Below are 110,676 nucleotides of genomic sequence, written 5' to 3'. Positions count from 1 at the left end.
GCGATCTTGAGGATCGGCGGCGCTATCTCAACGCCGCGGCGACGCTCGATAGGTTGCTCGAGGCCGGGGTGATCCCGGTAATCAACGAGAACGATTCGGTCGCCACCGAGGAAATCCGCTTCGGCGACAATGATCGCCTCGCCGCGCGGGTGGCGCAGGCGGCCGCGGCCGATCTGGTGCTGCTCTTGTCAGACGTTGACGGGCTGTATGACCGCGATCCGCGCGCCGAGGGCGCGCGGCTCATCCCGCTGGTCGAGGCGGTAACGCCTGAGGTGATGGCGATGGCGAGCGGGGCTTCCTCCTCGGGGCTTGGCTCGGGCGGCATGGTCTCCAAGCTCCAGGCCGCGCAGATCGCCACCCGCGCCGGGATTGCGCTGGCGATCCTCAATGGCACCCACGAGGCGCCGATCAGCCAAGCGCTGGCGAGCGGCACCGGCACGCTGTTTTTGCCGGTGAGCGCCGCCTCGGCGCGCAAGGCCTGGCTGGGCGGGCGGCTCGCCCCGGCGGGCGAGCTGCGCGTCGATGCCGGCTGCGCGGCGGCGCTCAAGGGCGGGGCGAGCCTGCTGGCTGCCGGGATCGTCGGGGTGGCGGGCAATTTCCGCCGCGGGGATCTTGTCAGCATCCTCAGCCTCAAGGGCGAGAAGCTGGCGCAGGGCCTCGCTGAATATGATGCCGCCGAGATCAAGCTGATCGCCGGCAAGCGCGCCGAGGAGCAGGCCGAAAGGCTCGGCTATGCCCCGCGCTCCTGCGTGGTGCACCGCGATCACCTGGTGCTGCTGTGAGCCTTGCGCCCCAGCCTGTTGTGGCGATCACCGGCGCCACCGGCTTTGTCGGCAGCCACACGCTCGAGGCCGCGCTGGCTGCGGGGCACGCGGTGCGCGCGCTCACCCGGCGCGATCAGCCGCCGCAGGCGGGCGTCACCTGGGTGCGCGGCGATCTCGCCGATCGGGCGGCGCTTGGCGCGCTGGTGCAGGGCGCCGATGTGGTGATCCACATTGCCGGGCTGACCAACACCCCCGATCCGGCGCAGTTCGAGGCCGCCAATGTCACCGGCACCGCCCATGTGATCGCCGCCATGGCCGCGGCGGGGGTGGGGCGGCTGGTGTTCGTCTCCTCGCTCGCGGCGCGCCGGCCCGAGCTGTCGTCCTATGGCGCCTCCAAGGCGCGGGCCGAGGCGCTGGTCGAGGCCTCTGCGCTTGACTGGACCACAGTGCGCCCCCCGGCGGTTTATGGCCCGCGCGACACGGACATGCTCGAGCTGTTCCGTGCGGCACGCTGGGGGCTGGTGCCGCTGCCGCCGGGCGGGGCGACCTCGATCATCCATGCGGCTGATCTGGCCGCGCTGCTGGTTGCCCTTGCCGCCTCCTCAAGCAGCGGAGCGGCAGGAGAGGCAAGCAGGAAAGTCTATGAGCCCGATGATGGGCGCGAGGGCGGGTGGAGCCACAAGGAGCTGGCCCAGGCGATCGGCCGGGCGGTGGGGCGCCGGCGCGTGCTCGCCCCGCATCTGCCGCGCGCGGTGCTCGCGGCTGCGGCTGCCGCTGACCGGCTGGCGCGCGGTGACAGGGCCAAGCTCACCCCCGACCGGGTCGGCTACATGTGCCATCCCAATTGGGTGGTGCGCTCCGACCGCCGCCCGCCGCCCGCCTTGTGGGGCCCGCGCATTGCCGGCGAGGAGGGGCTGATGGCCACCGCCGAGTGGTATCGGCGCGAAAGGTGGCTTTAGAGGAAAGGTTCCTCGCCCGGCTTGTGGATGCCGCACTCGGTCTTGTCCCAGCCCTTCCAGCGGCCCGAGCGCGGGTCTTCCCCCGGCGCCACCTGGCTGGTGCAGGGCGAACAGCCGATCGAGGGATAGCCCTGGGCCACCAGCGGGTGGCGTGGCAGATCGTGGGCCTCGAAATAGGCGGCAATATCCGCGGCAGACCAGTCGATCAGCGGGTTGATCTTGAGCCGCCCCTGGGCATCGGACGTGTCGATCTCGAAGCGCGGCAGATGGGCGCGGGTCGCCGCCTGGAAGGCCTTGCGCCCGGTGAAGCTCGCATCATAGGCCGAAAGCGCCTTCTCCAGCGGGCGCACCTTCCTGATCTCGCAGCAGCCATCCGGATCGTAGGACCACCTGAGGCCAGTGGCATCGCGGCTGGCAAGGTCCTGCGGATCGGGGGTGAGCACCACGAGGTTGAGACCGAGCCGCTCCACCAACAGATCGCGATAGGCCAGGGTCTCGGCAAAATGCTTGCCCGTGTCGAGGAACAGCACCGGCAGGCGCGGATCAACGCTGGCGACAAGGTGCAGCAGCACCGCGCTTTCCGCCCCGAAGCTCGAGACCACCGCGAGCTCGCCAGCAAGGCCATCGCGGATCACCGCTTCGAGCATTTCCTGCGTGCTGCTGCCGCGGAACATGCGGTTCAGCCGCAAGGCATCATGCGCGGTGAAGCGCGGGGCAAGATCGAGCCGGTCGCGGGCGCGATCGCCGCTGGCGGCGGCGGAAGTGGCAGAAGCGGGGGAGGGGGTTTCAGCCGTCATGGCGCAGCTCGGCAATGGTGCGCCGGCCGGACATGATCCGGTCGGCAGCAGGTTGATAGACATGGGCCCAGGTGGCGAGCGCCCGGCACGCATCGGCCTCGTCGAGCCGGCGGTCGGGGGCGAAGCTGTCAAAGCCGCAGCGCACCAGGTGCGAAAGCTGATCGACCCCGAAATCGCCCACCGCGCGCAGCTCGCCCTTATATCCGGCCTCGCGCAGGATGCGCGCGGCGGAATAGCCGCGCCCATCGGTGAAGGCGGGAAAGTTGATCTCGATCAGCGCGAGGCGCTCCAGCACCGGCAGCAGCAGCCGCGCATCATCGCCCGGCTCGATCCGCACCGCGGTGGCATTGCTCTGCTCGATCGCGGCGTCCACCGTCACCGCGGCGTGATCGACCGGCTCGTCGCTGCGAAAGCGCAGCTGCACCACATCGGGCGAGGCGCCAAGATCATCCGCCATAGATCGCCTCCTTGAACGGTTCCATGCCGATGCGGCGATAGGTATCGAGGAAGCGCTCGCCCTCCTTGCGCTCGGCAAGATAGACCTCGGTCGCCTTCTCGACCGCGGCGATCACCCCGTCCTCGTCAAAGCCGGGGCCGGTGATCCGGGCAAGGCTCACATCCTCGGCCTCGCTGCCGCCGAGCGAGAGCTGGTAGTTCTCGCGCCCCTTCTTGTCGACGCCGAGGATGCCGATGTGCCCGGCATGGTGGTGCCCGCAGGCATTGATGCAGCCCGAGATCTTGAGCTTGAGCTCGCCCAGCACCGCGCTGCGCCCGGTTGCGGCAAAGCGTTCGGAAAGGCGCTGGGCGAGCGGGATCGAGCGGGCATTGGCCAGGCTGCAATAGTCAAGCCCGGGGCAGGCGATGATATCCTCGATCGTGTCGATATTGGCGCTGGCCAGCCCTGCCCGCGCGAGCGCCTGCCACAGCGCCGGCAGATCGGCCTTGGCGACATGGGGAAGCAGCAGGTTCTGGGTGTGCATCACCCTGACCTCGTCAAAGCTGTATTGGCGCGCGAGCTCGGCCACCAGGCGCATCTGCGCCGCGCTGGCATCGCCGGGAATGCCGCCCGCGGGCTTGAGGCTAATGATCGCCGAGACATAGGCCGGGTGCCTGTGCGCATGGGTGTTGCGTTCAACCCAGCGGGCAAAGGCGGGATCGCCCGCGTCGATCGTGGTTGGCCCTTCGGCAAAGGGCGGATCGGCAAAATGGGCCTTGATCCGTTCCAGCTCGGCGCGCGGCGGCTCCACCCCCACCTCGATGAGGTGGGCAAACTCGGCCTCGACCTCGCGGCGGAAGGCCTCGGCCCCAAGCTCATGGACGAGGATCTTGATGCGCGCCTTGTACTTGTTGTCGCGCCGGCCATAGCGGTTATAGACCCGCAGCACCGCCTCGGCATAGGTGATGAACTGATCGATCGGCACGAAATCGCGGATCAAGGGCGCGATCATCGGGGTGCGGCCCATGCCCCCGCCAACATAGAACTGGGCGCCGAGCGCGCCGCCGCGCGTGACGAGGCGGATGCCGATATCATGCAGGCGCATCGCCGCGCGGTCCCTTTCGGAGGCGATCACGGCGATCTTGAACTTGCGCGGCAGGTAGCTGAACTCGGGGTGGAAGCTCGACCACTGGCGCAGCAGTTCGGCATAGGGGCGCGGATCGGCGATCTCGTCCGCCGCCGCCCCGGCGAAGTGATCGCAGGAGATGTTGCGGATGCAATTGCCGCTGGTCTGGATCGCGTGCATCTCCACCGTGGCGAGGTCAGCCAGAGCATCGGGCGCATCTTCAAGCCGGATCCAGTTGAACTGGATGTTCTGCCGGGTGGTGAAATGGCCATAGCCGCGATCATACTTGTCGGCGATGGTGGCGAGCATCTCGAGCTGGCGGCTTGAAAGCGTGCCATAGGGGATGGCGACGCGCAGCATGTAGGCGTGGAGCTGGAGGTAAAGCCCGTTCATCAGCCGCAGCGGCTTGAACTGCTCCTCGGTGAGCTTGCCCTCGAGCCGGCGGCGGGTCTGGTCGCGGAACTCGGCGACCCGGGCCTCGACCATGGCCTGGTCATAATGGTCATAGCGATACATGTCAGATCACCCAGTCCCATCCGGTCCTGGCCGCGGTGGGCACGGCAAGGTCGCGCCGCACCGTCGGCCCCAGCGCGCGCACCCGGTCCTTGATATGCGCGGGGCGCACATGGCCCTGTGCATCGCGGCTCGCCTCGCAGACATAGGGCACGTTGACCCGGCGCGCGGCTTCCTCGCGCGCCATGATCTCCTCGGCTGCATCGCCCGCATCGATGGCATCATCGACAAAGCGCGACCAGCCGCTGCCCGTCCACCACACCACCGCCCCGGTGCGCAGATCGTTGCCGGTGATGATCCTCATGCCGCCGCCTCCCGCGCGAGCGCGCTGAGCGCGGCTTCATCGCGCGCGGCGACTTCGCCGATGATGATGAGCGCGGGGCTTTTGACCGCTTCGCGGGCGACGAGATCGGGAAGGCCGGCGAGCAGCCCGCGCAGCACCCGCATTTCGGGCCGGGCGGCGTTCTCGACAATGGCGATCGGCATGTCGGGGGCGAGCCCGTCGGCGATCAGCTTCTCGGCGATCTGCGGCGCGGTGGCGATCCCCATGTAGATGACGAGCGTGCGCCCCTTGCCAGCCAGGCCCGACCAGTCCTGCTCGGAAAGGCCCTTGCACTGCCCGGCGACGAAGCTGACGATGCTTGCCGCCTCGCGGTGGGTGAGCGCGATCCCGGCGGCGGCCGCCGCGCCATTGGCGGCGCTGATGCCGGGCACGATCTCGACCGCAAGCCCGGCGGCGCGGGCGGCCTCGGCCTCCTCGCCCCCGCGCCCGAAGATCAGCGGATCGCCGCCCTTGAGGCGCACCACCATGCGCCCGGCGAGCGCCTCGCGCACCAGCAGGGCGTTGATCTCCTCCTGCGGCAGGGTGTGGCGGGCGCGGCGCTTGGCCACCGAGATCAGCCGCGCCTCGGGGCGGGCAAGGCCGAGGATGTCGGGGCCGATGAGGCCATCATGGACGATCACCTCGGCCGCGGCGATGAGGCGCGCGGCGCGCAGGGTGAGCAGGTCCACCGGGCCCGGCCCGGCGCCGACGAGATAAAGGGTGCGCGGCTGCAGCATGGCCCATGAGATGGGCGAGGACGCGCGCGCGTGCCAGCGAGAAAGGATTGGCCCGGATGAAGCCCAGCTATTGCCCGGCCGGCGGGGTGCGGCGCTGAAGCGCTTCTATCAGCGCTTCGAGCGGCGCGCCGGGCTTGAGGTGCACATCGCGCTGGGGATAGGGCAGGCCGATCCCGTGCTCGTGGAACAGCGCCCACAGCCGCCGCAGCACGTCGCTGCGGACATTGCCCACCCCCTGTTCGGGATCGTTGATCCAGCAATGAATGGTGAACTCCACCGCATTGTCGCCAAAGCCCGTCCACCACACCGCCGGCGGCGGATCGGCCAGCACCCGCGGCGCGGCGGCGGCGGCCTCGAGCATCAGCCGCTCGGCCAGCGCCATGTCGGCCTCATAGCTCACCCCCACCGGCACCTGCACCCGCACGTTGCGCGAGGAATAGGACCAGTTTTCCACCTGATTGATCATCAGGTTCTCGTTGGGGATGAGGTATTCGCGCTCATCCCTGGTGGTGACCGAGACCGCGCGGATGCCGATCTTGCGGATCTGGCCAAAGGTGTGCTGCCCGCTCTGATCGGCCACGGCAATCACGTCGCCGGGCTTGATCGACTTGTCGAGCAAGAGGATGATCCCGGCGATGAGGTTGCCGAAGGTCTTTTGCAGGCCAAAGCCGATGGCAAGCCCGAAGGCGCCCGAAAAGACGGTGAGCGCGGTGAGATCGATCCCGATGAGATCGACCCCGACGAGAAAGGCGATCACCCAGATGAGGATGGTGGCGATCTTCTCGGCCAGCGCCTGCTGGGTGCGATCGAGCGCGGGCAGGCGCCGCAGCAGCGTGCGGGTGAGCCGGGTTGCCCCCCAGGCGAGCGCGAGCAGCACCCCGATCGCGGCAAGGCCATAGAGCACATCGAAGGCCGAGAGGCGAAAATGGCCGAGTGCGATCGCCACGGCATCGAGCCGCGCCACAATATCGCCAATCGCCCCGCCGCGCGCGGCCAGTTCCTCGCCGATGGGGGTGGCAAGCGGCAGGGGCGATGGGGCGGGGGTGGGGGCGGGGCTGGCGGGGATCATGCCTGCTCCAGCGCCTGGGCAAGATCGGCGATGAGATCTTCCGGATCCTCCAGCCCGATGGCGAGGCGGATCGCCGGGCCGCCTGGCCCCGGCATCACGCTGCGGTGTTCCTCGGGCCGGATGGCAAGGGCGAGGCTCTCATAGCCGCCCCAGGAATAGCCGATGCCAAACAGCGCAAGCGCATCGACCACCCGCGCGGCCGATGCGGGATCGTCGCGCGCCAGCACGAAGGCAAACAGGCCGCAGCCCCCGGCAAAGTCGCGCCGCCACAGCGCGTGGCCGGGATCGGAAGCGAGCATCGGGCACAGCACCCGCGCCACCGCCGGGTGTTGTTCGAGAAAGGTGGCAATCCTTATCGCCGAGCGGGTCTGCGCCTCGAGCCTGAGGCCCATGGTTCTGAGGCCCCGGGCGGCGAGCGCGGCATCATCGGGCGAGACCACCTGCCCCAGCTCCTGCGAGGTGCGGCGCAGCGCGCCATACCAGCGCGCGGCCGCGCTCGCTGATCCCATCATCACATCGGAATGGCCGCCGACATGCTTCGACAGGCTCATCATGGCAATGTCGCAGCCATGGGCGAGCGCGGGAAAGCCGAGCGGGCTTGCCCAGGTGTTGTCGATGAGGCTCACCGCCCCGTGGCTGCGGGCGATGGCGGCAAGCGCGGGCACATCGCAAACCTCGAAGGTGAGGCTGCCGGGGCTTTCGAGCCACACCGCGCGCACCGGCTCGGCAAACAGCGCCTCGTAGGCGGCAAGATCGCGCGGGTCGAAGAAGCAGGTCGTCACCCCCATGCGCGCAAGCAGCCCGCTCGCCATGGAGCGCGCAGGATCATAGGCATTGTCGGCCATCAGCAGGCGATCGCCGGGCCGCAGCACCGCCAAGAGGCACCCGGCAATCGCGGCCACCCCGCTGGGATAGAGCACCGTTCCGGCCGCCCCCGGCTCGATCTGGGTGAGCGCCTCGGCCAGCGCCCATTGGGTCGGCCCGCCGCGCCGACCATAGAAGAACTGCCCATCGGCATTGGTCTTGCCCGCCGCGGCGCGGGCGGCCTCGCTCTCGTAGAGGTGGGTCGAGCCGCGGCACACCGGCACGTTGACGAGCGGCCCGGTCCATTCCTGGCGCCGCCCGCCGCGCACCAGCCGGGTGGCGGGCCGCAGCGCCTTGTCCTCGCCCGCGCCGCTCATGCCTCGGGTCCTTGCGCCTTGGGGGTGGCCGGATCTGCGCCCCATTCGCTCCAGCTGCCATCATAGAGCGCCGCATCGCTGATGCCGGCAAGATGAAGCGCGAACAGGAGCACGCTGGCCGTCACCCCGCTGCCGCAGGTGGCGATGATCGGGCGGGCAAGATCAACCCCGGCGCGGGCAAAGGCGGCGCGGATCGCCTCGGGGGCAAGATAAGTGCCATCGGGGTTGAACAGGGCAGAGTGGGGGAGGTTGCGGCTTTCGGGGATGCGGCCCATCGGCACGCCGTGCACCGGATCGGTGCCGGTGCCATAGACCCGATCGGCCCCGCGCGCATCGACCACTTGCGCCGCGCGGCTCGAAAGATTGGCAAGCATCTCACCCTTGCTGCGCACCCGCGCGGGCGGGTGCAGGCGGGCCGGGGCGGCGGGCGCGAGCTGCGGCGTGCCGGCCTCGAGCGGGCGGCCCTCGGCCCGCCACTTGCTGAGGCCCCCATCGAGGATTGCGACCTGCTCCCACCCGCTTGCCGTGAGCATGAACCAGGCGCGCGCCGCGCTTTTGAGCGCGCTGTCATCATAAAGCACGATCCGCGCCCCTGCGGGCACGCCAAGCGCGGCAAGGTGCGCGGCGAGTTGCTCCGGGGTCGGCAAGGCATAGGGCACGGGCGAGGCGGGATCGTAAAGCGTGCCGAGCGCAAGGAAGCGCGCGCCCGGCAGGTGGCCCGCGGCAAATTCGCCCGCGCCGTCGCGCCCGGCAGCGGGCAGGTGGTGCGAGGCATCGAGCACCACCAGATCGGGCTCGGCAAGGTGCGCGGCGAGCCAATCGGTGCTCACAAGCGGAGGCAGATCGTCGGTCATGCCCCACCCCTAGCGCGCCCGGGCCACGCGCGAAAGCGCTGGTGTGCGCGCGTCAGGCCGCCGCGGCGGGCGGGATCGCCAGCGCCTTTGCGGCAAGGCCGGGGATCGACCCGGGAGGCTGGTCGAGCGCGATCGGGTGGAGCCGCCCGCTGCCGCTGGCGCTGGGGGTGCCGATCACGAAGCTGCGGCTGGTGGCGGGAAGGCCGATCCCTTCGAGCGTGAGGTGGACGAGCGGGATGAACAGCGGGTGGCGGCCCTGGGTGATCGGCGCGATCGCCGCGAGCGGAAGCTGGAGCGAGCCGGTGAGGCTGCGCGCCTGATGCGGGCCGAGCCGCGCGATCCGCGCCAGCTGCTGCGCCGCGCCGGGCGAGGCGCCGCTCGGCGCACCGGCGCGGGCGCAGGCGAGCTGGAGCGCGAGGGCAAGCTCGCGCGCCGCCACCGGGCTGCGGTTGGCAAGGGTGAGGCGATAATCGAGCGTGAACATCATCAGCGAGCGCGTGGCGCCGGTGACTTCGAGCCGGGTCTCGATCCGCGGCGCTTCGGCCGCGGCGCGCGCGGCGGCGGGGCGAGGCGCGGCGGGGGCGGGCAGGCGCAGCACGCGCGCGCGGCGGCGCCGCCACAGCCACCCGGCCAGCCCGCTGAGGCCAAGCGCCCCGGCCCCACCCGCGGCCCACGGCGCCCATGCGGGCAGCGACGGCGGGGCCAGCGCCGGGCCGGGCGCCGGGGCAGGGTCGGGCGCCGGCTCGCGGGCGGGCGGGATGGTGGCGGCGTCGGCGGGATTGGAAGCGGTGGGCCTCTCGCCGGGCACAGCCTCGCTGGCGGGCGCGGCGGGGCGGGTGGCAGTGGCAGCGGGTATTGCCGCGCGCGTCGGGGCAGGCGCAGCGGCAGGGGCAGTCGGCGAAGGGGCGGTGCGGGCCGCGGGAGCGGGGGCCGGCGCAGGTGTGGGCAAAGCCGTGGGCGCCGGGCTGGGCGCGGCGATCACCCGCGGCGGGATGGCGATGCCGGCCCGCTCGTCCGCCGGCCCGGCAGGTGCAGGGCTGGGGTTTTGGCTGGGGCTGGGGCTGGGCAAGGGCAGGCGGAAGCCCGTGGGCGGGGCCGCAGCGCTCAACGCGCCCGCTGCCAGTATCACCCCCAGCGTCCGTCTTGCGCGCCCGGAGCGGGGCATTGGCGCGGCGCAGGATCGGGGCGCGGCGCAGGATCGGGGCGCGGCGCAGGATCGGGGCGCGGCGCAGGATCGGGGCGGGGCGGGCAGGCGGCTGGTCATGGCGGCGGGCTCGGGCGGCACGGCTTTGATGGGTTGGGGGAGGATGGCGGTTCGCTCTGAACCGGGCCTGACCCATAGGCGCCTACGCCTTTCCAAGTCCAGCACGGCGCTTGCGCTTCGCCGGTGTTCGCGGCAACAGCGCGGCATGGATACCACACCCCCCGCCCCGCGCTTTCTTGGCCAGGCAACGCCGCTTCCCGCATCGCCCGCCGAGGCGGTGCTCGACTATGTCCCCAACCCGCGCCCCGGCCTTGTTTACCTGGTGCGCTTCGTCTCGCCCGAGTTTACCTCGCTCTGCCCGGTCACCGGCCAGCCCGATTTTGCCCATCTGGTGATCGACTATGTGCCGGGCGAGACCATCGTCGAGAGCAAGAGCCTCAAGCTCTTTCTCGGCTCCTTCCGCAACCACAGCGGCTTTCACGAGGATGTCACCGTGGGGATCGGGGTGCGCCTGTTCGAGGAGATGCGCCCACAATGGCTGCGCATCGGCGGATACTGGTATCCGCGCGGAGGCATTCCGATCGACGTGTTCTGGCAATCGGGCCCGCCGCCCCAAGGCCTGTGGCTCCCCGATCAGGGGGTGCCGGGCTATCGCGGCCGCGGCTAGGCCGGGGCCGCGCCCGGCTCTTTCTTGGCCGGTGCTCTGGCGCTGCTTTCGCGCTGCTTTGCGCGCGCTTTCGCGTTCGGCAAATGTTCCACGTGAAACATTGCTGCCACCGCAAGCGCCTCAGGCGCCCGGCGCGCTCAGATCAAGCTGGATGAAGCGCGGCGGCGACTTGTGCGCCTCGCGCCACTTGGCCAGCGGAAAGGCGCCGTGCCCCAGCGCCGCCAGCGGGATCCCGGCCTCGGCCAGGGCATAGGGCGAAATGCGGTGCCGGGTCATGAACCCGCCGCTGCCATCGCTGATGAGCGGGGTCTCGAACTTCAGCCCCTGGCTTGCCTCGGTGGCGTTGACCACCTTGCTCACCACCAGCTGGCCATGACCCAGATCGAGCACCACATCGGTGCCCACCGGCACCCCGGCAAGGCCGGTGATGCGCGCCCCGGTCTTGGACAGGTTGCGCAGGATCACCTCGTAATAGTGATCCTCGTGGATCAGCCCGATCTTCCTGAAGATCGAGATGCGTTCCGAACGGTGGCGCGGCGGGCCGCTGGGGCGGAACAGGCCGGCGCCCTCGGCAAAGCAGGCCAGCACCTCGTCCTGGGTCATGGGCCTGGAATAGATATAGCCTTGCACCAGATCGGCCCCGCGCTGGCGCACCAGCTCGAGCTCGTCCATCGCCTCGACCCCCTCGGCCACGGTCTCCATCCCCAGCGCCTTGGCCAGCGCCACGATCGCGGTGATGATCGCCGGGTTGGTATCGCCGTTCTCGGTGCAGCCGCGCACGAAGCTCTGGTCGATCTTGATCTTGTGGAAATGGCCGTGCTTGAGATAGCCCAATGAGGAATAGCCGGTGCCGAAATCATCGAGCGCGAGGCGCACGCCGAGCTTCTTGAGATCGCGGAAGATGGCATCGACCGTCTCTTGATCGCCGACGAACACGCTCTCGGTGATCTCGAGCTCGAGCCGCCCCGGCGGCAGGCCCGAGGCGGCGAGCGCCGCGGCCACCGCCTTGCGATAGCCCGGGCGCACGAACTGCTTGGCCGAGACATTGACCGCCACCTGGATATGCTCGGGCCAGGCCAGCGCATCGGTGCAAGCCTGCCGCAGCGCCGCCTCGCCGATCCGCAAGATGAGATCGTCGTTCTCGGCCACGGGGATGAACTGGGCCGGGCTGATGTCGCCCTCTTGCGCATCGTGCCAGCGCAGCAGCGCCTCGAAGCCCTTGACGAGGTTGGTTTCAGGATCGACCAGCGGCTGATAGACGAGCTTCAGCTCGCCATTGTCCACCGCGTCGCGCAGCCGCTCGCCGATCATCGCCGAGCGGGTGGCGGCATCGCGCAGCTCGCTGGTGAAGAAGCAGAAGGTGCCGCCGCGGGTTTCCTTGGCGCTGTAGAGCGCCATGTCGGCGGCGCGGGTCAGCTCGTCGGCCTCGAGCCCGTCATAGGGCGCGATCGCGATCCCCACCGAGGTGCCGATGATCGCCCGGCGGCCGTTGATCTGATAGGGCTGCGAGAGCGATTGCACGATGCGGTTGGCAAGCTCGCCCAAGCTGCCGCGATCATCCATGTCGGGCAGCAGCACCTGGAATTCATCACCGCCAAGGCGCCCGACCTCGCCCTGATCGCCGACGATCGCGGTGAGGCGCTGGGCCACCTGCTTGAGCAGCTCGTCGCCGGCAAGGTGCCCCATGGTGTCGTTGACCTGCTTGAAGCGATCGAGATCGAGCATCATCAACGCGCAGGAGCGCTGGCTCACCCGGAAGGCGGCGAGCATGGCGGAGAGCCGCTGACCCAGCTTGCGGCGGTTGGCAAGGCCGGTGAGCTCGTCCACCTGCGAGGCGCGCGCCACCTGCATCTCGTAGGCGAACTGCGCGGTGATATCGAGCGCGGTGCCGCGATAGCCGCAAAAGGCGCCGTCCTCGCCAAACAGCGGGCGGCCGCTGAGGCGCCACCAGCGCGTCGCGCCGCGGCCATCGGGCACGGCCACCACCTGATCCTCGAGCTTCGACTTTGCCTTGAGCTTGAAGCCGAGGCTGCGCTGCGCCGGGGTGCCGCCCTCGCTCTCGGCATCGAAGAACACCTGGGTGAGCGGGCGGCCGATCAGGCTGGCAGCGTCCTCGCCCAATTCCTCGAGCGCGCGGCGCGAGAGGAAGGAAAGATTGCCCTCGGCATCGGTTGCCCAGAACAGGCCGACGCCCAGCTCCTCGACCTCGCCGAGCACGGCCACCCGTTCCGGGCGCGCCGCCCCGGCGTCAGAACCGGCATCCCCCCGTGCCGATCGGCCCGCCTCGCGCCCGTTTTTGAGAAAGCCCAATGCCATGCCTCGTCCCTTGTCTGCGCTTTCGCGCGGACTGCGGACAGCGCCCGTGGCGCACACACGAACGCACCGCAGAACATCGCCGATAAGCCACGGCCGATTGAGAAAGGGTTACGCAGGAGCGGGCCGGCACAGGGGCGAGGGCGGGGCGGAACCGTTTACGGTTGCAGGCGTTGCAACCTGGCGCCGATCTTGCGGCATTTTCTTACCGCGCGATTGGCCCAAGTGAAATTATGCTGCAAGATTGCCCGGCGTCAGGGATCGCGCGCCGCCGCCATGTTGCGATTTTTTGGGGGAGCGAGCCATTCCTGATCCTGCTCTTCTTGCCGAGCCGCGGGCCATGCCCGGCCCGCCGATCCCCACCCGCGCCGCGTGGGAGGAGATGCGCGCTGCCGCACGTGCCGATCCCGGCGCCTTCCACGGCGCGATCGCGGCGCGCAACCTGCACTGGTTCGTTCCCCAATGCGGGGGCGCGGGCGCCTGGCTGGCGCGGGGCGCGGACGGGCGCTGGCACGGCTGGGATGCGGCAAGCGCCGCGCCCGTCAGCCCTGATCTGCCTGATGATTTCACCCCATGGCACACCGCCTTTGATGCCAGCGATCCGCCGCATTGGCGCTGGTTTGTGGGTGGGCGCACCAATGCCGCCTTCAGCGAGCTTGATCGCCACGTGCTTGCCGGGCACGGGGATGAGACCGCGCTGATCTTCGAGGGTGATCGCTGGGACATGTCCGCCGGCGGCGGCAAGGGCGCGCCGATCGATTGCTTTTCGATCAGCCGCAAGCGCTTGCTTCTCGAGGTGGCCAAATGCGCGGTCGCGCTGCAAGCGCTGGGGTTGAAGCCGGGCGATCGCATCGCGCTCAACATGCCCAGCATCGTGCCGCAGATCTACTGGACCGAGGCGGCCAAGCGCCTGGGCGTGGTCTATACCGCGGTGTTCGGCGGCTTTTCCGACAAGACGCTCTCGGATCGCATTGCCGATACCGGCGCGCGGGTGATCGTCACCTCGGATGGCAGCTATCGCAACGCCCAGCTGGCCCATTTCAAGAACGCCTATACCGATCCTGCGCTCGACAATTTCGTGCCGGTGGCGACCGCGCTCGAGATCATCGCCGGGCTGGATCTGGGGATCGCTGCGGCCGACCGGGCGCTCATCCTCGAGACGGTGGCAAGCGCGCTGGCGGGCGAGATCACGGTTGAACGCTCGGACGTGATGCGCGGGGTCGGCCGGGCGCTCATCCGGCTCGGCAACGAGGGGCGCATCACCAGCGCCGATGCCGCGCGGGTGCGGATCGCGATTGCCTCGAGCCTCGTCACCCTGCCGCCGCGGGTCGAGGCGGTGATCGTGGTGCGCCACACCAACCAGGCCGACATGATCTGGCGCGAGGAGCGCGACCGCTGGAGCCATGAACTCACCGAGGCGGCGCTCGCCACGGTGCTGCAAAAGGCGCGCACCGCGGGCTTTGCGGTGGAATCGGAAGCCGCGCTGATGGCGCTTGATGATGCCGATTTCGTGCGCGCGATCTGGGCCTCCTCGCGGCCGCTTCCGGTTGAGGCCGATTACCCGATGTTCTTCATCTACACCTCGGGTTCGACCGGCAAGCCCAAGGGCATCGTCCATGGCCATGCCTATGCCGCGGGGGTGGCCGAGACCATGCGGGCAAGCTTCGATGCCCGCCCCGGCGACACGCTGTTCGTGGTGGCCGATCCGGGCTGGATCACCGGGCAGAGCTATCTGATCTCGGCCCCGCTGATGACCCGGGTGACGAGCCTCGTTTCCGAAGGCTCGCCAGTGTTCCCCCACGCAGGCCGCTTTGCCTCGATGATCGAGCGGCACCGGGTGACGATCTTCAAGGCCGGGGTCACGTTCCTGAAATCGGTGATGGCCGATCCGGCCAATCTTGCCGAGCTTGCCCGCTATGACACCAGCTCCTTGCGGGTTGCGACCTTCTGCGCCGAGCCGGTCAGCCCCAGCGTTCAGGCCTTCGGGATGGCGCATGTCTGCCCGCGCTACATCAATTCCTACTGGGCCACCGAGCACGGCGGGATCGCCTGGACGCACATGTTCGGCAATGCCGATTTTCCGCTGCGCGCCGATGCCCATGCCTACCCGCTGCCCTGGATCATGGGTGAGGTGTGGGTGGAGGACGAGGCCGGCACCGGCGGGGCGGTGCCCTTTGCCCGCGAAGGCGCGGACGGGGCGGCCTGGCGCCGGGCCGAGCTGGGCGAGAAGGGCGAGGTCGTTATCACCGCGCCCTATCCCTATCTTGCCCGCACCATCTGGGGCGATATTGCCGGTTTCAAGGTCAAGGACGGCGCCCTCGATCCTGCCTGGCGCGGCGATGCGCGGCGCTGGGAGGAGGGCTATTGGCGGCGCTGGAAGGGCGCCTGGGCCTATACCCAGGGCGATTTTGCCATTGCCCATGCCGATGGCTCCTTCTCCTTCCACGGGCGCAGCGATGATGTGATCAATGTCTCGGGCCACCGCATGGGCACCGAGGAGATCGAGGGCGCGGTGCTGCGCGACAAGGCGCTCCATCCCGACAGCCCGGTGGGCAATGTGCTGGTGGTGGGCGCCCCCCACCGCGAGAAGGGGCTGACCCCGCTCGCCTTCGTGGTGCCGGCAGCCGGGCGGCGCCTGACGCGCGAGGACAAGCGCCGCCTTGCCGAACTGGTGCGCAGCGAGAAGGGTGCGGTGGCGGTGCCGGCCGATTTTCTCGAGGTTTCGGCCTTCCCCGAAACCCGCAGCGGCAAATACATGCGCCGGATGGTGCGCGCGCTGGTGGTGGGCGAGGACGTGGGCGATGTCACCACCCTTAAAAACCCCGAGGCGCTCGCGCAACTGCGCCGGGTGATCGGCGAATGGCAGCGCCGCCAGCGCCTGAGCGACGAGCAGGCGCTGTTTGATCGCCACCGCTATTTCCTGGTGCAATACAACCGCGTGGCACCGGGCAAGCGGGTGGCGACGGTGACGGTGACCAACCCGCCGGTCAACGCCCTGAACGAACGCGCGATCGACGAGCTGGTGCTGGTCACCGCCAATCTCGCGCGTGATGACAGCGTGGTGGCGGTGGTGTTCACCGGCGAGGGCACCAGCTCCTTCGTCGCCGGGGCCGATATCCGCCAGATGCTCGAGGAGATCCACACGCTCGAGGAAGCCATGGTGCTGCCCAACAACGCGCACCTTGCTTTCCGCACCATCGAGCAGATGGGCAAGCCCTGCATCGCTGCGGTGCAGGGGGTGGCGCTGGGGGGCGGCATGGAGTTTGCGCTGGCCTGCCACTATCGCGTCGCCGAGCCGACGGCGCGTTTCGGCCAGCCCGAAATCCGCCTGCGCCTGCTCCCCGGCTATGGCGGCACCCAGCGCCTGCCGCGCCTGCTCGCCGACCGGCGCGGGGATGAAGGCTTGCGCGATGCGCTCGATCTCATCCTCGGCGGGCGCAGCATCACCGCCGAGAAGGCCGCCGCGATCGGCCTGGTCGATGAACTGGTCGAAGGCGCGCGCGATGCCCTGTCGCAGGCGCACGCGGCGGTGCGCGCCTTTCTTGCCGAGGGCGCGCACAGCCCCTTGGGCCGCGCCTTTGCCGCGCGCCGCGAAGCGCTCGCCCGTTGGGAGGGCGCCGCCGCAGTCAGCCTCGATGCGGTGCTGGGGGACGCCTTTCTCCAGCGCATCATGCGGCAACTCGAATGGGCCGGCCGGGCACAGGCCGGGGGGCGCGCGCTCGAGGCGGTGCGGGTGGGGCTCGAGCAGGGCCTTTCTGTGGGCCTTGCGCGCGAGGCGGCGCTGTTTGCCGAGGCGATCGTCGATCCTGAAGGCGGCAAGACCGGCATCCGCCAATTTCTCGACAAGGTCGCCCCGCCGCTCCCCGTGCGGCGCGACGGGGTGTGGGACTATGCCGCGCACGCCGCACGCGCCCGCGCGCTCGAGGCTGCGGGCCAGCTGCTGCCGGTGGGCGCGCCCTTCTATCCCGGCGTCACGCCGATCCCGCCGTGGCAATATGCCTTCGGCATCGCCCGCGATCCCGATACCGGCCAGCCGCGCTTTGGCCCCCCGGCAAGCCACGAGCAGGAGTTGATCGTCCCCGTGCCCGAGCCGGGGCCGAACGAGGCGCTGCTCTACATGCTGACGAGCGAGGTCAACTTCAACGACATCTGGGCGCTCACCGGCATCCCGGTCTCGCCCTTCGATGCGCATGAGGAGGACGTGCAGATCACCGGATCGGGCGGGATCGCGCTGGTCGCCGCGCTCGGCAGCGAGGCCCGGGCCGAGGGGCGGATCAAGGTGGGCGATCTCGTCACCGTCTATTCGGGCACCAATGATCTGCTCTCCCCGATGGTCGGCAATGATCCGATGTATGCCGATTTTGCCATCCAGGGCTATGAGACCGAGACCGGCAGCCACGCCCAGTTCCTCACCGTGCAGGCGCCGCAAATGCACAAGGTGCCGCCCGATCTCACGCTCGAGGCGGCGGGAAGCTATGTGCTCAACCTCGGCACCATCGCGCGCTGCCTGTTCACCACCCTGCAGATTGCCCCTGGCCGCACCCTGTTTGTCGAAGGTGCGGCGACGGGGACGGGGCTTGATGCGCTGCGCTCGGCGGTACGCACCGGGCTGCAGGTGACCGGGCTGGTCTCCTCGCCCGAGCGTGCCCGCTTCATCACCGCCGAGCAGGGGGCCGTGGGCGCGATCAACCGCAAGGATCCGCGCCTTGCCGCACTGTTCACCCCCGTGCCCGAGGAGCCGGAGGATGCGCGCGCCTGGGAGGCGGCGGGCGCGGTGCTGGTGGAGGAATACCGGCGCCTCAACGGCGGGCGGCTGGCCGATTACGTCGTCAGCCATGCCGGGGAGACGGCCTTTCCCCGCTCGTTCCAGCTGCTCGCCGAGGGCGGCACGCTCGCCTTCTATGGCGCCTCCTCGGGCTATCATTTCAGCTTCATGGGCAAGCCCGGCACGGCAAGCCCTGAAGAAATGCTCCGCCGCGCGGCCTTGCGCGGGGGTGAGGCGGTGCTGATCTTCTACGGGCCGGGCTCATCAGAGCTGCTCGACGAGACGGGCCTCGAAATGATCGAGGCGGCCCGGCGCTTCAACGCCAGGAGCGTGATCGCCACCACCACCGATGGCCAGCGCGAGTTCCTGCAATCGCTGGGGCTGGACGAGGCGATCGCCGGGATCGTCAGCCTCGAGACGATCAAGCGGCGCGAGGGCGAGAATTTCCACTGGCCCCGCACCATGCCGCGCCTGCCCGATGCCAAGGCCGATATCGAGGTGTTCAAGGCGGCGGTGCGCGACTATCAGGATCGGGTGATGAAGCCCTTCGGCAATGCCGTGGGGCGCATCCTGCGTTCGCCCGACAATCCGCGCGGCAGCCCCGATCTCATCATCGAGCGCGCCGGCCAGGATACGCTCGGCATCTCCACCGCGCTGGTCAAGCCCTTCACCGGGCGGGTGGTCTATGCCGAGGATCTCTCGGGCTGCCGCTTCACCTTCTACGCCCCCCAGGTGTGGACCCGCCAGCGGCGCATCTACATGCCCAGCGCCAACATCTTCGGCACCCACCTGTGCAACGCCTATGAGGTGGCGCGGATGAACGACATGATCGCCGCCGGGCTGCTCGAGGTGAGCCCGCCCGAGGTGGTGCCGTGGGCGGGCCTGCCCGAGGCGCACCAGGCGATGTGGGAGAACCGCCACGCTGGCGCCACCTACGTGGTCAACCACGCCCTGCCCGAACTCGGGCTGATGAGCCGCGAGGCCCTGCTCGAGGCCTGGGCAGCGCGTGAGGCCGCAGCCGAGGCGGCGGCTGAGGCGCACGGAGAGACGGGCGCCAATGCCGGGGATGGCCCGGCCTTGTCTGCAAGTCTCGGGGAACCGGAAGGCTGAGCCATGCGTTGGCCAATTTGAAACGTTTGTGCCTCTCCTCCCCAGGGTCGTGAACGAAAGCTGCAGCGAAGCCGGGCTTCGCGGCAATAATCAGTGAGGAGAGAGCTGATGGCCAAATCCAAAGCCGCCGCCGCGCCTGCCCTCAAGAGCGCGCTTTCCGGGCGCCTTGCCGGCAAGATCGCGCTGGTCACCGGGGCGGCGGGCAATATCGGTGGGCATATCTGCGCGCACTACCTTGCCGAAGGCGCCAGCGTGGTGATGACGGGCCGCACGCCCAAGCGCACCGCGGCCGCGGCCGAGGCCCTGCGCGCCCGCACCGGCGCCGATCCCGCGCGCATCGCCACGGTCACGCTCGACGGGGGTGACATTGCCTCGGTGCGCGCCGCGATCGCCGAGGTGGTGGGGCAGTTCGGGCGGATCGACATCCTCGTCAACAATGCCGGGAGCGCCGGGCCGAAGCAGCCGATCGAGAACCTGCCGCTTTCTCCCGAGGAGCTGGCCGCGCTCCAGAACCTCGGGAGCAACGACAGCGAGACGGTGGGCCAGGCGCTGCGCAACATCTTTGCCGTGGCCTGGAACCTCGCCCGCGCCGCCGCCCCGCACATGCCCGAGGGCGGCTCGATCATCAATGTCTCGACCATCTTCAGCCGCACGCCCTATTATGCGCGCGCGGCCTATGTCGTGCCCAAGGCGGCGCTGAATGCCTGGAGCCGCGAACTCAGCCTCGAGCTTGGCCCCAGGGGCATCCGCGTCAACCTCGTCTATCCCGGCCCGATCGAGAGCGAGCGCATCCGCAGCGTCTTTGCCGCGATGGACAAGGCCCGCGGCGATGCGCCGGGCACCACCGCGGACCAGTTCTTCGAGATGATGAGCCTCGCGCGCGCCACTCTCGGCAATCCCAGGGCCAAGTGCTTCCCCCTGCCCGAGGACGTCGCCGCCACCTGCGTCTTTCTCGGTTCCGACGAGAGCGCGGCCTATAATGGCCATGATTTCGAGGTCACCCACGGGATGAGCGTGAGGAAGGAGCAGCGCTCCACTTACCTCTCGCGCCCGACCATGCGTTCGATGGACGGCACCGGGCTGGCGGTGCTGATCGCCGCGGGGGAGGACTGGGAAGAAGCGCTCGAGATCGCGCAGGTGCAGCTTGGCTGCGGGGCCGAGGTGGTGCTCGGTCTGCCGCGCGCCGCCGATGTCGCGATCGCGGAAAAGCGGGTCAAGGCGCTCGGCCTGTCTGACAAGCTCTCGATCATCCGCTTCAACCGCAAGGAGCCGGCGGCGATGGAAGCCGCGCTCGAGGATTACACCAGGGCCGGCACCCCGATCAGCGGGGCGCTGTTCCTCCCCGCGCTCGGGGCGGGCGAAGTTTCAGGCGCGCTCACCGCGGCCGATGATGCCATGGTCGAGGCGCTGATGGATGCCGAACTCGCCGGCAACCTTGCCCTCGCACGCACCATGAGCCGCTACTGGAAGCGCCACGACAACCTGCTGCAGCCGCCGCGCTTCGTCTTCGTCAGCCACAAGGATGATGGCAAGGGCAATGTCTATGGCCACATCCTGCGCGCCGCGACCGAGCAGTTGATCCGCATCTGGCGCGATGAAAGCGCGATCGACACCGCCCATGGCCGCCGCCGCCAGGCCGAATGGGGCAACCAGATCGTGCGCTTCACCAATGCCGAGGCCGAGAACATCCGCTTCACCGCGGGCCATGCCGCGCGCATCCTGTTGAAGGAAAGCAAGCTGGGCGAGATCACGCTCTATGTCCCGGCCAATATCGGCGAGGCGACCGGCGCCCGGAAGGCCATGCCCGGCTTTTCCGAGAACATCACCGGGCTGCACCTTGGCAAGGTGGCGCTGATCACCGGCGGTTCGGCCGGGATCGGCGGGCAGGTGGCGCGGCTGCTGGCGCTCGCCGGGGCCAAGGTCATGATGGTCGCCCGGCGCGAGAGCGAGCTCGCCGTGGCGCGCGCGCGGATCGTCTCGGAGCTTGAGGATATCGGCTTTGCCGGGGTCGAGCGCCGGGTGCAGACGCTCGCCAATGTCGATGTCAGCAATTTCGAGAGCCTCAAGGGCGCCTTCGATGCCACGCTCAAGGCCTTCGGGCGGATCGACTATCTCATCAACAATGCCGGGGTGGCCGGGGCCGAGGACATGGTGGTGGACATGAGCCTTGAGGCCTGGAACCACACGCTCGATGCCAATCTCGTCTCCAACTATGTCCTCATGCACCACGCGGTGCCGCTGATGAAGGCGCAAGGTGCAGGCTATGTGCTCAATGTCTCGTCCTATTTCGGGGGCGAGAAATATCTCGCGGTCGCCTATCCCAACCGCGCGGACTATGCTGTGTCCAAGGCCGGGCAGCGCGCGATGGTGGAATCGATGGCCCGCTATCTCGGCCCCGAGGTGCAGTTCAACGCCATCGCCCCCGGCCCGGTCGATGGCGACCGGCTATCGGGCACCGGGGGCAAGCCCGGCCTGTTCGCGCGGCGCGGCAAGCTCATCCTTGAAAACAAGCGTTTGAATGCGGTTCATGCCGCCGCGATCAAGGCGATCCGTCGCGGGGTCAGGGTCGAGGCGGTACTGGCGCGGCTGGCGCGCAACGACACCGTGAAGATGAGCCACGATACCAACAATCCGCACGAGCTGCGCGAACTGGCGCTCGCCTGCGCGCGCGAGGGCGATGGCACCTGCACCTGGGACAAGTATCTGCTCACCCCCGCGATCGCCGCGGCGCTGGTGCGAAGGCTGCGCCAGGGCGGCTATTTCCTCGATGCGCCCGAATGGGCCGCGCGCCCCGTGTCGCAAGACGGCAACTGGCTGCTGCGCCTGCCGCCCGATGATGCGCCCTTTCTGCCGGCCGATCGCATCGCTGCCGAGGCCAAGAAGGTGGGCACGGGCGTGCTCTCCAAGCTCTATCTCGGCAAGATGCCGACCGAGCACGATGTCGCCCAGGCCACAGTGTTCTTCCTGGCCGACCGGGCGGTGAGCGGCGAGACCTTCATGCCCTCGGGCGGGCTTTCGGTCGAGCGCTCGACCACCGAGCGCGAGCTGTTCGGCAGCCCCAAGCAGGAGCGGCTCGACCAGATGCGCGGGCGCACGGTGTGGCTCATCGGCGAGCATCTGGCTGATTACCTCGCCGAGACCGCGCGCGCCCTGATCGAGGATTGCCACGTCGCCCGGGTGGTGCTGATCACCCGCAGCGCCGAAGGCTTCGCGGCGATCCGCGATCAGCTCGAGGAGAAGGTGGCCGAGGCGCTCACCTCGCTGGTGGCAGCGCAGGATATCGAGGCGGCGATGGACGAGGCGCTGATGAGGTGGGGCCGGCCGACCACGATCCTTTCCACCCCCTTCACGCCGCTGCCCGGCAAGCTGTTCGAAAGCAATGATCCGCTCAGCCCCGAGGCGTTCCGCGCGGTGGTGGCCGACAATCTCACCCACCATTTCCGCATCAGCCGGCGCGCCTCGCTCTATGATGATTGTCAGCTGGTGCTCACCAGCCCCGATGTGCCGATGGGTGATCGCTCCCCGGCCTTTGCGCTGGCCAATTTCATCAAGACCACGCTCCACGCCTTTACCGCCACCCTCGCGGTGGAGAACGAGCGGCTGGTGCATGATGTGCCGGTCAACCAGATCAACCTCACCCGCCGGGTGCAATCGGAAGAACCGCGCGACCTTGACGAGCATCTCGAGGAGGTGCGCCGCTTTGCCCGCGCGGTGCTGCTACTCGGCGCGCCGCTGCCCGATGCGGAGGATTCGCGCTATCGGGCGCGGATCTATCGCGGCATGTCGATGACGGTGTGAGCCGCCGGGCGGGGGCATGGCCGACTATCTGCCCTTTGAAAAGCCGATCGCGGCGCTCGAGCAGCGCGCGCGCGAACTGGCCGCCCAGCCCGGCGCCGGGGCCGAGGAGGCAGCGATGCTGGCCGCGCGGGCCGAGGCCCTGCGCGCCGATACCTATGCCCGGCTTTCGCCCTGGCAGCGCACGCTGGTTGCCCGCCACCCGCAGCGCCCGCGCTTTGAACACCTGGTGGCCGGGCTGTTCAGCGATTTCCTGCCGATCGCAGGCGACCGGCTGTTCGGCGAGGATCAGGCGATCAGCGGCGGCCTTGCCCGGTTCGAGGGGCGCCGGGTGATGGTGATCGGCCATGTCAAGGGCGAGGACACGCCCGGGCGCCTGAAGCACAATTTCGGCATGGCCCGGCCCGAGGGCTATCGCAAGGCGATCCGGCTGATGGACCTTGCCGACCGCTTCGGCCTGCCGGTGATCACGCTGGTCGATACGCCCGGGGCCTTTCCCGGCGTCGATGCCGAGGCGCGCGGCCAGGCCGAGGCCATCGCCCGCGTGACCGAGGCCTGCCTTGCGCTTCGCGTGCCGCTGGTGGCGGTGATCGTGGGCGAGGGCGGATCGGGCGGGGCGGTGGCGCTCGCCGCGGCCAACCGGGTGCTGATGTGCGAGCACGCAGTCTATTCGGTGATCAGCCCGGAAGGCTGCGCCTCAATCCTGTGGCGCAGCGCCGCGCGCGCGCCCGAGGCGGCCGAGGCGATGCGCCTGACCGCGGCCGATCTCCTGCGGCTGGGGGTGATCCACCGCATCGTCTATGAGCCGACCGGCGGGGCGCACCGCGATCCCGAAGCGATGGTGCGGCGGCTTGCCCTGGCGCTTGGCGCCGAACTCGATGCGCTCGGCGCGATGTCGCCCGAGGCGCTGCGGGCCGAGCGCGAGGCCTTTTTCCTGCGGCTGGGTTGAAGGGGGGGGAAGGGGCGTCATGCCCTGCGCTTGCGCTCGGGCGTTTTCACGGAAAACCATCCCCCGGATGGTTTTCTGTGGTCTCCCTTCGCTTGCGCTCGGGAGTTTTGACCGAAAACCATCCCCCGGATGGTTTTCTGTGGTCAAAACTGGTGCCGGCTGCAGGAATCGAACCCGCGACCTGATGATTACAAATCAACTGCTCTACCAACTGAGCTAAGCCGGCACTCGGCCATTCCTGGCGCGCCTTAGGCTCACAGCGCCCCGAAAGTCCACCCCTCGGTGCGCGCCACGCGCGCGGTGAGGCCCGGCGGGTGCCACAGCTCGCGCTGGCTGTGCGCCTGCCTCAGCCAGGCCGCGCTCAGCAGCGCATCGGCGCTGTGATCATCGATGCTTCCCGCCCCGGCCACCGGCGGGCTGCCGAGCCGCTCGAGCGCGTCATTGAGCGCGGCAAGGCTGCGCAGCTTGGTCGCCGGGCCGCTGACCCCCGCGGCGCGCGCGGCCAGCGCGGTGTAGATCTCGCTCACCACCGAGCCCTGCGCGGGCAGGGGGTCGATCGGCCAGATCGCGAGCCGGCCAGAAAGGCGGTGGAGCATCCGCATTCCGGTGAGGCTCGATTTGCCCACCTGCGCCGCGCCGACGAGGTTGAAATTGCTCACCGGCCGAACTCCATGGGCGCGCTGGGCCAGTTCGGCCACGCGCATCCGCCCCTCGCGGCTCTTGGCACCAGGCAGCAGGAAGCGGTCGCCGGTGGCGCCCTTGCCATGGCGGAAATAGCGCGATGCCTCGCCATGGGTAAGAAAGCCGGTCGCCTCGAGATGGGGATCGGCGCCGCACATCTGGTCGATCAGCGCCCACAGCGCGCGGGCATCGCGCGGCGAGGCCTCCCAGCCGGGGAAGAAGGCGCCGGCATCGATGAAGGGCAGGCTGATGCCGAGATCGAGCCCCACCAGCGTCGGCGCCTCAAGGCGCAGCAGCAGCGCCAGCACCTCGGTGCGCGCCCAGCCCCTGGGGTGGGGCGGGGGGATAAGCTGCGGCGGCCCGCCGTCGGCCCGCGCCCGCGCCACGGCAATGCCGCGCTGGCGCGGCCCCCTCGCGCCCGACCAGTCCACTGCGAGGAACTGGGCAAAGCGCCTCATCCCTCGCCGCGCTCGGCGCGCAGCCGCTCCCAATAGGCCAGGCGCCGGGCGATCTCGCGCTCGAACCCGCGCTCAACCGGGGTGTAGAACACCTGCCGCACCATGCCCTCGGGCCAGTAATCGGCGCCCGAAAAGCCTTCCGGCGTATCGTGGTCATAGGCATAGCCCTTCCCGTAGCCGAGGCTTTGCATCAGGCCCGTGGGGGCGTTGAGGATGTGGGGCGGCGGCATCAGGCTCCCAGTCTCCTTCGCCGCCTTCCAGGCGGCCTTCTGCGCCATGTAGGCCGCGTTCGATTTGGGGGCGGTGGCAAGGTAGAGGCAGGCCTGCACCAGCGCCAGCTCGCCCTCGGGGCTGCCGAGGAAGCGATAGGCCTCCATCGCCGCCATTGCCTGGGGCAGGGCCTGGGGATCGGCAAGGCCGATATCCTCCACCGCCATGCGCACCAGCCGCCGGGCGATGAACAGCGGCTCCTCCCCCGCCACCAGCATCCGCGCGAGCCAATAGAGCGCGGCCTGCGGATCGCTGCCGCGCACCGCCTTGTGCAGCGCGCTGATGAGGTTGTAGTGCCCGTCGCGGTCCTTGTCATAGGCGGCCACGCGGCGGTGCAGGAACTGGCCGAGGCTGGCCGGGTCGAGCGGCTCAGTGAGCCTTGCGGCAAGCAGCGTCTCGGCCTGGCCGAGCAGGAAGCGCCCATCGCCATCGGCTCCGGCGATGAGCGCGGCGCGGGCCTCGCGCGTGAGCGGCAGCGGGCCTTCCAGCGCCTCGGCCCGGGCGAGCAGGGTTTCGAGCGCGGCCTCATCGAGGCGCCGCAAGACCAGCACCTGCGCGCGGCTCAGGAGCGCGGCATTGAGCGCAAAGCTGGGGTTCTCGGTGGTTGCCCCCACCAGCGTCACCACTCCGCGCTCGACATAGGGCAGGAAGCCATCCTGCTGGGCGCGGTTGAAGCGGTGGATCTCGTCCACGAACAGCAGCGTCTTGCGCCCGGCAGCGGCCATGCGCTCGGCCTCGGTGAAGGCCTGCTTCAATTCCGCCACGCCCGAGAACACCGCGCTGATTGCGGCAAAGCGCATCGCAACCGCATCGGCGAGCAGGCGGGCGATCGAGGTCTTGCCGGTGCCGGGCGGGCCCCACAGGATCATGCTCGACAGCCGCCCGGCCGCCACCATCCGCCCGATCGCGCCCTCGGGGCCGGTGAGGTGCTCCTGCCCCACCACCTCGGCCAGCGCGCGCGGGCGCAGCCGATCGGCGAGCGGCGCATCGGGCGCGGGGGCATCGGCGCGCGGCGGCTCTGGGGGCGCTTGTCCGAACAGGTCAGCCATTCGTCGGCACTGATAGGCGATATGTCGGAAAAGGGAACCTTCCCCAAGCCAGCCCCTTGCGGCGATAGGTCTAAGATATATCTTGATGCTATCGAAACTGCTATGGGAAGGATCATGCCATGACCTGGAACCGCTATGGCCGCTCCAGCGGCTGGGACAAGCTCGGCGAAGCGATCGCGATGCTGGCAACCTCGGGCAGCGCCGGGTTCGGCGGGCCGGGCGTCAACATGCGCTGGCGCTGGGACAGCGGGCGCGATGAGGAGGCGCGCGGCGAGGGCGAGGAGGAGGCCCGCGGGGCGGGCCGGCGCGGGCGCCGCGGGCGGATGTTCGCCCAGGGCGAGCTGCGCCTCGCGCTGCTGGCGCTGATCGCCGAGAACCCCAGCCACGGCTATGAACTGATCAAGGCGATCGAGGACATGACCGGCGGCGCCTATGCCCCCAGCCCCGGCGCGGTCTATCCCACGCTCCAGCTGCTCGAGGATGAGGGCGCGATCGAACAGGCCGAAGCCGAAGGCGCCAAGAAGCCCTTTGCCGTGACCGCGCAAGGTCGGGCCGAACTCGAGGCGCGCAAGGACGAGGTCGAGGCGCTGATGCGCCGGCTCGGGCGCCACGGCGAACGCACCACCACGGTGCGCTCGCACGATCTGTTCCGCGCCATGGGCAATCTCGGCTCGGTGCTCAAGAACCGCGCCCGGGCGGGCAAGCTCGACGAGGCGACGATCAACGAGATCGTTGACATGATCGACGAAATGGCCAAGCGCATCGAGCGGCTGTAAGCAGCAGCCATTGCGGCGCGCGCCGTACCGGCCTATGCCCGCTCCATCCGTCTCGCAGCGGATAGGGGAGGGAAAACCATGAACACACCTGGCACGGCGCATGCCGCGACCCCGTGGCACCTGTGGCTGGTGGGGGTGGCCACGCTGCTGTTCAACGCCATGGGCATCATCAGCTACACCGCCACAAGGCTTGGGATGCTGGCCGAACTGGGCCTGTCCCCCGATCAGATCGCCTTCATGGATAGCTATCCGGCGTGGATCAGCGGGTTCTGGGCGCTGGGGGTGTGGGGCGCCTTTGCCGGATCGGTGCTGCTCCTGCTGCGCTCGCGATGGACGGTGGTGGCGATGGCAACGGCGCTCTTCGGTCTGATCGGCACCACCATTGGCAATTATCTGGTGCTCGACGTGCCGCCGGCGATGCAGGCGCCGCTGCTCGATGCGGCGATCTGGGCGGTGACGCTGTTCACCCTGGCCTATGCCCGGCGCATGGCCGCAACCGGCGTGCTGCGCTAGGCCTTGCCGGCGCGGCGCCGGGCGACGAGGCGCAGATAGGTGTCGGCCACCACCTGGTTGATCGCGTCCCAACTGTAATCGCAGGCGCGGGTCTCACCTGCCGCCCCGTGCGCGCGGCGCAGCGCCGGAGCGGCGCAATAGGGCGCAAGCGCGGCGGCAAAGGCGGCGGCGTCCGCAGCGCGGTTGCCGCTCGGCGCCACCAGCCGCCCGGTGATGCCATCGGCAACCAGACTGGCGCTTCCCGTCGCCCCGGCGGCCACCACCGGCAGCCCGCTTGCCATCGCCTCGAGCGTGACATTGCCAAAGGTCTCGGTGACGCTGGGGTTGAAGAACACATCGCCGCTCGCCAGCGCCTGCCCCAGCGCCTCGCCGGTCTTGAAGCCGACGAACAGCCCTCCGGGCAGGTGGGCCTCGAACCAGCCGCGCGCCGGTCCGTCACCGATCACCAGGACGCGGTGCGCGACGCCCTTGTCGCGCAGGCGGGCGATGGTCTCGGCAAAGACCTCCAGCCCCTTTTCCATCACCAACCGCCCGAGGAACACGATCGCCACATCCTCATCGCCAAGCCCGATGCTGCGCCGCCAATCGGGATCGCGCCGGGCCGAGGAAAAGATCGTGCGATCAACCCCGCGGCTCCACAGCCCGATATCATGGTGCATCCCCATCGCCAGCAGCTCGTCGATCATCGATTGCGACGGGGCGACGAGGGCATCGCAGCGGGTGTAGAAGCGCCGCAGCAGCCGCACCACCAGCGGTTCGAGAAAGGCCGCGCCATAGTAGCGCGGATAGGTCTCGAACCGGGTGTGGACGCTGGCGAGCACCGGCAGCCCCCGCGCCCTTGCCCAGCGCAGCGCCGCGTGCCCGGCCGGATCGGGCGAGGACAGGTGGATGATATCGGGGGCGAAGGCTTCCAGATCGCGCCTGACCTTCGCCCCGAGGCCGAGCGGCAGGCGGTATTCGCCCCGGCCCTTCACCGGCATCGGCACATTGGGCAGGCCAACCAGATCGCCGGTGGGCGGAAAATCGGGATTGGCGACCTTGGGCGAATAGACGCGCACCGCCGCGCCCTTGGCCAGCAGCGAGCCGACCAGCCGGTTGAGCGCCTGGTTGGCGCCATCGCGCGTGTAATTGTAATTGCCGCTGAACAGGGCAATGCGCAGGTCGCTGATCTTCATGGGGCGGGCCTGTTAATCGCATTTTGCGCCGCTGGCGAGGGGGCGATGGCGCCCGTCGGCGCGGCAAGGGGCCTTGGCGCTTTCGTCATTGACTTGTCGCCAGCGGCCACTAAGGCGGCCAGCGGGCCACGCGGTCCCAACGCCGCGCGTGCTCTCTGGAAGGAGAGATGACATGACCGAGTATGTTCGCGGGCTCGCGCACGAGCCTGTCCTCAAGCCTGAGCGCCCGTTTTTTTCCTCGGGCCCCACGGCAAAGTTTCCCGGCTGGTCGCTCGACAAGCTCAAGACCGAATCGCTCGGCCGCTCGCACCGCTCGAGCCTTGGCAAGGCGCGGCTCAAATATGCCATCGACCTCAGCCGCGAACTGCTCGGCATCCCCGATGACTACCTGATCGGCATCATGCCCGCCTCGGACACCGGGGCGATCGAGGCGGCGATGTGGACCATGCTCGATCCGGCGCGCCCGGCCACCGTGGCGGCGTGGGAGAGCTTCGGCAATGTCTGGATTCAGGATGCGGTCAAGCAATTGAAGCTGCCCAACCTCCAGGTCCTCACCGCCGATTATGGCGAGATTCCCGATCTCACCACCATTCCGCAGCGCAACGACGTGGTCTTTACCTGGAACGGCACCACCTCGGGCGCGCGCATTCCCGATACCGACTGGCTCGAACCCGGCCGCGAGGGGGTGACGATCAACGATGCCACCAGCGCCATCTTCGCGATGGAGATGGATTGGCCCAAGCTCGATGCCACCACCTATTCGTGGCAGAAGGTGATGGGCAGCGAGGCCCAGCACGGGATGCTGATTTTGAGCCCCAAGGCGGTTGCGCGGATCGAGAGCTACGATCCGCCCTGGCCGCTGCCCAAGCTGTTCCGCATGAAGAAGAACGGCAAGATCAACCGCGGCATCTTTGAAGGCGAGACGATCAACACCCCCTCGATGCTGGCGACCGAGGACTATATCGCCGCGCTTGAATGGGCAAAGAGCATCGGCGGGCGTAAGGCGCTGATCGAACGCGCCGATGCCAATGCCAAGATCGTCAAGGACTGGATCGAGGCCACCCCGTGGCTCCGCAACATGGTGGCCGATCCGGCCAAGCAGACCAACACCGGGGTGTGCATGGCCTTCCAGGGCGATTGGTATGAGAGCCTTTCGGCCGAAGAACAGGCCGCGGTGCCCAAGAAGATCGTCAAGCTGCTCGAGGAGCGCAATGTCGCCTTCGATTTCAACGGTTATCGCGATGCCCCGCCCTCTTTGCGCATCTGGTGCGGTGCGACCGTGGAGCAGGAGGACCTGAAGCGCCTCTTGCCCTGGATCGAATGGGCCTACGACAAGGTCAAGAACGGCTGATTTTCTGCCGGCATCCAGTCTCAGCGTCTCCCCGGCCATCGCGCCGGGGCCTCGTTTCCTTTTCCAAGCCCGCAAGTGAAGCGGGATCCCGGATCAAATCCGGGGCGACAAGTGGAAGGTATTCCAAATGACCCGTCCCAAGGTTCTCATTTCCGACAAGATGGACCCCAATGCCGCGCGCATCTTTGAGGAGCGCGGCTGCGATGTCGATGTCATCACCGGGGAAACCCCCGAACAGTTGATCGCCCGGATCGGCGAATATGATGGCCTTGCCATTCGCTCCTCGACCAAGGTTACCCGCGCGGTGCTCGATGCCGCCACCAAGCTCAAGGTGATCGGCCGGGCCGGCATCGGGGTCGATAATGTCGATATTCCCTATGCCAGCGCCAAGGGCGTGGTGGTGATGAACACCCCCTTCGGCAATTCGATCACCACCGCCGAACATGCGATCGCGCTGATGTTCGCGCTCGCCCGCCAGATTCCCGAGGCCAATGCCCAGACCCAGGCGGGCAAGTGGCCCAAGAGCGGCTTCATGGGGGTGGAGCTCACCAACAAGACCCTGGGCCTCATCGGCGCGGGCAATATCGGCTCGATCGTCGCGACCCGCGCGCTCGGCCTGAAGATGAAGGTGATCGCCTATGATCCCTTCCTCACCGAGGAGCGCGCGGTGGAACTCGGGGTGGAAAAGGTCGATCTCGATAGCTTGCTCGCGCGCGCCGATTTCGTCACCTTGCACACCCCGCTCACCGACGAGACCCGCAACATCCTGAGCCGCGAGCGGCTCGAGAGCGCCAGGAAGGGCATCCGTATCATCAACTGCGCCCGCGGCGGGCTGATCGATGAGGCCGCGCTCAAGGACCTGCTCGACAGCGGCCACATTGCCGGGGCGGCGCTCGACGTGTTCGAGACCGAGCCGCCCGCGCCCGATCACCCGCTGTTCGGCACCAGGAACTTCATCTGCACCCCGCACCTTGGTGCCTCGACCACCGAGGCGCAGGTCAACGTGGCGCTGCAGGTGGCCGAGCAGATGGCCGACTATCTCGTCAATGGCGGGGTGACCAACGCGCTCAACATGCCCTCGCTCTCGGCCGAGGAAGCGCCCAAGCTCAAGCCCTACATGGCGCTGGCCGAAAAGCTCGGCAGCCTCGTTGGCCAGCTTGCCCATGGCAATCTCACCCGCATCAGCATCGAGCGCGAGGGCGCGGCGGCCGAACTTAATGGCAAGCCGATCACCGCGGCGGTGCTGGCCGGGCTGATGCGCTGCTATTCGGACACCGTGAACATGGTCAACGCCCCCTTCCTCGCCAAGGAGCGCGGGCTTGACGTGAGCGAGATCCGCCATGATCGCGAGGGCGCCTTCAACACCCTGGTGCGGGTGACGGTGGAAACCGCGGCGGGCCCGCGTTCGGTGGCGGGCACGCTGTTCGGCACCGAGGCGCCGCGCCTCGTCGAAATCTTCGGCATCGGCATCGAGGCCGAGCTTGCCGGCCACATGCTCTACATCGTCAATGACGACAAGCCGGGCTTCATCGGCCGCATCGGCACGCTGCTGGGCAGCCACGGCATCAATATCGGCACCTTCAACCTCGGCCGGCGCGCGCCCGGGGGCGAGGCGGTGCTGCTCTTGAGCCTCGACGATCCGCTCAGCCCCGCGGTGGTGGCCGAGGCCGAGCGGCTCGAGGGGGTCAAGCTGGTCAAGGCGCTGAGCTTCTGAGCGCGGGGCTTGCAATTGACCTTGGCCCCGGCGAAGGCCGGGTGTGCGTGCGGGCCGGGGATGCCCCGGCCCGCCCCAGGATGATGAGCACGCGCCAATGACCAAGCCCAACGATCTCTTGCCCGAAGGCCTCGAGGATCGCCTGCCGCAGGAGGCGGCGCGCATCAGCGCGATGATGCGCGCCTGTCTCGATGTGCTCGATGCCCATGGCTATGACCGGGTGCGCCCGCCGCTGCTCGAGTTCGAGGCCTCGCTCGCCGGGCGCATGGCCGGCGTCGAGGTGGGCGAGAAGAGCAGCATGTTCCGCTTCGTCGATCCGGCGTCGCTGCGCACCCTCGCGCTGCGCAGCGACATCACCCCGCAGATCGGGCGGATCGCCGCCACGCGCCTCGCCGCCGCGCCGCGCCCGCTGCGCCTTGCCTATTGCGGCGACACGGTGCTCATCAAGGCAAGCCAGCTCGATCCGGCGCGCGAGCGCCTGCAGCTCGGCGCCGAGCTGATCGGCAGCGACAGCGTGGCCGCTGCCAGCGAGGTGGTGATGCTCGCCGTTGAGGCCCTGAAGGCGGCGGGCCTCGATGGCATTGCGGTGGATTTCACCCTCCCCGATCTCGTCGATACCCTTGCGGAAAAGACCTTTCCGCTCGCCCCCGAGGCGCGCGAGGCGGTGCGGCGCGAGCTTGATGCCAAGGATGCCGGGGGCCTCAAGGCGGTGGGCGGGGCGGCCTATCTGCCGCTGCTCTATGCCACCGGGCCGTTCGACCAGGCGCTCGCCAGCTTGCGCGCGGTCGATGCCGGCGGGGCGCTCAAGTCCCGGCTCGACGGGCTCGAGGCGATCGCCGCCGCCGTGGGCGATGCGGCGCGGATCACCCTCGATCCCACCGAGCGGCACGGGTTTGAATACCAGTCGTGGTTTGGTTTCACGCTCTATGCGGACGGGCTGCGCCGCGCCGCGGGGCGGGGCGGCACCTACCGCATTGCCGGAAGCGAGGAGCCGGCGACCGGCTTTACCCTCTATCTCGATCGGCTGGCCGAGATCGCCCCGCAGCCCGAGGGGTTACGCTGCTGCTATCTCCCGCTCGGCCATGACCGCGCGGCGGCGGCGCGGCTGAGGGCCGAGGGCTGGCGCACCCGCGCCCAGCTTGCCGCGGGCGAGGATCCGCGGGCGCTGGGGTGCAGCCACGTGCTCGAAGGCGAGGCGCCGCACCCGCTCTAGCAGCGCTGCGCCCGCGGCGGCGCCTGTCCTAGCCGAACAGGCCCCTGAGCCAGGCATCGACCTTGGCGGTGGCGGGATAGTCCGCCTCACCAAGGCGCCGGTTGATCTCTATGTGGCCTTTCAGCCCCTCGCCGGGAAAGCCCGCCACCTCGGCCCTGGTGCCGGCCCGTTGCAGCGCCTCGGCCAGGGCCTTGGCCTGCGCCGCGCCATCGGGGCGCTGGACGTGGAGCAGCAGGAAGGCCGGGGCGTTGGGAGCGGCGGCATGGTGGGTGGGCGAAAGCGCCTTCTGACGCGCGGGATCGCTGCCGAAGGCAGCGAGATAGGTCTCGCGCATCCGCGGCCCGGCAGCGCTGATCTGGCGCGCCACGTCATAGGCCGCCCCGTCATTGGGCATCACCCCGTCGAGATCGGCAAAGGAAAGGCCGGCAGCCTTGAGATAGCGCTCATCCGTTCCCACCAGCGCGACGAGGTGCGCGCCGGCGCTGTGGCCGGTGATGACGACGCGGCTGCGATCGATCCCGAGGCTCTCGGCCCGCGCCAAGAGGAAGGCGAGCGCGGCGGCCACATCGGCGGCCTGATCTTCCACGCTGGCCTTGGGCAGGAGGCGATAGTCGATCGAGGCGAAGGCATAGCCCTGTTCGAGCATGTGCCCGGGCAGCGCGCGGCCCAGCGCATTGCTCTTGGAGCCGCGCTTCCACCCGCCGCCATGGACGAACAGCACCAGCGGCGCCTTCTTCACCCCTTGCGGCACCCACAGATCCAGCGCCTGGAGCGGATCGCTGCCATAGGCGAGGGTCTGCTGCGGCGCCGGGGCGCTGGCGCCGCTGCGCCGCAGCGCTTGCGCCCCGCGGCGCTGTTCGATCCTCTGGCGCAGTTCGGCCCGGCAGCCTTCGGAGAGCTCGGAAGCCTTCTCGCGCAGGCAGGTGCGCATGGCGCCGGGCTGGCCACGCACGCTGGCGCACAGCCTTTCGATCTCGGCCCGGCATTCGGGCGCCAGCCGTGCGCCGGGGCCGGCCTGCTGGCGGGCAAGGATCGGGCTGGCAAGCAGCGCCAGGCTGGCGGCGGCAAGCAGGGCCTTGGCAGTCTTGGTCATGAGGACTCCTTTGGGCTTTGCAAGGGACTTGTGGGGCTTCAACGCACCAATCATTCCCACCCTTCGCTGCTTTGCCCGCGCCGGCATACCACCCCAGAGCTTGCCACCTCGGCTCCCACCGCCTAGGGCCGCCCGCGGTTTTTCAGCCGCACAAGGAACACCATGGCCAACGTCACCGTGATCGGCGCCCAGTGGGGCGATGAGGGCAAGGGCAAGATCGTCGACTGGCTGGCGAGCCGCGCGGATGTGGTGGTGCGCTTCCAGGGCGGGCACAATGCCGGCCACACCCTGGTGGTGGATGGCAAGACCTACAAGCTCTCGCTGCTGCCTTCGGGGATTGTCTCGGGCACGCTCTCGGTGATCGGCAACGGGGTGGTGCTCGATCCCTGGGCGCTGCGCGAGGAAGTCGCCCGGATCGAGGCGCAAGGGGTGCGCATCACCGATGACAACCTTGCCATTGCCGACAATTGCCCGCTGATCCTGCCGCTCCACCGCGATCTGGATGCCCTGCGCGAGACCGCGGCGGGCAAGGGCAAGATCGGCACCACCGGGCGCGGGATCGGCCCGGCCTATGAGGACAAGGTCGGCAGGCGGGCGATCCGCGTGTGCGACCTTGCCCATCTCGATGCGCTCGAGGCCCAGCTCGATCGGCTCTGCGCCCATCACGATGCGCTGCGCGCCGGGTTTGGCCAGCCCCCGGTGGACCGCGCCGCCCTGCTGGCGGCACTGAGCGAGGTGGCCCCCTTCGTGCTGCGCTTTGCCCAGCCGGTGTGGAAGCGCCTCAAGAAGGTGCGCCGCGCCGGGGCGCGCATCCTGTTCGAAGGCGCGCAAGGGGTGCTGCTTGATGTCGATCACGGCACCTATCCCTTCGTCACCTCCTCGAACACGGTGAGCGGCACCGCGGCGGCCGGATCGGGCCTTGGCCCATCGGCCACCGGCTTCGTGCTGGGGATCGTCAAGGCCTATACCACCCGCGTTGGCTCCGGCCCCTTCCCGACGGAACTGGATGACGAGATCGGCCAGCGCCTCGGCGAGCGCGGCCATGAATTCGGCACGGTGACGGGGCGCAAGCGCCGGGTGGGCTGGTTCGATGCGGTGCTGGTGCGCCAGTCCTGCGCGATTTCCGGCGTCACCGGCATCGCGCTCACCAAGATCGACGTGCTCGATGGGCTGGAGAAGGTGAAGATCTGCACCGGCTACCGTCTGCGCGGCAAGGTGTATGACTATCTGCCCAGCCATGCGGCCGACCAGGCCCTGTGCGAGCCGATCTACGAGGAAATGGACGGCTGGAGCCAGAGCACCGCGGGCGCGCGCTCCTATGCCGATCTGCCCGCCAATGCGATCAAGTATATCCAGCGCATCCAGGAGCTGATCGAATGCCCGGTGGCGCTGGTTTCGACCAGCCCCGAGCGCGACGACACCATCCTGATGCGCGATCCCTTCGTGGATTGATTGCAGCCCCGCCTCGGGGGTAACCTGCGGCGCGATGCGGGGCTTCATTCTCCTTGCGCTCTTGGCGCTGGCCGCCTGCGGCCGGGCTCTGCCCGAACCGGCCGCCGCGCCATCGGCTGAGCCGCCGCTCGCGCGCGAGGCAGCGCGGATCTTGCCGCAGCGCGGCCTTGCCCGCGTCGATTACCTCATCGTCGACAAGTCCGAGCGGCTGATGGTCGCCTATGCCGCGGGCCAGCCGGTCAGGGCCTGGCGGGGCCTGCAGTTCGGCGCCCAGCCGCAAGGCCACAAGCGCTTTGAAGGGGATGAGCGCACGCCCGAGGGGCGCTATGTGATCGATGGGCGCAATCCCAACAGCGCCTATCACCTCAGCCTCAGGATCTCCTATCCCAGCCCGGCCGATCGCGCCTATGCCCGCGCCCATGGCCGTTCACCGGGGGGGGACATCTTCATTCACGGCCAGCCCAATGCCCTTGCCTTCGGTCGGGTGCCGGGGGACTGGACCGATGGCTGCATTGCCCTTGCCAATTCCGAGATCGAGGAGCTCTGGCGCATGGTGCCCGATGGCACGGTGATCGAAATCCGCCCCTGATGGCGCGATGTGCTTGACCCGATCTGTTTTTGTTCTATTCTCGTTCCAACTCTGTTGGAGTCGAGTCGATGTTTGCTCCTGCATCGGAAACGGGCGATCTTACTTATGATCTGGCCTGCGATGGGGCCGGGCTTGCCGCAAGGGTGGCGATCTTCGCGGGCGCGCAGGCGCTGCGCGCGCAGATTGCCGCCGATCTTGCCGGGGCGGGTTTTCGCACCATTGATGGCGGCGGGCTCGAGGCGCTGATCGAAGGGCCGGTGGCGCTGCTTGGCGATGTGGTGGTGGTCGATTGCCCATCGTGCGCGGCGGGCGGGCTTGATGCCGTGGCGCTTGCCGGGCTTGCCCGGCTCGACATGCGGGTGGCTCGCTCCGGCGCGCGGCTGATCGTCTCGACCGATCTTGACGGGCTCGACGATGTCTTTGCCGTGCTCGATCAATCCGCCCCGCAGATCCTCGTGGCCCCAAGCCGCGCCGAAAGGGTGATCGCGGTTGGCCGGGCGATGGGCGAGGTGGGGGCGGCGCGCCTGCGCGAAATGGCCGAGGAGGATCGGATTGCGCTCCTGCGCCTGTCGCAGCAGGTCGAGGCGCTGGCCCGTTCGCTCGATCGGCTCGGCGCGGGGGGCCTGATGGCGGGCACGTCCACCGGCACGTCAACCACCGGGGGCGCTGGCAGCGCTGCGGGGCTGATGCTTGCTGAAGGCGCGCGCGCGCACCACGGGGCGCCGGGCGAGGCGCTGGCCGGCAAATTCGGCAGTTCCGGCCCGGTGGCAGCGCTACCCGATCCGCGGATGGTGCGCCGGATCATCGCCAACCGCCAGGCGCGCGCGCGCTTTCTCGATCCTGAACTCTTTGGCGAGCCGGCCTGGGACATGCTGCTCGATCTCACCGCGGCAGAGGGCGAGGGCAAGCGCGTCTCGGTCACCTCGCTGTGCATCGCCGCGGGCGTTCCGGCCACCACCGCGCTGCGCTGGATCGCGCAGATGGTGGATTGCGGCCTGTTCGTGCGGATGCCCGATCCGGGTGATCGGCGCCGCGCCTTCATCGGCCTCAGCGACAAGGCAAGGGCGGCGATGACGGCCTATTTCGCCAGCCTGCACGCTCCGGTGCGCGAAGCGGCCTGACAGCCGCCCGCGCCCCCTTGGCTTGGGAGCGAGGGGCGTGCTGCGCCGCGGCCCCATGCGGTCTTTGAAAGGGGCCGGTGCCGTTTGGCGAGGAGGGCGGGGAGGGACGATCTGCCGCCGCGCCTCGGCGTGTCGGGGGGCGGTGTAGGGTGAGCGATGGAGCGGCGCGGCAGGCCGGCTTGGCCTTGGCTGTGGGGCTGCGGCCTTCAGGCCGCTCCCTCGTCTCCGGTCGCGCCGGGCGCCGGACGCCAGCGCAGCACCAGCGTCAATCCCTGCCCCGCGGCCTCTGTGGGCGGGTCTTCGTCGGGCCCGAGCGCAAGGTGCCGGGCATCGGCACGCGCCCGGGCGAGCAGCGCCGCGGGCACGGCCCCGTCGATGAGCAGGCAATCGGCCATGCCCAGCAGCCGCGCCTGGCGCAGCGTCAAGTCTTCCGGGTCGGCGCTGGTGAGGGTGAGCGTGACCGTTTCCCCCGGGGGCGGCGCAAGGCCCGGCGCGCTATCCTCTCCCCCCAAGGCGCCTTCGGCCCAGGCGAGAGCGCGCTCATGCGCGCGCGGATCGAGCGGATCGAGCGCGCCGCCCTCGCCAAGCGCCAGATCGAGCGCGCGCCGCCTTGCAGCTGGATCGGGCAGGCGCGCGGCAAGCACCGGGCGCGCTGCCGCGAGCGCGCGGGCCAGCGCCCCGAGGTTGGCGGGCAGCACCCGCTCGAGCCGCAGACGCAGCTGCTTGGCAAGGCCGGCCGAAGCCCCGCCGGTGCCGATCGCCACCAGCACCGGATCGCGATCGAGGATCGAAGGCGTGGTGAAGTCGCACAATTCGGGCCGATCAACCACATTGACCAGCATCCCCGCGCAGCGCGCGTTGATCGCTGCCACCTCACAGGCCCGCCGGTCCTCATAGGCGATGAAGGCGAGCCGCACGCCTTCATCAATGGCGCGGGGCAGATCGTCCGCCACCACGCCCCCGGCGCGCATCACCAGCCGCCGCTTGGCCTCGGCCGCCGGGCCATCGCCCAGCACCAGCACCTGCTGGCCGGCGATGCGGTGGAACAGCGGCAGGCTGTGGCTCGTGCTCATGCCCGGCTCACCGCCTGCCTATCCGAGCCATTCGGGCACCCGCTCGGCGGCCATGATCGCCCCGGCCTCGATGCGGTCGGCCACCACCGCAAAGCGATCCCCATCCACCAGCACCTCGGCAACAAAGCCGCGCGAATTATAGGACGAGGCCATGGTCGCGCCATAGGCCCCGGCGGTGCGGAACACGGCCAAGTCACCCGCGTCCAGCGCATCGCATTCGCGCCCCATGGCAAAGGTATCGCCGGTCTCGCAGATCGGCCCGACGATATTGGCCACCATCTTGCCGCCGCGCGGCGCCACCGCCTCGAAATGGTGATAGGCGCCGTAGAGCGCGGGCCGGGCCAGATCGTTCATCGCCGCATCGACGATCACGAAGGGATCCCTGATCCCGCGCTTCACCCGGATCACCCGGGTCAGCAGCACCCCGGCATTGCCCGCGATCACCCGGCCCGGCTCGAAGATCAGCCGCGCGCCCCAATCCTTCGTCACCCGCGCCACCATCGCGCCATATTCGGCCGGCTGCGGCAATTGCTCACCGCGGCGATAGGGAACGCCAAGACCCCCGCCCAGATCGACATGGGTGATGGCATGGCCCGCGCCCCTGAGCGCCGTGACGAGGGCGCCAAGCTTGCCGAAGGCGGTCTCGAGCGGGGCAAGATCATTGAGCTGGCTGCCGATATGCACCGCCACCCCGCGCAGGTGAATGCCCGGCAGGCGCGCCAGCGTGGCGAAGATCTGCCCGGCCGCGCTGATCGGCACGCCGAACTTGTTGTCGGCCTTGCCGGTCGAAATCTTGTCGTGGGTGCCGGCATCCACATCGGGATTGACCCTAAGCGCGCATTGCGCGGTCAGGCCCATGCCGGCCGCGATCGCCGCGAGCTCCGCGCCCTCCTCCTCGCTTTCGATATTGAACTGGCCGATCCCGGCCTCGAGCGCGGCGCGCATCTCGGCGGCGGTCTTGCCCACCCCGGAAAACACGATCTTCTCGGGCGCAATGCCCGCCGCGAGCGCGCGGCGCATCTCGCCCACCGAGACCACATCGGCGCCCAGCCCCTGGCCCTGGAGCACCTTGAGCACCGCAAGGTTGGGATTGGCCTTGACCGCAAAGGCAATCAGCTTGTCCGGCACATTGCCGAGCGCCTCGCGGAACACCCGGGCGTGGCGTTCGAGCGTGGCGCGCGAATAGACATAGACGGGCGTTCCCACCGCCTCGGCAATCAGCGGCAGGGGCACGTCCTCGGCGTGGAGCACGCCGTCCTTGAGCGTGAAGTGATCCATGCGTCTGGTCTGCTTGGCGTCCTGGTCGCGGGCCTATTCGGGAGGCAGGTCGAAGGGATCGTCGGCGCGTTCCTCCGAGCGGCGGCGCAGCTCGACGCTGCGTTCGGGCGCGGCCAGGGCATCGCGGCGCAGCAGCGCATCGGCCCCGGGCCGCTCCTGCGCCCCAGAGGGCGCGGGCGGCAGGCTTGCGCCTTCGGGCGGGGTGAGGGCGGTGCGCGAGCCGCAGGCGGCCAGCACGGCCGCACCGCCAAGCGCAAGGCCGAGGCGCACAGCGCGGCGCAGGGCAGGGCTCTTTTGCATCACTCCTCCATTCCCAGCGCCCGGCGCGCCGCGGCCACCTGGCGGCGCACCTCGTCGGGCGCGGTGCCGCCATAGGAGGCGCGCGCCGCCACCGAGGCATCGACCGAAAGGGCCTGATAGACCCTTGCATCGATCCGCGCATCGATCTTCTGCAGTTCGGCAAGCGAAAGCTGGTCGAGCGCCACCCCGCGCGCTTCGGCGAGCTTGACCGCCTCCCCGGTGATATGGTGCGCCTCGCGGAAGGGCACGCCCGCCTCGCGCACCAGCCAGTCGGCCAGATCGGTGGCGGTGGCATAGCCCAGTTCGGCCGCGGCGCGCATCCTCTCGGTGTTGAAGCTGCTTTCGGCGATCATCCCGGTCATCGCCGCGATCGACAGGCCCATCAGCGCAGCCGCCTCGAACACCGGCGGCTTGTCGTCCTGCATGTCCTTGGAATAGGCGAGCGGCAGGCCCTTCATGGTGATCATCAGGCTGGTGAGCGCCCCGATCACGCGGCCCGTATGGCCGCGCACCAGCTCGGCCGCGTCGGGGTTCTTCTTCTGCGGCATGATCGAGGAGCCGGTCGAAAGGCTGTCGGGCAGGCGGATGAAGCCGAAGGGCTGGCTGGCCCACAGGATCACCTCCTCGGCGAGGCGCGAGAGGTGCAGCGCGCTGGTCGCACAGCAATAGAGAAAATCGAGCGCGAAATCGCGGTCCGAGACCGCATCGAGCGAATTGGCGGTGGGCCGGGCAAAGCCAAGCGCGGCGGCAGTTGCCGCGCGGTCGATGGGAAAGCCGGTGCCGGCGAGCGCCGCCGAGCCGAGCGGACATTCGTTGAGCCGCCCGGCCGCCTCTGCAATGCGCGCGCGATCGCGGCGGAACATCTCGTAATAGGCCATGAGGTGATGGCCGAGCGTGACCGGCTGGGCGGTTTGCAGGTGGGTGAAGCCGGGCATGATCGCATCGGCATGTTCGCCCGCGCGGGTGACGAGCGCGCGCTGGAGTTCGGCCAGGCCAGCATCCATCTCGGCCAAGGCCTCGCGCACCCAGAGGCGAAAATCGGTGGCCACCTGGTCGTTGCGACTGCGCGCGGTGTGGAGCCGCCCGGCGACCGGGCCGATGAGTTCAGCCAGCCGCGCTTCGGTGGTCATGTGGATATCCTCGCGGTCCCAGTCTTCGGGCACGCCATCGCGCTCATATTCCGCCGCCACCGCATCAAGCCCGGCGCTGATCGTGGCGGCGTCCTCGGCGGCGATGATCCCCTGTGCGCCCAGCATCGCCACATGAGCCTTGCTCGCGGCGATGTCCTGGCGCCAGAGCGCCTTGTCGAAGGGGATCGAGGCGTTGATTTCGCGCATGATCGCGCTAGGGCCATCGGCGAAGCGCCCGCCCCACATGGCGTTGGTGGCTGCGCCTCTGTTTGGCCCGGAGCCTGTGATGTCCCGCTCTTTGCTCATTGCTGCCCTGGTGCTGGTGCTGCTGGCGGGCTGCGATAGGCCCGGCAAGGCCCCGGCGCAACCGGCTGCGAACGATGCCGCCGCAGCGCCGGCGGGGGGCGTGCCCGATCGCCGCATGGCCGGAACCGCGCTGCCCGCGCTGGTGTTCAGCGATCCGGCCGGGCGCAGCCTTGATCTTGGCGCCATCGATGGGCCGGTGCTCCTCAACCTCTGGGCCACCTGGTGTGCGCCTTGCGTCAAGGAAATGCCCCAGCTCGATCGGCTTGCCGCCATGCTGGCCGGCGAGGTGAGGGTGATCACGGTGAGCCAGGATGTGCGCGGGGCCGAGGTGGTGGTGCCCTTCTTTGCCAAGGGCGGCTACAGCGCGCTTGAGCCCTGGCTCGATCCCGAGGCCCGGCTTTCGGGCGCGCTCAGCCCCGAGGGCCAATTGCCGCTCACCATCCTGTTCGATGCCCGCGGGCAGGAAGTCTGGCGCCTTGCCGGTGGGCATGATTGGGACAGCCCCGCGGCAATCGCGCTGGTGCGCGATGCGCTGTCAGCAAGGGGGGCAGGGAAGGAGTGACATGGCCATCGATCCCGAACCATTCCGCCACATGCTGCTTGAACGGCTGGCGGCGCTCGACGAGCAGGATCGCATCAGCGCCGAGGGACGCCAGCCGGTCAAGCTCGAGCAAGACAGCGTCGGGCGCCTTTCACGCATCGACGCGATGCAGATGCAGGCCATGGCGCTGGCGCAAGAGCGGCGCCGCAAGGTCGAGCGGGCGGCGATCGGCGCGGCGCTGGCGCGCATCGAGTCGGGCGAGTTCGGCTATTGCCTGGTGTGCGGCGAGGAAATCGCCGAGGCGCGGCTGCGCACCGATCCGACGCTCGCCAAGTGCCGCGATTGCGCTGCCGGAGCCGCGTGAGGCTCAGGCGCCGGGCTTGATCGCGGCAAGGATGGCATCGGCCGCGCCGACCGGCCGATCGGCCTCGATCCGCTCGGAATAGCGATCGACGAGCTTCTCGGCGTGGGGGCGCAGCAGCACGGTGAAGCGCACCAGTTCCTCCATCACATCGACGATCCGCTCGTAATAGGGCGAGGGGCGCATTCGCCCGGCCTCGTCGAATTCCTGATAGGCCTTGGCCACGGATGACTGGTTGGGGATGGTGAACATCCGCATCCAGCGCCCGAGAATGCGCAGGGTGTTGACCGCGTTGAAGCTCTGCGATCCGCCGCTCACCTGCATCACCGCGAGGGTGCGGCCCTGCGTGGGGCGCAGGCCCTTGTAGGCGAGCGGCAGGTGATCGATCTGCGCCTTCATGATCCCGGTGATGGTGCCGTGGCGCTCGGGGCTGCACCACACCTGCGCCTCGGACCACAGGGCATGTTCGCGCAGCTCGTGCACCGCCGGGTGATCATCGCCCGGAACCTGATCGGGCAGCGGCAGATCGGATGGATCAAAGATGCGCGTCGCGCAGCCGAAGAATTGCAGCAGCCGCGCCGCCTCCTCGACCGCGAGGCGCGAGAAGGAGCGCTCCCGCAGCGAGCCATAGAGCAGCAGCACCCGCGGCGGTGGTTCGAGCGGCCCGAGGCCCGCGGCGGGGCGTTGGTGGACGTATTCTGGCTTCAGCGCCGGCAGATGCGCCGGATCGGGCAGGGCGCGCAGGCGGTGCCAGTGCTGCATCAGCGCACCTGCGCCGGAACCGTGCCCGGAAACCACCGCCGTCCAAACCAGAAGGCGACATTGACCAGCAGGATCAGCACCGGAACCTCGACCAGCGGGCCGATCACGGCGGCAAAGGCCACCGGCGAGGCAAGGCCGAAAGTCGCGATGGCGACCGCGATCGCCAGCTCGAAATTGTTGCCCGCGGCGGTGAAGGCCACCGCGGTGGTGCGCGGATAGTCGCTCTCGATCAGCTTGCCCATGAAGAAGCTGATGGTGAACTGGATGACGAAATAGAGCGTGAGCGGAATGGCGATGCGGATGGTGTCGCCCGGGAGGGTGAGGATCTCGCTGCCCTTGAGGCTGAACATGGCGATGATGGTAAACAGCAGCGCGACGAGCGTGACCGGCCCGATGGCGGGCAGGAAGCGCGTCTCATACCAGTCGTTGCCTTTGGCCCGTATCAGCCACCTGCGGGTCAGAAAGCCGGCGAGGAAGGGGATGCCGAGGTAGATCAGAACCGCCTCGGCAATTGCCCGAAAGCCCACCTTGATGATGCTGCCCTCCAGCCCGAAGAGCGGGGGCAGCACGGCGAGGAAGAACCAGGCATAGACGCTGAAGAACAGGATCTGAAACAGCGAGTTGAACGCCACCAGCGCCGCGACATATTGGTTGTCGCCCTTGGCCAGCTGGTTCCAGACGATCACCATGGCGATGCAGCGCGCCAGCCCGATCAGGATCAGCCCAGTCATGTATTCCGGCTTGTCGGAGAGGAAGATCACGGCAAGCGCGAACATCAGCACAGGGCCGACAATCCAGTTCTGGATCAGCGAGATCGCCAGCACCCGCTGGTCTTCGAACACGCGCGGCAGTTCTTCATAGCGCACCCGGGCGAGCGGCGGATACATCATCAGGATGAGGCCGATGGCGATGGGGATATTCGTCGTGCCCCAGGACAGGCTCTCGATCGCTGCGGGAAGCCCGGGAAAGGCAGAGCCAAGCCCCACCCCAAGCGCCATGGCGAGGAAGATCCACAAGGTCAGATAGCGATCAAGGAACGACAGGCGTTCACGCTGCGGCTGCACAGTCATTCAGGCGGCTCCTTCCATGGCGCCGATCGTGGCGAGTGCGCGCTGGATTTCGGACTGATCCATGCTGGCAAGGTCAAGCTCCAGAAATGCCTTCACCCGCATTTCCAGCAGGCGCCAGGTTTCCTCGAAGGCGGCATCGATGTCGGCCTCGCTGCCGGTGACCTCGGCGGGATCGGGCAGGCCCCAATGGGCCTTGATCGGGCTGCCGAGGAACACCGGACAGGCCTCGCCCGCGGCATTGCCGCACACCGTGATGGCAAGGTCGATCGCGGGCGCGCCCGCGCGGCTGAACTCGTCCCAGCTTTTCGAGCGGAACGGGGATGGATCGATCCCGCGCCGTGCCAGCAGCCGCAGAGCGCCGGGGTGGGGCGCGCCCTTGGGCCGGCTCCCGGCGCTGAAGGCGCGCACGCGGCCTTCACCCAGATGGTTGAACAGCGCTTCGCCAAGGATCGAGCGGGCCGAATTGCCGGTGCACAGTACCAGCACGGTGAAGGGGGTGTCATTCATGGCAGGCAAGCCCTTCCAGAAGATCGCCGCACATCTCGGGCGCGCCGGCGCAGCAATCGGCAATCAGGAAGGCGAGCAGGCGGCGCATGGCGGAATAATCGGCGCGGTAGCGGATCAGGCGGCTCTCGCGCGCCGATTGCACCAGCCCGGCGCGCTCGAGTGTGGCGAGGTGGTGCGACATGGTCGAGGGCGGCACACCGCAGCGCGCGGCAATCGCGCCGGCCACAAGGCCATCAGGCCCGGCCTGCACCAGCAGGCGGAACACCGCGAGGCGCGTTTCATGCGCGAGCGCGGCCAGGGCCTCGACGGCCCGGTTCCGGGCTTGGGGATCGTCCATCACCGGCTCCTTTCGAGAAAGATCGAAATATCCTTTGGGACAACCGGGTCAATCGGTAATTCGAAAATCATCGAAAAATTTTCGCGCTTGATTTGCGTCAAAGCGCATATGCGCTTATAAGCATATAAGGAGGCAATTATGGATCGAGTTGATGACCTGTTGAGCGCCCTGTCCGAACCCACCCGCCTGCGCGCCGTGCAGATCATCTGGGACGGGGAAGAGCATTGCGTGTGCGAGCTGATGGATCGTCTCGGAGCAAGTCAATCGCGCATGTCGCGGCACATGGCGCGGCTCAAGGCCGCAGGCCTGCTCACCGACCGGCGCGATGCGCAGTGGGTGCGCTATCGCCGCAATCCTGCCCTGCCGCCCGAATGGGTGGCCATCATCGATGCCGTGCTGGCCGCGCTGCCGCCGCTGGCCCCGGCGCAATGCCAGAAGAAGGCTGCCTGAATTGAATACCCTTGCCGCATCCCTGGGCGCTGCCCGCAAGTCGCAGACCGCATGGTTTGTCGGGATCGCCGTGTTCGTCGCGGCCTGGTTCATCCTCTACAACCAGCTTCTGCCCTTTGCGCAGTGGCTGGTGGCGCAGCTGCCGATCGCGCCGGACAGCCATCTTGCCGCCTCGGTCGAGTTCTTCTTCTATGACACGCCCAAGGTGCTGATGCTGCTGACCCTGGTGGTGTTTGCCATGGGCGTGGTGCGCACCTTTTTCTCGCCCGAACGCACCCGCGCGCTGCTGGCGGGCAAGCGCGAGGGACTGGGCAATATTGCCGCGGCGCATCTGGGCATCGTCACGCCGTTCTGCTCGTGTTCGGCGGTGCCGCTGTTTGTCGGCTTCGTTTCGGCAGGCGTGCCCCTGGGGGTCACCTTCTCCTTCCTGATCGCCGCGCCGATGGTCAACGAGATCGCGCTTGGCCTGCTGTTTGCACTCTTGGGTTGGCAGGTGGCGCTGACCTATCTCGCCTTTGGCCTTGCCATTGCCATTGGCGCGGGCTGGGTGATCGGCCGGCTGCATCTGGAACCCTGGCTCGAGCCGTGGGTGCGCGAGGTGCGGAGCGCGCCCGTCTCCTTTGCGGACGAGCAGCTTTCCTGGATCGACCGGTTCGAGGCGGGCTGGGATGCCGTCAAGGAGATTGTCGGCAAGGTGTGGTATTGGATCATCGCCGGGATCGCGGTGGGCGCCTTCATCCACGGCTATGTTCCGGCTGCGCTGCTTTCGCGGATCATGGGGGCGGACAGCTGGTGGTCGGTTCCCGCCGCCGTTCTGCTCGGCATCCCGATGTATTCCAATGCCGCGGGGATCATCCCGGTGATCGAAGCCTTGCTTGGCAAGGGCGCGGCGCTCGGCACGGTGCTGGCCTTCATGATGTCGGTGATTGCGCTCTCGCTCCCTGAAATGATCATCCTGCGCAAGGTGCTCACGATCAGGCTGATTGCTGTCTTCGTGACCGTGGTGGGCAGCGGCATCCTGGGCGTCGGCTTCCTGTTCAACGTCCTGTTTTCCTGAAAGGACGATTTCGATGAAAGACATCAAGGTGCTCGGCCCCGGCTGCAAGCGGTGCCAGACGACCGAAGACATGGTGAAGGCCGCCGCACAGGCGCTGGGCGTTGCGGTCACGGTCGAGAAGGTGACCGACTATGCTGCGATCGCGGGATACGGCATCGCCGCGACCCCCGGCATCGTGATCGATGGCAAGGTGGTTCACGCCGGGGGCCTGCCGAAGAAAGAGGATCTCGAGCGCTGGCTCCTGGCCTGAGGGGCTTGCCTTCGGCCCTTGGCGCTTCGGCGTGGCCCAGGCGGTTCGGCCCCGCGCAGGCAGCCTTGCGGCGTGGTGGGCGGTGACGGGCTCGAACCGCCGACCCTCTCGGTGTAAACGAGATGCTCTACCAGCTGAGCTAACCGCCCGGTGCCGCGCGGCGCGGCTTTAGCGGGGATCGCTGCAGGGTCAAGCCGCGCTTGCCAGGCGCAGCGCGCGCCACCATGGGCGCGGGCGCCCTGCTTCGCCCGCCGTGCTTCCACTCCGCCCGATGTGCCCGCCTCATGCGCCTGCCTGCGTTCACCCTGCCTGTGCGGCCGAGGCGCGCGCGGGCGGATCGATGTCGATCTGCTCGCCGGGCACAGGATCGATGGCAGCCGGGCGGATTTCCTCACGCTTGGGGTGACGATCCGCCGCTGAGCGATGGCTGGCGCGCGTGCGGGCCTCAGGCTAGAGGCCTCGCCATGACCACTCCCCGGCTTCTCGTTCTTGGCACCGGCGGCACCATTGCCGGCGCGGGCAGCAAGGCCACCGGCGCGGCCTATCGCCCGGGCGATCTTGCCCTTGCCGAACTCATCGCTGCGGCCGCGGCGCTCGATCTCGGCGCCGAGCTGATCGGGCAGGACATCGCCCGGATCGGCTCGCAGGATATCGGCTTTGCCGAGTGGCGCGCGCTTCATGCCGCTTGCACCGCGGCGCTGGCCGATCCGGCGATCAGCGGTGTCATCATCACCCATGGCACCGATACCGCAGAGGAAACCGGCTTCCTGCTCGATTTGACCCTGCCCACCACCAAGCCGGTCGTGCTGGTGGGGGCGATGCGCCCGGCCGATGCGGTGGGCGCGGACGGGATGCGCAATTTTGCCAATACGGTGAAGGTGGCCAGCGATCCGGCGGCGGCGGGCAGGGGCGTGATGCTGGTGATGGGCGATGCGGTGCTCGCTGCGAGCGACGCGCGCAAGGCGGCGACCAGCAGCATCGATGCCTTCCGCAGCTTTCCGCGCGCAGCGCTGGCGCGCGTCACCCCGGCGCGGCTCGACTGGTTCGGCCCTGCGCACCGCATGGGCGAGGGCGCACGCTATCCCTTCCCCTCGGCCCTGCCGCGCGTCGCCATCCTCACCGCCGGGGCGGGGATGGACGCAAGGCCGGTCGAGGCCCTGCTCGGCATCGGTGCCAAGGGCATCGTGCTTGCCGGCATGGGGCAGGGCAATGCGCCCAAGGTGGTGATCGCCGCGCTCGCCAAGGCGGCCGCCGCCGGGGTGCCGGTGGTGCGATCGAGCCGGGTGGACGAGGGCCTCGTCGATCGCAATGTCGAGGTGGACGATGATGCCCTCGGCTTCATCGCTGCCCGCGCGCTCGGCCCGGCCAAGGCGCGCATCCTCTTGATGGTGCTGATCGCCTGCGGAATCACTGCCCCGGACGCGGTGCAGGCGGCGTTCGACCGCGCCTGACGGCTCAGGCAGCAGGCGGCGGGGCAAGCCCGATGGCCTGCATCAGCGCGGCCTCGCCCACCATCGCCACCAGCCAATAGAGCATCATCAGCCCGGCGCGGCGCGCCGGCAGGCCATAGGCAGCAAAGCTGATCCACAGCACCGGGACGACAAAGCCGATCCAGATCACCACCGCGCTGCCGATCGCCATGACCCAGGCGCCCGCCTCGCGCGGGGCGAGGATCAGCGCCCCGGCCAGGATGGCGGCAAGCCAGAACTGCGCGAGCGCCATGCCGGCAATGGTTGCCGGCCCCGGCAGCGCGAGGCGGGCCGCGGTCAGCACCGCAAGGCCGATGCCGAGGCCAAGAAGGGTTGCCGCAAGGATCGGCCAGAGGTTCATGAGGATATAGATCATCGCCGCGCTCTTCCTCGCTCTCGCCGCACCGCCCTGCGCCCCGCCTCACCCCCAGGGCGTGACGAGATATTTCTCGCCGGTCTTCATCTGGCGATAGTCGAGGATCGCGTCCTTCTCCAGCATCCCTTCCAGCGTCACCTTTGCCTTGTAATGGCTGGCAAAGGTGGTGGTGAGGCCCGCCTGCACCCGCGCGCGCATCCGCATCACGGTTTCCATTCCGGCGCGCTGGAGGAAGGGGGTGAGCAGCCAGCCGGCCACGCACCATTGCAGGCCATAGGAGGGGGTGAGGATCGTGGGCGAAAGATCGAGCCGGCCATAGATATACATCTTCTTCATCTGGTTCGAGCCATAGCGCGAATATTCGCCCATGCGCGCGGCGGCGACCTGTTCCATGGCCTTGAGCACGCTGTCGCTCGCCTGCCCGCCGCCGATCGGATCAAAGCCGAGGAAGGCCCCCGTCGCCTCGATCGCGGCGCGCAGATCGGCCATGTAGCTGGGGGCTGCGGAATTGACGACATATTGCGCGCCCTGCGCCTTGAGCAGCGCCACGTGCTCCTCCTTGCGCACGATGTTGACGAGTTTGATCCCGTCCTCGATGCAGATGCGGTTGAGCATCTGCCCGAGGTTCGAGGCGGCGGCGAGGTGGACGATCGCCGCGTGGCCCTCCATCCGCGCGGTCTCGACAAAGCCCAGCGCGGTCATCGGGTTGACGAAGCTCGAGGCGCCCTCCTCGGCGCTGTGATCGCCCAGCGGCAGGCACATGGTGGCATCGGCCAGCGCATATTGGCTGAAGGCATGGCCGGGCACGCAGGCCACCCGCTGGCCCATCAGCGCCCGTGCCATCTCGCTGTCGCCCGTGGCGATCACCGTGCCTGCGCCCTCGTTGCCCGCAGGCAGGCGCTGGCCATGGCGGCCCTTCTGGCCCGAAAGGAAGGGTTCGGGCATCTGCGCCACCACCTTGCCGGGGCTGTACTGCGCATTTTCGAAATCCGCCGCGCTGGTGAGGATCGCCAGATCGGAAGGGTTAATCGGCGCGGCTTCCATCTTCACCAGCACCTGGTTGCCGGTGGGCTGAGGGAAGGTGCTCTCCGCCACCTCCAACGTCAGCTTGCCGTCTGCCGTAAGGGTGGTGAACAGCTGCTTTCCGGTGATGCTCATTGTGGTTCCTTTCTCTCTCCGGGATAGATCGCTTCCACGAAATAGAGTCCGTGCGGCGGGGCGTTGAGGCCGAGCGCGGCGCGATCGCGCGCCGCCAGCGCCTCGGCCATGCGGGCCTCCGGCCAGGTGCCCGCGCCCACCAGCTTGAGGCAGCCGACCATGCTGCGCACCTGGTGGTGCAGGAAGCTGCGCGCTGCGGCATGGATGCGGATCTCCTCGCCCACCCGCTCGACATCGAGCCGGTCGAGCGTCTTGACCGGATCGGCGGCCTGGCACTGGGCCGAACGGAAGGTGGTGAAATCGTGCCGCCCGACCAGCGCTTGCGCGGCGCGGTGCATGGCCTCGGTGTCCAGGGGCTGGGGAACGTGCCAGGCGCGACGGGCCTCGAGCGTCAAGGGCGCGCGGCGGTTGATGATGCGATAAAGATAGCGCCGCCCGATGCAGGAAAAGCGCGCGTGCCAATCATCTGCCACCACGGCGCAGGCGGTCACCGCGATCGGCGCGGGGCGCAGCTGGGCATTGAGCGCCGCCATCAGGCGGAAGGGCGTGAAGGGTCGGGCAATATCGACATGGGCGCGCATGGCGAGCGCATGGACCCCGGTGTCGGTGCGCCCGGCGGCGTGGAGCGTGGCGCCCTCGCCGGTGATGCGTGCGATCGCCTCTTCCACCGCCTGCTGCACGCTTGGCCCGTGGCTCTGGCGTTGCAGGCCGAAGAAGGGGGTGCCGTCGAATTCGAGGGTGAGGGCAAAGCGGGTCACGCGAGCACGCTTCCCCTGGCAACCGGGCGGCCGCGCAGGAACTCCGCGCGCGCCAGCACCGGGCGTCCGGCGCGCTGGAGCCGCAAGGGGCGGATCGCGCCTTCGCCGCAGGCGATGGTGAAATCCTCATCAAGCACCGTGCCAGGCGCGCCCGCACCTTGCGCCACTTCGGCGAGCAGCAGCTTCACCCGTTCCGGCCCATGCGCGCCCTCTATCTCGAACCAGGCGCCGGGAAAGGGGGCAAGGCCGCGCACCTTGCGCTCGATCACCGCGGCGCTTTCGGCCCAGTCGATCCGCGCCTCGGCCTTGTCGATCTTGGGGGCGTAACAGGCCAGCGCCTCATCCTGCGGCTCCGGCGGATAGGCGGCAGGATCGGCCAGCACCTCCACCATCGCCGCGGCGCCGAGACGCGCGAGTTCCTCGGTCAGCTCGCCCGTGGTCTTGTGCCCCACCGGCACGCGCACCCTGTGCAGCATCGGGCCGGTGTCCAGCCCCGCCTCCATCTGCATGATGGTGATTCCGGTCTCCTCATCGCCCGCCATCACCGCGCGGTGGATCGGCGCCGCGCCGCGCCAGCGCGGCAGCAGGCTCGCGTGGATGTTGAGGCAGCCATGCCGCGGGGCAGAAAGCACTGCGCGCGGCAGGATCAGCCCATAGGCCGCCACCACCGCGACATCGGCGGCATGCGCGGCAAAGGCGGCCTGTGCGGCCTCATCCTTCAGCGACAGCGGGCAGCGCACCGGCACCCCCAATTCCTCGGCCGCGCGCTGGACGGGGGAGGGCTGGGGCTGCTTGCCCCGCCCCGCCGGGCGCGGCGGCTGGGTATAGGCGCACACCACCTCGTGCCCCGCGGCATGAAGCGCCATGAGCGCGGGCACCGCGAAATCGGGCGTTCCCATGAAGATGATGCGCATAAGCGGTGCGGCATGCCTTTGCGGATTGCGGCTCATGCCCCTATCTGCCCGGCCATGGCATCGCAAGAGATCGAAGCCTTGAGCGCCGCGCTCGCCCGCCTGCCCGGCCTTGGGCCGCGCTCGGCGCGGCGCGCGGTGCTGTGGCTGGTCAAGCACCGCGACAGCGCCCTGCCGGCGCTGCTCGAGGCCCTGGCGGGCGTTGCCGAAACGCTCGTCGAATGTCCGCAATGCGGCAATGTCGATACCCGCGCGCCCTGCGGCATCTGCGCCGATCCGCGCCGCGATGCGCGCGCGCTGTGCGTGGTCGAGGAGGTCTCGGATGTCTGGGCGCTCGATCGCGCGCGGCTGTTTCCGGGGCGTTACCACGTCCTCGGCGGGCGGCTCTCGGCGCTCGACGGGGTGGGGCCGGAAGATCTCAACATCGCCGGCCTCATCGCCCGGATCGAGGCCGGGGGGATTGACGAGGTGGTGCTGGCGATGAACGCCACATTGGAAGGCCAGACCACCGCGCATTACCTTGCCGAACGGCTCGAGAATTATCCGCTGCGCGTCACCCAGCTTGCCCATGGCCTTCCGGTCGGCGGCGAGCTTGACTATCTCGACGAGGGCACGCTCGCCCAGGCGCTGCGGGCAAGACGCCCAGTGGGCTGAGCCGATCTGCGGTGAGCCGATCCGATCAGTGTGATCGCAGCATCCGGCTTGCCGCGAGGCGCAGCCGCGCCTATCTTTGGCTCCATGGCCATCCGCGAAATCCTCGAAGTGCCGGACCCCCGGCTCAAGACCGTCTCCAGTCCGGTTGAACCGCACGAGTTCAACGAGGAGCTGCGCACCCTCGTCGCCGACATGTTCGAGACCATGTATGATGCCCCCGGCATCGGCCTTGCCGCGATCCAGGTGGGGGTGCCCAAGCGCGTGCTGGTGATCGATCTCCAGCCCGAAGACCCGGACGCGCCGCCGGTGGAATGCCACCACAGCGGCCACAAGCACACCCACCCGGCGACGAAGAAGGAGCCGCGGGTGTTCATCAACCCGGTCATCCTCGATCCGGCAGAGGAAATGTCGACCTATCAGGAAGGCTGCCTCTCGGTGCCCGAGATCTATGCCGAGGTCGAGCGCCCGGCCCATTGCACCGTGCGCTATCAGGACCTTGACGGCAATGTCCACGAGGAGCGGCTCGAAGGGCTGATGGCGACTTGCCTGCAGCACGAGATGGACCATCTCGAGGGCATCCTGTTCATCGACCACCTCTCGCGCCTCAAGCGGGCGATGGCGCTCAAGAAGCTCGAGAAGATCCGCCGCGCGGCGTAACTTTTTGCGTGCCCGCCTCCGCGGGGCACGTCCTCGCTGCGTTTCGTGCTGCGCACGAGCAGCTGCCTGCGGCCGGTCGGCCTTGCGGCGCTGCGCGCCGAAACTGGCGCTAAACATCCCCTCCTCGTCTCCCCGGACTTGATCCGGGGCTAGGCTTTCTTGGCAAATCGCGGAACCACTCTAGCGTTCTCTATACGTTCTATGTAGGATTGCGTGATGGACCCTGCGATTCTCTCGATCATTGCCCTTGTTGCCGGCCTTGCCCTCGGCTGGTTCATCGCCTCGCGCCCGCTTGCCGATCTGCGCGCGCGTCTGGCGGCGGCAGAGGATGAGGCGAAGGCCCTGGGCGAGAAGTTCCGCACCGCCGTGACCGAGCTTGCCACCATGTCCGAGCGCGCCGGACAGGCAGAAGGGTTGCAGGCCCGGCTCGAGAGCGTTGCGGCCGAACGCACCGCTCTGGCTGAGCGTCTTGCCGCGCTCGAAAGCGCTTCTGCCGAGCGCGAGAAGGCCTTTGCCGAGCAGAAGGCGGCGCTGCTTGCCGCGCAGGAGAGCCTCAAGAAGGAGTTCGAGGCCGCCGGCAGCAAGGTGCTCGAAGCGGCGCAGAAGGCCTTTCTCGAGCGGGCCGAGGCGCGCTTTCGCCAGTCCGAGGAAGCCGGCGAGGCCCGGATCAGGGCGCTGCTCGCCCCGGTGGGGGAGCGGCTGAAAAGCTACGAGGAGCAGGTGCAGAGCCTCGAGAAGCAGCGCGTCGATGCCTTCGGCCAGCTTGCCGGGGTGATCGAGGAGATGCGCAAGGGCCAGGAGGAGGTGCGGCGTGAAGCCCAGCGGCTCGGCAATGCGCTCACCAATGCCCCCAAGGCGCGCGGGCGCTGGGGCGAGAAGGCGTTGCAGAACCTGCTCGAACAATGCGGCCTGGCGCCGCACACCGATTTTCTGATGGAACATTCGGTCGATACCGATGAGGGGCGGCTGCGCCCCGATGCGATCGTGCGCATCCCCGGCGGCAAGATGCTGGTGATCGATTCCAAGGTCTCGCTCAACGCCTATCAAGCCGCCTTCGAGGCCGATGATGAGGCTGCACGCGCGCGGTTTCTGGCCGAGCACGTCAAATCGATGCGCAGCCATATCCAGACGCTCGGGGCCAAGAGCTACCAGTCGCAGTTCGCCGAAGCGCCCGATTATGTGGTGATGTTTGTGCCGGGCGAGCACTTCGTTGCCGCCGCGCTCGAACAGGACCCCGATCTGTGGAACTTCGCCTTCGATCGGCGGGTGCTGCTCGCCACCCCCACCAATCTCGTCGCCATCGCCCGCACCGTGGCACAGGTGTGGCGCCAGGACGCGCTCGCCAAGGAGGCGCAGGAGATCGGGCGGATGGGCGCCGAGCTTTACGAGCGTCTCGCGGTCGCCGCCGAACACTTGAAGCGCGTCGGCAGCGGGCTCGACAGCGCGGTCAACAATTACAACAAGTTCGTCGGCTCGTTTGAACGCAACGTGCTTTCCGCCGGGCGGCGGCTGGCAGACAAGGGCGTCGAGATCGGCAAGCGCGAGATCGAGGAAGTGCTCCCCGTGGCGAGCAGCCCGCGCTACAATGCCGAGGATGCGGCCGGCATCACCGTTGAATATCCGCCACTGCCGGACGGCCGCGCCGCGGCCGAATAGTCAGGGGGCAAGCGCGGCCAGCACCTCGTAGGCGAGCACCGCGCCCGCCACCGCGGCGTTGAGCGAATCGGCCCGGCCGCGCATCGGGATCGTTACCTTGAGGTCGCAGGCCGCCTCGTAAGCGGTGGGCAGGCCCTGCGATTCGTTGCCCACCAGCACGAAGCACGGCGCTTGGTAGGGCGCGCCGCGATAGGGCACCGCCTCGCGCAGGCTCGCGGCCACCAGCTGGCCGTTGCCGCTGCGCAGCCAGGCGAGGAAATCCTCCCAGCGCGCCTGGGCAAGGCCGACGGTGAAGAGCGCGCCCATGCTGGCGCGCACCGCCTCGGTGCTGAAGGGATCAGCGCAATCATCGATGAGGATGAGGCCGCCCGCGCCCACCGCATCGCAGGTGCGCAGCATGGTGCCGAGATTTCCCGGATCGCGCAGCGCCTGGGCCACCAGCCAGATCGGCGCCGCGGTGCGATCGAGCCGTTCAAGGCGCGTGTCCCAGGCATCGAACACCGCGGCGATGGCCTGTGGATTGTCCTTGCCGGTAATCTTTGAAAGGATCTCGGGGGTGGTGGTGATCACCTCGCCCCCGGCAGCGGCGACCTCGGCCTCGAGCCGTTCGATCAGGCTGTGGCTGCGCCCCTCGGCCATCACCAGGGTGCGCGGCAGGCGGCCCGAGGCGCGCGCGTCCTCGACGAGGCGCAGTCCCTCGACCAGGAATTGGTTGAAGCGCTTGCGGTGTTTCTTGTCGCGCAGCGCGCGCAGATGCTTGACCGTGGGGTTGGAAAAGCCGGTGATGTGCCTGTGCATGGGCGACAAGGCGTGGCGCGCCCGGCGGGCCGCGTCAATCCTCGCCGAAACCGTCGGCCACCAGCGCGATGAGATCAGCCAGCACCGCCTCGGCCCCTTCGCCCTCGACCGCTACCTCGATGGTGTCGCCGCGCGCTGCGCCGAGCATCATCAGCCCGAGGATCGAGCCGCCCGAGGCGCTGTGCGGCGGCTTGCTCACGGTGACCTTGACGCCCTCGGGCAGGGCCGCGACCGCGCCCACGAACCTGGCGCTCGCCCGGGCGTGGAGACCGCGGCGGTTGACGATGGTGACGCTTTGCCGAGCCTCGTCCACGTGCGCACCCTAAACCATGCCCGATCGCACCCGCGCCCGCTCAGGCCTTGGCGCGGGCCGGGGCGGGGGCGTGATCCTGCCCCAGCAATTCGCTGGCGATGGTGATGTAGTTGCGCCCGGCCGCCTGGGCCGCGTGCACCGCGGCGGTCACATCCATCGCCTTGCGCGCGCCGGCGAGGCGAATCAGCATCGGCAGGTTGATCCCGGCGATCACCTCGACATGCCCGGCCTCGAGCAGCGAGATCGCCAGGTTCGAGGGCGTGCCGCCGAACAGGTCGGTGAGGATGATCACCCCTTCGCCCGAATCGACCGCATCGATCGCCGCGGCGATCTCGGCCCGGCGCTGCTCCATATCGTCATTCGGCCCGATGCAGACCGTGGCAATGCCTTCCTGCGGGCCGACAACATGCTCCATCGCCTCGACAAACTGCACTGCGAGGCGGCCATGGGTAACCAGGATCAAGCCGATCATGCGCGAAGATAGGTCCGTTATCTGCCAGCCCGGAGCGCGAGCCTTACGCGTTTCCACCGGGAGCGACAATCCATCCCTGCACCGCAGCGCCAAGTTTTTTGCGCTGCAGCTAGGGCTGGTCGCCCTCGATCGCATCGCTCGGCCGCGCGGCGAGGTTGCGGTGGCGCAGAGTTGGGGCAAAGCCCGCCTCGCGCAGAGCTGCGGCCATGCGCTCGGCGGTGAAGACCGAGCGGTGCCGCCCGCCGGTGCAGCCGAAGGCGATATGGACATGGGGCTTTCCCTGGGCCTGGTAGCGCGGCAGCAGCACGAGGAGCAGATCGCGGATGCGCGCAAAGGCATCGGCAAAGGCGGGATCGGCCTCGATATGCGCGCCCACCTCAGGATCGCGGCCGGTAAGGTCGCGCAAGCCCGGCACCCAGTGCGGATTGTCGAGAAAGCGCATGTCGAAAACCAGATCGGCAAGCGGCGGCATCCCGCGGGCAAAGCCGAAGCTCGAGATCGTCACCGTCATCGCCGCGATCTCGGCCTTGGGAGCAAACAGCCGGCGCACCTTTCCCTGCAGGTCGTTGCTGGTGAGCGCGGTGGTGTCGATCATCACCTCGGCCCAGCGGCGCAGCGGCTCGAGCAGTTCGCGCTCGGCAGCAATGCCCTCCTGCACCGGGCGATCGGCGGCCATCGGATGACGGCGCCGAGTCTCGTTGTAGCGGCGTTCAAGCTCGTGCCCGGCACAGTCGAGGAACACGAAGGTGAGCGCGATGTCATCGCGCGCGCTCAATTCCTTGACGAGGGCGATGATCTCGCTCGGAACGAAGCCGCGGGTGCGCGTGTCGAAGCCGATCGCCAGCGGCCCGCGTGGCTCATCAGGCATCGCCACCAGCCGCTTGAGCAGGCGCACCGGGAAATTGTCGATCGTCTCCCAGCCCAGATCCTCGAGCGCGGCAAGCGCGGTTGATTTGCCCGCGCCCAAAAGCCCGGTGACCAGCAGCAGGGGCTGGCGCGCCGGGCTTGCCGGGGTGGGGGCGGAGGAGGGGGCGGTCATGGCGCCCTATCTGGCGCTTCGGGGGGCGAATGAAAAGCCGGGGCGATTGCGAGGCCATGGAGCCGCAGCGCCCACTCCGCCCGCGCCGCCGGGGCGATGGCGCCGGGATCGAAGGCGAGCACCGGCACGCTGACGCCGGCGATCACCCGCCGCGGCAGCGGCACCTCGGGCAGGCGGGGAGGCGGCGGGCCGCCGAGCGAAAGGATCATTGCGGCCGGGGTGGGCGGGGCAAGCGGCAGGCGGGCAAGGCCGATCCCGCGCAGCTCGATCAGCCCGGCGATGTTGGGCGGTGGATGGGCGATCAGCGCTTCGCCCGCGCGCAGGAGGGTGACCGCATCGTCCCCGATCAGGCCCGCCCCGCGATCGATCAGCGCCAGCGCCAGGCTCGATTTGCCGCTGCCCGGTGGCCCCTCGATCAGCAGCGCGCGCCCGGCGATCGCCACCGCGCTCATCGGCAGCACCAGCGGCTGCGCGGGGGGCTCATGCGCGCTCATGCGGCAGCCGCGGGCAGGCGCAGCCTGAGGCAGGCCCCATTGCGGCCATCGGGGCGCGCATCGGCGGTGAGCGTGCCGTCATGCGCCTCGGCGATGGCGCGGGCGATCGCCAGCCCGAGGCCCGAATGGTTGCCGAAGCTCTCGCCCTCGGGCCGGTCGGAATGGAAGCGCCGGAACACGTCCTCGCGCCGCTCGGGGGGAATGCCGGGGCCTTCATCACAGATCTCGACGATGATCTGGCGCTGCGCCCTTGCGATCCGCACCGTCACGAGGCCCTCGGGCGGAGAGAAGGACACGGCATTGTCGATGAGGTTCTCCGCGACGCGCTCGAGCTGGGTCGGCACCCCCATCACCAGGTGGCCGCCGCGCTCGCCTTCGAGCACCAGCCGCCGCCCGCCATTGAGGCCGCGCTCCTCGCGGCTGCGGATGAGGTTGGCGAACAGCTCATCGAGATCGACCCGCTCGAAGGTCGCCCGGCTGATCTCGGCATCGACCCGGCTGGCGGCGGCGATTTCGGTCACCAGCCGGTCGATCCGGCGCACGTCGTGTGCGGCAATCCGGATGAGCTCGGCGCGCAGGGCCGGATCCTCGACCCGCGGGAGGGTGTCGATCGCGCTGCGCAGCGAGGCGAGCGGATTCTTGATCTCGTGCGCGACATCGGCGGCAAAGCTGTCCACCGCGTCGATCCGCTGGCGCAGCGCCGCGGTCATGTCCGAGACCGCGCGGGCGAGCAGCCCGATCTCGTCGCGGCGCTGCGGCAGGCGCGGCACCTCGACCTCGCGCTCGCGCCCCTGGCGCACCCGCATCGCTGCGCGGGCAAGCTGGCTCAGTGGGGTGACAATGGTGCGCGCGAGGAACAGCGAGAGCGCGGCCGAGGCGGTCATCACCAGCAGCATCGCTGCGAACAGCATGGTGCGCGCGGCGCGCACGCTTTCGGTGATGTCCACCGCGTTGCGCACCGTCAGCAAGGTGGCGCCGCGCAGGCCCACCGGGGCCGCGGCGGTGATCACCGGGGTGCCGTCGCGCCAGTCATAGAGGCGCACCTGGCTGATACCCAGTTCGCGCGCACGGGCAAGTTCGGGCCAGGCATCGGCCTGTTGCGCCTCAGGCTCGACGTAATCGGGCACGGGCTCGGCGCTGACGATGGTGTCAACCGTGCGGTCGAGCCAGCGGGCAAAGCGCTGGTTCCAGTCATCATCGCTGATATCGTTGAAGCGGAACGAGGGTTCGGCCAGGGCAAAGCTGTCGGCGGTGAGCCGCCCGCTCGCATCGAACATCCTCAGGCGCATGCGCTGTTCCTTGCCGATCTGCACCAGCAGCGCCTCCTGCCGTTCGCGCGTCGCCCCGGCGAGCGCCTCGGCGGTGATCTGGGCCTCGATCCGCGCCAGCTTGAAGCGCTCGTTGATGAGCTGGGTGCGATAGGAATCAAGGTAGAACAGCCCGCCCCCGAGGATCAGCAGCGGCAGGATGTTGACCGCGAGGATCCGCCCGGTGAGCGCAAAGCGCCCGGTGGCGCTCAGCTGCTCACCATTGCCGACGGGCTGGCGCCGGTCTGCCGCCTTGGGGGCCTCAGCCATCGTTGAAGCTGTAGCCCGCGCCATACAGCGTCTCGATCGCCTCGAAAGAAGGATCGACTTGCTTGAACTTGCGGCGCATCCGCTTGATGTGGCTGTCAACCGTGCGGTCATCGACGAAGACGTCATCGGGATAGGCCGCGTCCATCAGCTGATTGCGGCTCTTGATCACCCCGGGGCGCAGCGCCAGCGCCTCGAGGATCAGGAACTCGGTGACGGTGAGGCTCACCGGCTGGCCGGCCCAGGTCACGAGGTGGCGCGCGGGGTCCATGAACAGCCGCCCGCGGCTGAGGCTGGCGGGCAGCGGCTCCTCGGGCGTGGCCGCGGCCCGGGCAGGGCTGCCGGGCGGCTCGGCGCGGCGCAGGATGGCGCGGATGCGGGCGATCAACAGGCGCAGCGAGAAGGGCTTGGCGATATAGTCATCCGCGCCCTGTTCGAGGCCTGCCTCCTCGTCGCTCTCGTCATCCTTGCTGGTGAGGAAAATCACCGGCAGGCGCGAATGGGCGCGCAGACGGCGCAGCAGCTCCATCCCGTCCATCTTGGGCATCTTGATGTCGAAGACGGCCAGATCGGGCGGGTTGTCGAGCAGCGCCTTGAGCGCGGTTTCGCCATCGGTGTAGAGCCGGGTGACGAAGCCTTCGGCCTGCAAGGCGATCGCCACGGTGGTGAGGATGTTGCGATCATCATCGACGAGCGCGATCTGCAGCTTGCGTGGCGCGGCGCCGGGGCCGTCGGCGGCGGGCGTGGCAGGATCGGGGATGGTCTCGGACATGGCTTTCACCTTTCTTGCCGCCGCCAGCGCCTCGCCAGCAAGCGCCTAGCGCCAATGCGCGGGCGAGACAATTGCCGGGCACAAGGGCTTGCGGCTGTGCCCAATGTGGGACGGTGCGGCGCGCACGCAAGCAGGCGGTTTGACGCCGCGGCAAAGCCCAATTATGGATGCGCCGCAGGGGTCGGGCAGCTGGACGGGCAAAGCGGTTCGCCGGCAGTTGCATACGTATGCGCTGATGCTACGGAGCAGCTTGGATCGGCCAGAGGATTCGCCCAGTCATGCTGGTCCTTGCGCCCTTGCCCACGGCCTTCGCGCCACGCTCAGGAGACCTGACTTGACCTCGCTTGCTACTCCGCTGGCCGCCCAGAACCTTGTCACCCGCGCGCGCCTCCACGCCAATCTCGGCACTCCGGCGCTGGTGGAAGAAGCGATCAAGCGCGGCGAGGGCAAGCTGACGCGCCACGGGGCGCTGCTGGTGGAAACCGGCAAGTTCACCGGGCGCAGCGTCAAGGACAAGTTCATCGTGCGCGATGCCGAGACCGAGCACACGATCAACTGGGGGGCGATCAACCAGCCGATGAGCGAGGCCCATTTCGCTGCGCTCAAGGCCGATTTCCTCAAGCACCTTGCCGAGCAGGACGAGCTGTTCGTCGCCGATCTGTTCGGCGGCTCGCAACCCGAATACCGCCTCAATGTCCGGGTGATCACGCAGCTGGCTTGGCACAGCCTGTTTGCTCGCACCCTGCTGGTGCGCCCCACGGCCGAGGAACTGGCCAGCTTCGTGCCCGAATACACCATCATCAACCTGCCGAGCTTCAAGGCCGATCCCGAACGCCATGGCTGCCGCAGCGACACGGTGATCGCGGTGAGCTTCACCGAAAAGCTGATCCTCATCGGCAACACCGAATATTCGGGCGAGATGAAGAAGGGCGTGTTCGGTCTGCTGAATTACTTCCTGCCCGCGCAGGGGGTGATGCCGATGCATTGCTCGGCCAATATCGGCAAGGATGGGAAGAGCGCGATCTTCTTCGGCCTGTCGGGCACCGGCAAGACCACGCTTTCGGCCGATTCCAGCCGCACCCTCATCGGCGATGACGAGCACGGCTGGTCGGACACTGCGGTCTTCAACTTCGAGGGCGGCTGCTATGCCAAGATGATCAACCTCTCGCCCGAGGGTGAGCCCGAGATCTACGCCACCACCAAGATGTTCGGCACCATCCTTGAAAACGTGGCGATGGACGAGGAGACCCGCGAGCTCGATTTCACCGACGCCAGCAAGACCGAGAACACCCGCGGTGCCTATCCGATCGAGTTCATCCCGAACCATTCGGAAAAGAACCTCGGGCCCGCCCCGTCGAACGTGGTGATGCTCACCGCCGATGCCTTCGGGGTGCTGCCGCCGATTGCGCGGCTGACGCCCGATCAGGCGATGTATTACTTCCTGTCGGGCTACACCGCCAAGGTCGCCGGCACCGAGATCGGCGTGACCGAGCCGGAGGCGACCTTCAGCACGTGCTTTGGCGCTGCCTTCATGCCGCGCCATCCCAGCGTCTATGGCAACCTGCTCAAGGAGCGCATCGCCAAGGGCGGGGCGCAGTGCTGGCTGGTCAATACCGGCTGGACCGGGGGCAAGTATGGCACCGGGCACCGCATGCCGATCAAGGCCACGCGGGCGCTGCTCAACGCCGTGCTCGATGGCAAGATGGACGATGTCGAGTTCCGCAAGGATCCCCATTTCGGCTTTGACGTACCGGTGTTCGTGCCGGCGCTGGCCGAGGCGGGGATCGACCAGACCATCCTCGATCCGCGCAGCACCTGGGCCGACAAGGCCGAATATGACGCCACGGCGAGGAAGCTGGTGCAGCTGTTCATCGACAATTTCGCCCAGTTCGAAGCCCATGTCGATGAAGCCGTGCGCCAGGCTGCGCCCGCCCCGGCGAGCGTTGCGGCCTGAAGCGGCCTTTCACTGGTTGGAGAGGGGAGCCCCGCCCGGCGCCGCGCCGGAGCGGGGCTTTTTCCTTGTTTTGTCGCACGCTTGCGCCAGACTGGGGGGTGTCCACGAATCAAGGGGGGGAAGCCATGAGCATTCTCGACGGAATCCTGAAGAACATCGGCGGCGCGCCGGATGACGTTGCCAATTTGGCCAGGCAGGTCGGGCTTGATCCCAAGACGGTGGAAATGGCGATCGCCGCGCTCGGCAAGACCCACGTGATGGAGGGCGACACCGTGACCCTCGCGGCGGAGAAAACCGGGATCAGCCCTGATATCCTCACCCAGATCGTCAGCGCCATCGGCGGCGAAGGCTCGCTCGCCCGTTTCGCCTCGATGCTCGATGCTGACAAGGACGGCAATCCGCTCGATGACATCCTCGGCATGGCCAAGGGCCTGTTCGGCAAGAGCTGAGCGGGGCCTGCCGGTCAGCCGCCGCCGTGCCTTGCCGCGCCGGGCTAGGCGGGCAGCACCCCGGCGGCGACCAGCGCCTCATCGACCGCGCGCTTGGCCTCGTCCGAACATTCGACCAGCGGCAGGCGCACCTCGGGGGTGATCCAGTCATGCACCCGGCTCAGCGCATATTTTACCGGGGCGGGCGAGGCATCGGAGAACATCGCATAGTGCAGCGGGAACAGCCGGTCGTTGAGCTGGCGCGCCTTCTTGAGCTCGTTGGCAGCGATCGCTGCGTGGAACTCGGCGCACAGCCGGGGCGCGACATTGGCAGTGACCGAGATGCACCCGCGCCCCCCGGCGGCGGCGTGGGGCAGCCACAGCTCGTCATTGCCCGAAAGCTGGCAGAAATCGCGCCCGATCCCCATGCGGTGATCGGCCACGCGTGAGAGATCGCCCGAGGCATCCTTGATGGCGATGATCTTGTCCGGATACTTGCGCACCAGCTCGACCACGGTGTCATCGAGAATGTCGGTCACGGTGCGCGAGGGCACGTTGTAGAGCACGATCGGCAGGTCGCAGTTTTCCGCCAGATAGCTGAAATGGGCGATCAGCCCGCGCTGGCTCGGGCGGTTGTAATAAGGCGCCACGCACAGCCCCGCCGCGGCCCCGGCCTTCTTGGCAAAGTTCATGTGCAAAGCGGCGTTGCGGGTGTCGTTCGAACCGCAGCCGGCGATCACCGGCACACGGCCCGCGGCCTGCTCGATGCACACCTCGATCACGCGGTGGTGCTCGGCGTTGGAGAGGGTCGAGGCCTCGCCCGTGGTGCCGCAGGGCACCAGCGCGGCGCTGCCATTCTCGATCTGCCAATCGACCAGCCGCCGGAAGGCCACCTCGTCAAACGCGCCGCCGCGAAAAGGGGTCACCAGAGCGGGGATGGAACCGCTGAACATTGCCATTTTCCTGCCAAAAGCCCTAGATAGGGTGCAGGAAGCGGCATCCCCCGCCGCCTGCACCCCTCTCGTGTTCAGCGCCTGATAAGGAGCCGATCGGCACTATGTCCAGCATGGTCCGCAAGTTGATGAAATACAGGCGGATTGTTGCGGTGCTCGGGCTGCTGGCGGGGCTGGGTGTGGCGGCGCCGGCACAAGCGCAGGCGCTTGGCGCGCCTTCGCCCGACAATCTCGTGGCCCGCGCCCCGGCAGCGATCGATGCGGCGATCGCCCGCTGGGAGGTGCTCCAGGCTAGCCGCGAACATGGCTTTGCCGATTATGCCGGATTCTTGCTGGCATGGCCCAGCTTCCCGCGCAGCGAGATCCTGCGCCAGCGGGCAGAGGCCGCGCTCGATCGCGACGCGCCCACGCAGGCCGAGCTGGTGCGCTTCTTCGATGCCCACCCGCCGCTCACCAATCCGGCGCGGGCGCGCTATGCCCTGGCGCTCGCCGCGCTGGGGCGGGGCGAGGCCATGGAGGAGGCGCGGCGCGCCTGGCGCGGCGGGCGCATGAGCGATGCGGTCGAGGTCTATCTTGCCGGGCTTTATGGCAGCGCCTTCACCGCCGAGGATCACGCCGCGCGGATCGATGCGCTGCTCTGGCAGGGTGAGGCTGATGCCGCCTCGCGCCAGGTGATGAACCTTGCCGAGGCCGATCGGCCGATCTTCCTTGCCCGCCTCGCGCTCCTGCGCGGGGCCCGGCCCGAAGCCACCGGGCTTACTCTCCCCGCCGGGGCCGAGGCCGATCCGGGCTATGTCTTCAATCTCGTGCGCTTCCTGCGCATGAGCGGACAGAGCGCCGAGGCGGCGCGGGTCTTTGCCGAGCGGCCCGATTTTGCCCGCCCGGCGCGCGATGCGGAGGCCTTTGTCGGCGAGCTTCTCGCCATCGCCAAGGCGGTGCCGGCGCGCGCGGCGGTGCACCTTGCCGCGCGCAGCGATGACATCTTCGCCCCCGGCACCGATCTTTCGGCGATGGGCTTCACCCTGCGCGATCGCTACACCGATCTGATGTGGCTCGCCGGCACCCGGGCGCTGTGGGATCTGGGCGATGGCGCGGCCGCGGCGCCGCTGTTCCAGCGCTATGGCGATGCCGCCCGCACCCCGCTGACCAAGGCCAAGGGCTATTACTGGGCCGGGCGGGCCGCGCGCCAGGCGGGCAACGAGGCGGCGGCGCGGGCCTATTTCGACATGGCCGCGCGCTGGCCCGACTATTACTATGGCCAGCTTGCCCTTTCTGCGCTCGGCCGGCCCATGCCCACCTTTGCCCCCCTGCCGCAGGTGACGATCGATGCCGCCACCCGCGCCGCCTTCGAGGCCCGCCCGCTGGTGCGCGCGATCCGCGCGCTTGCCGCCAATCGCCGCGACTGGCGCACCGAGCGGCGCTTCTTCGAGGCGCTCGGCGATGAGGCTGCCACCCCCACCGAGATGCTTATGGCAGCGATGCTGGCGCGCGAGACCGGGCTTGACGAGATGGCCGTGGTGCTGGGGATGAAGGCGGGCGAGAACGGGCTTGCCGGGCTGGAGCGGATCGGCTTTCCCACCGTGCCCACCCCGCCGGGGGTGAACGACTGGGTGATGGTGCACGCCATCGCCCGGCAGGAAAGCGAGTTTGATCGCACCCGGGTGAGCCACGCGGGCGCGCGCGGGATGATGCAGCTCATGCCCGGCACCGCGCGCGAACAGGCCGGCAAGCTCGGGATCAACTATCTCGCCGCCGATCTCACCGCCGCGCCGCAATACAATATCCAGCTCGGCGATGCCTTCTTCGCCCGGATGATGAGCTATTACGGCGGCGCCTATCCGCTGGCGGTGGGGGCCTACAACGCCGGGCCGGGGCGGGTGAACGAATGGCTGCGCATGAACGGCGATCCGCGCCGGGGCGAGATCGACTGGGTGACCTGGATCGAGAAGATCCCGGCCAATTTCGAGACCCGCTATTACATCATGCGGGTGATCGGCAATGCCGTAACCTATTCGCACATGTATCCGGCCGAAGCCGGGCTGCCGCGCCCGATCGAGGCCTTCCTCAGCTGACGCCATGAAGCCGCAAGGATCGCCGATCACCCCTGCGGGCTTTGCCGCGCTCAAGGCGCGCTATGATCACCTCTTTGCCGTCGAACGCCCGGCTGTGGTCGAGATCGTCAGCTGGGCGGCGGGCAATGGCGATCGCAGCGAGAATGGCGACTATATCTATGGCCGCAAGAAGCTGCGTGAGATCGACCGCGAGCTTGCCCACCTTGCCCGGCGGATGAAGGCGGTGCGGGTGATCGATCCGGCAACGCCGGTCGATCGCAGCCGGGTGTTCTTCGGCGCCCGGGTCGAGCTTGCCGATGAGGATGACAACCGCCTGGTGGTGCAGCTGGTGGGCGATGACGAGGCCGATGCCGCCGCGGGCCGGATCGGCTGGAACGCGCCGCTCGCCCGGGCGCTGCGCGGGGCACGGGTGGGCGATCTGCGGGCCGTCACCCTGCCTGCGGGGACGCGCGAATGGGAGGTGATCGCGATTGCCTATGATTAGGCCTTTCCCGCTGCTGCTGCTGGCGCTCGCCGCGCCGCTGGCCGCGCGCGAGAGCCTTGGCGTCTATGACGGCTGGGCCGCCTTCCGCGACGAAAAGCCCCTGCGCTGCTATGCCATCGCCAAGGCCGAAGGCGCGCCGCGCAAGGCCGATGGGGCCGCTCTGCTCGCCTATGCCACCATTTCCACCTGGCCCGAGCGCAAGGTGCGCGGCAGCGTGCATCTGGTGCTTTCGCGTGCCGTGGCGGACAAGGCGGCGCTGCGCCTTGATATCGGCGACAAGCGCTTTGCGCTTATCGCCAAGGGCCGCAACGCCTGGGCACCGGGGCCGCGCGAGGATGCCGCGATCATCGCCGCGCTGCGCGCGGGCAGCCGGATGCGCGTTTCGGGCGGCGGCTTTACCGATCGCTATGCCCTTGCCGGGGCGGCGAGCGCGATCGATGCGGCCACGCTCGGCTGCGCCCGGCGGGGCTGACTGGTCAAACCCGCCAATCGCGCCTATATGGCCGCCCACCCATGGCCGATACCGCTCTCATGACCATCCCGGGCCTCGTTGACCCGGTGCCCGCCGCGCGCGACATCACCCCGCGCGCCGATGGGCGCATCGATCTGGTCGGCCTGCCGCGCCCGCGCATCGCCACCCTGTTCGAGGAGGCCGGGCTCGATCCGCGCCAGGCCCGGCTGCGGGCCAAGCAGGTGTTCCACTGGATCTATCACCGTGGGCAAACCGATTTTGCCGGCATGACCGACATCGCCAAGCCGATGCGGCCCTGGCTGGCAGAGCGCTTCGTGATCGGCCGCCCGCAGGTGATCGAGGCCCAGCATTCGATCGACGGCACCCGCAAGTGGCTGCTGCGCACCGATGACGGGCACGATTTCGAGATGGTCTTCATCCCCGATGAGACCCGCGGCACGCTGTGCGTCTCAAGCCAGGTGGGCTGCACGCTCAATTGCAGCTTCTGCCACACCGGCACCATGCGGCTGGTGCGCAACCTCACGCCGGGCGAGATCGTCGGCCAGGTGATGCTGGCGCGCGATGCGCTGGGCGAATGGCCGCGCGGCACCATGGCGAGCGCTGCCGATGATGCGGATGAGGACGACGAGGCGGGCCATTACACCGCCGATGGGCGCCTGCTCACCAATATCGTGATGATGGGCATGGGCGAGCCGCTCTACAATTTCGAGCATGTGCGCGATGCCCTGCGGCTGGTGATGGATGGCGATGGCCTGGCCCTGTCCAAGCGCCGCATCACCCTTTCGACCAGCGGGGTGATCCCGATGATGGAGCGCTGCGGCAAGGAGATCGGGGTCAATCTTGCGGTCTCGCTCCATGGGGTGCGCAAGGAGGTGCGCGACGAGCTGGTGCCGCTCAACCGCAAATACGGGATTGAGGAATTGCTTGCCGCCTGCGCCGCCTATCCGGGGGCGAGCAACGCCCGGCGCATCACCTTTGAATATGTGATGATCAAGGACAAGAACGATTCGGACGCGGATGCGCGCGAGCTGGTGCGCCTGCTCAAGGCCTATGATCTGCCGGCCAAGGTCAACCTCATCCCCTTCAACCCCTGGCCCGGCTCGGGCTATGAATGTTCAAGCCCCGAGCGCATCCGCCGCTTTTCCGAAATCGTGTTTGAAGGCGGCTTTTCCGCGCCGGTGCGCACCCCGCGCGGGCGCGACATCGATGCGGCCTGCGGGCAATTGAAAACCGCCGCCGAGAAGAAGAGCCGTGCGGCGCGCGACCGTGAGGCTGCGCCGGCCGGTGTCGGCGGCGATTGACCGCGGGCGTGCCGAGGCGTAGCTTGGCGCCGAGGGGGAAGATGGCCTTGGCCGGTTTCGTTTCGCGGCTTGCTCTCACGCTCGGCTGTGCGGCCCTGGCGCTTGGCGCCATGCCGGCGAGCGCGCAGCTGAGCGGCATCCTCGGCAATGCCAAGCGCGGGGCTGACAAGGCCGATGCTTGCGGCAAGGGCAAGAAGGGCGACAAGGGCCGCGGCGTGATCGGCGGGCTGCTCGGCGGGGTGGTGAATGAGACGCTGCGCGGCGCGCGCCTGCCTTCCTTCGTGCCGGTGCCCGCCTTTTCCGACCAGCTGACCGAAAGCATCGCATGCCGGCTTGACCCCGAGGAGCAGAAACAGGCCGCCGAGGCGACGCTCACCGCCACCCGCAGCGGCGCCGACGGGGAGCGCCCTGCGGTGGGATCGAGCGCCTCGTGGACATCCAACAGCCGCGAGGACGTGCGCGGCAGTTCCACCGTCACCGCGCGCGAGGCATCGACCAGCGAGCTTGACTGCATCACCGTGACCGACGTGGTGATCATCTCGGGCGAGGAGACCCGCGCCGAGAAGCGCATGTGCCGGACGCCGGGATCGGCGCGCTATGCGATCGTGGCCTGATGCGCGCGCGGCGGATCGTCCTTGGCCTTGCTGCGCTGGGGCTGCTGACCGGCGCCGGCAAGATGGACCCGGAAAATCCCACTTGCCCTGCCAATCCCGATTTCGGCCCGGCAAGCGCAATGACGCTGACCCCGGCGGTGCGCGGCGGCAAGAAGGTGCTGCTGGCCGAGGGCACCATCGATGCCAGCCTTCCCGCAAGGCTCAAGGCGGCGATCGAGGCCGATGATCAGATCGAGGAGATCTGGCTGCGCTCGCGCGGGGGCAATGCCGGGGCCGGCAACGAGGCGGGCAAGATCATCCGTTCCTATCGCGGGATGCTCACCCGCATCCCTTCCGGCTGGGCGTGCTTTTCGGCCTGCAACTTCGTGTTCATGGGCGGGGATCGCCGGGTGGTGGACGAGGGCGGCATCTTCATGGTGCACATGTTCACCCACACCACCGACCGCGCGGCGATCGACGAAGTGGTGATCGAGGGCAGCAAGGCGACCACCGAATATATCGCCAGCATCGAGCAATCCTCGGCGCTCTTGGCCAGCGAGGACAATGATTTCCTCATCCGCATGGGGATCAGCCGCAAGCTCCTCACCGACATCATGTATCGCCAGCAGGCGGTGAGGAGCGCCGAGAACCCTTCCACCCGCTATTGCCTCTCGCAGGACGAGGTGCGCGCATACAACGTCATGCCGATCGAGAAGCGCGTGCCGTGAACGAGCCCCAAGCGCGGGCCAGCGATCCGGCCACCATCGCCTTCTACGAGGCGCGCGCGCCGCACTATGTGCTCCATTTCGGCGAACGCCACAGCCACCGGCTCGATGCCTTTCTCGATCGCCTGCCCGAAGGCGCTGCGGTGCTTGAGCTGGGCTGTGGCGGCGGGCGCGATGCGGCGCGGATCAAGGCGCGCGGCTTTGCCCTCGATACCACCGATGCGGCCCCGGCGATGGTGGCCAAGGCCAACGCGCGCTGGGGGGTGGGGGCAAGGGTGATGGCCTTCCACGAGCTTGCTGCCGAAGCGGCCTATGCGGGGGTGTGGGCCCATGCCAGCCTGCTCCACGTCCCGCGCGCGGGCCTCGCGGCGATCCTTGGGCGGATCGCGCGGGCGCTGGCTCCGGGCGGCTGGTTCTTTGCCAGTTACAAGCTAGGAGACGGCGAGGGGCGCGATGCGCTCGGGCGGCTCTACAACTTCCCCGACGAAGCCTGGCTGCGCGCGCAATATGGTGCGGTGCCGGGCTGGACGATCCACGAGGCCGAGCGCTTCGAGGCCGGCGGGTTCGACGGGGTGGCGCGCGACTGGATTGCCCTTACCGTGAGGAAGGCATGAGCCGCTGGGTGATCGAAGCGGTGTGCACCGGCACCCCCCGCCCGTTCCACGGCGCGCAGCTGAGCGCCTTTGCCAAGCGCCCGCGCGCGGGCGCGGTGCAGATCCTTGCCGATGGCCTTGCCCCTGATGCGCAGGCCGACCGGCGCGTGCATGGCGGGCCGGAGATGGCGCTCCATCTCTACCCGCTCGATCACCACGCCTGGTGGCGCAAGGAGATTGGCGATCATCCGCTGCTGGCCGAGCCGGGCGGCTTTGCCTCGAACCTCGCGGTTGCCGGCCTCACCGAGGAGATGGTTCATATCGGCGATCGCTTCCGCTGCGGCACCGCGCTCATCGAGGTCAGCCGCCCGCGCGCGCCGTGCTGGAAGATCGAGCACCGTTTCGCCCGCTCCGGCATGGTCGCCAAGATCATCGCAACCGGGCGCTGCGGTTGGTATTTCCGGGTGATCGAAACCGGCGCAGTCGCAGCGGGCGACCGGCTCGAGCGGGTCGCGCTCGGGCCCGGCGAATGGAGCGTGGCGCGGGTGTTCCGCGCGCTGGTGGCGGGCGAGGGGAGCGCTGCGGACTATGCCGCCCTCGCCGTGCTCGAAGCGCTCAGCCCCGCCCTGCGCGCCAAGGCGGCAGCCAAACGCGCCTGAGCCACGGTTCATCGCGAAGCGGCCCAATCTGAACGAATCCTGCTGTTTCCTGACCGTGCTGTTCAGCCAGCGTTCGCGTAAGCTGAACGATAAGCGGCGTGCTCCAACGGGGAGCCGCTGGATAAGGAACAGACCATGAAGCACCTTGCCCTTCTTGCCGCCGCCGGGTCGCTGGCGCTGGCTGGTGCGCCGGCCGCGGCCGCCGCGCTTGCTCCGGCCGCTCCGCCGGTCACCACCGCCGCCCTTGCCGGCCATGCCCCGGGCCAGGCGATCCTCGACCCTGCCGCCGCCTATGGCCCGCGCTGGGATGATCGGCGCTGGGATGATCGGCGCTGGGACGATCGCCGCTGGGGCGACCGGCGTTGGGATGACCGCCGCTGGGACCGTGGCCGCCGCCTCGGCTATCGTGACCGAGTGTGGCGCGGTGACGACGGGCGCTGGCGCTGCCGCCGCGACGATGGCACCGTGGGCCTGGTGATCGGCGCGGGTGTGGGCGCGCTCATCGGGCGCGAGGTTGACCGCCGCGGCGATCGCACGCTCGGCACCATTCTCGGCGCGGTCGGCGGCGGGCTGCTCGGCCGCGAGATCGACCGGGGCGAGGTGCGCTGCCGCTGAGCGGCGCGCTGCCCTCCAGGCGACCAGGCGCCGTCAGCCACCCGGCTGGCGGCGTCAGGGCGTGATGGCACCGCTGCGGCTCCCCGATTGCCCCGCCGGCGCGCCGCTGGTAGCCATGGTGGCCATGCCCGCCTGTGCCTGCCCTGAGACATGACCCGCCCAGCCGTGCTCGTCACCGGCGGGGCCACCCGCATCGGCGCGGCGATCGTGCGCCGCTTTGCCGCGGCGGGCTGGCACGTGGTCATCCATTACCGCTCCTCCGCCAGCGCCGCCGCCGCGCTCGCCGCCAGCCTGCCCTCGGCCGAGACCATCGGCTTCGACCTTGCCGAGGATGAGGCCGCCTGCGCCGCGATCCGCGCGCTCGCCGAGCGCCTGCCCGATTGGCGCTGCCTCATCAATTCGGCCTCGGTGTTCCGCTATGACGTTGGGGGAGCGCTCGATCCCACGATCTGGCGCGAAGCGATGCAGGTCAATGCGCTGGCCCCGGCAAGGATCGCCGAGGCCTTCCTCACCCACGCGGCCAGCCGGGGGCCGCGGGTGGTAATCCAGATCACCGACATGAAGATCGAGAACACCAACCCCGATTTCTTCAGTTACACCATGTCCAAGCACGCGCTTGCCGCCACCATCGGGATGATGGCCAAGAGCGCGGCCTTCAGCGGGAGCCGCATCTTTGGCCTCGCGCCCGGCGCGGTGCTGGCGAGCCACGACCAGCGCGAGGAGGAGACCGAGATTTCGCACCGCATGAACCTGCTCGCCCGCAAGACCGGGGCTGACGAGATCGCCGCGGCGGCGCTGTTCCTTGCCGGCGGTGCGCTGGCGAGCGGGCAGAGCCTGTTTATCGACAGCGGCCAGCACCTGCTCGATCAGCCGCGCGACGTGATCTGGCTGGCGCGGTCGGGCGCGGCGTGAAGAAGCACGCGCTCTCCACCCGGCTGTGGCACTGGATCAACGCCGGTGCCATCATCGTGCTGTTCATGAGCGGGCTCAACATCTCCAACGCCCACCCCTATCTCTACTGGGGCGATTACGGCTTTGCCCCCGGCGATGCCTGGCTCAAGGTGGTGAAGTTTCCGGGCTGGGCCACCATCCCCGGCCACTACAACCTTGCCGCGGCGCGCGACTGGCACATCCTTGCCGCCTGGCCCTTCGGGCTTGGGCTTGCCTTCATCTGGGCAGCGATGCTGGCAAACCGCCATTTCCGCCGCGATCTCGCCACCCGCCCGAGCGACTGGACCCCGGCGGCGCTGCGCGCCTCGCTTCAGGCCCACCGTGCGGGCGGGCACGCGGCGGGCGCGGGCTACAACCCGGTGCAGAAGATCCTCTATGGCCTTGTCCTTGGCGTGCTGCTGCCGCTGATGCTGCTGACGGGCCTGGCGATCAGCCCGGGGTTCGAGCCGGTCGCCCCCTGGCTCGTCGATCTGCTCGGCGGACGGCAGAGCGCGCGTTCGCTGCATTTCCTCACTGCCTGGGCGATCTTCGGCTTTTTTGTCATCCACATCCTGCTGGCGCTCGCCAATGGGCGGCTGATCCTCGAGATGGTCACCGGCGGCCGCCGCGCCGCCGCTTGAAGGAGCGCCCCATGGTTGATCTGCCGCGCCGCACCCTCATCGCCGGGATCGCCGCGCTCGGCGCCGGGGCCTGTGCGCGCATCGCCGAGAGCGAGACGGGGCGCAGCCTGATGCGCGTGGCCGAGGAGGGGCACCGCGCGCTCCACCGCGCGCTTGCTGCCCGCCAGGCGCTGGTCCGCGAATATGCCCCTTCCGAGCGCTCGCCCACGTTCCGCGGCAATGGCTCGGTGACGGTGGCCGACCCCTTCTATCAGGACCAGCTCGCCCGCGGCTTTCCCGATTGGCGGCTGGAAGTGCGCGGGCTGGTGGAAACCCCGCTGGCATTGAGCCTTGCCGCGCTCAAGGCCCTGCCCCAGCGCCGCCAGATCACCCGCCACGATTGCGTCGAGGGCTGGAGCGCGATCGGCGAATGGACCGGGCCGCAGCTTTCCCGCCTGCTCGATGCCGCCCGGCTCAAGCCCGAGGCGCGTTTCATCGTGCTGCGCTGCGCCGACACGCTCTATGGCCGCCCCTATTATGAGAGCATCGACCTCGTCGATGCCTATCATCCGCAGACCATCATCGCCCACAGCCTCAACGGCGCGCCCCTGCCCGAGCAGAACGGGGCGCCGCTGCGGCTGCGCGTCGAGCGGCAATTGGGCTACAAGCACGCCAAGTATCTCACCGCGATCGAGGCGGTCGCCAGCCTCGATGCGATCGGCGAGGGCAGGGGCGGGTTCTGGGAGGATGTCGCCGGCTACCAGTGGTATGCCGGGATCTGACGGCGGCCGGGCGCAAAGCATTGGCCAGGCCGCCCGCTTGCGCTAGGCCTTGAAGGCCAGAGCCTTCCCTCCAGAGGTGGCAGCAAACAAACCATGAGCAAGGCCCTTCTCGATCGCTTTCTCGCCCGCGCGGTGCGGCACGGGCGGCTCGGCGTCGTCTATGCCGATGGCAGCGCCACCACCCACGGCGTCGAAACACCCGGCTTTCCCGATATCATCATCCGCTTCACCGATGACCGGGTGCCGCGCGACATCCTCACCGATCCGCGCCTTGGTGCGGCCGAAGCCTTCATCGACGGGCGGCTGGTGATCGAGGAGGGCGACGTGATGGGCCTCGTCAGCCTGCTGCGCGCCAACAACCCCTGGGACAAGGGCGGGGAGATCGGCCCGCCGCGGCGCTTGAAGCGCCTCGTCAACCGCGCCGCCTTTGCCGCCGAACAGATCAACAGCCGCCTCGGCGCGCGCCGCAACGTTGCCCATCATTACGACATCGGCAATGAGCTTTATGCGCTGATGCTCGATGCCGAGCATTGGCAATATTCCTGCGCCTATTGGGCCGAGGGCGTCACCACGCTGGGCGAGGCCCAGGCCGCCAAGCTTGCCCACATCGCCCGCAAGCTGCACCTTTCACCGGGGCAGGAGGTGCTCGACATCGGCTGCGGCTGGGGCGGCATGGCGATCCATCTGGCCAGGCACCACGATGTCCGCGTCACCGGCATCACCCTGTCCGAGGAACAGGCCGCGCTCGCGCGCGAGCGGGTGCGCGCGGCCGGATTGGCCGACAAGGTCACCATCCTGATCGAGGACTATCGCGATACCGCCGCCGCGAGCCGCCGGTTCGACCGGATCGTCTCGGTCGGCATGTTCGAGCATGTCGGGCGCGCGCAGTTCGACACCTTCTTTGCCGCCTGCGCGCAGATGCTCGCCGACGATGGGGTGATGCTGCTGCACACCATCGGCCGCTTCGGCGTTCCGGGCACCACCGATGCCTTTACCCGCAAATATATCTTCCCCGGCGGCTATATCCCGGCGCTCTCCGAGATCGTCACGGCAAGCGAGAAGGTGCGCCTGATCGCCGCCGATATCGAGACCCTGCGGCTCCACTACGCCAAGACCATCCGCTGCTGGTATGCCAATTGCATGGCCAACCGCGAGAAGATCATCGCCCTGTATGACGCGCGCTTCTTTCGCATGTGGACCTTCTATCTCGCCGGGGCGGCCACGGTGTTCGAGCATGGCGGCATGGGCAATTACCAGATCCAGTATGTGCGCAGCCGCCACGCCCTGCCGATCACCCGCGATTACCTCTATCCCTGAGCTCCGGCGCGCTTGACAAGCCGGGGGCAGGGCGGCAACCGCCGCCCCCGCATCCGCAGCCGAGGGAACCCGCGCGCCATGGCCACCCCCCAGAAAGTCGTCCTTGCCTATTCGGGCGGTCTTGACACCAGCGTCATTGCCAAGTGGCTCAGCGTCGTGCGCGGGCTCGAGGTCGTCACCTTCACTGCCGACCTCGGACAGGGTGAGGAGATCGAGCCGGCCCGCGCCAAGGCCCACGCCATGGGCATTCCCGACAATCACATCTTCATCGAGGACCTGCGCGAGGAATTCGTGCGCGATTTCGTCTTCCCGATGATGCGCGCCAATGCCCGCTATGAGGGCGACTATCTGCTCGGCACCTCGATCGCCCGGCCGCTGATTGCCAAGCGCCTGGTCGAGATCGCCCGCGAAGTGGGCGCCGATTTCATCGCCCACGGCGCCACCGGCAAGGGCAATGACCAGGTGCGCTTTGAACTGTCGGCCTATGCGCTCGATCCCGATATCCGGGTGATCGCCCCGTGGCGCGAATGGGATCTGACCAGCCGCAGCGCGCTCATCGCCTGGGCCGAGGCGCACCAGATCGCCGTGCCCAAGGACAAGCGCGGCGAAAGCCCGTTCTCCACCGATGCCAACCTGCTCCACACCTCTTCGGAAGGAAAGGTGCTCGAAGACCCGTGGGAGGAAACCCCGGATTATGTCTATTCGCGCACCGTCAACCCCGAGGATGCGCCCGATCAGCCCGAATATATCACCATCGATTTTGAACGCGGTGATGGCGTGGCTCTCAATGGCGAGGCGATGAGCCCCGCAACGCTGCTCGCCGCGCTCAACGAGCTGGGCCGCAAGCACGGCATCGGGCGGCTCGATCTGGTCGAGAACCGCTTTGTCGGGATGAAGAGCCGCGGCATGTATGAAACCCCGGGCGGCGAGATCTATGCCCGCGCCCATCGCGGGATCGAGCAGATCACCCTCGATCGCGGCGCGGCGCACCTCAAGGACGAGCTGATGCCGCGCTATGCCGAGCTGATCTACAACGGCTTCTGGTTCAGCCCGGAGCGCGAGATGCTCCAGGCCGCGATCGACCATTCGCAGGCCAAGGTGACCGGCACGGTGCGGCTCAAGCTCTACAAGGGGCTGGCAAGCGTGGTGGGCAGGAAGTCGCCCCATTCGCTCTATTCGGAACGCCACGTCACCTTCGAGGATGATGCCGGGGCCTATGACCAGAAGGATGCCGAGGGCTTCATCAAATTGAATGGCCTGCGCCTGAGGCTGCTGGCGCGGCGCGATCGCGGGGATTGAGCGCGAGTCGCCGCGCCGCGGGCGGGGGGCACCTGCCCGCAATCATGACAATTTGAAGACGCTTGCGTTCCCGGCCGGTGGATGCTCCGCGGCAAATGCGGCGAAGCGTTGACTTATCCACCAATGTCCACAGGCAAGATCGGGCAAAGTGGATAAGCCCGCCCCGCCATGCTTGCCAGAAGCCGCGATGAGGCGCACCTTTGACTTGTCTTCGGGAGGACAAACCATCACGAGGCAGGGCGACAACGCCTTGATCTTGCGAAGGTTTTCAACCCAAGGATGGCGGCGGCGTCTGTCCACGCGCCGATCTGGAGCCCTCTTGCAGGAGGCCTTGGCCAAAGGCAAGCGGGTTCACTCCAAGGATCGGAGCGACGCGGTGTCGCCGGACAGGCCAAGAACCTGGCCGGACAGGAACCGGGCCCAGCGGCGAAAGTCGGTCTGGCGCGGGAACAGCCGGTAAAGGGACGCGGCCTCGGCCCAGCCCCCTCGCAGGGCCGCGCACGCCGGAGCCTTTGGGCAAGGGCAGGGCGGCAGCAAGGGAGCGAAAGCCGGATGCCGGCGCGAGCGCCGGTGACAAATCCCCCGCACGGGCGCCGCAAGGCGCAAGGTTGTGGGGGGCGAGACATCGGGCGCCAAGCATGGCCCCGCGCAAGCAGCGGCTGAAGGTTCGCCGGAAGCCTTGCAAGCAAGGGCTGTCCACGCGCCGGTGAGAGTGGGGTCGGCAGCAATGCCGGCCCCATTTGCTTTGGCCGGCCCGCAGCAAACCGGCGTCCCGCCCGCAGCCAACCGGTGCCGCTTGACGCATGGCGCATCACGCGCTTGTCGCGCCATGCCCGATACCTTGCGCAATCGCCGCGCGGTACCGCCGCGAGCGAGTCGGCCCTCCGGAAAAATCCCTGGCCGACGGGCATGGGCGCGCGGGCCTTGCCATCATTTCGTCGCATTTCGCGCCCGGCTCGTGCCGCTGTGGCGCCGCAGCAGCGATGAACCGCCGCGCCGGTTTGGCGGCTTGCTGACCAAGGCGCTAAGGGCCGCCGCCATGCGGACGGGACATCGCTCCATCGGCCCCAAGATCGGCCCTACGCCCAGCTTTGCGCCGCAGCGCGCGCGGCGCGGCCATGCCAGCCTCAGAGCCGCGCTCGTCGCGCTCGTCCTTGGCCTGGTGCCGCTGTCGGCCTCCTCGGCCGCGGCGCCCGAAGGCGCGCCCGCTGCCCTCGATGCGGCCAGCAGCGCCGCGGTGATCGAACTGGTGCCACTGCCCGCCGAGACCCAAGTCACCGCTGGGACCACCGCGCCGGAAGTCGCTGCGCCTCCGGCGCCCGCGGCCCCGCAGGAAACCCTGCTTGGGCGCGGGATCGCCTCCTACTATGCCGAAAGGTTCCACGGGCGTCGCACCGCCAGCGGCGAGATCTTCGACAACCGCGCGATGACCGCGGCGCACCGCACCCTGCCTTTCGGCGCGCGGGTGCGCGTCACCAACCCCGCCAATGGCGCCAGCGTGGTGGTGCGGATCACCGATCGCGGCCCCTTCAGCCGCGGGCGGATGATCGATGTCAGCCGCGCCGCGGCCGAAGAGCTCGGCCTCGTCGCGCGCGGCCATGGCACGGTGGAACTCGCGCTGATCGACGGCTGAACCTGCCTCGTGCGTCCCGCCGGGCGGGCGCCTCTCGCCTCTTGCGCCCTGCGTCCTTGCGGCTAGTTATCCCGCCTTCGCAATCCGGGGCCGCGGCGCTGCGGCTCGTGGCAAGGGGGCACGGCCATCACCATCACCCTCATCCTCGTCTATGTCGCGGCCCAAATTGCCCTGGCGGTATGGGCCGGGCGCGGGGCAAGGTCTGATGCCGACTATCTCGTCGCCGGGCGTCGGCTTGGCACCTTTGCCGTGGCCATGTCGGTGTTTGCCACCTGGTTTGCCTCGGAAAGCCTGATCGCCACCTCGGGCGAGGTGGCCAGCACTGGCCTTGCCGGGGCGCGGGCCGAGCCCTTTGCCTATGCCCTGGGGCTGTTTGCCATCGGCCTTTTCTTCGCCGCGCGCCTGCGCGCCGGAGCCTTCATCACCATCGCCGATTTCCTCAAGGACCGCTTCGGCAGCAGCACCGAGGGCCTCGCGGCCGTGGTGATCGCGCTCAGCGCCACCACCTGGTCGGCTGCGCAGCTCTATGCCTTTGCGGTGCTGATCGCGCAGGCAGTCGGGGTGGATTTCACTGCGGCGCTGATCGGCGCCACCTTGCTGGTGATGACCTACACCCTGTTCGGCGGGCTTGCCGGGGATGTCGTCACCGACATCGTCCAGGGCCTCATCATCCTGGCCGCGATCACCATCCTGCTGGTGCTGTTGGTGGACGCGGCGGGCGGGCCGCAGGCGCTGTGGCAGGCGGCGCCGGCAACGCGGCTCAGCTTTGCCGTGCCCGGTGAAAGCTGGGTTGACCGGGCCGAGCTGTGGCTGATCCCGATCATCGGCACGATGGTGAGCCAGGAGGCGCTCGCCCGTTCGCTCGCCGCGCGTTCGCCCGCGGTGGCGCGGCGCGGGGCGATGATCGGGGCCATGGTCTATCTCATCGCCGGGCTGATCCCGGTGGCGCTCGGCCTGTTCGGCCCGGTGCTTTCGCCGCGGCTGGGGGTGGTGCTGGGCGAGGGCGAGGCTTTCCTGCCCAGCCTTGCCGCGGCGCTGCTGCCGCCCTGGCTCTATGTCGTTTTCACCGGGGCGCTGATCTCGGCGATCCTCTCCTCGGTCGATTCGGCGCTGCTGGCGGTCTCGGCGGTGGCGACCGAGAGCGGCTATCGGCGCCTCAGGCCCGATGCCTCGCCGCTGGCGCTGCTGCGCGCCGCGCGCGGTGCCACCGTGGGCGCGGCGGCGCTGGCCGCCTGGCTTGCCGCACAGGGGGAATCGCTGCGCGATCTGGTGCTCGATGCCAGCGCGATTGCCGCGGTGCTGGCGGTGCCGATCGTGATGGGGCTTGCCCGGATCGGCACCGGCACCCGCGCCGGCCTGGCCGCGATCGCGGTGCAGGTGGCGGTGCTCGCACTTGCCGATTGGGGGCTGGGGGTGCCGGGCGCCTTCCTGTGGATGCTTGCGAGCGGCCTTTTCACCTTCGGCCTCGTGGCCGCGTGGGAGCGCCGCCGCGCCGCCGCCCCGGCGCCGGGCCTGTCCTAGCCGCGCGCCGCGGCGATGTAGCGGCTCACGGTGTTGGCCACCACGCTCAAGGGCGCATTGCCGCCGAGCACCACCGCGGTGTTGAAGGCTTTAAGGTCATAGGCCGCGCCCAGCGCGCGCTGCGCCCGCTCGCGCTGGCGCACGATCTCGCTGTGGCCGATCTTGTAGCCGCAGGCCTGCCCCGGCCAGGAGCAATAGCGATCAACCTCGCTGGCCACCTCCTCGAGCTTGGAGCCATTGCGTTCGACAAAGAACTGCCGGCCCTCTTCGCGCGTCCAGCGCTTGGCGTGCAGCCCGGTGTCCACCACCAACCGGCAGGCGCGAAAGGCGAGGCTTTGCAGATATCCCAGCCGCCCGACCTTGAAATCATCATAGGCGCCCAGCTCATCGGCAAGCTGTTCGGCATAAAGCGCCCAGCCTTCGGAAAAGGCGTTGAAGGCGAGGATCGAGCGGATCAGCGGCAGGCGGTTGGAAAACTCGCCCTCCCACACGTGCCCGGGGATGCTTTCGTGGAAGGTGAGATCGGCAAGATCATACTTGCGGTGCAGATCGGTGGTGCGCAGGTTGATCCAGAACCGCCCGGGGATCGAGCCATCCTTGCTCCCCGCCCCGCCATAGGCCCCGGGCGCGCCCGGCTCCTCGGCGAGCGGCAGGCGCCGCACCTCGAGCGGGGGATCGACCAGCTGGTTGAAGGCGCGCGGCATCTGCGCCTTGATCCAGGCGATGCGCTCGTTGATGAAGGCGAAGATTTCCGCGCGCCCGGCATCGCCCTCGGCAAACTTGTAGCGTGGGTCTTCGGAAAGCGCGCGCATCCGCTCGCCCACGCTGCCGGTGGTGTAGCCGATCTCCTTGAGGATCGGATCCATCCGCGCGTGGATTTCCTCAAGCTCGGCCAGGCCCTGGCGGTGGATCTCCTCCGGGCTCAAGGCCGTGGTGGTCGAAGCGCGGATCGCCCAGGCGTAATATTCCTCGCCCACCGGCTGGGCCCACATCCCGGCATGGTCGCGCGCCTCGCTGCGCTGGGCCTTGAGTTCGGCAAGCTGGCGCTCGAGCGCGGGGACGATGCTGTCCGCGACGATCCGCTCAGCCAAGCCGGCGCGGCTTTCCGCCCCCGCCAGGCCCGAGGCGGCGAGCGGGCCGACATAGCTCTCGCTCGCGCTGCGGATGCTCGCCTCCATCTGCGCGATCGCCTTGTCGAGCAGGAAGGCGGGCGGGATCACCCCTAGCGCATGGGCGGCCCGGATCCGGTCAAGCTCGCCATCGAGCAGGCGCGGCACCTCGGCGAGCCGATCGAGATAGAAGCCCGTGTCCTCGGGCGCCTTGAGCGGCTGGGTCGAGGCAAAGAAGCGCGGGTAATCGAGGTAGCCGCCGACATTCTGGATCACCACGTAAGGGGCATTGCGCCAGCTGCCCACCGCCACATCACCATAGGGCAGGGCCATGCCTTCAAGCGCGCTGGCAAAGGCGGCCTCGACGACCTCAAAGCCGATCTGCTGATCGCTGGTCAGCCCGGCGCGCGGATAGGCTCGCGCTTCTTCCAGCAGCTCCTTGAGCGTTGCCGCATAGGCCTGCCGCCCCTCCTCGCCCGGGGTGCCAAAGGTGCCGCGCCAGGCGGCATATTCGCCGACATCAACGCCAAGCCCGGTGGCCCGGCCCGGTTCGTGGGCGAGCATGCGGTAGGCAATGGCATCGAGCGCGGCATCGGGTGCAAGGCCGGCAAGGCCGCTGGCAGCAGCCGGGGCGCTGCCCGCGGCGCTGCGGGCGCAGGCGGGCAGCAGGGCAAGCGTGGCAGCCCCGCCAAGTCCGGCAAGGGCCTGGCGGCGGGTGATGGTGGCAAGGCTCTCTCTCATGCCCCTAGCTCTGGCGGGCCGTCGGCCCTTCGTCAATCGCGCTCGGCACGCGACCCTTGCCCGCGCGCAAAAGCCCGATTAGGCGCAGGCCCTGCGGTGCCAACACAAGCAAGGATGGGGGCCTGGCATGATCGATCTCGTGCTCTCACTGGTGATGCTCGCCGCGCTGGCGCTGGTGGCGGGGGCCTTCGTGCTGTGGCGGCGCACCGGCGCGGCAAGGCAGCCGCTGCTGATGTTGCTGCTTGCCGCGATTGCCCTCATCAACGTCGTGATCTGGACGCTGCCCACGCCCGGCGGCGAGGCCCCGGTCAGCGCCATCAGGAAGCAGGCCGCCGAGTGACCGGGATCGCCGCCGCGCGGCACCCGCCTACTTGATCGGGCAATCGGGCGAGAGGCGGAAATCGAGATAATTGTCCACCGCGCGCATCAGATCCTCAAGCTCGTTCTCGAAGAAGTGGTTGGCGCGGGGGATTTCCTCGTGGTGGATGGTGATGTGCTTCTGGGTGCGCAGCTTGTCCACCAGCTTCTGCACCGCGGCAGGCTGCACCACCGTATCGGCCGCGCCCTGGAGGAAGATGCCGCTTGCCGGGCAGGGGGCAAGGAAGCTGAAATCATACATGTTGGCCGGCGGCGCGATCGAGATGAAGCCGCGCACCTCGGGCCGGCGCATCAGCAGCTGCATCCCGATGAGCGCGCCAAAGGAATAGCCGGCGATCCAGGTGCTCTGCGCTTCCGGGTGGATCGACTGTACCCAGTCGAGCGCGGCCGCGGCATCGGAAAGCTCGCCGATCCCGTTGTCGAACGAGCCTTGCGAGCGACCCACGCCGCGGAAGTTGAAGCGCAGCGTGGCAAAGCCGCGATCGGCAAAGGTCTTGTAGAGCCGCTGGACGATGCGGTCATTCATCGTGCCCCCGCCTTCGGGGTGCGGGTGCAGGATCAGGGCCACCGGGGCGCGCGGCCGCGGGGGCGGGGCAAAACGGCCTTCAAGTCGGCCTTCGGGGCCGGGAAAGATGACAGATGGCATCGCTAATCCCTGAAAATTGGCTGCACGGCGCCGGGTGGCGCCGAAAATCGCGTCGCCTATATAGGCGGGCAGGCGAAATGCGCAATTTCTCGTGAGGACAGCACCATCGCTGAGCGGATCTATCTCGACCACGCCGCCACCAGCCCGCTGCGGCCCGAGGCGCGCGCGGCGATGGAGGAGGGCTTTTCCCTGTGGGCCAATCCTTCGAGCCCCCATGCCGAAGGCCGCCGCGCGCGCGCCGCGCTCGAGGATGCGCGCGAGCGGGTCAAGCGGGCGCTGGGGTGGCAGGGCGAGGTGATCTTCACCTCGGGCGCGAGCGAGGCCCTGGCCATCGCGCTCACCCGCGCTGCGGCGCAGCGCCGCCTTGCCAGCCCCTTCGAACACGATGCCCTGTGGCGCGCGCTGCCCGCGGCTGAGGTGTGCACCGATGCCGCGCCGCTCGGCCCCGGCGCGCTGCTTGCCGCCCAGCATGTCAATTCGGAAACCGGCACGCGCGATCCGTCCGGCTGGCTTGCCGCGCAGCCCCCGCCGCCCGGCACGCTGGTGCTTGCCGATTGCGCCCAGAGCGCCGGGCGCCTCGCCCTTCCCGCAGCCGACATGATCGTGGTGAGCGCGCACAAGTTCGGCGGGCCGATCGGGGTGGGGGCGCTGCTGCTGCGTGACTTTTCGCTCATCAGCCCTTGCGGCGGGCACGAGCGCGGCTATCGCCAGGGCACCGAGAACCTGCCGGGCGTGCTCGGCATGGCCGCCGCGCTCGCGGCGGGGGGCAGGGAGAGCTGGGCCACCAGCGCCGAGGATCGCGCCCATTTTGCCGCGCAGCTTGCGCCCTGGCGCCTCGTGCTCGGCGATCCGGTCGATTACATCTTCGCGCTCGCCCACCCGCACCTTTCGGCCCAGGCGCTGCTGATCCGCCTCGATGCAATGGGCCTTGCGGTCTCGGCAGGGAGCGCCTGCTCCTCGGGCACCTTGAAGAAAAGCCGGGTGCTCGATGCCTTTGGCGTTGCCGATGATGTGGCCGCGCGCACCATCAGGGTGAGCCTGGGGTGGAACACCACGCCCGCGGAGCTGGCGCGGTTTGTCGAGGCGTGGGAGGCGCTGGCGTGATCTATCTCGATTATCAGGCGACCACCCCGCTCGCGCCCGAAGCGCGCGAGGCGATGCTCAGATGGCTCGGCGGGCCGGAGAGCGAGACCTTTGGCAATCCCCATTCGCCCCACCGCATGGGCCGCATGGCCGCCGCCGCGGTCGAGGCCGCGCGCGAGGCCGTGGCAGCGCTGCTCCCCCCAGGGGGGCGGGTGATCTTCACCTCGGGCGCGACCGAGGCGATCAACACCGTGATCCTCGGCACCAAGGGCGATGTCATTACCTTTGCCAGCGAACATGCCGCGGTGCTCGATTGCGCCGGTGCGCTCGCCGCGCAGGGTAGGCGCCTCACCGTGCTGCCGGTGCTTGGCGATGGGCGCGCCGATGTCGCCGCTTTGGCCGAGCATGTCACAGCTTCGACAGGGCTTGTGGTGATCATGGCGGTCAACAACGAGATCGGGGTGATCAATCCACTCGAGGAATCCCTCGCCATTGCCCGGGCCGCCGGGGCGCAGGTGCTGGTCGATGCGGTGCAGGCCTATGGCCGCTTGCCGCTCACCTTTGCCCCCGATTTCATCGCCATTTCGGCGCACAAATGCCATGGTCCCAAGGGGATCGGCGCCTTGTGGCAGCGCGAGGGGGCAGGCCTTGCCCCGCTCATCCACGGCGGCGGGCAGGAGGGGGGCTTGCGTTCGGGCACGCTCAGCCCCGCGCTGTGTGCGGGCTTTGGCGCAGCCGCGCGGCTTGCGGCCGAGAGCCTCGAGGCGCAAATGTTTCACGTGAAACATTTGTGGAACATCGCCCGCGCGGCCTTTGCCGACTGGCAGCTCAACGGCAGCGCCGAGGCGCGCTGGCACGGCAATCTCAACATCAGGAAGGAGGGCCTTGATGTCGCCCGGCTGTTGAGCGATTGCCGCGGCGTGATGTTCTCCGCCGGCAGCGCCTGTGCCAGCGGATCGGGCCGGCCGAGCCATGTGCTCAAGGCCATCGGCCTTACCGATGCCGAGGCCAAATCCTCTATCCGCCTCGGCTTTGGCCGCTATACGCGCGCCGAGGACATCGCGGCCGCCGCCGAGGCGATTCGCGCGGCGGCGAGGAGCCAGGGCCTGTGAGCATCACCGTCACCTTCATCGATCCCCACGGCAAGCCCATCGAGGCCCGGGGCGCGGCGGGCGATTGCCTGCTGCGGCTCGGTCAGGCCGCGGGCCTGCCGCTCGAGGGCACCTGCGAGGGGCAGATGGCCTGTTCCACCTGCCATGTGATCGTCGCGCCCGAATGGTTCGCGCGCCTGCCCGCCGCGTGCGAGGAGGAGGAGGACATGCTCGATTTTGCCGCGGGGGTGCGGCGCACCTCGCGCCTCTCATGCCAGATCACGCTCACGCCTGAGCTTGATGGCCTGGTCGTCAGCGTCCCTGCCGAAAGCACCGATGTGCGGCGGATGTAGCGCGCCCCCGCCCGCCCAAGCCTGTGGATAGGCCCCTCCCGGCACGGCCCTGCGCTTGCTAGAGGCTCTGGCCATGGCCACCACCGATCTTCCCGGCGAATCCGATCCCTTCGAGGCGATCGTCGATGCCCCCTTCGATGCCGCGCTGTCCGAGCGCTATCTCGTCTATGCCCTCTCGACCATCACCGCGCGTTCGCTGCCTGATCTGCGCGACGGGCTGAAGCCGGTGCACCGCCGCCTCTTGTGGGCGATGCGGCAGCTGAAGCTCGATCCGGCAAGCGCCTTCAAGAAATCCGCCCGGGTGGTGGGCGATGTGATCGGCAAGTATCACCCCCATGGCGATGCGAGCGTCTATGACGCGATGGTGCGCCTCGCCCAGGACTTTGCCCTGCGCTATCCGCTGATCGAGGGGCAGGGCAATTTCGGCAATGTCGATGGCGACAATGCCGCGGCCTATCGCTACACCGAGGCCCGGCTGACGAAGACGGCGCTCGACCTCATGGCCGGGCTCGATGAAGGCACGGTCGATTTCCTGCCGACCTATAATGGCGAGGAGGTTGAGCCGGAAATCTTCCCCGGCCTCTTTCCCAACCTGTTGGCCAACGGCGCCAGCGGGATCGCGGTGGGGATGGCCACCAGCATCCCCAGCCACAATGTCGCCGAGATCATCGATGCGACGCTGGAGCTGATCGACAACCCCCACGTCACCCACGAGCGGCTGATGGAGCTGTTTCGCGGCCCCGATTTTCCCACCGGCGGCCAGGTGATCGACAGCCCGGCGGTGATTTGCGAGGCCTATCGCACCGGGCGCGGCGCCTTGCGCCTGCGCGGGCGTTTCCGCGCGCCCGAGGCCAAGGACCCGGCCGATGTCGAGGCGGGGATCGAGCGGCTGGGCGGCGGGCAATGGCAGCTTGTCATCAGCGAAATCCCCTATCAGGTGCCCAAGTCCAAGCTGATCGAGCAGATCGCCCAGGCGATTGCCGACAAGAAGCTGCCGATCCTCGAGGATGTGCGCGACGAAAGCGACAGCGCGATCCGCATCGTGCTGGTGCCGCGCAGCCGCAATGTCGATCCGGAACTTCTGAAGGAAAGCCTGTTCCGCCTCACCGATCTCGAAACCCGCTTCTCGCTCAACATGAACGTGCTCGATGCGCGCCCGGGGCTGGGCCGCACCCCGATGGTGATGGGGCTCAAGGAGCTGCTCGAGCACTGGACCCGGGCACAGATCGACATTCTCCAGCGCCGCGCCCGCCACCGGCTCGGCCAGATCGCCGCCCGGCTCGAGCTGGTGCGCGGCTATATCATTGCCTTTCTGAACCTCGATCGGGTGATCGCCATCATCCGCAGCGAGGATGAGCCCAAGCCGGTGCTGATGGCCGAGTTCGACCTCACCGATCGCCAGGCTGAGGCGATCCTGAACATGCGCCTGCGCTCCTTGCGCAAGCTCGAGGAAATGGAGCTCAGGCGCGAACAGGAGGCGCTGGTGGCCGAACAGGCCGAGCTTGAGGAACTGCTCGCCAGCCCCGCGCGCCAGCGCAGCCGTCTGAAGCGCGATCTCAGGTCACTGCGCAAGGACTATGCCGAGGACACCCCGCTCGGCCGCCGCCGCACCCTGATTGCCGAGGCCGCCCCCAACGTTGCCTTCAGCATGGAGGCGATGATCGAAAAGGCGCCTCTCACCGTGATCCTCTCGCACAAGGGCTGGATCCGCGCGGCCAGCGGGCATGTGCCGCTCGATCAGGAGTTCAAGTTCAAGGAAGGCGATGGCCTTGCCTTCATCCTCCACGCCCAGACCACCGACAAGCTGCTGCTTGCCGCCTCGGACGGGCGCTTCTTCACCCTGGGGTGTGACAAGCTGCCGGGCGCGCGCGGCTTTGGCGAGCCGGTGCGCAGCATGATCGACCTTGAAAGCGAGGCCAGCATCGCCGCGGTGATGGCCTATCGCCCCGGCACCCGGCTGCTGCTCGCCTCGAGCCAGGGCAAGGGCTTTGTCGCCGAGATGGACGAGCTTCTCGCCGAGACCCGCAAGGGGCGCCAGGTCGTCAACCTCAAGGATGGGGCGCAATTGCGGGTGGTGCGCGCCATCGCGCCGGGGCACGATCATGTCGCGGTGGTGGGAGACAACCGCAAGCTCGTGGTCTTCAACCTCGAGGAACTGCCGGTGATGAGCCGCGGGCAGGGGGTGCAGCTCCAGCGCTACCGCGATGGCGGGCTTTCTGACGCCACCACCTTCACCCTTGCCGAAGGGCTGAGCTGGACCATGGGCGGATCGGGCGAGCGCACCCGCACCGAAACCGAAATCCGCCTGTGGAAGGTGGCGCGCGGCGCCGCCGGGCGGATGCCGCCGCAGGGCTTTCCCAAGTCGAACCGCTTCACCTAGTCGAAGCGGAAGGCGCTGGTGCCCAGTTCCTCGGCGAGCATCTGATCGACCCGCTCGGCGCCGGGAAAGCCCTCGGCCACCCAGCGCGCCTCGATCTTCTTGAGCAGGCGCGCCACCTCCGGCCCGGCGCGCACCCCGCGCGCGACGATGTCCCCGCCCTTGAGCGGGAAGGACGGCGCCTGCCAGCCCGCGAGCATGCGGGCATCGGCCCCGGCCAGCAGCAGCCGGTCGATCGCAAAGGCGCTCGAGAGGCGATAGGCGAGCGCGCGCGGATCGCCCGCATCGCCCTCGCCGCGCCCGGCCGCGCTCACCAACCGGGCGCGCTGGGCCTTGGAAAGGCGCAGCCGCGCCGCCACCGCCTCGGCGACCTCGACAGAAGGCGGCAGCAGCGCGGCGAGCCGGCGCACCGGATCGGGGGCAAAGCCCTGCGCCGCCTCGGCCGCGATCAGGCGGGCAAGCGCGGCCAGTTGCGGCGCCCCGGCCTCGGGCAGGATCACCGGCAGCACCCCTTGCGCGCGCATTCGCGTGAGTGTCGCGTGCGGATCGGGCAGGGCGAGCAGCGCGAGCAGTTCAGCAGCGATGCGCTCGCGGCTCAGCCCCTTGAGCGTGTGGGCCAGTTCGGCGCAGGCCGCTTCGGCCTCGGGATCGAGCGCCGCGCCAAAGCGCGCCTGGAAGCGGTAATAGCGCAGGATCCTGAGGTGATCCTCGGCAATGCGCTGGCGCGCCGGGCCGATGAAGCGCACCCGGCCCGCGGCAAGATCGGCCAACCCTTCGAAATAGTCGGAGATCTCCAGCGTTTCGGGATGGGCATAGAGCGCGTTGATGGTGAAATCGCGCCTTGCCGCATCCTCGCGCCAGTCCTCGGCAAAGGCGATGGTGGCGCGGCGCCCGTCGGTCGCCACGTCGCGGCGCAGGGTGGTGATCTCGACCGGGCCATCGGCGAGCACCGCGGTGACGGTGCCATGGGCAAGGCCGGTGGGCACGGTGCGGATCCCGGCCCTGGCGCAGGCCGCCATCACCGCCTTGGGGTGGAGCCGGGTGGCGGCATCGACATCGGCAACCGCAAGGCCGAGCAGCGCATCGCGCACCGCCCCGCCGACCCAGCGCAGGTTCTCCGCGCCGAGCGCCGCGGTGAGCGCCGCCAGCCCGGCGCGGCGGGGCCATTCGGCCGCGGCAAGATCAGCGCGCATCGGCGAGCGCCTCCCAGGCGATGCGCTTCGAGAGGTTGGCGATGATCGCCGCGGTCACCCCCCAGATGCGAAAGCCCTGCCATTCCAGTTCGAGATAGCGCCGCTGCGCCCCGCGCCAGAACACCTCGTGGCTGGTCCAGCGCGTGGGATCGAGCAGCACCCGCAAGGGCGCCTCGAACCAGGCCTCGACCTCCCGGGGGTGGGGCACCAGCGGCAGGCCGGGCGGCACCAGGCCGACGACCGGGGTGACGAGAAAGCCGGTGCCGGTGTGATAGTCATCGCTGGTGCCGATCACCTGCACCGCCGCGGGGGGCAGGGCGAGTTCCTCCTCGGCCTCGCGCAGCGCCGCGGCCACGGCATCCTCGCCCGGCTCGCGCTTGCCCCCCGGAAAGGCGACCTGCCCCGGGTGATCGCGCATCGCCCGCGGGCGCTGGGTGAGGATTACCTGCGGATCGGCGGGCACATCGGTGATCGCGATCAGCACCGCCGCCGGGGTGGCGCGGTCGCCTTGCGCGAAGGCAGCATCGCTCAACAGATCGGGCACGGGACGGGCATGGCCCTCGGCAAAGGCGCGGACGAGCGCGGGGTAAAGGCTCATGGCACGAGGCGGAAGGTGGCGCCCTGGCTGGTGACCTGCCAGCCGTTTTCGTCTGCCCCCTCGGCGAGCGCGATCTCGGCGAGCTGCGCCCAGGTGGAGCGGTTGAGCCGCGCCTCGCAGCCGCGCCGCACGCCGAGATAGATCGCCGGCTCTTCGGCGCTGCCGGCGGCGCGCAAGGGGTGCTCCGGCCCGGCGATGATGATGTCATCGGTGTTGAGGCGGAACACCAGCGCATCCTCGCGGCGCACGCAATCGGTGGCGATGAAGGCCGCGTCCTCGACCTCGATGCTGAGCTTTTCGAACGGGGTGACAAGCCAGTGGTGCCCGGTCTCGTCGCGGGTAAGCAGGCCGGAAAAGGCGCGCACCATGGCCTCGCGCCGGATCGGCTCGCCCTCGTGCAGCCAGGTGCCATCGGCGCGGATCACCATGTGGCTTTCCCCCAGTTTCTGCGGCGCCCAGCCTTCCACCGGGGGGAGCTTGCGCTGGGCCACCAGCTCGGCGATCTCGGCGAGCGTCAGGCTGGCAAGATAGGGGGGCGGCTCATAAGGCATGGCAAGGGCAATGGCAGAAGCGCCGCCCAAGGTGAAGGGGGCAAGGCGCCTCTAGCCCTGCCAGGGGCCGAGCATTCCTTCGGCGGGCATGGCCGCAAGCCCGGCGCCGCGGGCGAGCAGGCGGCGCTGTTCATAGGGGCCGGGGCAGCGCCAGCCGTCGGTGAAGGCCGCAGAAAAGCCCCAGCGCCCGTAATATTCGGGATCGCCGATCAGCACCTGGGGCAGGGCGCGGCCCCCGCTGGCGGCAAGCCGCGCCTCCTCGGCCAGCATCGCGCTCATCAGGCCAATGCCAAAGCCTTCGCCCTGGCGCTCGGGCACCACCGCCACCGGGCCGACCATCACCAGGGGCACCTGGCCCTGCCTCGTCATCAGCCCCACCGGCCAGCACTGGATGGTGCCGACCAGCAGCCCCTCGGCATCGAGCGCGGCAAGGCTGAGGCCGGGCAGGAAGTCCATGCCCTCACGGATGCGATAGGCGGTGCGGGCATGGCGATCGGGCCCGAAGGCACGATCGAGCACTTCCTCGATCATGGCCGGCGCGACCGCCTCGAGCGGAATGATCGTCGCGGTCTCGCCCGCGTTTGGGGCGGGCGCCATCACCGGGCGGTGAGTTTGAGCAACCGCGCGTCCTTGCCGTCCTCGGCCAGCCACAGCGCGCCGTCCGGCCCTTCGGCGATGCTGCGCAAGCGGCGCTCGAACCTCCAGCGGGTGACTTCGCGCGCGCTTTCGCCGTCGAAAGCAACATCGACCAGCGCCATGCTGCCGAGCCCGGGGATCAGCGCGTGGCCCTGCAGATCGGGGAACATCCTGCCCGAATAGATCAGCATGTCGCCCGGCGCGATCACCGGGGTCCAGCTTGCCGCGGGCTGGGCAAAGCCGTCATCGGGCGCATGATCGGGGATCGGATCACCGTTGTAATGGTCCCCGTTGGAGCGCAGCGGCCAGCCGTAATTGGCGCCCGGCTTGACGAGGTTGAGCTCGTCACCGCCCGCCGGGCCATGCTCGACCTCCCACAGCCGCCCTTGCGCGTCCCAGTCCATGCCGAGGATGTTGCGGTGCCCCCACGACCAGATTTCCGCGCTCACGCCCCCTTGCGCGGCGAGCGGATTGCCCGCGGCCGGGGTGCCATCGAGGTTGAGCCGCACGATCGTGCCGAGCGTGTTCGACGTATCCTGCGCCGGGGTCAGCTTCTGCCGTTCGCCGCTGGCGACGAACAGATATGCGCCATCGGGCGAGAAGGTGAGGCGGTGCGAATAGTGCCCGCGGCCCGTGACCTTGGGGATCTGGCGCCAGATCACGCTCAGCCCGGCGATGGTGCAGGCCGTGGGCGATGCGCAGGCGAGTTTGCCCCGGCCCACCGCCGCGCCGCGGGTGTCGCCTTCGCCCGCTTCGGCCCAGCTCACATAGATCGTGCGGCCATCGAGCGGCGTGCCCGCCTCGCCCGGCAGGAAGGCAACATCGCCGAGCCCCCCCTGTCCGCCATAGGCGACTTGCGGAAGGCCGCTCACCGTGCCGATGGTGCCGCTGGCGGTGTCGATGAATTTCATCGTGCCGGCCTTCTCGGTGACGAACAGCACGCTGGTGCCCGGGGCAAAGGCGATCGCCCAGGGCTCATCGAAGCGGGCGACCTCGGTGACGACATAAGGCGCCGCGGTCGCGGCGGCGGCAGGCGCGCTGTCCCCATTTTCGGCCCTGGCGCAGCTTGCCAGCGCCAAGGCGGGAAGGGAAAGTGCGGCAAGGATGCGAAACGAGGCGAACATGCTGGGGGTCACTCCGGGTTTCACGATCACCGACGGAGCGGCCGTCATCGGGGTGGACGAGGCCGGCCGCGGGCCGCTTGCCGGGCCGGTGGTGGCCGCGGCGGTGGTGCTTGGCGGCGCGATACCGCCGGGCCTCGATGATTCCAAGCGCCTTTCGCCCGCGCGCCGCGCCCGGCTCGACGAGGCGCTGCGGGCAAGTTGCTGCTGGGCGGTGGCGGTGGTCGAGGCCGAGGAGATCGACGCGCGCAACATCCTCATCGCCACGATGGAGGCGATGACCCGCGCGGTGGCACGGCTCGCGGGTGCGCTCGGCGCCCCGGTGGGCGAAGTGCTGATCGACGGCAATCTTACGCCTGAGGGCCGTTGCCCGGGCTGGGGCTGGCCGGCCCGGGCGATTGTCGGCGGCGATGCCAGCGTCCCGGCGATATCGGCCGCCTCGATCATCGCCAAGGAATGGCGCGACCGGCTGATGCTGGAGGCGGCGCGTGCCTATCCCCATTATGGCTGGGAGCGCAACAAGGGCTATGGCACGCGCGAGCACCTCGAGGCGCTGCGCCGCCACGGCCCGAGCCCGCTTCACCGCCAGAGCTTTGCCCCGGTGGCGCAGCTGGCGCTGCTTTGAGGCCTGGCGCGGATCGCCGCCAGCGGCGCGATCGCGGCGGCAGTGAGTCCTTGCGGCCACACCCCTTGATCTGGAGTCCCCGCTCGACGGGTGGACTCAATATCTTGTGGCGGACTCGTTTCGTTCCGCGCCAGTGCCGGCGCGCGGGCGACAAGCTGGGCAAAATTAGGCGCTTGACGCGGACTCCTCGAGGACTCATGCCTGTGGATAAGTTGGCAGGCACGAAAGGCAAAGGGCACTCCCGTGGGCGTGATGGAAAAGCTCAAGACTCGCGCAAAAGGCGCTGAAAAGCGGGAAGGAATCCCGCGCGCGCCCGATCTGCCGCTGGGCCGCATCCTGCCGGGCGATTGCATCGCGGCGATGCGCTCGCTTCCCGCGGCGAGCATCGATCTTGTCTTTGCCGATCCGCCCTACAACCTCCAGCTTGGCGGCGATCTCAATCGCCCCGATGGCAGCCACGTCGATGCGGTGACCGATGATTGGGATCGGTTCGAGAGCATGGCCGCCTATGATGCCTTCACCCGCGCCTGGCTGAGCGAGGCGCGCCGGGTCTTGAAGCCCGATGGCGCGCTGTGGGTGATCGGCAGCTATCACAACATCTTTCGCGTCGGCAGCATCCTGCAGGATCTGGGCTTCTGGATCCTCAACGACATCATCTGGCGCAAGACCAACCCCATGCCCAATTTCAAGGGCACCCGCTTTACCAATGCGCACGAGACGCTGATCTGGGCGAGCATGGGGGAAAAGGCGCGCTATCACTTCAACTACCGCGCGATGAAGACCCTCAATGACGAGCTTCAGATGCGCTCGGACTGGGTGCTGCCAATCTGCGCCGGGGCCGAGAGGCTCAAGGCCAACGGGCGCAAGCTGCACCCGACGCAGAAGCCCGAGGCGCTGCTTTACCGGGTGCTGCTCGCCACCACCGAGAAGGGCGACGTGGTGCTCGATCCCTTCTTCGGCACCGGCACCACCGGGGCGGTGGCCAAGCGGCTCGGGCGGCAGTGGATCGGCTGCGAGCGCGAGGCGGCCTATCGCGCCGCGGCCGAGCAGCGCATCGCCCGCGAACTGCCGCTTGATGAAAGCGCGCTGGCCACCATGCAAAGCCCGCGCAGCGCCCCCAAGGTGGCTTTTGGCGCGCTGGTCGAGGCCGGACTGATCCCGGCGGGCAGCACTCTGTTTGATCGCAAGCGCCGCTGGTTTGCCACCGTCAGGGCCGATGGCAGCCTCATCTGCGAGGGCAAGTCCGGCTCGATCCACGGCCTTGGCAAGGACCTGCAGGGCGCGCCTTCGTGCAATGGCTGGATGTTCTGGCATTACGAGAACGGCGGCGCGGTGCAGCCGATCGATGCCGCGCGCCAGCTCTATCTGCTTGCCACCGAGGATTGACGAGGGCCGTGGCCGAGGCGGTCTATCTTCACCCGATCACGCTGGTCGGCGCGCCGCAGGAGGCCGGGGGCGAGGCGGTGCGGCTCGGCGGCTCGCTCGCCTATGCCCGCGAATTCGCGCTGGTGCTGCGCGATGGGGCGAAGGTGTGCGAGCGGATCGTCGGAACAGCCAGCCTGATCGAGGCTGAGATCGCGCGCCTTTCGGGCGTGCTGGCGCGCGAGGCGGCCGAGCAATGGGCCCATCTGGCCCGCGCCCATCCCCCGCTGGTGCTGGGCACGCGCACCATCCGGCTCGATCAGCCGCAGATCATGGGCATCCTCAATGTCACGCCCGACAGCTTTTCCGATGGCGGGCGTTTCGCCGCGGTCGAGGCCGGGCGCGCCCATGCCGCCGCCATGCTCGAGGCCGGGGCGGCGATCATTGACATCGGCGGGGAGAGCACCCGCCCGGGGGCGGCGGCGACCTTCGAGGACGAGGAGATCGCCCGGGTGGTGCCGGCGGTGGAATATTGCGCGGCCATGGGCGCGGCGATCAGCGTCGATACCCGCCGCGCCGGGGTGCTTGCCGCCGCCCTTTCCGCGGGCGCGCACATGGCCAATGATGTCTCGGCGCTGCGCTATGATCCGCGCAGCCTCGAGCTTGTCGCCGTGGCCGGCTGCCCGGTGGTGCTGATGCACGCCCCCGGCGCGGGCGAGGATCCGCACAAGGGCGGCGCTTACGGCGATGTGGTGAGCGAGGTGTTCGATTTCCTCAAGGCCGCGCGCGCCCGCGCCATCGCCGCAGGCATCGCGCCCGAGCGCATCGTGCTCGATCCCGGCATCGGCTTCGGCAAGTCGCTGGGCGACAATCTCAGGCTCTTGAACGCCCTGCCGCTGTTCCACGCGCTCGGCAGCCCGCTGCTGGTGGGGGTGAGCCGCAAGCGCATGATCGGCGCGCTTTCGGCCGAGGAGGAGGCCGATCGGCGCCTCGCCGGATCGATCGCGCTGGCGGTCAAGGCGATGGATGCCGGGGTGCAGTTGCTGCGCGTCCACGATGTGGCCGAAACGGTGCAGGCGCGCAATGTCTGGCGCGGGCTGCGCGATGCGGCGCTCACCGATTTCAGCCAGATCGCGCCCGATTGAGGCCCGGCGCGGCCGGCCGCGCGCCCCTCGTCCGGGCACAGCGATCGGCAAGCTGGGGGCGGGGCGACTTTGCCCCCTTCTTCAGGCGTCGCAAGCCTGTCATGGAGCATCGCCACAAGCCTTGCGATCACGCCTTCAAAGGAGCCTTTCGATGCGCCGTTCCCCTCTTGCCGCTGCCCTTGTGGCCCTGGCCTGCTGCGCCAGCCTTGCCGTCCCCGCCGCCGCGCCGCTCAGCGCGCACGAGGATGAGGCCCCGGCGCGCACCGCGCCGCTCCCCGTGCCGGTCAGCCCCGACCAGCTGCTTGCGCCCTATTACGAGAGCCTGCGCCAGCGCGTCAGCCTGCCCGAGGCCGGGCCGAACCCGGCGCTTGCCCCCTCGCTCGCGCTCACCCGCATCGCCTTTGGCAGCTGCAACCACCAAAGCGCCCCGCAGGACTACTGGGCCGCCATCGCAGCTGAGGCCCCGCAGCTGTTCCTGATGATCGGCGACAATGTCTATGGCGACAATGCCTGGGACGGGGATGCCGGGCTTGAATCGCTGCGCGCGGCCTATGCGCTCCAGGCTTCGCACCCCGAGTTTCGCGCCTTCCGCGCGCGCATCCCGATGCTGGCGACCTGGGATGATCATGATTTCGGCCTCAATGATGCCGGGGCGAGCTTTCCGATGCGGCGCTGGGCCGAGACGCTGTTCGAGCACTTCTGGAACGCTTCCGATGCGGTGCGCGCCCGCCCCGGGGTCTATGACAGCATCATCACCGGGCCGGAAGGGCGCCGGGTGCAGGTGATCCTGCTCGACACCCGCTTCTTCCGCTCCGACCTCAAGCGCGCGCCCTGGAGCAAGGAGCGCCCGCCGCTCGGCGGCTATCTGCCCGATGAAAGCCTCGACAAGACCGTGCTGGGCGAGGCGCAATGGGCCTGGCTCGAGGCCGAGTTGGCGCGTCCGGCCGATCTCAGGATCATCGTCTCCTCGACCCAGGTGATCACTCAGGCCCACCAGTTCGAGGGCTGGACCAATTTCCCGGTGGAGCGTGCGCGCCTGCTCGGCGCGCTCACCCGCCGCGCGCCGAGCGGGGTGGTGATCCTGTCGGGCGATCGCCATGCCGGGGGCATCTACAAGGCCGAGCATCGCGGGCAGACGCTGTGGGAGCTGACCAGCTCCTCGCTCAACCTTGCCTTCGGCAGCGACGTGGCGCGCGCCAGCGCGCGCGAGCCCGATCCGGCGCGCATCGGCCCGTTCTTCCCGATGGAGAATTACGGGCTTGTCGATATCGACTGGAAGGCGCGGCGCCTGACGCTGACGCTGAAGGACAGCGCCAGCGCCACGCTCACCAGCCAGAGCTTTGCCTGGTAAGCGCTCTGGCCCCTAGCCGGGAGAGGCGGCGCTGCCTGCCAGCAGCCCGCCATCGAGCGTGAGCTCGGCCCCGGTCATGTAGGCGCTCTCCTCGCTGGCAAGATAGACGGCGAGCGCCGCCACCTCCTCGGGCGTGCCGAAGCGCTTGAGGGGCGTGTCGGCCACCAGCGCCGCCATGGTGGCCTCGCGCTCTGGGCCTTCGCCCAGCATCGGCTCCCACATCGCGGTGAGGATCGCGGCCGGGTGGATCGAATTGCAGCGCACCTGCCAGCCCTGCTGGGCCGCATAGAGCGCCACCGACTTGGTGTGGTTGCGGATCGCCGCCTTTGAGGCGGCATAGGCCGCGGCCCCGGGAATGCCGACCAGCCCCGAGCGCGAGGAGATGTTGATGATCGATCCCTTGCCCGCCGCGCGCATGGCCCTGAGCGCATAGCGGCAGCCGAGGAAGGTGCCATCGCTGTTGACCGCGTGAACCTTTCGCCAATCGGCAAGGCTGGCGTGTTCGGGATCGTGGGGCACCATCCCCTCCTCGAACCCGGTGATCCCGGCATTGTTGACCACCACGTCGGCACGCGGGTGCAGACCGGCGAGCGCCTCCCAATCGGCCTCGCTGCGCACGTCGAGCCTGAGGAAATCGCCGCCGAGTTCGGCCGCGCTTCGGGCGCCGCCCTCGGTGTCGATATCGGTGAGAAGGACGCGCGCACCTTCGGCGATGAAGGCGGCGGCGATGGCGCGGCCAATGCCGCGCGCAGCGCCGGTGACGACGCAGCATGCGCCTTGAAGTCTTTGCATAGGGGAACCTTTGGGAGTGTCGAAAGTGAACAGGGGCAAAGGCGCGCGGCCTTGCCGGTTGTGCTCGTGCCGCCTTAGCGGTGACGCTTGTTCACTTGACCTACTCCTGACAGGCAAAGCGCGCCGTGGCCAAATCAGGCGGCGTTGTCAATTCCGAGGTCGGAGAGCTTGCGATAGAGCGTCGAGCGCCCGATCCCGAGCCGGCGCGCGACCTCGGTCATGCGCCCGCGATAGTGCCCGATGGCCAGGCGAATGACATCGGCCTCGATCTCCTCGAGCGGGCGCAGGTTGCCATCCTCGGTGTAGAGCATGATCCCCACGCCCTCGTGCGCGGTGGGCGCGCTGCTTGGGGCCTGACCGCCGAGCATTTCGGAAAGCTGGGGGAAGCTCTCGGCAGTGAGCGTGTTGCCCTCGCAATAGACCGCGGCGCGGAACAGCACCGATTGCAGCTGGCGCACATTGCCCGGCCAGTCATAGGCGGCAAGCAGCGCCAGCGCCGAATCGGAGATCGAGAGGTGGTTGAGCCCCGGCTGTTCGCCGATGCGGGCGAGGAAATGGCGGGTGAGCGCCGGAATGTCGCCGGTGCGCTCGCGCAAGGGGGGCAGCTTGATGCGGGTGGCGCCGAGCTTGGCGGCAAGGGCAGCATCGAACTGCCCGCCCGCAACCAGCCGGTCGAGCGCGACATTGCTGGTCACCAGCAGGCGCACATCGACCCTGAAGCCATAGCTTGCCCCCACCGGGCGGATGATCCCGCTGTCGAGCGCCTCGTTGAGGCGCTGTTGCACCACGGCGGTGAGGCGGTCGATCTCGTCGATGATCAGCGTGCCGCCATCGCAATGCTGGAAGGCGCCGATCTGGCGATCAAAGGCGCCGGGGAAGCTGCCCGGCTCGTGCCCGAACAGCACCGATTCGACCGAACCCGGGGGCACGCTGGCAAGGTTGATGAGCCGCAGCGGCTCCTTGGCGCGGGGGCTGGCGGCGTGCATCGCGCGCATCAGCATTTCCTTGCCGGTGCCGCTTTCGCCCTCGATCAGCACGTGGCCATGGCCGCGCGCGGCCTTGGCCGCCTGGGCCAGCGCGGCGCGGAACTGCGGGGCGGTGCCGATCATCGCGTCGAAATCGAGATTGGCCGGCATCTTCTCGGTCAGCGGCGCCAGCTCGTCGCGCTGCGCGGCGCGGGTGGTCACGCTGCGCAGCGCCTCCATCAGCCGATCGGGCGAGACCGGCTTGACGAGGTAGTCCGAAGCGCCCGCGCGCATCGCCTCGACCGCGAGCAGGGGTGAGGCGCTCGTGGTGAGCATCAGGATCGGCAGCGCCGGGCGGCGCGCCTTGAGCTCGGTGATCAGCGCGCAGGCATCATCGCCCGGCACCCACTGATCGAGCAGGATCGCCGAAAGCTGCATCCCCTCGCGTGTGCCGAGCATGGCGATCGCGGTTTCGGCATCGGGGGCAACGATGGTGCGCCAGCCATCGCGCGCGGCGATCGCGGTGATGAGGCGCGCCTGGGCCGGCTCGTCGTCGATCAGCATCACGATCCGCGCATCGGCCTGCGCTTCGGGGTGGCAATCCATGTCCGCCATCGGTGCTTAAAGGCTCGCTCTTGCTTGCGCCCGGGGCCTGTCCCGGGCTGACACAGGAGCCATGCATAAAAGCGTGGGGTAAAAACCCGATTAAGGCTGGCCTGCCCGCTTTCGGGACAGGGCGCCGAGGCCCGCGCCGCGGCGGGCCTCTCACTAAAGGTGGCTTGAGATAGGGCGCCGGGCGCGATACGGGAACGCTCGCAAGGGCCTTATGGCCGCAAAGATCATCGGCAACCAATCGCGGTTTTGCGGGTTGGTGCTGCAAGGGGACCTAGAAAGATCATGACCGTTCACGACATGGAAAAGGCGCAGGCAACCTACAGCGGCTTCATGGCAACGCTCAAATGGGTGGTGCCGCTGATCGGGGTGATCGTGTTTGCCGTCGTCTCCGCGATTGCCAGCTAAGGCCTTGGCCCGGTGAAGATCGCCATCCTCAAGGAACGCGCGCCCGGTGAGACGCGCGTTGCCGCCACGCCGGAAACGGTGAGGAAGTTTGCCGCGCTGGGCTGCGCCGTCGCGGTCGAGACCGGGGCGGGGGTGAGCGCATCGATCACCGATGCGGCCTATGCCGAGGCCGGGGCAAGCCTTGGCGATGCCGCCGCGACGGTGAAGGATGCCGATATCGTGCTCGCCATCCAGGCGCCCGATGTGGGCTTGCTCAAAGGGGCAAGGCCGGGGGCGATGGTCGCGGCGCTGTTCGATCCCTTCACCAGGCGCGATCGGGTCGAGGCCTATGCCGCCGCTGGCCTTGAAGCCCTGGCGATGGAGTTCATGCCGCGCATCACCCGGGCGCAGAGCATGGACGTGCTCTCAAGCCAGTCGAACCTTGCCGGTTACAAGGCGGTGATCGAGGCGGCCAACGCCTATGGCCGGGCCTTCCCGATGATGATGACCGCGGCGGGCACGGTGCAGGCGGCCAAGGTGTTCGTGATGGGGGTGGGCGTGGCTGGCCTCCAGGCGATCGCCACGGCGCGGCGGCTGGGGGCGCAGGTCTCGGCCACCGACGTGCGCAGCGCCACCAAGGAGCAGATCCTCTCGCTCGGCGCCAAGCCGATCTTCGTCGAGACCGTCGCCGGGATCGAGGGTGAAGGTGCGGGCGGCTATGCCACCGAGATGAGCGAGGAATACAAGAAGGCCCAGGCCGAGCTGGTGAGCAGCCACATCGCCAAGCAGGACATCGTCATCACCACCGCGCTGATCCCGGGCCGGGCAGCCCCGCGCCTCATCACCGATCAGCAGATCGCCACGATGAAGCCGGGCAGCGTGATCTTCGATCTGGCGGTGGCGCAGGGCGGCAACGTCGAAGGTTCGGTGGCAGACGAGGTGGTGGTGCGCCACGGCGTTACCATCATCGGCCATGCCAACACTCCGGCCAAGCTGCCCGCCGATGCCTCGGCGCTGTTTGCGCGCAACCACTACAACTTCCTCAGCGCCTTCTGGGACAAGGAGCAGGGCAAGCCCTTGCTCGACGAGGAAATCGGCGGCGCGATCCGCCTGACGCAGGGCGGCAAGATCGTCAACGAGCGGCTGCTGGGGAGCTAAGAAATGGATTTCATCTCAATTCTCAGCATCTTCGTGCTGGCCTGCTTTGTCGGCTATTACGTCGTCTGGTCGGTCACCCCAGCGCTGCACACCCCGCTGATGGCGGTGACCAATGCGATCTCCTCGGTGATCATCGTCGGCGCGCTGATTGCCAGCGCCGAGGCGGCCAGCCCGATCGCCAAATATCTCGGCCTGTTCGGGGTGGTGCTGGCCAGCATCAACATCTTCGGCGGCTTTGCCGTGACCGAGCGGATGCTGGCGATGTACAAGAAGAAGGGCAAGTAAGCGATGGACTTCTCCCTGCTTGCCGCCGCCGCGGGCGGTGAGGGCGGCGCCCCGGCCTGGGCGATGCTCGCCTATCTTGTCGCCGGCGTGTTCTTCATCCTCGCGCTGCGCGGGCTTTCCAGCCCCGCCACCTCGCGCGCGGGCAACCGCTATGGCATGATTGGCATGGCCATCGCGGTGGCGACCACGCTTGTCACCCACGATCTGGCCAACCTTGTCGAAATCCTCATCGCCGTGGCGATCGGCGGGGCGATCGGCGTGGTGGTGGCGCGGCGCATCGCCATGACCGCGATGCCCGAACTCGTCGCCGGCTTCCACAGCCTTGTGGGCTTGGCCGCGGTGGTGGTGGGCTTTGGCGCCTGGCTCGATCCCAAATCCTTCGGGATCGTCGATGGCGCCGGGCAGATCCTCGCGGTGAGCCGCATCGAGCTTGGCCTTGGCATTGCCATCGGGGCGATCACCTTCTCCGGCTCGGTGATCGCCTTCCTCAAGCTCTCCGGGCGGATGAGCGGCGCGCCGATCCTGCTGCCCGCGCGCCACGTGATCAACCTCGGCACGCTTGCCGCGATCCTCGGCCTCATCGCCGCCTATACCTTGTCGCCGCAGGGCGGGGCGGGCGAAGGCTGGATGGTGCTGGCGATCGCTGTGCTCGCCTTCATCATCGGCTTTCTCCTCATCATCCCGATCGGCGGGGCGGACATGCCGGTGGTGGTCTCGATGCTCAATTCCTATTCGGGCTGGGCCGCGGCGGCGATGGGCTTCACCCTGCAGAACACCGCGATGATCATCACCGGGGCGCTGGTCGGCTCCTCGGGGGCGATCCTCAGCTACATCATGTGCCGGGCGATGAACCGCAGCTTCATCTCGGTGATCGCGGGCGGCTTTGGCGCCGATGGCGGGGCCGGGGCTGGCGGCGCGGCGCGCGAGCAGCGGCCCTACAAGCAGGGCAGCGCCGAGGATGCCGCCTATATGCTCGAACAGGCCGAGAAGGTCATCATCATCCCCGGCTACGGCATGGCGGTGGCCCAGGCCCAGCACGCCCTGCGCGAAATGGCCGACAAATTGAAGGAAAAGGGCGTGGAGGTGAAATATGCCATCCACCCCGTGGCCGGCCGCATGCCCGGGCACATGAACGTGCTCCTCGCCGAGGCCTCGGTCCCTTACGACGAGGTGTTCGAGCTGGAGGACATCAACAGCGAGTTTGCCCAGTGCGATGTCGCCTTTATCATCGGCGCCAATGACGTGGTGAACCCCGCGGCCAAGACCGACAAGTCCTCGCCGATCTACGGGATGCCGGTGTTCGATGTGGACAAGGCCAAGCAGGTGTTCTTCATCAAGCGCTCGATGGGGGGCGTCGGCTATGCCGGGGTCGATAATGACGTGTTCTACATGAACCAGACCACCATGCTGCTGGCCGATGCCAAGAAGATGGTGGAGGACATCGTCAAGGCGCTCGATTGAGGCTTCCCCGGCGATGCGCAAGGCCCTGATCGCGCTCATTGCCATCCTCATCATCGGCGCGGCGGCTACCTATGCCGGGCTGGCCGACCCGCTGATCCGCTGGCAGGTCAAGGGCGCACTCATCGAGGCCGGCGTGGGCGAGAGGCGGGCCGAGTGCATGGCCGCGCGCATGGTCAAGCGGCTCAGCCTCATCCAGCTGTGGCGGCTGCGCCAGGGCATGGCCGCCCATAGCGGCGAGCCGGAAAGCGGCTATGGGCTTGGCGAGCTGATCAAGCGCCTGCGCCGCGTGGGCGATGGCGAGGCGGTGGCGGTGCTCACCACCAGCGCCGGGCTGTGCGCGATCGGCATCGGTTAGGCCGGCTTGGGCTGAGCGGCTTGCATTTAATCCCTCCCTTGCGCCAGACTGCGCTTGAGGGAGAGGGAGGTGATGATGAACCGATTGGCACTTGCCGCCGCGCTTCTGTGCAGCGCTGCACCGCTCGCCGCCGAGGTGCACCGGATCGAACCGGGCGAGGGCGCGGCGGCGCGGCTTCAGGAGGCGCTGATCCTCGCCGCGCCGGGCGATGTGATCGAAATTGGTGAAGGGCGCATCGCGCTCAACGACGGGCTCAGCCTCGATGTCGATGGGGTGACGGTGCAGGGGCAGGGGATGGACAAGACCATCCTCGATTTCACCGATCAGCAGGGCGCGGGCGAGGGGCTGCTCGTCACCAGCGACAATGTCACCCTGCGCGGCTTTGCCATCGAGAACCCCAAGGGCGACGGGATCAAGTCCAAGGGCGCCGACAACATCATCTATGATTCGCTCCGGGTCGAATGGACCGGCGGGCCCAAGCCCACCAACGGGGCCTATGGCATCTATCCGGTGGAAAGCACCGGGGTGCTGGTGCAGCGCTCCAAGGTGGTCGGCGCCTCGGATGCGGGCATCTATGTCGGCCAGAGCCGCGACATCACCGTGCGCGGCAATCTCGTCGAGTTCAACGTTGCCGGCATCGAGATCGAGAACAGCCGCAATGCCCTGGTTGAAAAGAACATCGCCACCCGCAACACCGGCGGCTTGCTGGTCTTCGATCTGCCCGGCCTGCCGGTGATGGGCGGGGGCAACGTCATCCTGCGCGGCAATGTGGTGAAGGACAACGACACCCCCAATTTCGCGCCCCCGGGCAATATCGTGGCCAGCGTGCGGCGCGGCACCGGCGCGCTGGTGATGGCCAATGACGGGGTGCTGATCGAAAACAACAGCTTTGAGGGCAATGCCACCGCCCACGTGATGGTGATTGCCTATATGCAGCCCTTCGATGATCCCCGTTACAACCCGCATGCGCGCAACGTGATCATCGGCCCCAACGCCTTCGGCCGCGGCGGGGACGATCCGCAGCTCGAGGGCAAGGAGGCGCTGCTTGCAGCCTTCGGCGGGGCGCTGCCCCCCGTGCTGTGGGATGGCCTTGCCCAAAGCCCCGAGAGCGCGCTCAAGATCGCCCCCGGGGTGACGGGCTGGACGCTCAACCTTGCACAGCCCGGCCAGTCCATTGCCGAGGCCCGCCCGGGGCCGCTGATGCTGACCCCGGTGGAAACCTGGGAGTTCCCCGAAGTCGGCGCGCCGGCGGCGCTGGAGGCGCGGCTCAAGTGAGGCTGGGTGCGGGGTTGCTTGTTGCGGCGGCGCTGGCGCTGGGCGGGGTGGTGGCACAGGCCCACCTTGCCGGCGCAAGGGTGTCCGATGCGGCGGTGATGGGCGAGGGCTTCCCGCCCACGCTCGGCGCCTTCGGCTTCTTTGCCGATGCCGCCCGGCAGGTGCCCGCGCCGGGGGTGATCGCTTACGAACTCAACACCCCGCTGTGGTCGGACGGGGCGGAAAAGCTGCGCTTCATCTATCTGCCCGCGGGCACCCGGCTGGCCGCCGATGGTGAGGGGCTGCTGCGCTTTCCCGTGGGCGCGGCGATCATCAAGACCTTTGCCTTCGGCAAAGGCGCGGAGCGGCGCTTGATCGAGACCCGGGTGCTGCTCCACCGCGCCGATGGCTGGGTGGCGCTGCCCTATCGCTGGAACGCCGAGCAGACCGAGGCGCGCCTTGCCCTTGCCGGCGGGCGGGTGGAGGTGGTGACCCCGGCGGGCGAGGCGATCTCCTATGCCATTCCCAACAAGAACCAGTGCAAGACCTGCCATTCGCTTGACGGGGCGGTGATCCCGATCGGTCCCAAGGCGCGCAATCTTTCCGCCCGCTGGCTTGCCGCAATGGTTGCCGCCGGGCGGCTCGACCGCGTGCCCGAAGGCGCTGGCAGCCAGCCGCGCTGGGATGGCGCGGCCAAGGGCCCGGCCGCGCCGCTGGCGCGGGCCTATCTCGATGTGAACTGCGCCCATTGCCACAGGCCCGGGGGGAGCGCCTCCAATTCCGGGCTCGATCTGCGCTGGGAACAGGCCGAGCCCCACGCCATCGGCATCTTCAAGCGGCCGGTGGCCGCCGGGCGCGGGGCCGGGGGGCATGAATTTGCCATTGTCCCCGGCCAGCCAGATCGGTCGATCCTCATCTATCGCATGGAGAGCACCGAACCGGGCGTCGCCATGCCTGAACTGGGTCGCTCCAGCACCGATCATCGCGGCGTTGCCGTGGTGCGGCGCTGGATCGCGGAGATGCGCTGATGAAGTGGCTGCTGCGCGGCGCGCTGGCGCTCATCGCTATCCTGGTGATCGCCTTTCTTGCCTTGCGCACCCCCGATACCGATGCGGCGGCGATGCGGGCGAAATATGGCGGGCCGCCCTCGCAATTCGTGGCGATCGGCGAGGGCGTGACCATTCATCTGCGCGACGAGGGGCCGCGCGATGCCCCGGCGATCCTGCTGCTGCACGGCTCCAACGCCGATCTGCACACCTGGGAGCCCTGGGCCAGAGCGCTGAGGCAGCGCTACCGGGTGATCCGCTTCGATCAGGTCGGCCATGGCCTCACTGGCCCCGACCCGCGCCACGATTACAGCCTTGCCAATTATGTTGCTGATATTCGAGAGGTGGCCGACAGGCTGGGGCTCAAGCGCTTCATCATTGGCGGCAATTCGATGGGGGGCAAGCACGCGCTTGCCTTTGCCATCGCCCACCCTGATCGGGTGGCGGGGCTGGTGCTGGTCGATGCCAGCGGCACGCCGATGCTGCCCCTCGCGCGCAAGGACGAGAGCGGCGGCGGCAATATCGGCTTCAAGCTCGCCCGGATGCCGGGGATCAACCTGCTGATCGAACAGATCACCCCGCGCCGCCTGATCGCGAAGAGCCTCGCGCAATCGGTTTCGGTCAAGTCGATCATCACCGATGCAATGATTGATCGCTATTGGGAATTGCTGCGCTACCCCGGCAACCGGCGCGCGACGCTCGAGCGCTTCTCCGTGCCCTATGCGCCGCTGAGCCAAAAGGACATTGCCGCGGTGCGCGCGCCGGCGCTGATCCTGTGGGGCGCCGAGGACCGGCTGATCCCGGTCGAGGCCGGGCGCTGGCTGGCGCGCACCCTGCCCGATGCCCGGCTGGTGGTCTATCCCGCGGTCGGCCACCTGCCGCAGGAGGAGGCGGTCACCGCGAGCCTTGCCGATCTTGAGGCCTGGCTCGCTGAGCACGTCCCGGCAGGCGAGGCGCGCTGAACCGCCGCGCACCCCGCGCTCAGCCTCTGGACGGGCGCGCGCCGCCTGGCCTACATCCTTTCGCAACCGCACAAGAACATGAAGGAGCAGGCGTTTGCGCAAACTCGGGATCATCGGAGGCATGAGCTGGGTGTCGACCGCGAGCTATTACGAGCGGATCAACCGCAGCATCCAGAAGCGCAGCGCCCCGATGAGCAGCGCGCCGCTGCTGATCGAGAGCCTCGATTTCCGCGCGCTCTACGCCCTGCGCGAGGCGCATGACTGGAAGCGCGCCGCCGGGGTGCTGAGCGAAAGCGCCCGGAGGCTCGAAGGGGCAGGGGCTGAAGGACTGATCATCGGCGCCAATTCGATGCACCGCCTCTATGACGAGGTCGCCGCTGCGGTCAGCATACCCATCCTCCACATCGCCGAATATGTGGGCCTGGCCATGCAGCGCGCCGGGGCCACCCGCGCGGCGCTGCTCGGCACCCGCAACGTGATGACCGAGAGCTTCTATCGCAAGCGGCTGGTCGCCCACGGGATCGACCTGCTCCCGCCCAATCTCGATTTCGTCGAGATGCTCGACCGGATCATCTATGAGGAGCTGATGGTGGGCAAGGTCACCCGCGAGGCCGAGCGCACCTTGAAGACCATCATCACCAACAAGGCGCAGGAAGGCGCCGGGGCGATCGTGCTCGCCTGCACCGAGCTTGACCTTGTCGTCGATGTCGATGCCAATGTCCTGCCGATCTTCGACAGCACCCGGATCCACTGCGAGGCGGCGGCCGACTGGATCCTCGGCGCCGAGGCGGTGCATTAAGACTCATTTCGTCGTCCGCCAGCCTCGGCTCGTCGCATTGCTCCGATGCGCGGGGTGCAACATTGCCGCCTGCGCCTTAGGTGCCCTCGCGGATTGTGTCACCACTTTGAGGGGCAAGTCCGGGTCTTTCGGGTCGCACCGATGGGCCCTTGGGGCCGCTCTCCTCCCCCCCAATCACCGGAGAGTGGCCCCATAATCCTTTGCGCCTCTCGCGGCAGCGCCTCCTGTCCATCATGTTCGCTGGCTGTTCCGGTTGAGCCGCGCCGCGCGCTCGCCTAAGCGCTCGAACCGTGATGACCCGTGCCCCCTATGCCGCCGATCCCGAGGCCCATGGCGGGCGCGAATTCGGCTCCACCGGCGCGGGCGAAAGGCGCGGGCCCCGCAGCGCCTTCCAGCGCGACCGCGATCGCATCATCCATTCGATGAGCTTCCGGCGGCTCAAGTCCAAGACCCAGGTGTTCATCGCCCCCGAGGGCGACCATTATCGCACCCGTCTTACCCACAGCCTCGAAGTGGCGCAGATCGGGCGGGTGATTGCCCGCGCCCTGGGGCTGGATGAGGATCTCACCGAGGCGCTGTGCCTGGCCCACGATCTTGGCCATCCGCCCTTCGGCCATGCCGGCGAGGCGGCGCTCGGCGATGCCCTCGCGCGCCACGGCGGCTTTTGCCACAATGCCCAGACGCTGCGCACGGTGATGCGGATCGAGTGCCCCTATCCCGATCACGATGGGCTTGACTTGACCTGGGACGTGCTCGAGGGCCTCGCCAAGCACAACGGCCCGGTGCGCGCGCCGGGCTGGGCCCTTGCTGAGCTTGATGCGGCCTTCCCGCTCCAGCTTGATGCCTGGCCCTCGCTCGAGGCGCAGGTGGCCGCGGTGGCGGACGATATCGCCTATGACAACCACGATATCGATGATGGCCTGCGCGCCGGCTTTCTTGCGCTTGATGAGCTCCTCACGCTCGATTTCCTCGCAGATGCGTGGCGGGCGGTCGAAAAGCGCTTTCCCCGCGCCCCGCGCGAGCGTCTGCTGCGCGAGCTGGTGCGTGACCAGATCGGGATGATGGTGAACGACGTGATCGCCCATACCGCCGCCATGGTGCGCGGCCTCGGCTCGGTGGCCGAGGTGCGCGCCGCCGGGCGCCAGCTTGCCGGCTTCTCCCCGGCGATGGCGGCGCAGGAACGGCGGCTCAAGGCCTTCATGTATGAAAGGCTCTACTATCACCCCGAGCAGATCGCCGCGGCCGAGCGCGCGCGCGACGTGGTGGCGCGGCTCTATGCCGCCTACGCCCAGGATGCGCGGCTGATGCCCGAGGCCTGGCAGGCGCGCCTGCCCGCCCAAAATCCCGAGCGCGCCCGGGTGATCGCCGATTTCATCGCCGGGATGAGCGATCGCTTCGCAATCGAGGCGGTCGCGCGGATCTATGGCAAGCGGCCCGAGGGGCTGATCAATGTATGAGGCCCGCGTGAGCGGCCCGGTGCGCGTGGCGCTGGTGGGCGCGACCGGGCTGGTCGGGCGCGCGGTGATCGCCAGCGCCAGTGCCAGCGACACGGTGCGCCTTGTTGGCCTTGCCCGGCGCGAAGCGCCGCTGCCGCCGGGGGCACGGCTCGAGATGTTCGTGGCCGAGCCTTCGCGCTGGGGCGAGGTGATGGCAGCGCTGCGCCCGCGCGCGCTGATCTGTGCGCTGGGCACCACGATCAGAAAGGCGGGCGGGGATCGCGCCGCCTTTCGCGCGGTCGATCACGATCTGGTGCTGGCCACGGCCCGCGCCGCGCGGGATGTGGGGGTTGCCAACATGGTGCTGGTCAGCGCCGCCGGGGCCGATCCGGGGGCGCGCAGCTTCTACATGCGCACCAAGGGCGAGACCGAGGCGGCGCTCTCCTCGCTCGGTTTCCGCCGGCTCGACATCCTGCGCCCGGGCCTCCTGCGCGGCGCGCGGGTGGACGATCCGCGCCCGGCCGAGCGCGCCGCGCTCATCGCCGCGCCGCTCATTGATCCGCTGCTTTGCGGGCGCTGGGCGCAGTTTCGCTCGATTGATGCGGCGCTGGTGGCCGAGGCCGCGCTGGGCCTGACGCTGCGCCGCGCGGGCGGGCGATTCACCCATGACAACGAGGCCATGCGCCGCGCCGCGCGCGAATGGCGGCGCCAGGCCGAGGCAGGAGAGATGGCATGATCGACTGGAACGCCTGGTTCTCGATGGTCAATCTCCTCGCGCTCATCGCCTGGGTCGCGCTGATCGCCTTGCCGCGCTGGCCGGCGCTGCTTTCGGCGATCCTCTATCTTGGCGTGGGCCTCTTGTGCCTCATCTATGCGGTGGGGCTTGTCGGCGTGCTTTCGGGCCTCATTCCCACCACGGGTGCGGGCGGGGCCGATTTTTCCACCATTGCCGGGGTGCGCGCGATCTTTGCCAGCGATGCCGGAGTGACGATCGGCTGGACGCATTACCTCGCCTTTGACCTTTTCGTCGGGTTGTGGATCGCGCGCGATGGCGATGCCAAGCAGATCTCCCGGCTGGTGCAGGCGCCGATCCTCGTGGCGACCTTCCTTGCCGGGCCGCTTGGCCTTGGCCTGTGGCTGGCCCTGCGCGAGCCGGCGGCGCGGCGGCAGGGGCGTTTTCGCTAGATCACAGGGCTGGACCCGCGGGCGCCCTTGCGCTTTATCTGGGGCAGGAGAGCCTGGGGGAGAAAGCACGGCCATGGCGCGCACCGCCTATCACGATCACGCGCATTTCGATGACATCATGCATTTCTGGGCCAGGGAGCGCCCGGACCTGCCTGCCTTCGATCAGGACGGGCGGGTGACCACCTATGCCGAGGCCGATCGGCTCACCCGCCAGCTGATCGCGCTGCTTGCGGCGCGCGGAGTCAATCCGGGGGATCGCATCGCCTGGCTCGGCAAGAACCGCGACATCTATTTCCTGCTCTACATCGCCGCGGCGCGCATGGGCGCGGTGATGGTGCCGATCGGCTGGCGGCTTGCCCCGCGCGAGATCGCCTATATCCTCACCGACACCGAGGCCCGGCTGCTGTTTGCCGATCAGGACTTCATCGACACCGCCCATCAGGTGGCCGAGGAGGTGCCCAGCCGGCCCGAGGTGATCGAGGCCGAAGCGGCGCGCAGCGCCGCGCAGGGGTTTGCGCCTGCCAGCTACACCCCGCCGCCGCCAGAGGCGCCGGTGCTCCAGCTCTACACTTCGGGCACCACCGGCAATCCCAAGGGGGCGATGCTTTCCAACGCCAATCTCTTTGCCCTGCGCAATCCCGGTATTGCCGCCGGGGCCGACTGGCAGTTCTATGAGCCGGGTGACTGCATGCTGGTGGCCATGCCCTGCGCGCATATCGGCGGCACCGGCCTTGTCAACATCGCCATATCCAGCGGGGTGCGCAGCCTGGTGCAGGCCGAGTTCTCGCCGGTCGGGGTGCTCGAGGCGATCGAGGCCGGCGCCACCCACCTGTTCATCGTTCCGGCGGCCCTGCAGATGGTGGTGCAGCACCCGCGCGCAGCCACCACCGATTTCAGCAATCTCAAATATCTGATGTATGGCGCTGCGCCCATGCCGCTGGAGCTGCTCAAGGAAGCGGTGCGCACCATGCCCACCACCAAGTTCCTGCAGGCCTACGGCATGACCGAGACTGCAGGCACGATCTCGGTGCTGCCGCCCGAGGACCATTCGACCGAGGGCAACCAGCGCATGCGCTCGGCCGGCAAGGCCTGCCCCGGGGTGGCGATCGAGGTGCGCGGGCCTGACAACAAGGAATTGCCGCGCGGCGAGGTGGGCGAGGTCTGCATCCTCTCACCCACCAACATGCGCGGCTATTGGAAGCTGCCCGAGGCCACCAGCAAAACCGTCGATCCCGATGGCTGGCTGCACACCGGCGATGCCGGCTACATGGACGAAGATGGCTATGTCTATATCCAGGACCGGATCAAGGACATGATCATCTCGGGCGGCGAGAATGTCTATCCGGCCGAGGTCGAAAGCGCGATCTATGGCCACCCGGACATTGCCGAGGTGGCGGTGATCGGGGTGCCCAGCGCCAAGTGGGGCGAGGAGGTCAAGGCCTGCGTGGTGCCCAAGCCCGGCCACACCATCGACGAGGCCGACGTGATCGCCTGGGCACGGGCGCGCATCGCCGCCTTCAAGGCGCCCAAGAGCGTCGATGTGATTGCGGTGATGCCGCGCAATGCCAGCGGCAAGATCCTGCGCCGCGAGCTGCGCGCGCCCTATTGGGAAGGCCACGAGCGCCAGGTCAATTGATGGTGCGCCAGCACGCCCCTGCCACCTTGCGCAACCGCGAACCGATCGCGGCGGTGCTGAGGCAGGAACTGCCCGCGCGCGGCACGGTGCTCGAAATTGCGGCAGGCTCCGGGGAACATGCGGTCTATTTTGCCGCACGCTTCCCCGCACTCCTGTGGCAGCCGACCGATCCTTCGCCCGAAGCGCTGGCCTCGATCACGGCCTATCGGGCCGATTACCCGGGCACCAATCTCGCGCCGCCGCTGGCGCTCGATGCTGCCGCCCCCGATGCCTGGCCAGTGGCCGCGGCTGATGCAATTGTGTGCATCAACATGGTGCATATCAGCCCGTGGGAGGCGAGCGAGGGGCTGTTCCGGGGTGCTGCCCGGATTTTGGGCAGGAGCGGCGGGCCGCTGATCATCTATGGCCCGTTTCTTGAGCAGGGGGTTGCAACGGCCCCTTCCAATCTTGCCTTTGATGCCAGCCTCAAGGCGCGCGATCCGCGCTGGGGGCTGCGCGCGGCCGAAGCGCTCGATGCGCTCGCGGCCGGGCACGGGCTCGCCCGCAGCGCGCGCCACGCCATGCCGGCCAACAATCTGACGCTGGTCTATCGCCCGGCCCGGTCGCTGGCCTAGTCGAGCGCGCGCTTGCCGGCGCGGCCCACCGACTTGATGTCCTCGCCCACGCCTTCAACCGTGTTGCAGGCGGTGGTCGCGGCAAGCGTCAGGATGGCGAGCGCGGCGGCGATGAGGCTCTGGCGAAACATGCTGTGCTCCCTGGACAGGTTGTGGTGCTTCAAACGCATGCGGCTGCCAGCCTATTCCTGACTCGCCGCTGAAGCGACACGCTTTGTCCCTTGTATGCGGGCCCTGGCCAGCTGGCGCTCGCGCCAGGCGATCAGCAGCCCGGCGCCGATGATGAGCGGCGCGCCCAGCCACAGGCTTGCCGGTGCCGCCTGCCCGAACACCATCTGGCCATAAAGGCTCGCCCAGAGCAGCGCGGTGTAATCCATCAGCAGGATCACCGCGGCCGAACCGAAGCGCAGCGAGGTGGTGAGCAGCATCTGCGCCGCCGCGCCCACCAGCCCCATCCCGAGGATCAGCCCCCAGGTTGCCGGATCGTGCGCCGTCCAGACGAGGGGCAGGGCAAGGGCCGCGATCGGGGCGGAGAGCGCGGCGAACCAGAAGACGATGCTCCAGGGGTTCTCGGTGGTATTGAGGTCCTGGATCTGGAAGCTGATGAGCGCCACCATGAAGGGGGCGATGAGGCCCACCGCAATCCCCGCCCAGGTGACGCCGGCGTGGAGGCCCGAGAAGGGCTGCATCACCACCACCACCCCGGCAAAGCCCATCGCCACCGCGCCCCAGCGATAGGGCCCAATCCGCTCGCGGAAGAGCACCATCGCGATGAGCACGGCAAAGACCGGCGCGGTAAAGCCAAGCGTGGTCGCCTCGGCGAGCGGCAGCAGCAGCACCGCGCCATAGGTGAAGATCATGCCCAGAAGCCCGCTCGCG

Annotated in this window: 109 protein-coding genes and 2 tRNA genes (2 of these 111 running past the window's edge); 64 read left to right on the top strand and 47 right to left on the bottom strand. The window is 68.8% G+C overall.

Annotated features, from left to right (window positions below; translation table 11 throughout):
- Positions 1–782, top strand: partial view of a glutamate 5-kinase gene (gene proB, locus G524_RS0105855; protein ID WP_027442876.1) — the 3' portion only. It extends 334 nt beyond the left edge of the window; 782 of the gene's 1,116 nt are visible here — the last part of the coding sequence; its start codon lies off the left edge, out of view; its stop codon occupies positions 780–782.
- Positions 779–1,723, top strand: coding sequence for an NAD-dependent epimerase/dehydratase family protein (locus G524_RS0105850; RefSeq protein ID WP_027442875.1), 945 nt, complete (start codon positions 779–781; stop codon positions 1,721–1,723). Before proB ends, G524_RS0105850 begins: the two co-directional genes overlap by 4 nt.
- On the opposite strand, the gene G524_RS15115 is transcribed toward G524_RS0105850, so the two are convergent.
- The 9 genes from G524_RS15115 to G524_RS16975 all read right to left on the bottom strand — a co-directional run bounded on the left by G524_RS15115 (position 1,720) and on the right by G524_RS16975 (position 9,866).
- Positions 1,720–2,520, bottom strand: coding sequence for a phosphoadenylyl-sulfate reductase (locus G524_RS15115; protein ID WP_051220931.1), 801 nt, complete (start codon positions 2,518–2,520; stop codon positions 1,720–1,722). The two genes, G524_RS0105850 and G524_RS15115, sit on opposite strands and share 4 nt — an antisense overlap.
- A complete protein-coding gene (locus G524_RS0105840) occupies positions 2,510–2,977 on the bottom strand; it encodes a DUF934 domain-containing protein (protein ID WP_027442874.1) in 468 nt (155 codons plus the stop codon). The genes G524_RS15115 and G524_RS0105840 overlap by 11 nt, the downstream gene beginning before the upstream one ends.
- Positions 2,967–4,598, bottom strand: a complete 1,632-nt coding sequence (locus tag G524_RS0105835) for a nitrite/sulfite reductase (protein WP_027442873.1) — start codon at positions 4,596–4,598, stop codon at positions 2,967–2,969. The genes G524_RS0105840 and G524_RS0105835 overlap by 11 nt, the downstream gene beginning before the upstream one ends.
- A gap of 1 nt (position 4,599) precedes the next feature.
- Positions 4,600–4,899: a DUF2849 domain-containing protein gene (locus G524_RS0105830; RefSeq protein ID WP_027442872.1), complete on the bottom strand. Its 300-nt coding sequence runs from the start codon at positions 4,897–4,899 to the stop codon at positions 4,600–4,602.
- Positions 4,896–5,654 carry a uroporphyrinogen-III C-methyltransferase gene (gene cobA / locus G524_RS0105825; protein WP_027442871.1) on the bottom strand — a complete coding sequence of 253 codons (759 nt, stop codon included), beginning with the start codon at positions 5,652–5,654 and terminating at the stop codon, positions 4,896–4,898. The genes G524_RS0105830 and cobA overlap by 4 nt, the downstream gene beginning before the upstream one ends.
- A 67-nt stretch (positions 5,655–5,721) precedes the next feature.
- On the bottom strand, positions 5,722–6,723 hold the full coding sequence (locus G524_RS15110) for a mechanosensitive ion channel family protein (RefSeq protein WP_084625064.1): 1,002 nt from the start codon (positions 6,721–6,723) through the stop codon (positions 5,722–5,724).
- Positions 6,720–7,904, bottom strand: coding sequence for a cystathionine beta-lyase (gene metC, locus G524_RS0105815; protein ID WP_051220930.1), 1,185 nt, complete (start codon positions 7,902–7,904; stop codon positions 6,720–6,722). Before metC ends, G524_RS15110 begins: the two co-directional genes overlap by 4 nt.
- Positions 7,901–8,758 (bottom strand): sulfurtransferase, encoded by an 858-nt coding sequence (locus tag G524_RS0105810; RefSeq protein WP_027442869.1) that lies wholly within the window; start codon positions 8,756–8,758, stop codon positions 7,901–7,903. Before G524_RS0105810 ends, metC begins: the two co-directional genes overlap by 4 nt.
- A 52-nt stretch (positions 8,759–8,810) precedes the next feature.
- A complete protein-coding gene (locus G524_RS16975; protein WP_169447830.1) occupies positions 8,811–9,866 on the bottom strand; it encodes a hypothetical protein in 1,056 nt (351 codons plus the stop codon).
- A gap of 301 nt (positions 9,867–10,167) precedes the next feature.
- Here G524_RS16975 and queF point away from each other — a divergent pair, with 301 nt between their 5' ends.
- Complete coding sequence (gene queF / locus G524_RS0105800) at positions 10,168–10,629, top strand: preQ(1) synthase (protein WP_027442868.1); 462 nt, start codon at positions 10,168–10,170, stop codon at positions 10,627–10,629.
- A 120-nt stretch (positions 10,630–10,749) separates the two neighbouring features.
- Here the strand turns inward: queF and G524_RS0105795 are convergent, their stop codons facing one another.
- Positions 10,750–12,945 carry a putative bifunctional diguanylate cyclase/phosphodiesterase gene (locus G524_RS0105795; protein ID WP_027442867.1) on the bottom strand — a complete coding sequence of 732 codons (2,196 nt, stop codon included), beginning with the start codon at positions 12,943–12,945 and terminating at the stop codon, positions 10,750–10,752.
- A gap of 337 nt (positions 12,946–13,282) precedes the next feature.
- Between G524_RS0105795 and G524_RS15100 the strand changes: the two genes are divergently transcribed.
- From G524_RS15100 to G524_RS0105780, 3 genes are all read left to right on the top strand, one after another.
- The gene (locus tag G524_RS15100; RefSeq protein WP_169447832.1) at positions 13,283–18,817 is read left to right on the top strand and encodes an AMP-binding protein; all 5,535 of its coding nucleotides are present in this window, start codon (positions 13,283–13,285) and stop codon (positions 18,815–18,817) included.
- 108 nt (positions 18,818–18,925) lie between these two features.
- Complete coding sequence (locus G524_RS0105785) at positions 18,926–22,615, top strand: SDR family NAD(P)-dependent oxidoreductase (protein WP_027442866.1); 3,690 nt, start codon at positions 18,926–18,928, stop codon at positions 22,613–22,615.
- Positions 22,616–22,631: 16 nt separating this feature from the next.
- A complete protein-coding gene (locus G524_RS0105780; protein ID WP_027442865.1) occupies positions 22,632–23,561 on the top strand; it encodes an acetyl-CoA carboxylase carboxyltransferase subunit alpha in 930 nt (309 codons plus the stop codon).
- Positions 23,562–23,711: 150 nt separating this feature from the next.
- On the opposite strand, the gene G524_RS0105775 is transcribed toward G524_RS0105780, so the two are convergent.
- The 3 genes from G524_RS0105775 to G524_RS0105765 all read right to left on the bottom strand — a co-directional run bounded on the left by G524_RS0105775 (position 23,712) and on the right by G524_RS0105765 (position 26,019).
- Positions 23,712–23,787: transfer RNA gene (locus G524_RS0105775), tRNA-Thr, on the bottom strand.
- 28 nt (positions 23,788–23,815) lie between these two features.
- Positions 23,816–24,700, bottom strand: coding sequence for a hypothetical protein (locus G524_RS0105770; RefSeq protein WP_027442864.1), 885 nt, complete (start codon positions 24,698–24,700; stop codon positions 23,816–23,818).
- Complete coding sequence (locus tag G524_RS0105765) at positions 24,697–26,019, bottom strand: replication-associated recombination protein A (RefSeq protein ID WP_027442863.1); 1,323 nt, start codon at positions 26,017–26,019, stop codon at positions 24,697–24,699. The genes G524_RS0105770 and G524_RS0105765 overlap by 4 nt, the downstream gene beginning before the upstream one ends.
- A gap of 119 nt (positions 26,020–26,138) precedes the next feature.
- Between G524_RS0105765 and G524_RS0105760 the strand changes: the two genes are divergently transcribed.
- Together G524_RS0105760 and G524_RS0105755 are read left to right on the top strand one after the other, a co-directional pair.
- The gene (locus G524_RS0105760) at positions 26,139–26,795 is read left to right on the top strand and encodes a PadR family transcriptional regulator (RefSeq protein ID WP_027442862.1); all 657 of its coding nucleotides are present in this window, start codon (positions 26,139–26,141) and stop codon (positions 26,793–26,795) included.
- A gap of 78 nt (positions 26,796–26,873) precedes the next feature.
- The gene (locus tag G524_RS0105755) at positions 26,874–27,308 is read left to right on the top strand and encodes a hypothetical protein (protein WP_027442861.1); all 435 of its coding nucleotides are present in this window, start codon (positions 26,874–26,876) and stop codon (positions 27,306–27,308) included.
- On the opposite strand, the gene G524_RS0105750 is transcribed toward G524_RS0105755, so the two are convergent.
- A complete protein-coding gene (locus tag G524_RS0105750; RefSeq protein ID WP_027442860.1) occupies positions 27,305–28,483 on the bottom strand; it encodes a glycosyltransferase family 4 protein in 1,179 nt (392 codons plus the stop codon). The two genes, G524_RS0105755 and G524_RS0105750, sit on opposite strands and share 4 nt — an antisense overlap.
- A 172-nt stretch (positions 28,484–28,655) precedes the next feature.
- Here G524_RS0105750 and G524_RS0105745 point away from each other — a divergent pair, with 172 nt between their 5' ends.
- From G524_RS0105745 to G524_RS0105735, 3 genes are all read left to right on the top strand, one after another.
- Positions 28,656–29,834: a phosphoserine transaminase gene (locus G524_RS0105745; protein WP_027442859.1), complete on the top strand. Its 1,179-nt coding sequence runs from the start codon at positions 28,656–28,658 to the stop codon at positions 29,832–29,834.
- 127 nt (positions 29,835–29,961) lie between these two features.
- A complete protein-coding gene (gene serA / locus G524_RS0105740) occupies positions 29,962–31,548 on the top strand; it encodes a phosphoglycerate dehydrogenase (protein WP_027442858.1) in 1,587 nt (528 codons plus the stop codon).
- 97 nt (positions 31,549–31,645) lie between these two features.
- Entirely contained in the window at positions 31,646–32,761 is a 1,116-nt protein-coding gene (locus G524_RS0105735; RefSeq protein ID WP_027442857.1) for an ATP phosphoribosyltransferase regulatory subunit, read from the top strand.
- Positions 32,762–32,789: 28 nt separating this feature from the next.
- Here G524_RS0105735 and G524_RS0105730 read toward each other — a convergent pair whose 3' ends face one another.
- On the bottom strand, positions 32,790–33,854 hold the full coding sequence (locus G524_RS0105730) for an alpha/beta hydrolase (protein ID WP_027442856.1): 1,065 nt from the start codon (positions 33,852–33,854) through the stop codon (positions 32,790–32,792).
- 162 nt (positions 33,855–34,016) lie between these two features.
- Here G524_RS0105730 and G524_RS0105725 point away from each other — a divergent pair, with 162 nt between their 5' ends.
- From G524_RS0105725 to G524_RS15095, 3 genes are all read left to right on the top strand, one after another.
- A complete protein-coding gene (locus G524_RS0105725) occupies positions 34,017–35,306 on the top strand; it encodes an adenylosuccinate synthase (RefSeq protein ID WP_027442855.1) in 1,290 nt (429 codons plus the stop codon).
- 34 nt (positions 35,307–35,340) lie between these two features.
- On the top strand, positions 35,341–35,895 hold the full coding sequence (locus G524_RS0105720) for a L,D-transpeptidase family protein (protein WP_027442854.1): 555 nt from the start codon (positions 35,341–35,343) through the stop codon (positions 35,893–35,895).
- A gap of 68 nt (positions 35,896–35,963) precedes the next feature.
- A complete protein-coding gene (locus G524_RS15095) occupies positions 35,964–37,016 on the top strand; it encodes a helix-turn-helix domain-containing protein (RefSeq protein ID WP_051220929.1) in 1,053 nt (350 codons plus the stop codon).
- Positions 37,017–37,222: 206 nt separating this feature from the next.
- Here G524_RS15095 and G524_RS15090 read toward each other — a convergent pair whose 3' ends face one another.
- Genes G524_RS15090 through argH form a run of 4 tightly spaced genes read right to left on the bottom strand, consistent with a single transcriptional unit; the run spans position 37,223 to position 41,043 of the window.
- Positions 37,223–38,089, bottom strand: coding sequence for a precorrin-2 dehydrogenase/sirohydrochlorin ferrochelatase family protein (locus G524_RS15090; RefSeq protein WP_036857492.1), 867 nt, complete (start codon positions 38,087–38,089; stop codon positions 37,223–37,225).
- Positions 38,090–38,107: 18 nt separating this feature from the next.
- A complete protein-coding gene (lysA, locus tag G524_RS0105705; protein ID WP_027442853.1) occupies positions 38,108–39,367 on the bottom strand; it encodes a diaminopimelate decarboxylase in 1,260 nt (419 codons plus the stop codon).
- A 33-nt stretch (positions 39,368–39,400) separates the two neighbouring features.
- Entirely contained in the window at positions 39,401–39,667 is a 267-nt protein-coding gene (locus G524_RS0105700) for a hypothetical protein (protein WP_036857490.1), read from the bottom strand.
- Positions 39,667–41,043, bottom strand: a complete 1,377-nt coding sequence (gene argH, locus G524_RS0105695) for an argininosuccinate lyase (RefSeq protein ID WP_027442851.1) — start codon at positions 41,041–41,043, stop codon at positions 39,667–39,669. The genes G524_RS0105700 and argH overlap by 1 nt, the downstream gene beginning before the upstream one ends.
- Positions 41,044–41,083: 40 nt before the next feature.
- Here argH and G524_RS0105690 point away from each other — a divergent pair, with 40 nt between their 5' ends.
- Positions 41,084–41,665 (top strand): TlpA family protein disulfide reductase, encoded by a 582-nt coding sequence (locus tag G524_RS0105690; protein ID WP_027442850.1) that lies wholly within the window; start codon positions 41,084–41,086, stop codon positions 41,663–41,665.
- A gap of 1 nt (position 41,666) precedes the next feature.
- Positions 41,667–42,008: a TraR/DksA family transcriptional regulator gene (locus G524_RS0105685; RefSeq protein ID WP_027442849.1), complete on the top strand. Its 342-nt coding sequence runs from the start codon at positions 41,667–41,669 to the stop codon at positions 42,006–42,008.
- Positions 42,009–42,011: 3 nt separating this feature from the next.
- On the opposite strand, the gene arsH is transcribed toward G524_RS0105685, so the two are convergent.
- The 4 genes from arsH to G524_RS0105665 are packed head-to-tail and all read right to left on the bottom strand — an operon-like array spanning position 42,012 to position 44,681.
- Complete coding sequence (gene arsH, locus G524_RS0105680) at positions 42,012–42,767, bottom strand: arsenical resistance protein ArsH (protein ID WP_027442848.1); 756 nt, start codon at positions 42,765–42,767, stop codon at positions 42,012–42,014.
- Positions 42,767–43,837 carry an ACR3 family arsenite efflux transporter gene (arsB, locus tag G524_RS0105675; protein WP_027442847.1) on the bottom strand — a complete coding sequence of 357 codons (1,071 nt, stop codon included), beginning with the start codon at positions 43,835–43,837 and terminating at the stop codon, positions 42,767–42,769. Before arsB ends, arsH begins: the two co-directional genes overlap by 1 nt.
- On the bottom strand, positions 43,838–44,344 hold the full coding sequence (locus tag G524_RS0105670) for an arsenate reductase ArsC (protein WP_027442846.1): 507 nt from the start codon (positions 44,342–44,344) through the stop codon (positions 43,838–43,840). It abuts the gene before it with no gap.
- Entirely contained in the window at positions 44,337–44,681 is a 345-nt protein-coding gene (locus G524_RS0105665) for an ArsR/SmtB family transcription factor (protein ID WP_027442845.1), read from the bottom strand. Before G524_RS0105665 ends, G524_RS0105670 begins: the two co-directional genes overlap by 8 nt.
- 138 nt (positions 44,682–44,819) lie before the next feature.
- Here G524_RS0105665 and G524_RS0105655 point away from each other — a divergent pair, with 138 nt between their 5' ends.
- Genes G524_RS0105655 through G524_RS0105645 form a run of 3 tightly spaced genes read left to right on the top strand, consistent with a single transcriptional unit; the run spans position 44,820 to position 46,438 of the window.
- Positions 44,820–45,131, top strand: coding sequence for an ArsR/SmtB family transcription factor (locus G524_RS0105655; protein ID WP_027442844.1), 312 nt, complete (start codon positions 44,820–44,822; stop codon positions 45,129–45,131).
- A gap of 1 nt (position 45,132) precedes the next feature.
- Positions 45,133–46,188: a permease gene (locus tag G524_RS0105650; protein WP_245561303.1), complete on the top strand. Its 1,056-nt coding sequence runs from the start codon at positions 45,133–45,135 to the stop codon at positions 46,186–46,188.
- A 13-nt stretch (positions 46,189–46,201) separates the two neighbouring features.
- Positions 46,202–46,438, top strand: a complete 237-nt coding sequence (locus G524_RS0105645; RefSeq protein ID WP_027442842.1) for a thioredoxin family protein — start codon at positions 46,202–46,204, stop codon at positions 46,436–46,438.
- A 73-nt stretch (positions 46,439–46,511) separates the two neighbouring features.
- On the opposite strand, the gene G524_RS0105640 is transcribed toward G524_RS0105645, so the two are convergent.
- Positions 46,512–46,587: transfer RNA gene (locus G524_RS0105640), tRNA-Val, on the bottom strand.
- 315 nt (positions 46,588–46,902) lie between these two features.
- On the opposite strand from G524_RS0105640, the gene G524_RS0105635 reads away from it, so the two are divergent.
- Complete coding sequence (locus tag G524_RS0105635; RefSeq protein WP_027442841.1) at positions 46,903–47,889, top strand: asparaginase; 987 nt, start codon at positions 46,903–46,905, stop codon at positions 47,887–47,889.
- A gap of 4 nt (positions 47,890–47,893) precedes the next feature.
- Here the strand turns inward: G524_RS0105635 and G524_RS0105630 are convergent, their stop codons facing one another.
- Genes G524_RS0105630 through fmt form a run of 4 tightly spaced genes read right to left on the bottom strand, consistent with a single transcriptional unit; the run spans position 47,894 to position 51,113 of the window.
- Positions 47,894–48,283 (bottom strand): hypothetical protein, encoded by a 390-nt coding sequence (locus G524_RS0105630; RefSeq protein ID WP_027442840.1) that lies wholly within the window; start codon positions 48,281–48,283, stop codon positions 47,894–47,896.
- A 45-nt stretch (positions 48,284–48,328) separates the two neighbouring features.
- A complete protein-coding gene (locus tag G524_RS0105625) occupies positions 48,329–49,441 on the bottom strand; it encodes a zinc-binding dehydrogenase (protein WP_027442839.1) in 1,113 nt (370 codons plus the stop codon).
- The gene (gene truA / locus G524_RS0105620; RefSeq protein ID WP_027442838.1) at positions 49,438–50,199 is read right to left on the bottom strand and encodes a tRNA pseudouridine(38-40) synthase TruA; all 762 of its coding nucleotides are present in this window, start codon (positions 50,197–50,199) and stop codon (positions 49,438–49,440) included. The genes G524_RS0105625 and truA overlap by 4 nt, the downstream gene beginning before the upstream one ends.
- Positions 50,196–51,113, bottom strand: coding sequence for a methionyl-tRNA formyltransferase (fmt, locus tag G524_RS0105615; protein WP_027442837.1), 918 nt, complete (start codon positions 51,111–51,113; stop codon positions 50,196–50,198). Before fmt ends, truA begins: the two co-directional genes overlap by 4 nt.
- A gap of 54 nt (positions 51,114–51,167) precedes the next feature.
- Between fmt and recR the strand changes: the two genes are divergently transcribed.
- The 3 genes from recR (at position 51,168) to rmuC (ending at position 54,077) form a co-directional block, all read left to right on the top strand.
- The gene (gene recR, locus G524_RS0105610; protein ID WP_027442836.1) at positions 51,168–51,764 is read left to right on the top strand and encodes a recombination mediator RecR; all 597 of its coding nucleotides are present in this window, start codon (positions 51,168–51,170) and stop codon (positions 51,762–51,764) included.
- 84 nt (positions 51,765–51,848) lie between these two features.
- Positions 51,849–52,421, top strand: coding sequence for a peptide deformylase (def, locus tag G524_RS0105605; protein ID WP_027442835.1), 573 nt, complete (start codon positions 51,849–51,851; stop codon positions 52,419–52,421).
- Positions 52,422–52,637: 216 nt separating this feature from the next.
- A complete protein-coding gene (rmuC, locus tag G524_RS0105600) occupies positions 52,638–54,077 on the top strand; it encodes a DNA recombination protein RmuC (protein WP_027442834.1) in 1,440 nt (479 codons plus the stop codon).
- Here rmuC and G524_RS0105595 read toward each other — a convergent pair whose 3' ends face one another.
- The 7 genes from G524_RS0105595 to G524_RS0105565 form a co-directional block, all read right to left on the bottom strand.
- The gene (locus G524_RS0105595) at positions 54,078–54,875 is read right to left on the bottom strand and encodes a TrmH family RNA methyltransferase (RefSeq protein WP_036857488.1); all 798 of its coding nucleotides are present in this window, start codon (positions 54,873–54,875) and stop codon (positions 54,078–54,080) included.
- Between the two features lie 34 nt (positions 54,876–54,909).
- Entirely contained in the window at positions 54,910–55,188 is a 279-nt protein-coding gene (locus tag G524_RS0105590) for an HPr family phosphocarrier protein (RefSeq protein ID WP_027442832.1), read from the bottom strand.
- Positions 55,189–55,228: 40 nt separating this feature from the next.
- Positions 55,229–55,660 (bottom strand): PTS sugar transporter subunit IIA, encoded by a 432-nt coding sequence (locus G524_RS0105585; protein ID WP_027442831.1) that lies wholly within the window; start codon positions 55,658–55,660, stop codon positions 55,229–55,231.
- 109 nt (positions 55,661–55,769) lie between these two features.
- Positions 55,770–56,699 (bottom strand): RNase adapter RapZ, encoded by a 930-nt coding sequence (gene rapZ, locus G524_RS0105580; protein WP_027442830.1) that lies wholly within the window; start codon positions 56,697–56,699, stop codon positions 55,770–55,772.
- Entirely contained in the window at positions 56,696–57,193 is a 498-nt protein-coding gene (locus G524_RS15085; protein WP_051220928.1) for an HPr kinase/phosphorylase, read from the bottom strand. Before G524_RS15085 ends, rapZ begins: the two co-directional genes overlap by 4 nt.
- Positions 57,190–58,770: a sensor histidine kinase gene (locus G524_RS0105570; RefSeq protein ID WP_027442829.1), complete on the bottom strand. Its 1,581-nt coding sequence runs from the start codon at positions 58,768–58,770 to the stop codon at positions 57,190–57,192. Before G524_RS0105570 ends, G524_RS15085 begins: the two co-directional genes overlap by 4 nt.
- A complete protein-coding gene (locus G524_RS0105565) occupies positions 58,763–59,539 on the bottom strand; it encodes a response regulator transcription factor (RefSeq protein ID WP_027442828.1) in 777 nt (258 codons plus the stop codon). Before G524_RS0105565 ends, G524_RS0105570 begins: the two co-directional genes overlap by 8 nt.
- Positions 59,540–59,873: 334 nt before the next feature.
- Here G524_RS0105565 and G524_RS0105560 point away from each other — a divergent pair, with 334 nt between their 5' ends.
- Together G524_RS0105560 and G524_RS0105555 are read left to right on the top strand one after the other, a co-directional pair.
- Positions 59,874–61,493 carry a phosphoenolpyruvate carboxykinase gene (locus G524_RS0105560; protein ID WP_027442827.1) on the top strand — a complete coding sequence of 540 codons (1,620 nt, stop codon included), beginning with the start codon at positions 59,874–59,876 and terminating at the stop codon, positions 61,491–61,493.
- Positions 61,494–61,618: 125 nt separating this feature from the next.
- Positions 61,619–61,942, top strand: a complete 324-nt coding sequence (locus tag G524_RS0105555; protein WP_027442826.1) for a hypothetical protein — start codon at positions 61,619–61,621, stop codon at positions 61,940–61,942.
- Positions 61,943–61,986: 44 nt separating this feature from the next.
- On the opposite strand, the gene dapA is transcribed toward G524_RS0105555, so the two are convergent.
- On the bottom strand, positions 61,987–62,874 hold the full coding sequence (dapA, locus tag G524_RS0105550) for a 4-hydroxy-tetrahydrodipicolinate synthase (RefSeq protein ID WP_027442825.1): 888 nt from the start codon (positions 62,872–62,874) through the stop codon (positions 61,987–61,989).
- Between the two features lie 104 nt (positions 62,875–62,978).
- Between dapA and G524_RS0105545 the strand changes: the two genes are divergently transcribed.
- The 16 genes from G524_RS0105545 (at position 62,979) to G524_RS0105470 (ending at position 78,490) form a co-directional block, all read left to right on the top strand.
- A complete protein-coding gene (locus tag G524_RS0105545; protein ID WP_245561302.1) occupies positions 62,979–64,946 on the top strand; it encodes a lytic transglycosylase domain-containing protein in 1,968 nt (655 codons plus the stop codon).
- 4 nt (positions 64,947–64,950) lie between these two features.
- Entirely contained in the window at positions 64,951–65,430 is a 480-nt protein-coding gene (locus G524_RS0105540; protein WP_027442823.1) for a GreA/GreB family elongation factor, read from the top strand.
- On the top strand, positions 65,423–65,902 hold the full coding sequence (locus G524_RS0105535) for a hypothetical protein (protein ID WP_027442822.1): 480 nt from the start codon (positions 65,423–65,425) through the stop codon (positions 65,900–65,902). The genes G524_RS0105540 and G524_RS0105535 overlap by 8 nt, the downstream gene beginning before the upstream one ends.
- A gap of 41 nt (positions 65,903–65,943) precedes the next feature.
- A complete protein-coding gene (rlmN, locus tag G524_RS0105530; RefSeq protein ID WP_027442821.1) occupies positions 65,944–67,203 on the top strand; it encodes a dual-specificity RNA methyltransferase RlmN in 1,260 nt (419 codons plus the stop codon).
- 41 nt (positions 67,204–67,244) lie between these two features.
- Positions 67,245–67,817, top strand: a complete 573-nt coding sequence (locus G524_RS17070) for a hypothetical protein (RefSeq protein WP_036857485.1) — start codon at positions 67,245–67,247, stop codon at positions 67,815–67,817.
- Positions 67,817–68,524 carry a COG3904 family protein gene (locus tag G524_RS0105520; RefSeq protein WP_036857483.1) on the top strand — a complete coding sequence of 236 codons (708 nt, stop codon included), beginning with the start codon at positions 67,817–67,819 and terminating at the stop codon, positions 68,522–68,524. The genes G524_RS17070 and G524_RS0105520 overlap by 1 nt, the downstream gene beginning before the upstream one ends.
- Positions 68,521–69,135: a class I SAM-dependent methyltransferase gene (locus G524_RS0105515; RefSeq protein WP_027442818.1), complete on the top strand. Its 615-nt coding sequence runs from the start codon at positions 68,521–68,523 to the stop codon at positions 69,133–69,135. Before G524_RS0105520 ends, G524_RS0105515 begins: the two co-directional genes overlap by 4 nt.
- Entirely contained in the window at positions 69,132–69,773 is a 642-nt protein-coding gene (locus G524_RS0105510; RefSeq protein ID WP_027442817.1) for an MOSC domain-containing protein, read from the top strand. Before G524_RS0105515 ends, G524_RS0105510 begins: the two co-directional genes overlap by 4 nt.
- A 135-nt stretch (positions 69,774–69,908) precedes the next feature.
- The gene (locus G524_RS0105505) at positions 69,909–70,388 is read left to right on the top strand and encodes a glycine zipper 2TM domain-containing protein (RefSeq protein ID WP_027442816.1); all 480 of its coding nucleotides are present in this window, start codon (positions 69,909–69,911) and stop codon (positions 70,386–70,388) included.
- A 150-nt stretch (positions 70,389–70,538) separates the two neighbouring features.
- The gene (locus G524_RS0105500) at positions 70,539–71,300 is read left to right on the top strand and encodes an SDR family oxidoreductase (RefSeq protein ID WP_027442815.1); all 762 of its coding nucleotides are present in this window, start codon (positions 70,539–70,541) and stop codon (positions 71,298–71,300) included.
- Complete coding sequence (locus tag G524_RS0105495) at positions 71,297–71,959, top strand: cytochrome b/b6 domain-containing protein (protein ID WP_027442814.1); 663 nt, start codon at positions 71,297–71,299, stop codon at positions 71,957–71,959. The genes G524_RS0105500 and G524_RS0105495 overlap by 4 nt, the downstream gene beginning before the upstream one ends.
- Before the next feature lie 11 nt (positions 71,960–71,970).
- Positions 71,971–72,720 carry a molybdopterin-dependent oxidoreductase gene (locus tag G524_RS0105490; protein ID WP_027442813.1) on the top strand — a complete coding sequence of 250 codons (750 nt, stop codon included), beginning with the start codon at positions 71,971–71,973 and terminating at the stop codon, positions 72,718–72,720.
- A gap of 93 nt (positions 72,721–72,813) precedes the next feature.
- Positions 72,814–74,037, top strand: coding sequence for an SAM-dependent methyltransferase (locus G524_RS0105485; RefSeq protein ID WP_027442812.1), 1,224 nt, complete (start codon positions 72,814–72,816; stop codon positions 74,035–74,037).
- Positions 74,038–74,115: 78 nt separating this feature from the next.
- Positions 74,116–75,336 carry an argininosuccinate synthase gene (locus G524_RS0105480; RefSeq protein WP_027442811.1) on the top strand — a complete coding sequence of 407 codons (1,221 nt, stop codon included), beginning with the start codon at positions 74,116–74,118 and terminating at the stop codon, positions 75,334–75,336.
- 1,039 nt (positions 75,337–76,375) lie between these two features.
- The gene (locus G524_RS15075) at positions 76,376–76,969 is read left to right on the top strand and encodes a septal ring lytic transglycosylase RlpA family protein (RefSeq protein ID WP_084625072.1); all 594 of its coding nucleotides are present in this window, start codon (positions 76,376–76,378) and stop codon (positions 76,967–76,969) included.
- Between the two features lie 126 nt (positions 76,970–77,095).
- Complete coding sequence (locus G524_RS0105470; RefSeq protein WP_342662447.1) at positions 77,096–78,490, top strand: sodium:solute symporter family transporter; 1,395 nt, start codon at positions 77,096–77,098, stop codon at positions 78,488–78,490.
- Here G524_RS0105470 and G524_RS0105465 read toward each other — a convergent pair.
- On the bottom strand, positions 78,487–80,340 hold the full coding sequence (locus tag G524_RS0105465) for a DUF885 domain-containing protein (RefSeq protein ID WP_027442809.1): 1,854 nt from the start codon (positions 80,338–80,340) through the stop codon (positions 78,487–78,489). The genes G524_RS0105470 and G524_RS0105465 overlap by 4 nt on opposite strands.
- 127 nt (positions 80,341–80,467) lie before the next feature.
- Here G524_RS0105465 and G524_RS0105460 point away from each other — a divergent pair, with 127 nt between their 5' ends.
- On the top strand, positions 80,468–80,680 hold the full coding sequence (locus G524_RS0105460) for a hypothetical protein (protein WP_027442808.1): 213 nt from the start codon (positions 80,468–80,470) through the stop codon (positions 80,678–80,680).
- Positions 80,681–80,707: 27 nt separating this feature from the next.
- Here G524_RS0105460 and G524_RS0105455 read toward each other — a convergent pair whose 3' ends face one another.
- Positions 80,708–81,364 (bottom strand): alpha/beta hydrolase, encoded by a 657-nt coding sequence (locus G524_RS0105455; RefSeq protein WP_027442807.1) that lies wholly within the window; start codon positions 81,362–81,364, stop codon positions 80,708–80,710.
- Positions 81,365–81,481: 117 nt separating this feature from the next.
- Between G524_RS0105455 and G524_RS0105450 the strand changes: the two genes are divergently transcribed.
- From G524_RS0105450 to parC, 4 genes are all read left to right on the top strand, one after another.
- The gene (locus G524_RS0105450) at positions 81,482–82,468 is read left to right on the top strand and encodes a cysteine desulfurase family protein (protein WP_281170490.1); all 987 of its coding nucleotides are present in this window, start codon (positions 81,482–81,484) and stop codon (positions 82,466–82,468) included.
- Positions 82,465–83,559: a cysteine desulfurase family protein gene (locus tag G524_RS0105445; RefSeq protein WP_027442805.1), complete on the top strand. Its 1,095-nt coding sequence runs from the start codon at positions 82,465–82,467 to the stop codon at positions 83,557–83,559. Before G524_RS0105450 ends, G524_RS0105445 begins: the two co-directional genes overlap by 4 nt.
- Entirely contained in the window at positions 83,556–83,891 is a 336-nt protein-coding gene (locus tag G524_RS0105440) for a 2Fe-2S iron-sulfur cluster-binding protein (RefSeq protein ID WP_027442804.1), read from the top strand. Before G524_RS0105445 ends, G524_RS0105440 begins: the two co-directional genes overlap by 4 nt.
- A 73-nt stretch (positions 83,892–83,964) precedes the next feature.
- Positions 83,965–86,271 carry a DNA topoisomerase IV subunit A gene (gene parC / locus G524_RS0105435; RefSeq protein ID WP_027442803.1) on the top strand — a complete coding sequence of 769 codons (2,307 nt, stop codon included), beginning with the start codon at positions 83,965–83,967 and terminating at the stop codon, positions 86,269–86,271.
- On the opposite strand, the gene G524_RS0105430 is transcribed toward parC, so the two are convergent.
- Genes G524_RS0105430 through G524_RS0105410 form a run of 5 tightly spaced genes read right to left on the bottom strand, consistent with a single transcriptional unit; the run spans position 86,268 to position 90,370 of the window.
- Complete coding sequence (locus tag G524_RS0105430; RefSeq protein ID WP_027442802.1) at positions 86,268–87,461, bottom strand: CCA tRNA nucleotidyltransferase; 1,194 nt, start codon at positions 87,459–87,461, stop codon at positions 86,268–86,270. The genes parC and G524_RS0105430 overlap by 4 nt on opposite strands.
- A complete protein-coding gene (locus G524_RS0105425) occupies positions 87,451–88,059 on the bottom strand; it encodes a CoA pyrophosphatase (RefSeq protein ID WP_027442801.1) in 609 nt (202 codons plus the stop codon). Before G524_RS0105425 ends, G524_RS0105430 begins: the two co-directional genes overlap by 11 nt.
- Positions 88,056–88,610: a DUF1285 domain-containing protein gene (locus G524_RS0105420; protein WP_027442800.1), complete on the bottom strand. Its 555-nt coding sequence runs from the start codon at positions 88,608–88,610 to the stop codon at positions 88,056–88,058. Before G524_RS0105420 ends, G524_RS0105425 begins: the two co-directional genes overlap by 4 nt.
- A 51-nt stretch (positions 88,611–88,661) precedes the next feature.
- The gene (locus G524_RS0105415) at positions 88,662–89,207 is read right to left on the bottom strand and encodes a GNAT family N-acetyltransferase (RefSeq protein ID WP_027442799.1); all 546 of its coding nucleotides are present in this window, start codon (positions 89,205–89,207) and stop codon (positions 88,662–88,664) included.
- The gene (locus G524_RS0105410; protein WP_027442798.1) at positions 89,207–90,370 is read right to left on the bottom strand and encodes a PQQ-dependent sugar dehydrogenase; all 1,164 of its coding nucleotides are present in this window, start codon (positions 90,368–90,370) and stop codon (positions 89,207–89,209) included. Before G524_RS0105410 ends, G524_RS0105415 begins: the two co-directional genes overlap by 1 nt.
- Between G524_RS0105410 and G524_RS0105405 the strand changes: the two genes are divergently transcribed.
- The 4 genes from G524_RS0105405 to G524_RS15070 all read left to right on the top strand — a co-directional run bounded on the left by G524_RS0105405 (position 90,369) and on the right by G524_RS15070 (position 94,850).
- Positions 90,369–90,992 carry a ribonuclease HII gene (locus G524_RS0105405; RefSeq protein WP_051220927.1) on the top strand — a complete coding sequence of 208 codons (624 nt, stop codon included), beginning with the start codon at positions 90,369–90,371 and terminating at the stop codon, positions 90,990–90,992. The genes G524_RS0105410 and G524_RS0105405 overlap by 2 nt on opposite strands.
- A gap of 252 nt (positions 90,993–91,244) precedes the next feature.
- Positions 91,245–92,378 carry a site-specific DNA-methyltransferase gene (locus tag G524_RS0105400; protein ID WP_084625061.1) on the top strand — a complete coding sequence of 378 codons (1,134 nt, stop codon included), beginning with the start codon at positions 91,245–91,247 and terminating at the stop codon, positions 92,376–92,378.
- Positions 92,379–92,386: 8 nt separating this feature from the next.
- A complete protein-coding gene (gene folP, locus G524_RS0105395) occupies positions 92,387–93,499 on the top strand; it encodes a dihydropteroate synthase (RefSeq protein ID WP_027442795.1) in 1,113 nt (370 codons plus the stop codon).
- A gap of 151 nt (positions 93,500–93,650) precedes the next feature.
- A complete protein-coding gene (locus G524_RS15070; RefSeq protein WP_051220926.1) occupies positions 93,651–94,850 on the top strand; it encodes an alkaline phosphatase D family protein in 1,200 nt (399 codons plus the stop codon).
- Positions 94,851–94,862: 12 nt separating this feature from the next.
- Here the strand turns inward: G524_RS15070 and G524_RS0105385 are convergent, their stop codons facing one another.
- Together G524_RS0105385 and G524_RS0105380 are read right to left on the bottom strand one after the other, a co-directional pair.
- A complete protein-coding gene (locus G524_RS0105385; RefSeq protein WP_027442794.1) occupies positions 94,863–95,642 on the bottom strand; it encodes an SDR family oxidoreductase in 780 nt (259 codons plus the stop codon).
- 134 nt (positions 95,643–95,776) lie between these two features.
- Positions 95,777–97,213: a sigma-54-dependent transcriptional regulator gene (locus tag G524_RS0105380; RefSeq protein WP_027442793.1), complete on the bottom strand. Its 1,437-nt coding sequence runs from the start codon at positions 97,211–97,213 to the stop codon at positions 95,777–95,779.
- Between the two features lie 291 nt (positions 97,214–97,504).
- Here G524_RS0105380 and G524_RS17310 point away from each other — a divergent pair, with 291 nt between their 5' ends.
- The 14 genes from G524_RS17310 (at position 97,505) to G524_RS15060 (ending at position 109,797) form a co-directional block, all read left to right on the top strand.
- Entirely contained in the window at positions 97,505–97,627 is a 123-nt protein-coding gene (locus G524_RS17310; protein ID WP_281170488.1) for a hypothetical protein, read from the top strand.
- Between the two features lie 12 nt (positions 97,628–97,639).
- Entirely contained in the window at positions 97,640–98,764 is a 1,125-nt protein-coding gene (locus G524_RS0105370; RefSeq protein ID WP_027442792.1) for an NAD(P) transhydrogenase subunit alpha, read from the top strand.
- A 3-nt stretch (positions 98,765–98,767) separates the two neighbouring features.
- Positions 98,768–99,049 carry an NAD(P) transhydrogenase subunit alpha part 2 gene (locus tag G524_RS0105365; RefSeq protein ID WP_027442791.1) on the top strand — a complete coding sequence of 94 codons (282 nt, stop codon included), beginning with the start codon at positions 98,768–98,770 and terminating at the stop codon, positions 99,047–99,049.
- A 3-nt stretch (positions 99,050–99,052) separates the two neighbouring features.
- On the top strand, positions 99,053–100,510 hold the full coding sequence (locus G524_RS0105360; protein ID WP_027442790.1) for an NAD(P)(+) transhydrogenase (Re/Si-specific) subunit beta: 1,458 nt from the start codon (positions 99,053–99,055) through the stop codon (positions 100,508–100,510).
- 13 nt (positions 100,511–100,523) lie between these two features.
- The gene (locus tag G524_RS0105355) at positions 100,524–100,865 is read left to right on the top strand and encodes a hypothetical protein (RefSeq protein ID WP_027442789.1); all 342 of its coding nucleotides are present in this window, start codon (positions 100,524–100,526) and stop codon (positions 100,863–100,865) included.
- A gap of 75 nt (positions 100,866–100,940) precedes the next feature.
- A complete protein-coding gene (locus G524_RS0105350) occupies positions 100,941–102,140 on the top strand; it encodes a parallel beta-helix domain-containing protein (protein WP_027442788.1) in 1,200 nt (399 codons plus the stop codon).
- Entirely contained in the window at positions 102,137–103,147 is a 1,011-nt protein-coding gene (locus G524_RS0105345; protein ID WP_027442787.1) for an SO2930 family diheme c-type cytochrome, read from the top strand. Before G524_RS0105350 ends, G524_RS0105345 begins: the two co-directional genes overlap by 4 nt.
- Positions 103,147–104,127 (top strand): alpha/beta fold hydrolase, encoded by a 981-nt coding sequence (locus G524_RS0105340; RefSeq protein WP_027442786.1) that lies wholly within the window; start codon positions 103,147–103,149, stop codon positions 104,125–104,127. Before G524_RS0105345 ends, G524_RS0105340 begins: the two co-directional genes overlap by 1 nt.
- Before the next feature lie 94 nt (positions 104,128–104,221).
- Complete coding sequence (locus G524_RS0105335) at positions 104,222–104,926, top strand: aspartate/glutamate racemase family protein (protein ID WP_027442785.1); 705 nt, start codon at positions 104,222–104,224, stop codon at positions 104,924–104,926.
- Positions 104,927–105,219: 293 nt separating this feature from the next.
- A complete protein-coding gene (locus G524_RS0105330; protein ID WP_027442784.1) occupies positions 105,220–106,383 on the top strand; it encodes a deoxyguanosinetriphosphate triphosphohydrolase in 1,164 nt (387 codons plus the stop codon).
- The gene (locus tag G524_RS15065; RefSeq protein WP_245561300.1) at positions 106,376–107,098 is read left to right on the top strand and encodes an NAD(P)H-binding protein; all 723 of its coding nucleotides are present in this window, start codon (positions 106,376–106,378) and stop codon (positions 107,096–107,098) included. Before G524_RS0105330 ends, G524_RS15065 begins: the two co-directional genes overlap by 8 nt.
- On the top strand, positions 107,095–107,547 hold the full coding sequence (locus G524_RS0105320) for an ABA4-like family protein (protein ID WP_036857473.1): 453 nt from the start codon (positions 107,095–107,097) through the stop codon (positions 107,545–107,547). Before G524_RS15065 ends, G524_RS0105320 begins: the two co-directional genes overlap by 4 nt.
- A 73-nt stretch (positions 107,548–107,620) precedes the next feature.
- Positions 107,621–109,183: a long-chain-fatty-acid--CoA ligase gene (locus G524_RS0105315; protein ID WP_027442782.1), complete on the top strand. Its 1,563-nt coding sequence runs from the start codon at positions 107,621–107,623 to the stop codon at positions 109,181–109,183.
- Positions 109,183–109,797 (top strand): DUF938 domain-containing protein, encoded by a 615-nt coding sequence (locus G524_RS15060; protein WP_036857472.1) that lies wholly within the window; start codon positions 109,183–109,185, stop codon positions 109,795–109,797. Before G524_RS0105315 ends, G524_RS15060 begins: the two co-directional genes overlap by 1 nt.
- On the opposite strand, the gene G524_RS0105305 is transcribed toward G524_RS15060, so the two are convergent.
- Both G524_RS0105305 and G524_RS15055 read right to left on the bottom strand, forming a co-directional pair.
- Positions 109,794–109,928, bottom strand: a complete 135-nt coding sequence (locus tag G524_RS0105305; protein ID WP_027442781.1) for an entericidin A/B family lipoprotein — start codon at positions 109,926–109,928, stop codon at positions 109,794–109,796. The genes G524_RS15060 and G524_RS0105305 overlap by 4 nt on opposite strands.
- A gap of 51 nt (positions 109,929–109,979) precedes the next feature.
- A protein-coding gene (locus tag G524_RS15055) for a DMT family transporter (RefSeq protein WP_051220925.1) crosses the window boundary here: on the bottom strand, positions 109,980–110,676 show its 3' portion. Its footprint extends 242 nt past the window's final position; only the last 697 of its 939 coding nucleotides appear in the window; its start codon lies off the right edge, out of view; the stop codon is at positions 109,980–109,982.

This window comes from Erythrobacter cryptus DSM 12079 (genome assembly GCF_000422985.1).
Taxonomy (GTDB): domain Bacteria; phylum Pseudomonadota; class Alphaproteobacteria; order Sphingomonadales; family Sphingomonadaceae; genus Erythrobacter; species Erythrobacter cryptus.
The sequence above is the reverse complement of the archived record's forward strand: the minus strand, read 5'-3'. Positions and strand labels throughout refer to the sequence as shown.

Excerpts from the sequence above, each read along its gene's own strand:
- G524_RS15115 (WP_051220931.1), bottom strand. The coding sequence starts at position 2,520 with ATGACGGCTGAAACCCCCTCCCCCGCTTCTGCCACTTCCGCCGCCGCC.
- G524_RS0105840 (WP_027442874.1), bottom strand. The coding sequence starts at position 2,977 with ATGGCGGATGATCTTGGCGCCTCGCCCGATGTGGTGCAGCTGCGCTTT.
- G524_RS0105835 (WP_027442873.1), bottom strand. The coding sequence starts at position 4,598 with ATGTATCGCTATGACCATTATGACCAGGCCATGGTCGAGGCCCGGGTC.
- G524_RS0105830 (WP_027442872.1), bottom strand. The coding sequence starts at position 4,899 with ATGAGGATCATCACCGGCAACGATCTGCGCACCGGGGCGGTGGTGTGG.
- cobA (WP_027442871.1), bottom strand. The coding sequence starts at position 5,654 with ATGCTGCAGCCGCGCACCCTTTATCTCGTCGGCGCCGGGCCGGGCCCG.
- G524_RS15110 (WP_084625064.1), bottom strand. The coding sequence starts at position 6,723 with ATGATCCCCGCCAGCCCCGCCCCCACCCCCGCCCCATCGCCCCTGCCG.
- metC (WP_051220930.1), bottom strand. The coding sequence starts at position 7,904 with ATGAGCGGCGCGGGCGAGGACAAGGCGCTGCGGCCCGCCACCCGGCTG.
- G524_RS0105810 (WP_027442869.1), bottom strand. The coding sequence starts at position 8,758 with ATGACCGACGATCTGCCTCCGCTTGTGAGCACCGATTGGCTCGCCGCG.
- queF (WP_027442868.1), top strand. The coding sequence starts at position 10,168 with ATGGATACCACACCCCCCGCCCCGCGCTTTCTTGGCCAGGCAACGCCG.
- G524_RS0105795 (WP_027442867.1), bottom strand. The coding sequence starts at position 12,945 with ATGGCATTGGGCTTTCTCAAAAACGGGCGCGAGGCGGGCCGATCGGCA.
- G524_RS15100 (WP_169447832.1), top strand. The coding sequence starts at position 13,283 with ATGCCCGGCCCGCCGATCCCCACCCGCGCCGCGTGGGAGGAGATGCGC.
- G524_RS0105785 (WP_027442866.1), top strand. The coding sequence starts at position 18,926 with ATGGCCAAATCCAAAGCCGCCGCCGCGCCTGCCCTCAAGAGCGCGCTT.
- G524_RS0105780 (WP_027442865.1), top strand. The coding sequence starts at position 22,632 with ATGGCCGACTATCTGCCCTTTGAAAAGCCGATCGCGGCGCTCGAGCAG.
- G524_RS0105770 (WP_027442864.1), bottom strand. The coding sequence starts at position 24,700 with ATGAGGCGCTTTGCCCAGTTCCTCGCAGTGGACTGGTCGGGCGCGAGG.
- G524_RS0105765 (WP_027442863.1), bottom strand. The coding sequence starts at position 26,019 with ATGGCTGACCTGTTCGGACAAGCGCCCCCAGAGCCGCCGCGCGCCGAT.
- G524_RS0105760 (WP_027442862.1), top strand. The coding sequence starts at position 26,139 with ATGACCTGGAACCGCTATGGCCGCTCCAGCGGCTGGGACAAGCTCGGC.
- G524_RS0105755 (WP_027442861.1), top strand. The coding sequence starts at position 26,874 with ATGAACACACCTGGCACGGCGCATGCCGCGACCCCGTGGCACCTGTGG.
- G524_RS0105750 (WP_027442860.1), bottom strand. The coding sequence starts at position 28,483 with ATGAAGATCAGCGACCTGCGCATTGCCCTGTTCAGCGGCAATTACAAT.
- G524_RS0105745 (WP_027442859.1), top strand. The coding sequence starts at position 28,656 with ATGACCGAGTATGTTCGCGGGCTCGCGCACGAGCCTGTCCTCAAGCCT.
- serA (WP_027442858.1), top strand. The coding sequence starts at position 29,962 with ATGACCCGTCCCAAGGTTCTCATTTCCGACAAGATGGACCCCAATGCC.
- G524_RS0105735 (WP_027442857.1), top strand. The coding sequence starts at position 31,646 with ATGACCAAGCCCAACGATCTCTTGCCCGAAGGCCTCGAGGATCGCCTG.
- G524_RS0105730 (WP_027442856.1), bottom strand. The coding sequence starts at position 33,854 with ATGACCAAGACTGCCAAGGCCCTGCTTGCCGCCGCCAGCCTGGCGCTG.
- G524_RS0105725 (WP_027442855.1), top strand. The coding sequence starts at position 34,017 with ATGGCCAACGTCACCGTGATCGGCGCCCAGTGGGGCGATGAGGGCAAG.
- G524_RS0105720 (WP_027442854.1), top strand. The coding sequence starts at position 35,341 with ATGCGGGGCTTCATTCTCCTTGCGCTCTTGGCGCTGGCCGCCTGCGGC.
- G524_RS15095 (WP_051220929.1), top strand. The coding sequence starts at position 35,964 with ATGTTTGCTCCTGCATCGGAAACGGGCGATCTTACTTATGATCTGGCC.
- G524_RS15090 (WP_036857492.1), bottom strand. The coding sequence starts at position 38,089 with ATGAGCACGAGCCACAGCCTGCCGCTGTTCCACCGCATCGCCGGCCAG.
- lysA (WP_027442853.1), bottom strand. The coding sequence starts at position 39,367 with ATGGATCACTTCACGCTCAAGGACGGCGTGCTCCACGCCGAGGACGTG.
- G524_RS0105700 (WP_036857490.1), bottom strand. The coding sequence starts at position 39,667 with ATGCAAAAGAGCCCTGCCCTGCGCCGCGCTGTGCGCCTCGGCCTTGCG.
- argH (WP_027442851.1), bottom strand. The coding sequence starts at position 41,043 with ATGTGGGGCGGGCGCTTCGCCGATGGCCCTAGCGCGATCATGCGCGAA.
- G524_RS0105690 (WP_027442850.1), top strand. The coding sequence starts at position 41,084 with ATGTCCCGCTCTTTGCTCATTGCTGCCCTGGTGCTGGTGCTGCTGGCG.
- G524_RS0105685 (WP_027442849.1), top strand. The coding sequence starts at position 41,667 with ATGGCCATCGATCCCGAACCATTCCGCCACATGCTGCTTGAACGGCTG.
- arsH (WP_027442848.1), bottom strand. The coding sequence starts at position 42,767 with ATGCAGCACTGGCACCGCCTGCGCGCCCTGCCCGATCCGGCGCATCTG.
- arsB (WP_027442847.1), bottom strand. The coding sequence starts at position 43,837 with ATGACTGTGCAGCCGCAGCGTGAACGCCTGTCGTTCCTTGATCGCTAT.
- G524_RS0105670 (WP_027442846.1), bottom strand. The coding sequence starts at position 44,344 with ATGAATGACACCCCCTTCACCGTGCTGGTACTGTGCACCGGCAATTCG.
- G524_RS0105665 (WP_027442845.1), bottom strand. The coding sequence starts at position 44,681 with ATGGACGATCCCCAAGCCCGGAACCGGGCCGTCGAGGCCCTGGCCGCG.
- G524_RS0105655 (WP_027442844.1), top strand. The coding sequence starts at position 44,820 with ATGGATCGAGTTGATGACCTGTTGAGCGCCCTGTCCGAACCCACCCGC.
- G524_RS0105645 (WP_027442842.1), top strand. The coding sequence starts at position 46,202 with ATGAAAGACATCAAGGTGCTCGGCCCCGGCTGCAAGCGGTGCCAGACG.
- G524_RS0105635 (WP_027442841.1), top strand. The coding sequence starts at position 46,903 with ATGACCACTCCCCGGCTTCTCGTTCTTGGCACCGGCGGCACCATTGCC.
- G524_RS0105630 (WP_027442840.1), bottom strand. The coding sequence starts at position 48,283 with ATGATCTATATCCTCATGAACCTCTGGCCGATCCTTGCGGCAACCCTT.
- G524_RS0105625 (WP_027442839.1), bottom strand. The coding sequence starts at position 49,441 with ATGAGCATCACCGGAAAGCAGCTGTTCACCACCCTTACGGCAGACGGC.
- fmt (WP_027442837.1), bottom strand. The coding sequence starts at position 51,113 with ATGCGCATCATCTTCATGGGAACGCCCGATTTCGCGGTGCCCGCGCTC.
- recR (WP_027442836.1), top strand. The coding sequence starts at position 51,168 with ATGGCATCGCAAGAGATCGAAGCCTTGAGCGCCGCGCTCGCCCGCCTG.
- def (WP_027442835.1), top strand. The coding sequence starts at position 51,849 with ATGGCCATCCGCGAAATCCTCGAAGTGCCGGACCCCCGGCTCAAGACC.
- rmuC (WP_027442834.1), top strand. The coding sequence starts at position 52,638 with ATGGACCCTGCGATTCTCTCGATCATTGCCCTTGTTGCCGGCCTTGCC.
- G524_RS0105595 (WP_036857488.1), bottom strand. The coding sequence starts at position 54,875 with ATGCACAGGCACATCACCGGCTTTTCCAACCCCACGGTCAAGCATCTG.
- G524_RS0105585 (WP_027442831.1), bottom strand. The coding sequence starts at position 55,660 with ATGATCGGCTTGATCCTGGTTACCCATGGCCGCCTCGCAGTGCAGTTT.
- rapZ (WP_027442830.1), bottom strand. The coding sequence starts at position 56,699 with ATGACCGCCCCCTCCTCCGCCCCCACCCCGGCAAGCCCGGCGCGCCAG.
- G524_RS15085 (WP_051220928.1), bottom strand. The coding sequence starts at position 57,193 with ATGAGCGCGCATGAGCCCCCCGCGCAGCCGCTGGTGCTGCCGATGAGC.
- G524_RS0105570 (WP_027442829.1), bottom strand. The coding sequence starts at position 58,770 with ATGGCTGAGGCCCCCAAGGCGGCAGACCGGCGCCAGCCCGTCGGCAAT.
- G524_RS0105565 (WP_027442828.1), bottom strand. The coding sequence starts at position 59,539 with ATGTCCGAGACCATCCCCGATCCTGCCACGCCCGCCGCCGACGGCCCC.
- G524_RS0105555 (WP_027442826.1), top strand. The coding sequence starts at position 61,619 with ATGAGCATTCTCGACGGAATCCTGAAGAACATCGGCGGCGCGCCGGAT.
- dapA (WP_027442825.1), bottom strand. The coding sequence starts at position 62,874 with ATGTTCAGCGGTTCCATCCCCGCTCTGGTGACCCCTTTTCGCGGCGGC.
- G524_RS0105545 (WP_245561302.1), top strand. The coding sequence starts at position 62,979 with ATGTCCAGCATGGTCCGCAAGTTGATGAAATACAGGCGGATTGTTGCG.
- G524_RS0105540 (WP_027442823.1), top strand. The coding sequence starts at position 64,951 with ATGAAGCCGCAAGGATCGCCGATCACCCCTGCGGGCTTTGCCGCGCTC.
- G524_RS0105535 (WP_027442822.1), top strand. The coding sequence starts at position 65,423 with ATGATTAGGCCTTTCCCGCTGCTGCTGCTGGCGCTCGCCGCGCCGCTG.
- rlmN (WP_027442821.1), top strand. The coding sequence starts at position 65,944 with ATGGCCGATACCGCTCTCATGACCATCCCGGGCCTCGTTGACCCGGTG.
- G524_RS17070 (WP_036857485.1), top strand. The coding sequence starts at position 67,245 with ATGGCCTTGGCCGGTTTCGTTTCGCGGCTTGCTCTCACGCTCGGCTGT.
- G524_RS0105520 (WP_036857483.1), top strand. The coding sequence starts at position 67,817 with ATGCGCGCGCGGCGGATCGTCCTTGGCCTTGCTGCGCTGGGGCTGCTG.
- G524_RS0105510 (WP_027442817.1), top strand. The coding sequence starts at position 69,132 with ATGAGCCGCTGGGTGATCGAAGCGGTGTGCACCGGCACCCCCCGCCCG.
- G524_RS0105505 (WP_027442816.1), top strand. The coding sequence starts at position 69,909 with ATGAAGCACCTTGCCCTTCTTGCCGCCGCCGGGTCGCTGGCGCTGGCT.
- G524_RS0105500 (WP_027442815.1), top strand. The coding sequence starts at position 70,539 with ATGACCCGCCCAGCCGTGCTCGTCACCGGCGGGGCCACCCGCATCGGC.
- G524_RS0105490 (WP_027442813.1), top strand. The coding sequence starts at position 71,971 with ATGGTTGATCTGCCGCGCCGCACCCTCATCGCCGGGATCGCCGCGCTC.
- G524_RS0105485 (WP_027442812.1), top strand. The coding sequence starts at position 72,814 with ATGAGCAAGGCCCTTCTCGATCGCTTTCTCGCCCGCGCGGTGCGGCAC.
- G524_RS0105480 (WP_027442811.1), top strand. The coding sequence starts at position 74,116 with ATGGCCACCCCCCAGAAAGTCGTCCTTGCCTATTCGGGCGGTCTTGAC.
- G524_RS15075 (WP_084625072.1), top strand. The coding sequence starts at position 76,376 with ATGCGGACGGGACATCGCTCCATCGGCCCCAAGATCGGCCCTACGCCC.
- G524_RS0105465 (WP_027442809.1), bottom strand. The coding sequence starts at position 80,340 with ATGAGAGAGAGCCTTGCCACCATCACCCGCCGCCAGGCCCTTGCCGGA.
- G524_RS0105460 (WP_027442808.1), top strand. The coding sequence starts at position 80,468 with ATGATCGATCTCGTGCTCTCACTGGTGATGCTCGCCGCGCTGGCGCTG.
- G524_RS0105455 (WP_027442807.1), bottom strand. The coding sequence starts at position 81,364 with ATGCCATCTGTCATCTTTCCCGGCCCCGAAGGCCGACTTGAAGGCCGT.
- parC (WP_027442803.1), top strand. The coding sequence starts at position 83,965 with ATGGCCACCACCGATCTTCCCGGCGAATCCGATCCCTTCGAGGCGATC.
- G524_RS0105430 (WP_027442802.1), bottom strand. The coding sequence starts at position 87,461 with ATGCGCGCTGATCTTGCCGCGGCCGAATGGCCCCGCCGCGCCGGGCTG.
- G524_RS0105425 (WP_027442801.1), bottom strand. The coding sequence starts at position 88,059 with ATGAGCCTTTACCCCGCGCTCGTCCGCGCCTTTGCCGAGGGCCATGCC.
- G524_RS0105420 (WP_027442800.1), bottom strand. The coding sequence starts at position 88,610 with ATGCCTTATGAGCCGCCCCCCTATCTTGCCAGCCTGACGCTCGCCGAG.
- G524_RS0105415 (WP_027442799.1), bottom strand. The coding sequence starts at position 89,207 with ATGGCGCCCGCCCCAAACGCGGGCGAGACCGCGACGATCATTCCGCTC.
- G524_RS0105405 (WP_051220927.1), top strand. The coding sequence starts at position 90,369 with ATGCTGGGGGTCACTCCGGGTTTCACGATCACCGACGGAGCGGCCGTC.
- G524_RS0105410 (WP_027442798.1), bottom strand. The coding sequence starts at position 90,370 with ATGTTCGCCTCGTTTCGCATCCTTGCCGCACTTTCCCTTCCCGCCTTG.
- G524_RS0105400 (WP_084625061.1), top strand. The coding sequence starts at position 91,245 with ATGGAAAAGCTCAAGACTCGCGCAAAAGGCGCTGAAAAGCGGGAAGGA.
- G524_RS15070 (WP_051220926.1), top strand. The coding sequence starts at position 93,651 with ATGCGCCGTTCCCCTCTTGCCGCTGCCCTTGTGGCCCTGGCCTGCTGC.
- G524_RS0105385 (WP_027442794.1), bottom strand. The coding sequence starts at position 95,642 with ATGCAAAGACTTCAAGGCGCATGCTGCGTCGTCACCGGCGCTGCGCGC.
- G524_RS0105380 (WP_027442793.1), bottom strand. The coding sequence starts at position 97,213 with ATGGATTGCCACCCCGAAGCGCAGGCCGATGCGCGGATCGTGATGCTG.
- G524_RS17310 (WP_281170488.1), top strand. The coding sequence starts at position 97,505 with ATGACCGTTCACGACATGGAAAAGGCGCAGGCAACCTACAGCGGCTTC.
- G524_RS0105365 (WP_027442791.1), top strand. The coding sequence starts at position 98,768 with ATGGATTTCATCTCAATTCTCAGCATCTTCGTGCTGGCCTGCTTTGTC.
- G524_RS0105360 (WP_027442790.1), top strand. The coding sequence starts at position 99,053 with ATGGACTTCTCCCTGCTTGCCGCCGCCGCGGGCGGTGAGGGCGGCGCC.
- G524_RS0105355 (WP_027442789.1), top strand. The coding sequence starts at position 100,524 with ATGCGCAAGGCCCTGATCGCGCTCATTGCCATCCTCATCATCGGCGCG.
- G524_RS0105350 (WP_027442788.1), top strand. The coding sequence starts at position 100,941 with ATGAACCGATTGGCACTTGCCGCCGCGCTTCTGTGCAGCGCTGCACCG.
- G524_RS0105340 (WP_027442786.1), top strand. The coding sequence starts at position 103,147 with ATGAAGTGGCTGCTGCGCGGCGCGCTGGCGCTCATCGCTATCCTGGTG.
- G524_RS0105330 (WP_027442784.1), top strand. The coding sequence starts at position 105,220 with ATGACCCGTGCCCCCTATGCCGCCGATCCCGAGGCCCATGGCGGGCGC.
- G524_RS15065 (WP_245561300.1), top strand. The coding sequence starts at position 106,376 with ATGTATGAGGCCCGCGTGAGCGGCCCGGTGCGCGTGGCGCTGGTGGGC.
- G524_RS0105320 (WP_036857473.1), top strand. The coding sequence starts at position 107,095 with ATGATCGACTGGAACGCCTGGTTCTCGATGGTCAATCTCCTCGCGCTC.
- G524_RS0105315 (WP_027442782.1), top strand. The coding sequence starts at position 107,621 with ATGGCGCGCACCGCCTATCACGATCACGCGCATTTCGATGACATCATG.
- G524_RS15060 (WP_036857472.1), top strand. The coding sequence starts at position 109,183 with ATGGTGCGCCAGCACGCCCCTGCCACCTTGCGCAACCGCGAACCGATC.
- G524_RS0105305 (WP_027442781.1), bottom strand. The coding sequence starts at position 109,928 with ATGTTTCGCCAGAGCCTCATCGCCGCCGCGCTCGCCATCCTGACGCTT.